This is a genomic window from Streptomyces sp. NPDC005151 (assembly GCF_053599875.1).
Window position 1 is genome coordinate 1 of record NZ_JBSFYR010000005.1, and the last position, 115,343, is coordinate 115,343.

The 115,343-nt window shown below is 72.1% G+C and carries 69 protein-coding genes and 9 pseudogenes (1 of these 78 running past the window's edge); 35 read left to right on the plus strand and 43 right to left on the minus strand.

All coding sequences use genetic code 11. The features are described from left to right. Positions 1-25 precede the first annotated feature (25 nt). Positions 26-286, minus strand: coding sequence for a TnsA endonuclease N-terminal domain-containing protein (locus tag ACWD6R_RS04610; protein WP_451817364.1), 261 nt, complete (start codon positions 284-286; stop codon positions 26-28). A 496-nt stretch (positions 287-782) separates the two neighbouring features. On the opposite strand from ACWD6R_RS04610, the pseudogene ACWD6R_RS04615 reads away from it, so the two are divergent. Further along, positions 783-2,003, plus strand: a pseudogene (locus ACWD6R_RS04615) (RNA-guided endonuclease InsQ/TnpB family protein); the annotation flags it as partial. A 150-nt stretch (positions 2,004-2,153) separates the two neighbouring features. Further along, a complete protein-coding gene (locus ACWD6R_RS04620; RefSeq protein WP_451817365.1) occupies positions 2,154-2,738 on the plus strand; it encodes a hypothetical protein in 585 nt (194 codons plus the stop codon). A 289-nt stretch (positions 2,739-3,027) separates the two neighbouring features. Here the strand turns inward: ACWD6R_RS04620 and ACWD6R_RS04625 are convergent, their stop codons facing one another. After that, positions 3,028-3,678 (minus strand): hypothetical protein, encoded by a 651-nt coding sequence (locus ACWD6R_RS04625; protein ID WP_451817366.1) that lies wholly within the window; start codon positions 3,676-3,678, stop codon positions 3,028-3,030. A 565-nt stretch (positions 3,679-4,243) separates the two neighbouring features. Here ACWD6R_RS04625 and ACWD6R_RS04630 point away from each other — a divergent pair. From ACWD6R_RS04630 to ACWD6R_RS04640, 3 genes are all read left to right on the plus strand, one after another. After that, the gene (locus ACWD6R_RS04630; protein ID WP_451817462.1) at positions 4,244-4,594 is read left to right on the plus strand and encodes a DUF7144 family membrane protein; all 351 of its coding nucleotides are present in this window, start codon (positions 4,244-4,246) and stop codon (positions 4,592-4,594) included. A gap of 106 nt (positions 4,595-4,700) precedes the next feature. Further along, a complete protein-coding gene (locus tag ACWD6R_RS04635; protein ID WP_451817367.1) occupies positions 4,701-6,233 on the plus strand; it encodes an MFS transporter in 1,533 nt (510 codons plus the stop codon). Next, positions 6,211-7,227 (plus strand): glutathione S-transferase family protein, encoded by a 1,017-nt coding sequence (locus tag ACWD6R_RS04640; RefSeq protein ID WP_451817368.1) that lies wholly within the window; start codon positions 6,211-6,213, stop codon positions 7,225-7,227. Before ACWD6R_RS04635 ends, ACWD6R_RS04640 begins: the two co-directional genes overlap by 23 nt. A gap of 254 nt (positions 7,228-7,481) precedes the next feature. Here ACWD6R_RS04640 and ACWD6R_RS04645 read toward each other — a convergent pair whose 3' ends face one another. Further along, the gene (locus tag ACWD6R_RS04645) at positions 7,482-8,957 is read right to left on the minus strand and encodes a DUF2252 domain-containing protein (RefSeq protein WP_451817369.1); all 1,476 of its coding nucleotides are present in this window, start codon (positions 8,955-8,957) and stop codon (positions 7,482-7,484) included. A gap of 275 nt (positions 8,958-9,232) precedes the next feature. Between ACWD6R_RS04645 and ACWD6R_RS04650 the strand changes: the two genes are divergently transcribed. Then, positions 9,233-9,463, plus strand: a complete 231-nt coding sequence (locus ACWD6R_RS04650) for a DUF6011 domain-containing protein (protein WP_451817370.1) — start codon at positions 9,233-9,235, stop codon at positions 9,461-9,463. Between the two features lie 6 nt (positions 9,464-9,469). Here ACWD6R_RS04650 and ACWD6R_RS04655 read toward each other — a convergent pair whose 3' ends face one another. Both ACWD6R_RS04655 and ACWD6R_RS04660 read right to left on the minus strand, forming a co-directional pair. Further along, positions 9,470-10,342: an acyl-CoA thioesterase gene (locus ACWD6R_RS04655; protein WP_451817371.1), complete on the minus strand. Its 873-nt coding sequence runs from the start codon at positions 10,340-10,342 to the stop codon at positions 9,470-9,472. A 49-nt stretch (positions 10,343-10,391) separates the two neighbouring features. Next, positions 10,392-12,905, minus strand: a complete 2,514-nt coding sequence (locus tag ACWD6R_RS04660) for a DEAD/DEAH box helicase (protein ID WP_451817372.1) — start codon at positions 12,903-12,905, stop codon at positions 10,392-10,394. 138 nt (positions 12,906-13,043) lie between these two features. Between ACWD6R_RS04660 and ACWD6R_RS04665 the strand changes: the two genes are divergently transcribed. The 3 genes from ACWD6R_RS04665 to ftsH all read left to right on the plus strand — a co-directional run bounded on the left by ACWD6R_RS04665 (position 13,044) and on the right by ftsH (position 16,882). Next, a complete protein-coding gene (locus ACWD6R_RS04665) occupies positions 13,044-13,835 on the plus strand; it encodes a metal-dependent hydrolase (protein ID WP_451817373.1) in 792 nt (263 codons plus the stop codon). Positions 13,836-14,186: 351 nt separating this feature from the next. Next, positions 14,187-14,879, plus strand: a complete 693-nt coding sequence (locus ACWD6R_RS04670) for a cupredoxin domain-containing protein (protein WP_451817374.1) — start codon at positions 14,187-14,189, stop codon at positions 14,877-14,879. Continuing rightward, on the plus strand, positions 14,876-16,882 hold the full coding sequence (gene ftsH / locus ACWD6R_RS04675; RefSeq protein WP_451817375.1) for an ATP-dependent zinc metalloprotease FtsH: 2,007 nt from the start codon (positions 14,876-14,878) through the stop codon (positions 16,880-16,882). The genes ACWD6R_RS04670 and ftsH overlap by 4 nt, the downstream gene beginning before the upstream one ends. Before the next feature lie 570 nt (positions 16,883-17,452). Here ftsH and ACWD6R_RS04680 read toward each other — a convergent pair. The 5 genes and pseudogenes from ACWD6R_RS04680 to ACWD6R_RS04700 form a co-directional block, all read right to left on the minus strand. Next, entirely contained in the window at positions 17,453-19,234 is a 1,782-nt protein-coding gene (locus tag ACWD6R_RS04680) for an ABC transporter ATP-binding protein (RefSeq protein ID WP_451817376.1), read from the minus strand. Continuing rightward, complete coding sequence (locus ACWD6R_RS04685) at positions 19,231-21,123, minus strand: ABC transporter transmembrane domain-containing protein (RefSeq protein ID WP_451817377.1); 1,893 nt, start codon at positions 21,121-21,123, stop codon at positions 19,231-19,233. Before ACWD6R_RS04685 ends, ACWD6R_RS04680 begins: the two co-directional genes overlap by 4 nt. A gap of 197 nt (positions 21,124-21,320) precedes the next feature. Next, positions 21,321-22,781: a Gfo/Idh/MocA family protein gene (locus ACWD6R_RS04690; protein WP_451817378.1), complete on the minus strand. Its 1,461-nt coding sequence runs from the start codon at positions 22,779-22,781 to the stop codon at positions 21,321-21,323. A gap of 230 nt (positions 22,782-23,011) precedes the next feature. Then, positions 23,012-25,935 (minus strand): annotated as a pseudogene (locus ACWD6R_RS04695) (FAD-binding and (Fe-S)-binding domain-containing protein). A gap of 159 nt (positions 25,936-26,094) precedes the next feature. Beyond that, complete coding sequence (locus ACWD6R_RS04700) at positions 26,095-26,538, minus strand: MarR family winged helix-turn-helix transcriptional regulator (protein ID WP_451817379.1); 444 nt, start codon at positions 26,536-26,538, stop codon at positions 26,095-26,097. 118 nt (positions 26,539-26,656) lie between these two features. On the opposite strand from ACWD6R_RS04700, the gene ACWD6R_RS04705 reads away from it, so the two are divergent. The 3 genes and pseudogenes from ACWD6R_RS04705 to ACWD6R_RS04715 form a co-directional block, all read left to right on the plus strand. After that, positions 26,657-28,462 carry an ABC transporter ATP-binding protein gene (locus ACWD6R_RS04705; protein WP_451817380.1) on the plus strand — a complete coding sequence of 602 codons (1,806 nt, stop codon included), beginning with the start codon at positions 26,657-26,659 and terminating at the stop codon, positions 28,460-28,462. A 31-nt stretch (positions 28,463-28,493) separates the two neighbouring features. After that, a pseudogene (locus ACWD6R_RS04710) lies at positions 28,494-28,700 on the plus strand (hypothetical protein); the annotation flags it as partial. A gap of 397 nt (positions 28,701-29,097) precedes the next feature. Beyond that, positions 29,098-29,328: pseudogene (locus ACWD6R_RS04715) on the plus strand (endolytic transglycosylase MltG); the annotation flags it as partial. Positions 29,329-29,337: 9 nt separating this feature from the next. On the opposite strand, the gene ACWD6R_RS04720 reads toward ACWD6R_RS04715, so the two are convergent. Then, complete coding sequence (locus ACWD6R_RS04720) at positions 29,338-30,465, minus strand: NAD(P)-binding domain-containing protein (protein ID WP_451817463.1); 1,128 nt, start codon at positions 30,463-30,465, stop codon at positions 29,338-29,340. A gap of 319 nt (positions 30,466-30,784) precedes the next feature. Here ACWD6R_RS04720 and ACWD6R_RS04725 point away from each other — a divergent pair, with 319 nt between their 5' ends. The 10 genes and pseudogenes from ACWD6R_RS04725 to ACWD6R_RS04770 all read left to right on the plus strand — a co-directional run bounded on the left by ACWD6R_RS04725 (position 30,785) and on the right by ACWD6R_RS04770 (position 45,444). Then, a complete protein-coding gene (locus tag ACWD6R_RS04725) occupies positions 30,785-31,519 on the plus strand; it encodes an ABC transporter ATP-binding protein (protein WP_451817381.1) in 735 nt (244 codons plus the stop codon). A gap of 160 nt (positions 31,520-31,679) precedes the next feature. After that, positions 31,680-35,003, plus strand: coding sequence for an FtsX-like permease family protein (locus ACWD6R_RS04730; RefSeq protein WP_451817382.1), 3,324 nt, complete (start codon positions 31,680-31,682; stop codon positions 35,001-35,003). A gap of 1 nt (position 35,004) precedes the next feature. After that, the gene (locus ACWD6R_RS04735; RefSeq protein ID WP_451817383.1) at positions 35,005-37,722 is read left to right on the plus strand and encodes an FtsX-like permease family protein; all 2,718 of its coding nucleotides are present in this window, start codon (positions 35,005-35,007) and stop codon (positions 37,720-37,722) included. Further along, complete coding sequence (locus tag ACWD6R_RS04740) at positions 37,719-38,687, plus strand: ABC transporter ATP-binding protein (protein ID WP_451817384.1); 969 nt, start codon at positions 37,719-37,721, stop codon at positions 38,685-38,687. The genes ACWD6R_RS04735 and ACWD6R_RS04740 overlap by 4 nt, the downstream gene beginning before the upstream one ends. 304 nt (positions 38,688-38,991) lie before the next feature. Next, positions 38,992-39,435: pseudogene (locus tag ACWD6R_RS04745) on the plus strand (helix-turn-helix domain-containing protein); the annotation flags it as partial. 227 nt (positions 39,436-39,662) lie between these two features. Then, on the plus strand, positions 39,663-40,223 hold the full coding sequence (locus tag ACWD6R_RS04750; RefSeq protein WP_451817385.1) for an N-acetyltransferase family protein: 561 nt from the start codon (positions 39,663-39,665) through the stop codon (positions 40,221-40,223). Between the two features lie 346 nt (positions 40,224-40,569). Beyond that, positions 40,570-41,448, plus strand: coding sequence for a secondary thiamine-phosphate synthase enzyme YjbQ (locus ACWD6R_RS04755; protein WP_451817464.1), 879 nt, complete (start codon positions 40,570-40,572; stop codon positions 41,446-41,448). Between the two features lie 637 nt (positions 41,449-42,085). After that, positions 42,086-44,329, plus strand: coding sequence for a protein kinase domain-containing protein (locus ACWD6R_RS04760; RefSeq protein WP_451817386.1), 2,244 nt, complete (start codon positions 42,086-42,088; stop codon positions 44,327-44,329). A 334-nt stretch (positions 44,330-44,663) separates the two neighbouring features. Next, a pseudogene (locus ACWD6R_RS04765) lies at positions 44,664-44,750 on the plus strand (hypothetical protein); the annotation flags it as partial. Positions 44,751-44,802: 52 nt separating this feature from the next. Then, a complete protein-coding gene (locus ACWD6R_RS04770; RefSeq protein ID WP_451817387.1) occupies positions 44,803-45,444 on the plus strand; it encodes a transposase family protein in 642 nt (213 codons plus the stop codon). 110 nt (positions 45,445-45,554) lie between these two features. Here ACWD6R_RS04770 and ACWD6R_RS04775 read toward each other — a convergent pair whose 3' ends face one another. Next, a complete protein-coding gene (locus ACWD6R_RS04775) occupies positions 45,555-45,701 on the minus strand; it encodes a hypothetical protein (RefSeq protein WP_451817388.1) in 147 nt (48 codons plus the stop codon). Between the two features lie 335 nt (positions 45,702-46,036). On the opposite strand from ACWD6R_RS04775, the gene ACWD6R_RS04780 reads away from it, so the two are divergent. Continuing rightward, on the plus strand, positions 46,037-46,192 hold the full coding sequence (locus ACWD6R_RS04780; RefSeq protein ID WP_451817389.1) for a hypothetical protein: 156 nt from the start codon (positions 46,037-46,039) through the stop codon (positions 46,190-46,192). Between the two features lie 432 nt (positions 46,193-46,624). Here ACWD6R_RS04780 and ACWD6R_RS04785 read toward each other — a convergent pair whose 3' ends face one another. Then, the gene (locus ACWD6R_RS04785; RefSeq protein WP_451817465.1) at positions 46,625-47,593 is read right to left on the minus strand and encodes a transposase; all 969 of its coding nucleotides are present in this window, start codon (positions 47,591-47,593) and stop codon (positions 46,625-46,627) included. Between the two features lie 226 nt (positions 47,594-47,819). On the opposite strand from ACWD6R_RS04785, the gene ACWD6R_RS04790 reads away from it, so the two are divergent. Further along, the gene (locus ACWD6R_RS04790; protein WP_451817390.1) at positions 47,820-47,987 is read left to right on the plus strand and encodes a hypothetical protein; all 168 of its coding nucleotides are present in this window, start codon (positions 47,820-47,822) and stop codon (positions 47,985-47,987) included. 15 nt (positions 47,988-48,002) lie between these two features. Here ACWD6R_RS04790 and ACWD6R_RS04795 read toward each other — a convergent pair whose 3' ends face one another. The 9 genes from ACWD6R_RS04795 to ACWD6R_RS04835 all read right to left on the minus strand — a co-directional run bounded on the left by ACWD6R_RS04795 (position 48,003) and on the right by ACWD6R_RS04835 (position 56,537). Continuing rightward, complete coding sequence (locus tag ACWD6R_RS04795) at positions 48,003-48,737, minus strand: 4'-phosphopantetheinyl transferase family protein (RefSeq protein ID WP_451817391.1); 735 nt, start codon at positions 48,735-48,737, stop codon at positions 48,003-48,005. Continuing rightward, positions 48,734-51,997: a S41 family peptidase gene (locus ACWD6R_RS04800; protein WP_451817392.1), complete on the minus strand. Its 3,264-nt coding sequence runs from the start codon at positions 51,995-51,997 to the stop codon at positions 48,734-48,736. Before ACWD6R_RS04800 ends, ACWD6R_RS04795 begins: the two co-directional genes overlap by 4 nt. After that, a complete protein-coding gene (locus tag ACWD6R_RS04805; protein ID WP_451817393.1) occupies positions 51,994-52,572 on the minus strand; it encodes a GNAT family N-acetyltransferase in 579 nt (192 codons plus the stop codon). The genes ACWD6R_RS04800 and ACWD6R_RS04805 overlap by 4 nt, the downstream gene beginning before the upstream one ends. A gap of 4 nt (positions 52,573-52,576) precedes the next feature. Further along, positions 52,577-53,578: a GNAT family N-acetyltransferase gene (locus ACWD6R_RS04810; protein ID WP_451817394.1), complete on the minus strand. Its 1,002-nt coding sequence runs from the start codon at positions 53,576-53,578 to the stop codon at positions 52,577-52,579. Continuing rightward, positions 53,575-54,102, minus strand: coding sequence for a hypothetical protein (locus tag ACWD6R_RS04815; protein ID WP_451817395.1), 528 nt, complete (start codon positions 54,100-54,102; stop codon positions 53,575-53,577). The genes ACWD6R_RS04810 and ACWD6R_RS04815 overlap by 4 nt, the downstream gene beginning before the upstream one ends. Continuing rightward, positions 54,099-55,241, minus strand: coding sequence for an acyl-CoA dehydrogenase family protein (locus ACWD6R_RS04820; RefSeq protein WP_451817396.1), 1,143 nt, complete (start codon positions 55,239-55,241; stop codon positions 54,099-54,101). The genes ACWD6R_RS04815 and ACWD6R_RS04820 overlap by 4 nt, the downstream gene beginning before the upstream one ends. Then, positions 55,235-55,861: an acyl-CoA dehydrogenase family protein gene (locus ACWD6R_RS04825; protein ID WP_451817397.1), complete on the minus strand. Its 627-nt coding sequence runs from the start codon at positions 55,859-55,861 to the stop codon at positions 55,235-55,237. Before ACWD6R_RS04825 ends, ACWD6R_RS04820 begins: the two co-directional genes overlap by 7 nt. Before the next feature lie 49 nt (positions 55,862-55,910). Beyond that, positions 55,911-56,177: an acyl carrier protein gene (locus ACWD6R_RS04830; protein ID WP_451817398.1), complete on the minus strand. Its 267-nt coding sequence runs from the start codon at positions 56,175-56,177 to the stop codon at positions 55,911-55,913. A 138-nt stretch (positions 56,178-56,315) separates the two neighbouring features. Then, positions 56,316-56,537, minus strand: a complete 222-nt coding sequence (locus ACWD6R_RS04835) for a hypothetical protein (RefSeq protein ID WP_451817399.1) — start codon at positions 56,535-56,537, stop codon at positions 56,316-56,318. 287 nt (positions 56,538-56,824) lie between these two features. Here ACWD6R_RS04835 and ACWD6R_RS04840 point away from each other — a divergent pair, with 287 nt between their 5' ends. Then, on the plus strand, positions 56,825-58,813 hold the full coding sequence (locus ACWD6R_RS04840) for a condensation domain-containing protein (RefSeq protein WP_451817400.1): 1,989 nt from the start codon (positions 56,825-56,827) through the stop codon (positions 58,811-58,813). Positions 58,814-58,906: 93 nt separating this feature from the next. On the opposite strand, the gene ACWD6R_RS04845 is transcribed toward ACWD6R_RS04840, so the two are convergent. Next, positions 58,907-59,965 (minus strand): helix-turn-helix transcriptional regulator, encoded by a 1,059-nt coding sequence (locus ACWD6R_RS04845; RefSeq protein ID WP_451817401.1) that lies wholly within the window; start codon positions 59,963-59,965, stop codon positions 58,907-58,909. A gap of 362 nt (positions 59,966-60,327) precedes the next feature. Here ACWD6R_RS04845 and ACWD6R_RS04850 point away from each other — a divergent pair, with 362 nt between their 5' ends. The 5 genes from ACWD6R_RS04850 to ACWD6R_RS04870 all read left to right on the plus strand — a co-directional run bounded on the left by ACWD6R_RS04850 (position 60,328) and on the right by ACWD6R_RS04870 (position 65,546). Next, positions 60,328-60,597 (plus strand): phosphopantetheine-binding protein, encoded by a 270-nt coding sequence (locus tag ACWD6R_RS04850; RefSeq protein ID WP_451817402.1) that lies wholly within the window; start codon positions 60,328-60,330, stop codon positions 60,595-60,597. Next, on the plus strand, positions 60,590-62,275 hold the full coding sequence (locus tag ACWD6R_RS04855; RefSeq protein WP_451817403.1) for an acyl-CoA ligase (AMP-forming), exosortase A system-associated: 1,686 nt from the start codon (positions 60,590-60,592) through the stop codon (positions 62,273-62,275). Before ACWD6R_RS04850 ends, ACWD6R_RS04855 begins: the two co-directional genes overlap by 8 nt. Continuing rightward, complete coding sequence (locus ACWD6R_RS04860; RefSeq protein ID WP_451817404.1) at positions 62,272-63,534, plus strand: pyridoxal-dependent decarboxylase, exosortase A system-associated; 1,263 nt, start codon at positions 62,272-62,274, stop codon at positions 63,532-63,534. The genes ACWD6R_RS04855 and ACWD6R_RS04860 overlap by 4 nt, the downstream gene beginning before the upstream one ends. Before the next feature lie 334 nt (positions 63,535-63,868). Further along, entirely contained in the window at positions 63,869-64,798 is a 930-nt protein-coding gene (locus ACWD6R_RS04865) for an ABC transporter ATP-binding protein (protein WP_451817405.1), read from the plus strand. Then, the gene (locus ACWD6R_RS04870; RefSeq protein WP_451817406.1) at positions 64,788-65,546 is read left to right on the plus strand and encodes an ABC transporter permease; all 759 of its coding nucleotides are present in this window, start codon (positions 64,788-64,790) and stop codon (positions 65,544-65,546) included. The genes ACWD6R_RS04865 and ACWD6R_RS04870 overlap by 11 nt, the downstream gene beginning before the upstream one ends. Before the next feature lie 59 nt (positions 65,547-65,605). Here the strand turns inward: ACWD6R_RS04870 and ACWD6R_RS04875 are convergent, their stop codons facing one another. The 10 genes and pseudogenes from ACWD6R_RS04875 to ACWD6R_RS04920 all read right to left on the minus strand — a co-directional run bounded on the left by ACWD6R_RS04875 (position 65,606) and on the right by ACWD6R_RS04920 (position 97,946). Beyond that, the gene (locus tag ACWD6R_RS04875) at positions 65,606-67,126 is read right to left on the minus strand and encodes an AMP-binding protein (RefSeq protein ID WP_451817407.1); all 1,521 of its coding nucleotides are present in this window, start codon (positions 67,124-67,126) and stop codon (positions 65,606-65,608) included. Further along, entirely contained in the window at positions 67,123-67,938 is an 816-nt protein-coding gene (locus tag ACWD6R_RS04880) for a thioesterase II family protein (RefSeq protein ID WP_451817408.1), read from the minus strand. Before ACWD6R_RS04880 ends, ACWD6R_RS04875 begins: the two co-directional genes overlap by 4 nt. Continuing rightward, positions 67,935-69,023, minus strand: a complete 1,089-nt coding sequence (locus ACWD6R_RS04885) for an HAD-IIIC family phosphatase (RefSeq protein WP_451817409.1) — start codon at positions 69,021-69,023, stop codon at positions 67,935-67,937. Before ACWD6R_RS04885 ends, ACWD6R_RS04880 begins: the two co-directional genes overlap by 4 nt. Beyond that, the gene (locus tag ACWD6R_RS04890; RefSeq protein WP_451817410.1) at positions 69,020-70,204 is read right to left on the minus strand and encodes an acyl-CoA dehydrogenase family protein; all 1,185 of its coding nucleotides are present in this window, start codon (positions 70,202-70,204) and stop codon (positions 69,020-69,022) included. Before ACWD6R_RS04890 ends, ACWD6R_RS04885 begins: the two co-directional genes overlap by 4 nt. A 36-nt stretch (positions 70,205-70,240) precedes the next feature. Further along, positions 70,241-70,495, minus strand: a complete 255-nt coding sequence (locus tag ACWD6R_RS04895) for an acyl carrier protein (protein WP_451817411.1) — start codon at positions 70,493-70,495, stop codon at positions 70,241-70,243. 6 nt (positions 70,496-70,501) lie between these two features. Further along, positions 70,502-71,353, minus strand: a complete 852-nt coding sequence (locus ACWD6R_RS04900) for a 3-hydroxyacyl-CoA dehydrogenase family protein (protein ID WP_451817412.1) — start codon at positions 71,351-71,353, stop codon at positions 70,502-70,504. An 80-nt stretch (positions 71,354-71,433) separates the two neighbouring features. Beyond that, positions 71,434-80,244, minus strand: a complete 8,811-nt coding sequence (locus tag ACWD6R_RS04905; RefSeq protein WP_451817413.1) for an SDR family NAD(P)-dependent oxidoreductase — start codon at positions 80,242-80,244, stop codon at positions 71,434-71,436. 17 nt (positions 80,245-80,261) lie between these two features. Further along, the gene (locus tag ACWD6R_RS04910; RefSeq protein WP_451817414.1) at positions 80,262-85,040 is read right to left on the minus strand and encodes an SDR family NAD(P)-dependent oxidoreductase; all 4,779 of its coding nucleotides are present in this window, start codon (positions 85,038-85,040) and stop codon (positions 80,262-80,264) included. Between the two features lie 111 nt (positions 85,041-85,151). Continuing rightward, positions 85,152-90,620, minus strand: a pseudogene (locus ACWD6R_RS04915) (SDR family NAD(P)-dependent oxidoreductase); the annotation flags it as partial. 84 nt (positions 90,621-90,704) lie between these two features. Continuing rightward, positions 90,705-97,946 carry a type I polyketide synthase gene (locus tag ACWD6R_RS04920; RefSeq protein ID WP_451817415.1) on the minus strand — a complete coding sequence of 2,414 codons (7,242 nt, stop codon included), beginning with the start codon at positions 97,944-97,946 and terminating at the stop codon, positions 90,705-90,707. A 464-nt stretch (positions 97,947-98,410) separates the two neighbouring features. Here ACWD6R_RS04920 and ACWD6R_RS04925 point away from each other — a divergent pair, with 464 nt between their 5' ends. Further along, a complete protein-coding gene (locus ACWD6R_RS04925) occupies positions 98,411-99,832 on the plus strand; it encodes a condensation domain-containing protein (RefSeq protein WP_451817416.1) in 1,422 nt (473 codons plus the stop codon). 71 nt (positions 99,833-99,903) lie between these two features. On the opposite strand, the gene ACWD6R_RS04930 is transcribed toward ACWD6R_RS04925, so the two are convergent. Then, the gene (locus tag ACWD6R_RS04930; RefSeq protein ID WP_451817417.1) at positions 99,904-100,242 is read right to left on the minus strand and encodes a hydroxyisourate hydrolase; all 339 of its coding nucleotides are present in this window, start codon (positions 100,240-100,242) and stop codon (positions 99,904-99,906) included. Positions 100,243-100,489: 247 nt separating this feature from the next. Here ACWD6R_RS04930 and ACWD6R_RS04935 point away from each other — a divergent pair, with 247 nt between their 5' ends. After that, positions 100,490-100,651: a hypothetical protein gene (locus tag ACWD6R_RS04935; RefSeq protein ID WP_451817418.1), complete on the plus strand. Its 162-nt coding sequence runs from the start codon at positions 100,490-100,492 to the stop codon at positions 100,649-100,651. Between the two features lie 108 nt (positions 100,652-100,759). On the opposite strand, the gene ACWD6R_RS04940 is transcribed toward ACWD6R_RS04935, so the two are convergent. Next, on the minus strand, positions 100,760-104,092 hold the full coding sequence (locus tag ACWD6R_RS04940; RefSeq protein WP_451817419.1) for an AfsR/SARP family transcriptional regulator: 3,333 nt from the start codon (positions 104,090-104,092) through the stop codon (positions 100,760-100,762). 271 nt (positions 104,093-104,363) lie between these two features. Further along, positions 104,364-104,735, minus strand: coding sequence for a hypothetical protein (locus ACWD6R_RS04945; RefSeq protein ID WP_451817420.1), 372 nt, complete (start codon positions 104,733-104,735; stop codon positions 104,364-104,366). 13 nt (positions 104,736-104,748) lie between these two features. Here ACWD6R_RS04945 and ACWD6R_RS04950 point away from each other — a divergent pair. Then, a pseudogene (locus tag ACWD6R_RS04950) lies at positions 104,749-104,976 on the plus strand (IS701 family transposase); the annotation flags it as partial. Positions 104,977-105,488: 512 nt separating this feature from the next. On the opposite strand, the gene ACWD6R_RS04955 reads toward ACWD6R_RS04950, so the two are convergent. Next, positions 105,489-106,472, minus strand: a complete 984-nt coding sequence (locus ACWD6R_RS04955; protein ID WP_451817421.1) for a LuxR family transcriptional regulator — start codon at positions 106,470-106,472, stop codon at positions 105,489-105,491. Between the two features lie 241 nt (positions 106,473-106,713). Between ACWD6R_RS04955 and ACWD6R_RS04960 the strand changes: the two genes are divergently transcribed. Continuing rightward, positions 106,714-108,126, plus strand: a complete 1,413-nt coding sequence (locus ACWD6R_RS04960) for an aminopeptidase P family protein (RefSeq protein ID WP_451817422.1) — start codon at positions 106,714-106,716, stop codon at positions 108,124-108,126. A gap of 42 nt (positions 108,127-108,168) precedes the next feature. Here ACWD6R_RS04960 and ACWD6R_RS04965 read toward each other — a convergent pair. The 6 genes and pseudogenes from ACWD6R_RS04965 to gcvPA form a co-directional block, all read right to left on the minus strand. Beyond that, positions 108,169-108,264, minus strand: a pseudogene (locus tag ACWD6R_RS04965) (DUF4032 domain-containing protein); the annotation flags it as partial. Positions 108,265-108,419: 155 nt separating this feature from the next. Further along, positions 108,420-109,061, minus strand: a complete 642-nt coding sequence (locus tag ACWD6R_RS04970) for a GntR family transcriptional regulator (protein ID WP_451817423.1) — start codon at positions 109,059-109,061, stop codon at positions 108,420-108,422. Positions 109,062-109,110: 49 nt separating this feature from the next. Beyond that, complete coding sequence (locus tag ACWD6R_RS04975) at positions 109,111-109,857, minus strand: SDR family NAD(P)-dependent oxidoreductase (protein ID WP_451817424.1); 747 nt, start codon at positions 109,855-109,857, stop codon at positions 109,111-109,113. Positions 109,858-109,905: 48 nt separating this feature from the next. Beyond that, the gene (locus ACWD6R_RS04980) at positions 109,906-111,330 is read right to left on the minus strand and encodes an ATP-NAD kinase family protein (protein ID WP_451817425.1); all 1,425 of its coding nucleotides are present in this window, start codon (positions 111,328-111,330) and stop codon (positions 109,906-109,908) included. Continuing rightward, a complete protein-coding gene (gcvPB, locus tag ACWD6R_RS04985) occupies positions 111,327-112,919 on the minus strand; it encodes an aminomethyl-transferring glycine dehydrogenase subunit GcvPB (protein WP_451817426.1) in 1,593 nt (530 codons plus the stop codon). The genes ACWD6R_RS04980 and gcvPB overlap by 4 nt, the downstream gene beginning before the upstream one ends. Beyond that, a complete protein-coding gene (gene gcvPA / locus ACWD6R_RS04990; RefSeq protein WP_451817427.1) occupies positions 112,916-114,307 on the minus strand; it encodes an aminomethyl-transferring glycine dehydrogenase subunit GcvPA in 1,392 nt (463 codons plus the stop codon). Before gcvPA ends, gcvPB begins: the two co-directional genes overlap by 4 nt. Positions 114,308-114,443: 136 nt before the next feature. Between gcvPA and ACWD6R_RS04995 the strand changes: the two genes are divergently transcribed. Next, a protein-coding gene (locus ACWD6R_RS04995; protein WP_451817428.1) for an ABC transporter substrate-binding protein crosses the window boundary here: on the plus strand, positions 114,444-115,343 show its 5' portion. 438 nt of this gene lie beyond the right edge of the window; only the first 900 of its 1,338 coding nucleotides appear in the window; its start codon is at positions 114,444-114,446; the stop codon falls past the right edge of the window.

Below are 115,343 nucleotides of genomic sequence, written 5' to 3' on the forward strand. Positions count from 1 at the left end.
TCAGATCCTGGCTCGCAAGGCGTCCTCAGTTCACCGGGCTCCTGCCCGCTGACACGGCACTCAGAAGACGCATCCACAGGTATTGACAATTACTCGCGAAGTCCCAGCCCACCAGCCTGCATGCCGCAGCGGTCGCGGCGAACTTCATCGCATCCCGCGGCTCGATCCGGTTATCCGGTCGGACGTCCACCACCAAGCCCGTCCCGTCCAAGCGGCGCACGAAGAAGTCCGGGGTGTGCCGGACCGTCTTCCCATCCGGCCCCGTCCACGACAGCTGGAAGGGCACGAAGCCACCCTCGTGACCATCGGATCGAAGTCGAGCAGTATCAGCCGGTCGCGCTCCAGCCAGGACTCGTAGCCCACATGCCCTCCGCATGTTGCCGACCAGTACCAGCCGCACCAGTTGCCCCCGCCCCGGCGAACCGGGAACCCGCGCGCGGGCCGCACCACTTCGAACCGGACCGGCCACAACCTGCTCAGGGGTCCACGGCACCGCTCCCCGGTCGAGTCGGTGTACTCGACGTCGAAGTCTCCCGGTGTCTCCGAAACCTGCGCGCTCGCAGCCATGCAGACCCCCCAGGTCGCCACTGACCAGGCGATTCGACGGGAGAAGTGCCACAAGCGCCGCGCCTACAGAAGACCGGGACGGCGCCGCCCATGCCCACAGAAGACCGGGACTGCCTACACATCAAAGGGACCGACACCGAGATTGGGTGCGTGCCGCGCCCCAGCCCGTCATTTGTGTCCATGAGGCCAACGCTAGTACGGTCGCTTACATGTAGCTCCGGTACAACTACCGTGTGTATCCGAATGTCTTCCAGTGCGTCGCGCTGGCCCGGGCTTTCGGGTGTGCACGTGTGGTGTGGAACGACTGCCTGCGCGCCCGCAGGGAAGCGCACGCGGCAGGGCTGCCGTATGTGGTCTCTGCCGTGCTGTCCAAGGTGCACATCACGCAGGCCAAGCGCACTGCCGAACGCTCCTGGCTCGCCGAGGTGTCGGCTGTCGTTCTCCAGCAGTCCCTGCGGGATCTGGACACCGCCTACAAGAACTTCTTCGACTCGCTCAAGGGCACACGCAAAGGCCCGAGGGCCGCCCCGCCGAGGTACAAGTCGAAGAAGGACTCCCGGCAGTCCATCCGTCTGAACGCCAACGCCTTCTCCCTGAAGCGCAACGGCACGGTGTATGTGGCCAAGGTCGGTGACATCAAGGTCACGTGGTCCCGGCCGCTGCCGGCCGCGCCGACCTCTCTCACCGTCACCAAGGACTCCTCGGGCCGGTACTTCATCAGCTTCGTCGTGGACACCGACCCCGACCACCTGCCTGCAACCGGCGCCGAGGTCGGCATCGATCTGGGACTGTCCACGTTCGCCGTCCTGTCCGACGGCACCAAGATCTCCTCCCCTAAGTTCCTGCGCCGCGCCGAGAAGAAACTCAAACGGTTGCAGAAGGACCTCAGCCGCAAGGCCAGGGGATCGAAGAACCGGACCAAGGCCCGCATCAAGGTCGCCCGGCAGCACGCCCGGGTGGCCGACCGCCGCCGGGACTTCCACCACAAGGCCTCCACCCGCATCATCCGCGACAACCAAGCGGTGTATGTGGAGGACCTTGCGGTGTCCGGTCTCGGCCGGACCCGGCTGGCCAAGTCCGTGCACGACGCCGGATGGTCGGCGTTCGTGACCATGCTGGAGTACAAGGCGGCTCTGCACGGCCGGTACTTCGGGAAGATCGGACGCTTCGAGCCGACCTCCCAGGTCTGCTCGACGTGCGGCGTCAAGGACGGCCCCAAACCCCTCCACATCCGGACATGGACCTGCGCCGCGTGCGGGACCGTCCACGACCGGGACGACAACGCATCCAAGAACACCCTGGCCGCCGGACGGGCGGACAGGCTAAACGCCTCGCAGAGCGCAGGTAGGACCAGGACGAAAGTCCCGGCACAGCGCGTTGAAGCAGGAAGCCACCGAAACGGTCAGCCGACCGTGGCAGGAATCCCCGGACTTTAGACCGGGAAGCACGTCAAGCCCGCAGGTTCATCGGAAGCTTCGCCAACTCCCGTGCGGCGGATTCCAGATGCTCCGCCGCCACGCTGCCGAAGAGCGTCACGGAGGCCGGCGAACCCGACAGTGAACGGACCTCCTGCTATCGTCCGCGCCGTGAGCAGCTCTGACAGCATTCTGGACTTGATCCGCCAAGACCGTGGCCTCGCCGAACTGCTTTGGTCGGTCTGTGAGTTCGACCTCACTCGCGGAGACCACGGAGAGCCGGTCAGCCTGTCGTCCGGACTTCCGCTGGACGGCATTGCCGGCGACTTCACCGGCGGGACCTTCTTTCTGTGCGGCGATCGCAGCACGACTCGCCCAGTGCTGTATGCGAGCTCCGAGGGCCAGGCCGGCCTTGTCGGCGGAAGCCTCTCCGAAGCACTGGAGATCTTGGTGGGCCTGCCGTGCTGGTGGGACTGCCTGAAGTTCTCCGGCGGCGGAGAACTGGCCGCGATGCAGACCGCAGCCGAACACCTGGAGCGAGACCTGGCGGAGGACCGTCCAGGAATCGGCGCGCAGCGGATCCAAGTCGCGACGGCGCTGTCGCTCGAACTGGCACCGATTCCGGTGTTGCTGACCCGACTGCGCGATGCGGTAGCCAGCACCAAACCAGATCATGTATTGACGGTCGAAACCGGCGAGGAGTACGAGTCCTTGTTCGGAACGTTCCTGCCGAGTCGAAACCCCTGCTGGCGTTGAGTCGGCATCGTTCCGCTGCGCGAGGCTGACCTGGCGGCGCCTTTTTGATTGATCTGTGCCGCAGATACTCGGTCATGCCGTAGGCCTGCTTGCGTCGGTGGTCTGGCCGAAAGTCGGCATGCCGAGCGGGGCGGTGGTCGTATTTCGCTTCATGTCCGCGAACGCGTTGAAGTGCTCAGTCAGGTACGGATGAATGGGCTCTGTCGCTGATCTTATGACGTTACGCACTCACGTGGGATGGGTGATGACACCGCTTCGTGCGTTCAGGAGCCGATCACGGGTTCCGCGGTCAGTGCCAGCGGCTGAAAGCGGTAGCGCCGGATCCGGTCTCCGCGGCGAACCGAAGAACCCGCAGTGGCGCGTCGATGAGCTCTGCCGCATCGAAGTCGGGTGCGTCGCCCATCTCGGTCATCCAGGCGGTGATCCGGCTGAGGACCTCGCTTCGCTGTGTGGTGGCGAGGTGGAGGGCTTCCTCAGCTCGGGGCAGGGCGGTCCGAACCTCCTCGGCGGACAGCAGGAAGTCGCCAAACCAGCCTGGGAGCATCGCCGATCGTTCTGCGCCGAGGCCGTAGCACAGGGCAGCGGCCGGGTTCGCCTTGCGGGCAGTCGCGACGAACAGACCGGCGCCCTCTGCCTCGGGCGTGAGCGTCATGCTCGCGTCCCGCATGGCCTCCACCGCCTCGGTAGTCGAGTTGGCGTCGTTGAAGAACTCTGCGAATCGCCGGGCGGTCGGCGTGGGTATCAAGGGTCCGGAAGGGTCCGCGGGGTGCTCGAAGAAGGGCTCTCGGTCGCCGCCGTTCGACCACCACGCAAGCGTCTCGCCAAAACCCGGCGGCCTCTGCCAGTCGCCTGGCCGTACGAGATGGATGTAGCGATCCGGTAGTGTCCGGGCCTCCTCGTCAGGGAGGACACCGACCACCCACAACCCTGTTGAACTCACCGGTCACACCTCTCAATCTGCTCGACGACTCTATCTGGCGGCATCACAAGATCTGCGACAGAGCCGATGTGCTCAGTTCGGCATCCAGCAACGTGGGGGCTTGGAGGATCTTGGGAGGCCGCAGGGCGCGGGCGGCACTGACAATCAGCCGCAGGTCACGCCGCCTCGACGACGCCGGCCCGGACTGCGGCCGCCCACTCCACGAGCAGCCGTTCATACGCCGCCGCACCGTCTGGCGACAGCCGCCCACCAGACCGCTCCCACAAGGCGCGGATCGCCGCATTCACGACTGCGGGGGAGCGCACAGAGGTGGGCTCGGTGGAGGCTGGGGGCGTACGAACAGGCTACGACGTGGGTGCCGTCGGCCGGAGTGCCGACGGAGAGCCGCCGTGTCACGCTGGGACGGGGGATCACGCCCGGTCCGGCCCGCTCGGCCGGCCCGACGGCTCAGCCACCCGAGGAGGCTGACATGGCCAGTGACACCGCCGGACCCAAAGCGGGCCCCGCCAAGCCGAGCCCCACGCACGCGCCGACATCCGATATCACCGTCCTGGCAGCAGCCCTGATGATCTTCGGCGGAGCGATGGCGATCCTCGAGGGGATCTCGGCCATCGCCAAGGACGACCTGTTCCTCGCGACACGCCACTACGTGTTCGAGTTCAGCCTGTCGGGCTGGGGCTGGGTCCACCTCATTCTCGGCATCGTCATCGTCCTCGCCGGCTGCGCCGTGCTGAGCGGAGCCCTCTGGGCGCGCTACTTCGGTGTCTTCGTCGCCGGCCTCGGCGCGATCGCCAACTTCCTGTGGGTGCCCTACTACCCCCTGTGGGCCATGGTGCTGGTCGCCGTCAACATCTTCATCGTCTGGGCGCTGTGCACGGGCATGCACCGAGAGGCGGGCGAGGGTCTGACGGCCTGACCCGGGCGTGCCCGGCCGGCCGGCACCTTCTCCGGGACGGCGACGATTACGGCAGTCGGCCCTGTCGGACATGAGGAACCCGGACGCGCCGCCTAAGGTGCGAATCATGCCGGAGAGCGCAACGTCCATCGAAGGTGCGGCGGGGAGCGGGGCGGCCCCGGCGCCCGACCCCCGCCGCTGGCAGGCACTTGGTGTGTGCCTGGTGGCGGGCTTCATGACGCTGTTGGACGTGTCCATCGTCAACGTCGCCCTGCCGTCCATCCGGAACGGCCTGCGGAGCCCGGAATCCGATCTGCAATGGATTCTCTCCGGCTACTCCCTCGCCTTCGGACTCCTTCTCATCCCCGCCGGACGCCTCGGCGACGCCCGGGGGCGCCGTGTGGTGTTCCTGGCGGGACTGGCCTTGTTCACGCTGGCGTCGGCAGCCTGTGGAGTCGCCCAGACCAGTTTCTGGCTGGTGGTCGCCCGAGTGATTCAGGGCCTCGGTGGAGCCTTGATCTCGCCGCAGATCTCCGCGTTGATCCAGCAGATGTTCTCCGGCCGGGACCGGGGCCGCGCCTTCGGCATGTTCAGCACGGTGGTCGCTGTCTCGACCGCCGTCGGCCCTCTGCTGGGCGGGCTGCTGATCCAGGCGGCCGGACCGGCCGAGGGCTGGCGCTGGGTGTTCTACGTCAACCTGCCGCTCGGCGTCGTCTGCTTCCTGCTCGCCCGGCGCCTCCTGCCGGACACCCCGTCCGCCGGCCGCGTACGGCCGCGCGACCTGGACCCCGTCGGCGTCCTCCTTCTCGGCGCGGGCGTGCTGGCCCTGCTGCTGCCCCTCGTCCAGGAACAGCAGTGGCCCGGCAACGAGAAGTGGCTGCTGCTGGCCGTGGCCGCGGCTCTGCTCGCCGCCTTCGTCGGCTGGGAGTTCCGGTGCGGCAGACGCGGCACCGTGCCGGTCCTCGACCTGTCGCTGTTCCGGCTGCACTCCTACTGGCTGGGCTGTCTGTTGAGCCTGCTGTACTTCGCCGGATTCACCTCGATCTTCTTCATCAGCACGCTCTATCTGCAGGCCGGCCTGCACTGCACCGCCCTCCAGGCCGGACTGGCCATCACACCGTTCGCTCTGGGGGCGGCGGCCGCCGCGGGACCAGGTGGCCGGATGGTCCACCGTTACGGCCGACCGCTGGTCGTTGTGGGGCTGTCCATGGTGGTCGTCGGACTCGGGGCCACCGTGTTCGCTGTTCACGTCGTCCCGGGCCGCGGCGTCGCCTGGGCGATGGCTGCCCCGTTGCTCCTGGCGGGTGTGGGCAGCGGCCTTGTCATCGCTCCGAACCTGACCCTGACTCTGTCCCAGGTGCCGGTGGTCGGCGGCGGGAGTGCTGGAGGCACGCTCCAGACCGGGCAGCGCGTCGGCTCCGCGATCGGGATCGCCGCAGTCGGCTCCGTCTTCTTCGCCCAGCTGGCCTCCAAGGGCTGGACCACCGCGTTCGACCTCGGGCTCGTCGTCTCCGTCACCTTCGTCATGGGGGCACTCGTGGTGGCACTGGCCGATGTGGTGGCCTCCCGGCGGGGCAGAAGACATACGGACGACGTGTTGTCCGACCCCGGTCCGTCCGACCGGAAGGGAGAACACCATGAGCAACCCGACCGGCAGTGAGCCGCACGGCAACGCAGCGTACGGACGCACGACCTTCAAACGGTCCAGGAGCCACTTCGCCGACAGGATCACGGCCGACGTGAGGGACGGCTGGCCGGTCGAGGCGGGCCGCTACCGGCTGGTTGTCAGCCGCGCCTGCCCCTGGGCGAGCCGGGCACTCGTCTCCCGGCGGCTCCTGGGCCTGGAAGACGCCCTGTCGCTCGCTGTCGCCGACCCGATCCAGGACGACCGCAGCTGGCGCTTCACCCTGGACGAGGGCGGCCGGGACCCGGTGCTCGGCATCGCGTACCTGAGCGAGGCGTACGACGCGCGCGAACGCGGCTACCCCGGTGGCGTCAGCGTGCCCGCGATCGTGGACGTACCCAGCGGGAAGCTCGTCACCAACGACTTCCAGCAGATCACCCTGGACTTCGCGACCGAGTGGACCGCGCTGCACCGGTCCGGGGCCCCCGATCTCTACCCCGAACGGCTGCGGGACGAGATCGACGAAGTCATGGACGGTATCTACCGCGATGTGAACAACGGCGTCTACCGGGCCGGATTCGCCTGTGGACAGGACGAGTACGAGGCCGCGTACCGCGCGGTGTTCCGCCGGCTCGACCTGGTCTCCGAACGCCTCGCGGACCGGCGCTATCTGGTCGGGGACACTCTCACGGAAGCGGACATCCGGCTGTTCACCACGCTTGTCCGCTTCGACGCCGTCTACCACGGGCACTTCAAGTGCAACCGCTCGAAACTGACCGAGTACCCGGTGCTGTGGGCCTACGCCAGGGACCTGTTCCAGACCCCCGGATTCGGCGACACGGTCGACTTCGACCACATCAAGCAGCACTACTACCGAGTCCACACGGGGATCAACCCCACCGGCATCGTGCCCCTGGGACCCGATCTCTCCGGTTGGGGGACACCGCACCACCGCGAGCAGCTCGGGGGCCGCCCGTTCGGCGACGGGACCCCGCCGGAGCCGGGCCGGTCCGGCTGCACCCGCCTGTGAAGGACACGTCACGGTCCCTGAAGAGCACGTTGACGGCAGCGGACCGGTGGGCGGTCCGTGCGGGACGGTGGCGGGCTCCGCGGCGAGCCGGAGCGAGCCCATGCGTGAGCGCCAGGAAACCGAAGGCCACTGCCGGGATCGGGACTCCGAGCAGCGCCGCCGTCAGCAGCAGTCCCACGCACCGACGGGAACGGACGAGGGCGAGGGGATCGGGTGGCGCCGTGAGGACGCTCCGGCGGACTTGGCCGACATGGTCATGGTCTTCTCGTCGTCGGAGCTTCTGGTGCGCGCCGGGCTGCGACCGGGCCGTTCGGCTCGGACGCGGGCAGCCGCCCCGCGCGGACCGCGTCGACCAGAGCCTGGTGGTCCCGCTCGTTCAGGTCGGCGTACGTCTCCGCGAACTGCGCGATCGCACGGTCGAACGAGTCGCCGCGTCCCAGATACGCGGCGATGGCGATCCGGTCGCCGGACCTCGCGTGGGCGCGGGCCAAGGTGCTGCCGCAGACCTCACCGAACGTCCGCATCCCGACCGGCACCATCGGCTCCGGCTCGATGGCGCCCTTCCAGTCGCGCAGCTGCCGCACGTAGAAGTCGCGGCGCCGCCCGTCGATCCCTTCCGTGCGTTCCCAGCCGAGGAAGATGTCGCTCGCCGCCTGCATCAGCCGCTGCCCGGCGACCACCCGCTCGCCCTCGTTCCGGTACGCGCCGGGGCCGGCGTGCGGGGCGAGCACCGAGGTCCCGGCCTCCTTGGCCTGGAGGAAGAGCGGATCGCGGTCGTCCCTGCCGAGCAGCAGGATGATCCAGCACCGCGTGCCGACGCTGCCGACCCCGACCACCTTGCGGGCCACGTCCACGAGCCGGAAGTCCCGGAGCAGGAACCGCCGGTCCGACGGGAGACTCAGCGCGTAACTTCCGATCAGCTCGCGGAACCACTCCATCGTCGCATCGCGCTCCTCACCGGGCAGCAGATCGGCGAGCGGTACGAGCAGGGGCGGATCCGCGGCGATCCGGAGCCGCCCGTCGACCTCCTCGGTCAGCTTGCCGAAGGCCTGCAGACTGTCCCGGGTACGGGCCTTGGCCATGGCACGGTCCAGGTTCTTGCGGCCACGTTTCGCCAACTGCTGCGACGCCACGGTCCGGAGGCGTTCCACATCAGTCTTCGTGTACCACACATCCAGGTTGCGCATGCCCGCGAACCGGATCATCGACTCGCGGTACGACCGCACCGCTGCCGACACGATGTCGGCGCTCTCCCGCTCCGTGAAGCCGTTCGCCCGCCCCGCGACGACAAGGCTTGCCGCCAGCCGTTTGACGTCCCACTCCCAGGGGCCCGGCAGCGTCTCGTCGAAGTCGTTGATGTCGAAGAGCAGATACCGTTCCGGGGAGGCGAGCAGCCCGAAGTTCAACAGATGTGCGTCTCCGCACAGTTGGGCCCTGATCCCGGAATCGGGGGTGGTGGCAAGATCGGCTGCCATGATCGCGGCGGCGCCCCGGTAGAAGCGGAACGGCGACTCGGCCATCCGGCTGTGACGGATCGGGACGAGCTCCGGAACCCTGGTCGCGGACTGGGCCTCGAGGATGCCCATCGGGTCGGGCCGGTCGGCCGGCGGTGCGAACGCGGCGTGGCTCGAACGGGGGGTGCGTCGGCGGGCGGCCTTTCCGGCGGCCGCCCGCTCCTCGGGTGTCAGGTGCGGCGCGGCGCGGTGGGCCGACGTGGCGTCCTGGGGCATCGAAGACTCTCCTGACTGCCGCAGGCGCCCCACCGCCCGGACGTGTGCTGCCCCTCTCCGATTATCACGGGTAGCCCCGGTCTCCGGCATCATCTGGTGAGCCAACGGGCCGGGGCCGGCGCCGCAGCGGCGGAGGACACGCCGCGTGCCGAACAGGGGGTACAGATCCGTCCCCGGGCGACGTGCTCGCCAGGACAGCCCGTGCGGTGCGCGGGACCGTACGGTCCGACCACGGCCGTGGCATCGGTGGACCGCGGTCTTGAGAAGATCGATTCGTGGAGAATCCTGAGCCGTTCCCCGGGTCCGACATCGACGCCCCGGCCGAGCCCGACCGGGCGACCGGCCGCCGTCCGGTCCGCTGCCGCCTGTGCGGTCGCCCGCTCACCGGCAGGGAATCACGCCGCACCGGGCTCGGCCCCGCCTGCGACGCCAAACTGCACCCTGCCGCGCCGGACATCCGCACCCGCCGCCACGAGGTCGAACAGGACCCCCTGCCCGGGACCTGAGCCGGGCTACGTGCCCAGCCGGCGGAACAACCCCTCCTGCACCACGGACACCAGCAGATTGCCGCCCCGGTCGTAGATCCGGCCGCGCGCCAGTCCCCGCCCGCCCGTCGCGATCGGCGACTCCTGGTCGTACAGGAACCAATCGTCGGCCCGGAACGGACGGTGGAACCACATCGCGTGGTCCAGCGACGCCATGTCGAAACCGCGCGGCCCCCACAGGGGTTCCACCGGGATACGGACCGCGTCGAGGAGCGTCATGTCGCTCGCATACGTCAGCGCGCAGGTGTGCACGAGCGGATCGTCGCCCAGCGGGCCGACCGCACGCATCCAGACCGCGCTGCGCGGGTCCGCGTCCTTGATCTCCTCCTGCGTCCAGCGCAACCGGTCCACGTACCGGATGTCGAACGGCTGGCGTCTGGCCATCCGCTCCAGCGCGTCCGGCAGCGCCCCGAGATGCTCGCGCACCTCTTCGGCGACGGTGGGCAGCTGCTCGGGGTCCGGAACGGTCCGGGCGGGCGGCAACTGGTGCTCGAAGCCCGCCTCCTCCGGCCGGTGGAAGGACGCCGTCAGATTGAAGATCGTCCGGCCCTCCTGCACGGCGGTGACCCGGCGCGTGGTGAACGACCGCCCGTCCCGCACCCGCTCGACCTCGTAGACGATCGGCACGCCGGGTCGGCCCGGCCGCAGGAAGTACGCGTGCAGCGAATGGACCGGCCGGTCCCCGTCGGTGGTCCGGCCGGCCGCCACCAGCGCCTGCCCGGCGACCTGGCCGCCGAAGACCCGCTGCAGCGACTCCTCGGGGCTGCGCCCCCGGAAGATGTTGACCTCGATCCGCTCCAGGTCGAGCAGGTCGACCAGGCGCTCGGCGGGGTTCGTCATGCCGTTCGTCTCCACTCTCGCAAAGGTGCCGTCGTCACGGCGGTCACGCTCACAGCTGGCCGACCGAGGTGACCCGGACGACCGCCCGGCCCTCTTCGTCGGAGGCCGCCAGATCGACCTCCGCGCTGATGCCCCAGTCGTGGTCGCCGTTCGGGTCGGCGAACGTCTGCCGCACCCGCCACAGGCCGTGCGCGGCGTCCTCGTCGATCTTCAGCAGCTTCGGACCGCGGGCGTCCGGGCCGGTGCCCAGATCCTCGTACTCGTCCCAGTACGCGTCCATCGCCTCGCCCCACGCGTCCTCGTCCCAGCCCGCCTCGCCGTCCAGCTGACCGAGCTCGGCGACCTTGTCCAGCGCGGCCAGCTCCACCCGGCGGAACATCGCGTTGCGGACCAGCACCCGGAAGGCGCGGGCGTTGGCGGTGACCGGCTTGACCTCGTCGGCCCGCTCCTGCGCCTGCTCGGCCGTCTCCACCTCCGGGTTGGCGAGCTGCTCCCACTCGTCGAGGAGACTGGAGTCCACCTGCCGGACCATCTCGCCGAGCCAGGCGATCAGATCCTCCAGGTCCTCGGACTTCAGGTCGTCCGGGATGGTGTGCTCAAGCGCCTTGTACGCGCCCGCCAGATACCGCAGCACGATGCCCTCGGTGCGGGCCAGCTCGTAGTTGGAGGTGAACTCCGTGAACGTCATGGCCCGTTCGTACATGTCCCGGATCACGGACTTCGGCGAGACGGGGTGGTCGCCCACCCACGGGTGGCTCTTGCGGTACACGTCGTACGCATGCCACAGCAGCTCGCTCAACGGCTTCGGGTACGTGACGTCCTGGAGCCGTTCCATCCGCTCCTCGTACTCGACACCGTCCGCCTTCATCTGGCCGACCGCTTCGCCGCGCGCCTTGTTCTGCTGGGCGGCGAGGATCTGCCGCGGGTCGTCGAGCGTCGACTCGACGACGGAGACCATGTCCAGGGCGTACGACGGCGATTCGGCGTCCAGCAGGTCGAAGGAGGCCAGCGCGAACGTGGACAGCGGCTGGCTGAGCGCGAAGTCCCGCTGGAGATCGACGGTGAGCCGCACGATGCGCCCCTCCTCGTCCGGCTTGTCGAGCTGCTCCACGACGCCGCCGTCCAGCAGGGAGCGGTAGATCGCGATGGCCCGGCGGATGTGCCGCAGCTGCGCCCTGCGCGGCTCGTGGTTGTCCTCCAGCAGATGCCGCATCGCCTCGAAGGCATTGCCGGGGCGCGCGATCACGGACAGCAGCATCGTGTGCGTGACCCGGAAGCGGGAGGTCAGCGGCTCCGGGTCGGACTGGATCAGCTTGTCGAACGTGGTCTCCGACCAGGCGACGAAGCCCTCGGGGGCCTTCTTGCGGACCACCTTGCGCTTCTTCTTCGGGTCGTCGCCCGCCTTCTTGACGGCCTTCTCGTTCTCGATGACATGCTCGGGCGCCTGCGCGACGACGAAGCCCGCCGTGTCGAAGCCGGCCCGGCCCGCGCGGCCGGCGATCTGGTGGAACTCACGGGCGCGCAGCGTACGGACCCGGGTGCCGTCGTACTTGGTGAGCGCCGTGAACAGCACCGTACGGATCGGGACGTTGACGCCGACGCCGAGCGTGTCCGTACCGCAGATCACCTTCAGCAGACCCGCCTGGGCGAGCTTCTCCACCAGCCGCCGGTACTTCGGGAGCATGCCCGCGTGATGCACCCCGATGCCGTGCCGCACATAGCGGGAGAGGTTCTGGCCGAACTTCGTGGTGAAGCGGAAGTTGCCGATCAGATCGGCGATCTTCTCCTTCTCCTCCTTGGTGCACATGTTGATGCTCATCAGCGACTGTGCCCGCTCGACGGCCGCGGCCTGCGTGAAGTGCACGATGTAGACCGGCGACTGCCGGGTGTCCAGCAGTTCGGTGAGCGTCTCGGTGATCGGGGTCAGCCGGTACTCGTAGCTGAGCGGGACCGGCCTGGTCGCCGAGCGCACCACGGAGGTGGGACGGCCGGTGCGCCGGGTCAGGTCCTCCTCGAACATCCTGACGTCACCGAGCGTCGCCGACATCAGGATGAACTGGGCCTGCGGCAGCTCCAGGAGCGGGATCTGCCAGGCCCAGCCGCGGTCCGACTCCGCATAGAAGTGGAACTCGTCCATCACGACCTGGCCGATGTCGGCGTACTTCCCGTCGCGCAGCGCGATGGAGGCCAGCACCTCGGCGGTGCAGCAGATCACCGGGGCGTCCGCGTTGACGGAGGCGTCGCCGGTGAGCATCCCGACGTTCTCCGTACCGAACAGCTTGCACAGGTCGAAGAACTTCTCCGAGACCAGCGCCTTGATCGGGGCGGTGTAGAAGGTGACCTTGTCCTGGGCCAGGGCCGTGAAGTGTGCACCCGCCGCGACCAGGCTCTTTCCGGAGCCCGTGGGGGTGGAAAGGATCACGTTCGCCCCGGAGACCACCTCGATCAGCGCCTCCTCCTGAGCAGGGTAGAGGGTGATGCCCTGGGTCTCGGTCCATGACGAGAAGGCCTCGAAGAGGGCGTCCGGGTCGTCGGTCGGGGGCAGCTGATCGATAAGGGTCACGCCCCCATCTTGCCTGCCTTCCGCCCGGATGCGGGAACCGGACGACCATACGAAGATCACGAACGGTACGCTTCCCACTCAACTCGGCCGCATCGCAACGGCGATGGCGGCCGGACAAACTTTGGGGGCGGAAGAACCATGATGGGACCGGCACACTCGCTGTCCGGGGCGGCGGCCTGGCTGGGGGTGGGCGCGGCGGCGGCAGCCGCGGGCCATACGATGCCGTGGCCCGTCCTGGTCGTCGGCGCACTGATCACCGCGGGCGCCGCGCTCGCCCCGGATCTCGACCACAAGTCCGCGACCATCTCGCGCGCCTTCGGACCGGTCTCCCGCGGACTCTGCGAGATCGTCGACAAGCTCTCGCACGCCGTCTACAAGGCGACCAGGGGCTCCGGCGACCCGCGCCGCAACGGCGGTCACCGGACTCTGACGCACACCTGGCTCTGGGCGGTGCTGATCGGCGCCGGGGCCTCCGCCGCAGCGATCACCGGCGGCCGGTGGGCGGTCCTCGCCATCCTCTTCGTCCACCTCGTGCTCGCCGTCGAAGGACTGCTGTGGCGGGCCGCCCGGATGTCCAGCGACGTCCTGGTGTGGCTGCTCGGAGCGACCAGCGCCTGGATACTGGCCGGCGTCCTCGACAAGCCGGGCAACGGCTCGGACTGGCTCTTCGGCGCCCCCGGCCAGGAGTACCTCTGGCTCGGGCTGCCGATCATCCTCGGCGCCCTCGTCCATGACATCGGCGACGCGCTGACCGTCTCCGGCTGCCCGATCCTGTGGCCGATCCCGCTGGGCCGCAAGCGCTGGTACCCGATCGGGCCGCCGAAGGGCATGCGGTTCCGCGCAGGCAGCTGGGTGGAGCTGAAGGTGCTGATGCCCGCGTTCATGGTGCTCGGGGGAGTGGGCGGGGCGGCCGCCCTCAACTTCATCTGAGCACCCCACCCGGCCGCCGGGGGATCAAGGACGTCCGGTGGGCCGGACACGCCGGACACAAGGAAGGGCCTTCCCCGACCTGGACACCGAACCGGTACGCGACGACATCGCAGCCGACCGCTTCCTGGCCGGCACCGTGCCTGCCGACGGGCCGAGCGGCGCGAGAGGGGCGCCGCTCGGGCCCACCCCCACCGACGCGGCCGTCGTCGGCGCGTCTCCTCCGGCCCCGGTCGCGGGCAACAGGGGCCGGAGGGCCCCGCAGGGGGGCCGGTGGACCCCTTTCTGGCGGGGTGGCAAAGACGAGGATGAGAGAGGATGAAAGGTGCCTTCCCGTAGGGAGGAAGAGTTGCCATGGGTGTCGCCGAAGCCGTTGTGATGCCGGCCGCCGCCGTTCTGATCGCGGGGCTGGGCCGGTTCCTCTACGGGCCGCGCCGCGCCCGCACCACACGGGTGGCGGGCGGGGCGCGGCGGGTCCGGGTGACGGTCCGCGGCGGCTGCACCCCGCATCCGATCCGGGTCCGCCAGGGCGTGCCGCTCGAGCCGGTCCCCGACCGGCAGGAGTCCAGGGATTGCACCGCCCGGGGCGTTGTCCCGGATCTGCGGGTGAGCGCGGCGCTGCGTGCTTCCGAGCGGACCACGGTCCGTCTCAGCCCCTGGCAGGTGGGCTCGTTCGGGCTCGTGTGCGGGATGAACATGACGCGCGGCACGCTGCCGGTCGCCCCGGCCGCCGAGCCGGGTCCCGGGAAGGGCGCTCCCCTCGGCGGCGTGGACCGGGCCGCCACCGCGGGACTGGCGCGCAGGACAGCGGCCGAGCCGCAGACCGGTGCGGGCACGGCGGCGAAGGAGGAAGCCGCCCATGCCGCCGAACGGAAGGCGGAGATCAGGGACCCGCGGCGAGCGCCCGCCGACGGCTGCGGTCGTCGCCGGTGCCCGCAGCCGCGGCGTGATGCTGCAGGCGGCCGGCGGCTTCGACCCGATCATCGGGAAGGACACGCAGGCACCGCGGTATGCCGCAGGGCTGACAGCGTACGGAGGTCGCCATGACCAAGCAGGCCGATCCGCCGCCCCCGGGCGACCGGCCGACCCCCACCGCGCAACCGCCACCGCCCGCCTGGCGCCACTGGCTGTGGCTGCTCGCCATCCTGATGGCTGCCGGACTGTGGGTGGCACTGCCGATGACACGTTCCCCCGAGCCCCCGAAGGTGGACCTCACCTACTCCAAGTTCCTCACCGACGTGGACGCCCACCAGGTCAAGGCCGTCACCATCGCCAACGACGGCCGGGCCGGCGGCACGCTCGACAACGGGCAGCACTTCAAGACCGTCATCCCCGTCCAGCTGGCAGGCAACCGGCTCCTGGACCGACTCGAGGCGAACAAGGTCACCGTCACCGCTGCCACGCCCTCCACGTCACCCTCTGCCGGTTCCCGGCTGCTGTCCTGGGTGCTGATCCTGGCGCCGTTCCTGTTCATCGTCTGGTTCTTCAGGCGTATGTCCCGCGGTGCGATGGGCCAGATGCAGGGCGCCATGGGCGTGGGCAAGTCCAAGGCGAAGGTCTTCGACGCGGAGCGCCCGCAGACGACCTTCGACGACGTCGCAGGCTACGAGGGTGTCAAGGCGGAGATCGCCGAGGTCGTCGACTTCCTGCGCCAGCCCGAGCGTTACCGCCGCGCCGGAGCGATGGCGCCGCGCGGGGTACTGATGGTCGGCCCGCCCGGCACCGGTAAGACCTTGCTTGCCCGAGCGGTTGCTGGGGAGGCCGCCGTGCCGTTCCTGTCGGTGGCCGGATCCAGCTTCGTCGAGATGTTCGTCGGCGTGGGCGCGGCCCGCGTACGGGACCTGTTCGCGGAAGCCCGCAAACGCTCCCCCGCGATCGTCTTCGTCGACGAGGTCGATGCCCTCGGGGGCAGGCGCGCCGGATCCGGGGCGATGGTCTCCAACGACGAGCGCGAGCAGACCCTCAACCAATTGCTGTCGGAGATGGACGGATTCGAGGCCGCCGAAGGCATCGTCGTACTCGCCGCCACCAACCGGCCCGAAGTCCTCGACCCGGCCCTGTTGCGCCCCGGACGCTTCGACCGGCAGGTCGTCATCCCGCTGCCCACCCTGGCAGAGCGGGCCGCCATCCTGGCCGTGCACTGCCACGACAAACGCCTCGGCCCGGACGCCGACCTGAACCTGGTGGCGCGCGGCACCCCCGGCTTCTCCGGCGCGGACCTGGCCAACCTGGCCAACGAGGCGGCCATCGTTGCCGTACGTGACGGCCGCGAGGTCCTGACCGCCGACGACTTCGACCGGTCCCGCGACCGGATCTTGCTGGGGCGCCGCGAGGGCTCCAACGTGCTGCTGCCCTCCGAGAAGCACGCGGTGGCCGTCCACGAGGCCGGCCACGCCCTGGTCGCCGCCCTGTCCCCGCACGCCGACCCGGTGGCCAAGGTCACCATCCTGCCCGCCGGGCAGACCCTCGGCGTCACCGAGCAACTGCCCCTGGTGGAACGCCATCTGTACGGCGAGGATCACCTCACCCAGACCCTCACCGTACGGCTCGGCGGCCGCGCGGCCGAACTCGTCGAACTCGGTCAGGGTTCCACCGGAGCAGCCAACGACCTGGCCGGAGCCACCGAGCTGGCCACCAAGATGGTCCGCGAATTCGGCCTGTCCCCCAAGCTGGGCCCCATCGGCTACCCGCAGGGCGGCTCGGTGTTCCTGGGCAGCGGCGGCCCGGCAGTCTCCAGCCGGCCCTTCGCCGAGGCCACCCAGGCAGCCATTGACGCCGAGGTCGCCCGGCTCGTCCGTGAGGCCGAACAGCACGCCACCGTGCTGCTCACCGCTCGTCGCGAACAGCTGCGGAAGCTCGCCGACCTGCTCCTCGACCACGAGACCGTCGACGGCGCCGCCGTCTACCGCCTGCTGGGCATCGAGCCTCCCAGCGAGCACCCCAGCGGCACCACGGTCGCGCCACACCGCCGCGTGTCGGTCGACAAACAGCCCCCGGCCCCCCGCAGCGACGGGCATCCCGATCATGCATCAGGCCAGTGGCCCGGGTGAGGCGGATCTCTGGGAGTGGACACCGTTCCTTGGCAGTGAGCGGAAGTGAGTCCGCGCACTGGCGCGCCCCGAACGGTCTTGGGCGCACTGGTCGTCCGCTTTCACTTCCGGGCGGCGACACGGATCCTGTCCGTGGTCCGGTCCCGGAAGGGCGGAGTCCCTCACGACCTGGCCAGATGGGTGCGGTCAGTGGCGACGGGGAGGCCCTGAACCATCTCGCTGGTGGAGCAGGGGCCCCGCACGCCGGCACCGCACCCGGTGTCCCAGCTCGCCCAGTCAGGCTAGCGCGGTCTTCCCGGCCCACCGCAAGCCCATCAACCGACCGTCACACGATCGAGCTAAAACGACCTCGTGCATGCTCCCAGCCAAGCAGCTGTCAACCCCCGGCCATGGATCTCGAGGGTCCGGGAGCCGGCGGCATGGCGCGGGGCCCGGCCCAGGAACCGGCCCGGCTGGGGGCCGGGAATGCCCGGCTCACTCTGAGTCGTCGATTTTTGCCAATCTACTGTCAACGGGGCACCTCCATTGTCAGCGGACTCGCGGATCCTGGACCGTCGCCGCCCTTTCCGCTCAGCCGTGCCAGGACCGCCACAGCGCCGCATACGCGCCGTCCGCCGCAACCAGCTCGTCATGGCTGCCCAGTTCGCTGATCCTGCCGCTCTCGACCACCGCGATCACATCCGCGTCATGCGCGGTGTGCAGCCGGTGCGCGATCGCCACGACCGTACGGCCGTCGAGCACCCGCGCCAGCGAGCGCTCCAGATGCCGGGCCGCCCGCGGGTCCAGCAGCGAGGTCGCCTCGTCCAGCACCAGCGTGTGCGGATCGGCCAGCACCAGCCGGGCCAGGGCGATCTGCTGCGCCTGCGCCGGGGTCAGGGCCAGACCGCCCGAACCGACCTCGGTGTCCAGACCCTCGCCCAGCGCCTTGGCCCAGCCGTCCGCGTCGACCGCGGCGAGCGACGCCCACAGCTCCGCGTCCTGCGCGCCGTCACGCGCCAGCAGCAGGTTGTCGCGGAGCGAACCGACGAACACATGGTGCTCCTGGTTGACCAGCGCCACATGCGTACGCACCTGCTCCGCCGTCATCTGTGACAACTGCGCACCACCCAGGGTGACTTCACCGCTGCGCGGGGCGTAGATCCCCGCCAGCAGCCGGCCGAGCGTGGACTTGCCCGCACCGGACGGGCCGACCAGCGCGAGGCGCGTGCCCGGGGCGAGGTCGAGGGATACCTTGTGCAGCACGTCGACGCCGGCGCGGTAGCCGAAGTGCACACCGTCCGCCCGGACGTCCCGGCCGTCCGGGGCGACCTCCGTGTCGCCCGCGTCCGGTTCGATGTCCCGCACGCCGACCAGCCGGGCCAGCGACACCTGCGCGACCTGCAACTCGTCGTACCAGCGCAGGATCAGACCGATCGGGTCGACCATCATCTGCGCCAGCAGGGCACCCGTCGTCAGCTGTCCGACGGTGAGCCATCCCTCGATGACGAACCAGCCGCCGAGCATCAGCACCGTGCCGAGGATCGTCACGTACGTGACATTGATGACGGGGAAAAGCACCGAACGCAGGAACAGCGTGTACCGCTCCCAGGCCGTCCACTCCTTGATCCGCCGGTCCGACAGCGCCACCCGGCGCGCGCCGAGACGGTGCGCCTCCACCGTCCGTCCGGCGTCCACGGTCTCCGCCAGCATCGCGGCGACCGCCGCGTAACCGGCGGCCTCCGAGCGATACGCGGACGGCGCCCGGCGGAAGTACCAGCGGCAGCCGAGGATCAGCACCGGCAGCGCGACCAGTACGGAGAGTGCCAGCGGGGGAGCGGTCACGGTGAGCGCACCGAGCAGCAGCCCCGCCCACACCACACCGATCGCCAGCTGCGGCACGGCCTCCCGCATCGCGTTGGCCAGCCGGTCGATGTCGGTGGTGATCCTGGAGAGCAGATCACCGGTCCCGGCCCGCTCCAGCACGCCCGGCGGCAGCCCGACCGACCGCACGAGGAAGTCCTCGCGCAGATCGGCCAGCATCTCCTCGCCGAGCATCGCGCTGCGCAGCCGCATCATCCGGGTGAACACGGTCTGTACGAGCAGTGCGAGCCCGAACACCGCGGCAATGCGCTCCAGATGGAGGTCGGCGACCCCGTTCGACAGGTCCTCGACCAGTCCGCCCAGCAGATACGGCCCGACGATCGAGGCGATCACCGCGACGGCGTTGACCGAGATGAGTACGGCGAACGGCTTGCGGTGGCGCCGCATCAGGTCCCGTACGTAGCTGCGTACGGTGGTGGGGGTGCCGACCGGCAGCGTTGTCGCCGACTCCGGGGCGGCCGGGTCGTACGTCGGTTGTGCGACGCCGATCATGTCCTCTCCTCGATTCCTTCGATCTCTTCGATTTCTTCGATCGCCTTGATCCCGCTGACTTCGCTGATCCCGTCGATCTCGTCCGGTGCGGTCAGTGCCACGATCTCGTCGTCGGTCTCCCGGGTGACGACCGCCCGGTACCGCGGTTCGGTGTGCAGCAGTTCGCGGTGCGTACCGACCGCTGTCACGGTGCCCCGGTGCACCAGCACCACCCGGTCCGCGAGGTCCAGCAGCAGTGGCGACGAGGCGAACGCGACGGTCGTACGACCCTGGCGCAGCGCCTTGATACCGGCGGCGACCCGGGCCTCGGTGTGCGAGTCGACGGCGGACGTCGGCTCGTCGAGAACCAGTGCTTCCGGATCGGTGACCAGGGAGCGGGCCAGGGCGAGCCGCTGCCGCTGGCCGCCGGAGAGCGACCGGCCGCGCTCGGTGATCCTGGTCGTCATCGGATCGCCGTCCCTGGTCACCGAGGCCTGTGCCAGCGCGTCGAGCACGTCACCGCACTGGGCGGCGGCAAGCGCCTCCTCAGCGGTCACCTGGCCGGACGACGGCACGTCCAGGAGCTCCCGGAGCGTCCCGGATAGCAGCACCGGGTCCTTGTCCTGGACCAGCACCGCGGTCCTGGCGGCCGCCCGCGACAGCTCGTCCAGCGGTACGCCACCGAGCAGGACGGACGGGTTCTTCTCCGGCGACGGCGAGCCCTCGGGAGCGTCGTCCGTCGTGTCCTGCTCCGCGGCCGGCTCGGCGTGCCCGCCGAGCCGTTCGGCCAGTCGGCCGGCCTCGTCCGGGTCGCCGCAGACCACCGCGGTGAACCTGCCCGCGGGGGCCATCAGCCCGGTGACCGGGTCGTACAGATCACCGGACGGCACCACGTCGACGGTCGACGGCTCGGCGGTGCGGTGCAGCGACAGCACGCGCACGGCCCGCTTGGCGGACGGCCGTGAGAAGGAGTACGCCATGGCGATCTCCTCGACGTGCCGCAGTGGGAACAGCATCAGCGTCGCCGCGCTGTACACCGTGACCAGCTGGCCGACCTCGATCCGGCCGTCGCGGGCCAGCGTCGCCCCGTACACGACCAGCGAGATGAGCAGCACGCCCGGCAGCAGCACCTGGATCGCCGAGATCAGCGACCACATCTGCGCGCTGCGGACGGCCGCCCTGCGGACCTCCTGCGAGGCACGCCGGTAGCGGCCGAGGAACAGCTCCTCGCCGCCGATCCCGCGCAGCACCCGCAGCCCGGCCACGGTGTCCGACGCCAGTTCGGTGGCCTTTCCGGCCTTCTCGCGCTGGAGGTCCGCGCGCCGGGTGGCGCGGGGGAGCAGCGGCAGCACGGCCAGTGCCAGGAGCGGCATGGCGAGTGCCACCAGCGCCCCCAGCGACGGCAGATAGAGGACGAGTCCGACACAGATCAGCACGAGAGCGACGGCGGCAGCGGCGAAGCGGGAGAGTGCCTCGACGAACCAGCCGATCTTCTCGACGTCGCCGGTGGACACCGCGACGACCTCGCCCGCGGCGACCCGGCGGGTCAGTGCGGACCCGAGTTCCGCGGTCTTGCGGGCCAGGAGCTGCTGGACACGGGCGGCGGCGGTGATCCAGTTGGTGACGGCGGTCCGGTGGAGCATGGTGTCGCCGACCGCGATCAGCACACCGAGGACGGCGATCAGCCCGCCGGCCAGCGCGAGCCGGCTGCCGGAACGGTCGACGACGGCTTGCACGGCGAAGCCGACGGCCAGCGGCAGCCCGGCGATGGAGCACTGGTGCAGCAGGCCCCAGGACATGGACTTGAGCTGTCCGCGGATCTGGTTGCGGCCGAGCCAGACCAGGAAGCGTGGGCCTGACCGGACATCGGGATCGCCAGGATCCGAGTACGGAAGATCGCGAATGTGCATGACGTCCCATGGTTCTGAGGATCGGTTTGTTCGGTGACTGACTCAAACCGTGCAAGGTTCACCCGGGGGACCTGGTCGAAGCAAAGGGTTTTCTCCACGGAATGCGTATTTCGCGCCATGGTCACCGAGCCGGCCGTGGGAGGTCGCACTGCGGGGCCCGGCCTTTGCGGCCGGGCCCCGCAGCGTCGCGCCGGCCGTCAGGCCTTCGCGGGCTTCGCCGAGTCCATGCCGGGGCGGGGGTTCTTCCACTCGCCGCGGGTGAAGTCCGGGATCTGCTGCGGCGCGCCCTTCGCCTTGATGGAGAGGTGGCTGAGCGGTACGGGAGACGTCCAGGTCGCCGCGTCGTACACATCGAAGTCGGGAACGAGCCCCAGACGCATGCACTGCATCAGCCGGAACACCAGCATGTAGTCCATTCCGCCGTGCCCGCCGGGCGGGTTGGCGTGTTCCTTCCACAGCCAGTGGTCCCAGTCGGCGTACGTGCCGAAGTCGCCCCAGGTGTCGTCGGTGTGGTCGGGCTCGATGTAGATGCGGGCCGGATAGTCCTCGAAGAGCCCCTTCGTGCCGCCGAGGCTGTTGATCCGCGAGTACGGATGCGGTGTGGACACGTCGTGCTCCAGCCGGATGACCCGTCCCTTGGCGGTCTGGACGAGACTGATCGTGCGGTCGCTCTCGATATAGGTCTCCTTCCAGCTCGGGTCACCCGCCGGCATGTGCTTCGTCCGGTACTCGGCGAGCCCCAGGGACGGCGAACCGACGCTGATGATGCTCACCGCACGGTCCCCGCGGTTGAGGTCCATGTAGTTGGCGACCGGACCGAACCCGTGGTTGGGGTAGAGGTCGCCGCGCAGCCGGGTGTGCCACAGCCGGCGCCAGGGACCCTCGTAGTAGTCCGGATCGAACATCAGGCCGCGCAGATCGTGGTTGTACGCGCCCGCGCCGTGCAGCAGGTCGCCGAAGAGACCGGCGTGCGCCATGCGGAGCACCCGCATCTCGTTCCGCCCGTAACAGCAGTTCTCCAACTGCATGCAGTGCCGTCTGGTGCGCTCGGAGAGATTGACCAGCTCCCAGAGCTGATCGAGCTGGAGAGCGATCGGACACTCCACCCCGACATGCTTGCCGTGGAGCATGGCGGTCTTCGCCATCTCGAAGTGGAAGTCCCAGGGAGTCGCCACATGGACGAAGTCGATGTCCCCGCGCTTGCAGAGATTCTCGTAGTCGTCCTCGCCGTTGGTGTAGACGGCGGGCGCCGGCTGACCGGCGGCGGTCACCTTCGCGGCGGCCCGCTGGGCCTTCTCCTTGACCGGGTCGCACACGGCGACGACCTGCACTCCGGGTACGGCGAGATAGAGATCGATCATGCTGCCGCCGCGGTTGCCGAGGCCGACCAGGCCGACCCGGACGGTGGAACGCCCTTCGAACGGCACTCCCACCATGGTGGCGCCCTGGCGCTGCGGCGTGGCCGTCTGCGCCTGTGCACCGGCGGCGGAATCGGAGCCGAGAGGGGTGGCGGCGGATGCGGTGCCGCTGCCGAGACCGCCCAGTCCGAGCCCGGCACCGGCCACGCCGGCGGCGGTTGTCCACAGGACCGAACGACGGCTCATCGAGCCGTCGTCACCGTCCTCCGTGCCGTGGTTCTGCTGTGCTGCGTCGTTCATCGATCCTCCAGGAGGGGGGTCTGACGTGCGCGGCTGTTGCTCTGAACCTCGGTCATGACCTTGGAAGATGAGACTGCTGATACGCAAGGGGAGGGTTTGGACTCTCGTAACCGAAACCATGGACTTTTGTACGCGGCTCACCGGATGCCCAGGAGAACGCCGACCACCGGGCCCGGCGGATGTGGCCGGACCCGGTGGTCGGTTGCGTACGCGGTCGTGCGAGAGACGTATCAGGGGCGCGTCGCCCGCTCCAGTTCCATCAGGACCGAGTGGTACGCGCGCCCCGTGGCCCGGTCCATGCCGATCTCGCACATCCGGTTCGCGGAGAGATAGGCGTCGTACTCACGGGAGTTGACCTCGGCCGCCTCCTTCGCCGTGGCCGACGCGGTCAGCTCCTTGTGCAGCATCCCGCGGTCGCCCGCGAACGCGCAGCACCCGGCGTCGTCCGGTACGACGACCTCCTCCGCACACGCCTCGGCGACTGTACGCAACTGCTCCACGTCGCCGAGATGCTGCATGGAGCACGTCGGGTGCAGCACGGCCGAGCCGGTCTTCCGCAGGATCGTCAGTTCCGGCAGCAGCTCGTCGGCCGCCCAGACGAGGAGTCGACGACCGTCAGCTCCCGGTGCAACTCCCGGTTGTCCTCGGTGAGATAGGGCACCACCTCATGGGCGATGCCCAGCGTGCACGACGAGGCGTCGACGACCAGGGGCAACTTTCCGCCCGCTGTCCAGCCCCAGGCGGCCTCCACGATGCGGTTGGCCATCACGGCGTTGCCCTCGTCGTAGCCCTTGGAGTTCCAGATCGTCGCGCAACAGGTCCCCGCGACGTCCCCCGGGATCCACACCGGCCTTCCGGCGCGGGCCGAGACGGCGACGACGGCCTGCGGCAGCGACGGGCCACGGTGGCCGTCCGGACCGCCGAAGATCCGGTTCACGCACGCCGGGTAGTAGACGGCGCTCGCCCCGACCCGCGAGGTGCGGGGCAGCTTGCGGGGCGCCGCGCCGGGGATCTCGGGCAGCCACTCGGGCGCCAGATCGGGGCGTACGGCCTTGCGGGCGAGCCCGGTGACGGTTTCCAGCAGCCGGTCGCCGATCTTGTCGGCCGCGGCGACCGCGAGCCGCGCCGAGGCCTCCACCGCCTTGAAGTGTCTCGCGGTGAGTGCCGCGATCCGCTCCTCGCGCGGTGAGTGCCGCTGGTGGCGGAAGTCCTTCATCATGGCGCCGGTGTCGATGCCGACCGGGCAGGCGAGTTTGCAGGTGGAGTCACCGGCGCAGGTGTCAACGGCCTCGTACCCGTACGCGTCGAGGAGCCCGGTCTCCACCGGGGAACCGCCGGGCTGGCGCATCATTTCCCGTCGCAGCACGATCCGTTGACGCGGGCTGGTGGTGAGGTCGTGACTGGGGCAGGTCGGTTCGCAGAACCCGCACTCGATGCACGGGTCGGCGATCAGCTCGACCTCGGGAATGGTCTTCAGCCCGCGCAGATGGGCCTTCGGATCACGGTCGAGGACGATCCGCGGCGCGAGCACCCCGTCGGGGTCGATGACCTGCTTCGTACGCCACATCAGCTCGGTCGCCTTCGGGCCCCACTCCAGTTCCAGGAAGGGCGCGATATTGCGACCGGTGGCATGCTCCGCCTTGAGCGAGCCGTCGAAGCGCTCCACGGTCAGCCGGCAGAAGTCGTCCATGAACGCGGCGTACCGGTCGACATCGGACGGCTTCGCCGCGTCGAACGCGAGCAGGAAGTGCAGATTGCCGTGCGCGGCATGGCCCGCGACGGCGGCGTCGAAACCGTGCTCCGACTGGAGCCGGAGGAGGGCTTCGCAGGCGTCGGCGAGCAGCGACGGCGGGACCGCGAAGTCCTCCGTGATCAGAGTCGTACCGGACGGGCGGGAGCCGCCGACCGCGGTGACGAACGCCTTCCGGGCCTTCCAGTAACCCGAGATGACCTTGGCCTCGCGGGTGAACTCATTGGTCACCGAGGCGACCGGCGCGACAAGGTCCAGCCCCTCGACGACCGCGGCCGCCGCCCGCTCGTACGCCTCCTGCCCCGGCTCGTCCGGGGCCCGGAACTCCACCAGCAGCGCCGCGGTCTCCTTCGGCAGCCCGGCCCAGTCCGCGGGCACGCCCTGGACGTTCACCGACGCCCGCAGCGTGTTGCCGTCCATCAGCTCGACGGCGATCGCCCCCGCCTCGTTGAAGCGGGGCACGGCAGCGGCGGCGGCGGTCAGCGAGGGGAAGAAGAGCAGGGCGCTGGAGACCTTCCGGTCCAGCGGCAGCGTGTCGAAGACGACCTCGGAGATGAAACCGAAGGTGCCCTCCGAGCCGACCATCAGTCCGCGCAGGATCTGTACGGGGGTCGAGCCGTCCAGGAACGCGTCGAGCCGGTAGCCGTTGGTGTTCTTGATCTCGTACTTGGCGCGGATCCGGGCGGTCAGTTCCGCGTCCGCCTCGATCTCCGCCTTCAGGGCCAGCAGCCCCTCGCACAGCTGTGGCTCGGCGTGGGCGAGCAGTTCGTCCGCCGCCGGATCGGCCGTGTCGACGACGGTGCCGCTCGGCAGCACGAAGGTGAGCGAGGCGACGGTGCGGTACGAATTGCGGGTGGTGCCCGCGGTCATTCCGGAGGCGTTGTTGGCGACGACCCCGCCGATCGTGCACGCGATGGCGCTGGCCGGGTCGGGGCCCAGCAGCCTGCCGTGCCGGGCGAGGGTGGCATTGGCGCGCATGACTGTGGTCCCGGGGCGGATCCGGGCCCGCGCACCGTCGTCCAGCACCTCGATGCCCGCCCAGTGGTGCCGGACGTCGACGAGAATGTCCTCGCCCTGCGCCTGGCCGTTCAGACTGGTGCCCGCGGCCCGGAAGACGACTTCGCGGCCCTTGCCGTGCGCGTACGACAGGATCGCCGAGATGTCGTCGATGTCCTCCGGGACGACGACGACCTGCGGGACGAACCGGTAGGGGCTGGCGTCGGAGGCGTATTTCACCAGGTCGGAGACGGTCCACAACACCTTCTCCGGCCCGAGCAGCGCGGTCAGTTCGCCGCGCAGCGGCTCGGGCGTGCCCGTGGCCCGCACGTCGGGGACCCGGTCGGGGGACGGGGTGCGTGCCGCACCCGGGCGGAGGACTTCCGGCTTCGGCTCCAGCAGCGGCATGGCGACGGTCCCCTCGGTGGGTCGGTGCGGTACTCCCATCTTTCTACCAGCGTAGATTCACACCGCTCATGATCGGTGCAAGGCCTCGAGGCCGGCCGGCGAACCAGCCCGGGCTGCGCCGACTTGCCCCGGCACCCGGCACCATTCGAAGGCGGAGCCTCAGCAGCGACGCTCCGGCATTCCCGCGACCAGAGCGGACAGCAGCCCGCCCAGCACCTCGCGCTGATCGGCGGTCAAGGGAGCCAGGATCTCCTCCGCGGCCGCCCTGCGCGCGTCGCGCAGCGCGCGCAGCGTGGCGCGGCCCTCGTCGGTGATTTCGATCCGGACCACCCGGCGGCTGTCCGGATCGGGGGCGCGGCGCACCCGGCCGCTCGCCTCCAACGCGTCGACCAGGCTGGTCACGGCGCGCGGCACGACGTCCAGGCGCTGCGCGAGATCCGCCATCCGGGGCGGCCCGTCGTAGTGGGCGACCGTGCGCAGCAGCCGGAACTGGGCCGGCGTGATGCCGATCGGCTCCAGCTGGCGGCTCTGGATGCGCTGGAGCCGGCGGGTGAGCCGCAGCAGCTGCTCGGCCAGCAGGCCGTCGGAGTCGGGGGAGTCCATGGGGCGAACAATATCAGGACGACGTTCATTGTGAGTATAGGTAACAATGAGCTATGCTCTCAAAGGTCGGACTGCCGCCTGCGGCCGTCTCCCTCCGTCACGCCTGCCGAAGGAGCCCATGAAACCCGACGAACCCACGTGGACACCTCCGCCCAGGGACGGTACGCGGCCGCCCGCCGAGCTGCGCCGCATCCTCCGCCTCTTCCATCCGTACCGCGGCCGGCTCGCGCTGGTCGGACTGCTCGTCGGCGCCTCGTCGCTGGTGTCGGTCGCCTCGCCGTTCCTGCTCCGCGAGATCCTCGACACGGCCATTCCCCAGGGGCGGACGGGACTGCTCTCGCTGCTCGCCCTCGGCATGATTCTCACCGCCGTGATGAACAGCGTGTTCGGCGTCCTGCAGACCCTGATCTCCACCACCGTCGGCCAGCGCGTCATGCATGATCTGCGCACGTCGGTCTACGCCCAGTTGCAGCGGATGCCGCTCGCCTTCTTCACGAAGACCCGCACCGGCGAGGTGCAGTCCCGTATCGCCAATGACATCGGCGGCATGCAGGCCACCGTCACCTCCACCGCCACCTCGCTGGTCTCCAACCTCACGGCGGTCATCGCCACCGTCGTCGCCATGCTGGCGCTCGACTGGCGGCTCACTCTCGTCTCGCTCCTCCTGCTGCCGGTCTTCGTCTGGATCAGCCGCCGGGTCGGCCGCGAGCGCAAGAAGATCACCACCCAGCGCCAGAAGCAGATGGCCGCCATGGCGGCCACGGTCACCGAGTCCCTCTCCGTGAGCGGCATCCTGCTCGGCCGGACGATGGGCCGGGCGGATTCCCTCACCCAGGGCTTCGCCGAGGAGTCCGAGCGCCTGGTCGACCTCGAAGTGCGCTCCAGCATGGCCGGACGGTGGCGGATGTCGACGATCGGCATCGTCATGGCCGCCATGCCCGCCGTCATCTACTGGGCCGCGGGACTCGCCCTGCAGTCCGGCGGACCCGCTGTCTCCATCGGCACGCTCGTCGCCTTCGTCTCGCTCCAGCAAGGCCTCTTCCGGCCCGCCGTGAGCCTGCTCTCCACCGGGGTGCAGATGCAGACGTCCCTCGCACTCTTCCAGCGGATCTTCGAGTACCTCGACCTCAGGGTGGACATCACCGAGCCCGAGGAGCCCGTCCGGCTGGAGAAGATCCGCGGCGAGATCCGTTTCGAGGACGTGGACTTCAGTTACGACGAGAAGAGCGGCCCGACCCTCAGCGGCGTCGATGTCACCGTGCCGGCCGGCGGCAGCCTCGCCGTTGTCGGACCCACCGGTTCCGGCAAGTCCACGCTCAGCTACCTGGTGCCACGGCTGTACGACGTCACCGGCGGTCGGGTCACGCTCGACGGCGTCGACGTACGCGAACTGGACTTCGACACGCTCGCCCGGGCCGTCGGTGTGGTCTCCCAGGAGACGTACCTCTTCCACGCCTCCGTCGCCGAGAACCTGCGCTTCGCCAAGCCGGACGCGACGGACGCCGAGATCGAGGAGGCCGCCCGCGCGGCACAGATCCACGACCACATCGCCTCGCTGCCCGACGGCTACGACACCCTGGTCGGCGAGCGCGGCTACCGCTTCTCCGGCGGCGAGAAACAGCGACTGGCCATCGCCCGCACCATCCTGCGCAACCCGCCCGTCCTGATCCTCGACGAGGCGACCAGCGCCCTCGACACCCGTACCGAATTCGCCGTACAGGAGGCGATCGACGCACTGTCTGCCGGGCGCACCACGATCACCATTGCTCATCGCCTCTCGACCGTTCGCGACGCGGACCAGATCGTCGTCCTCGACGGCGGCCGGACCGCCGAGCGCGGCAGCCACGAGGAGCTGCTCCAGCAGGACGGCCGCTATGCCGCGCTTGTCCTCCGGGACACCCAACTCGACCCCGTGGCAAGCTGATCGGGACGCGGAGAAGTGAGCACGGGGCGCGGGCCCGGAACAGTACTTCCGGCCCCACCCCTACGCTGCTGACGTCCAGGGCGGGCTGCCGTTCCACGCGGCGGACCACGAGCGGTGGGACGCCGAGTTCCCCGACCATCCCCTCACCCGGGTCCGCCGCACCCTTCGCGCGCTCGCGGAGGCGGTCACCGTGGTACCCGAGTTCGCCGCCCTGCCCGAGTTCATGGGCCGGGGAGCCGAGGCTGAGACCGCACACGCGACGGCGCCGCCGCTCCCGTGGGACGGGGAGCGACGGCGCCGGGGCGAAGCAGAGGTCAGACGAGCCAACCCACGAAGTGGACGAGGCCGGCAAGCAGGTTGGTCAGGACGTTCATCAGGTGTTTCTCCTCGTACATGGTGCATCTCTGGGACAGCGCAGTCGCGGTCTGCAGCCCGTTTTTTGCGCCCTGTAATCATCAGGTTTCGCAGATGAGTTGAGCAACGATCGGCCATACGATCACGCGTTCCAGCGAACACCCGATCCCCTGTTCGTGTGTTCTGTCCTCGCGGTGTGGAGCCGTGTCGTCCCGTCCGAGCCGCCGACGGCCCGGGATAGCGTGCCCGCATGGCGAACGAGTCCCCGAACACCCGTCCCCACCTCAGTCGACAGCCCGTACAACAGCTACGAGCAGAAGGGGCTGCCGCGCATCCCCATCGGCAACCCGGGGGAGCGGGCGATGGAAGCGGCGATCACGCCGACGCCGGGCCCCTGGCTGCACTTCGTGACGGTCGCACCCGGAGACACCCGGTTCACCGACAGCTATGCCGAGCAGCAGAAGAACGTCGGGGAGTTCAACCGCAACCGGCGCACCGCGAGTGGCAGCTGAAGGGCGATGTCACACCAGAGCGGCGGTGTGCTCGTCCCCGCGGCCGACGGCGTCGTCCCCGCCGGCCTTCAGCAACTGCCTGACGGCACGCACCGCCGCCCGTCCCGCCCGATTGGCGCCGATGGTGCTCGCCGACGGCCCGTACCCGACCAAATGGATCCGCGGGTCCCGTACGGCCTGCGTGCCTTCGACCTGGATGCCGCCGCCGGGCTCGCGCAGCCGCAACGGTGCGAGATGGTCGATGGCGGCGCGGAACCCGGTCGCCCAGAGGATCACATCGGCGTTCACCGTCCGCCCGTCGTCCCACGCCACCCCGGTCGGAGTGATCCGGTCGAACATCGGCAGGCGGTCGAGTACTCCCTCCTCCCGAGCCCGCTGCACGGCGTCGGTGACAGGCAGCCCGGTCACGCTCACCACGCTCTGCGGCGGCAGCCCCCGCCGTACGCGCTCCTCCACCATGGCGACGGCGGCCCGCCCCTGGTCCTCGCCGAACTGCCCCTCCCGGAAGACCGGAGGCCGACGCGTCACCCAGAAGGTGTCCGCCGCCACCTCGGCGATCTCCATCAGATGCTGAGTGCCGGAGGCGCCGCCACCGACCACGACCACCCGCCGCCCGGCGAACTCCTGGGGCCCCGGATAGTTCGCGGTGTGCAGCTGACGCCCCCGGAAGGTCTCCCGGCCCGGGTAGCGCGGCCAGAACGGCCGGTCCCAGGTGCCGGTGGCATTGATCAGGGCGCGCGTGGCATACGCGCCCTCGGAGGTCTCGACGAGCAACCTCCCGCCGTCGCCCTCCCGCACCGCACTCACGTCCACGGGCCGGTGGACCCGCAGATCGAAGGTGTCCTCGTACGCGTCGAAGTACTCGCCGATCACCTCGGACGACGGGCGGTTGTCGTCGGCGCCGGACAGTTCCATGCCGGGCAGCGCATGCATGCCGTGGACCTTGCCGTACGTCAGTGAGGGCCACCGGAACTGCCAGGCCCCGCCCGGACGGGGCGCGTGGTCGACCACGACGAAGTCGCGGTCGGGCTCCAGACCCGCGCGGCGCAGATGATAGGCGCCGGACAGACCAGCCTGTCCGGCGCCTATCACGACCACGTCCACTTCGCGTGCTGCCCCGACCCCAAAGTTGTTCACGCTTCTACCAACTACTTCGGGCTCGGGGATCTTCCCGGTCAGCAGCCCCCTGCGATCAGCAGCGGCGCCCCGCCCGGAGCGGACGCCGAAGACCAGCGCCGGCCAGGCGGTGGCGAGCGAACAGCGCAACCCCCGTCATGGCCCAGGGCAACACCACATGCCGATGAGCCCTCAGCGCCCGAGCCGTGCTCAGCTGACGCAACCACCATGAACCCGCCCCGCCCATGCGTTCGACACGAGGCTCCTGGCGGCCGGCCATTGCCCGGCCGCATGCCCCTGCACATACTGAGCCGGACCAACTCCGTACAAGGGACTCTTCATGACCGAGAGCATCAGCTCGCACTCCGGCACGACCGTCGCAGCGGACCGGGACGGGGAACCCATGGTGCGGGTGGAGAACCTGCATCGTTCCTACGGTTCCGGGGCCGCCGCCGTCCACGCGCTGCGCGGCGTCTCCTTCGACGTCCCGCGCGGTGAACTGGTCGCCCTCAAGGGCAGATCGGGCTCCGGGAAGACGACACTCCTCAACCTGGTCGGCGGGCTCGACTCCCCCGACGAGGGCCGCATCACCGTCGGCGGCACCGATCTGGCCGGCCTCGGTGAGGACGGCCTGCTGGAGCTGCGCCGCGACCGGATCGGCTTCATCTTCCAGTCCTTCGGCCTGATCCCGATCCTGACGGCTGCCGAGAACGTCGGTGTGCCGATGCGCCTGCGCAGAACCGACCCGAAGGAGCGCGACGAGCGGGTCGAGCTGCTCCTCGCCCTGGTCGGACTCGCCGATCACGCGGCGCAGCGGCCCGGCGAGCTCTCCGGCGGCCAGCAGCAGCGTGTCGCCATAGCCCGCGCGCTCGCCAACCGGCCCGCCCTGCTGATCGCCGACGAACCGACGGGCCAGCTGGACGCGGAGACCGGGCTCGCAGTGATGGAGCTGCTGCGTGCCGTGGTGCGGGGCGAGGGTGTGACGGCACTGGTCGCCACGCACGACGCCCAACTGCTGGGCCTGGCCGACCGGGTGCTCGAACTCAACGACGGCCATATCGTCGAGCAGGTCTGACCCGCCGGCCGGAGAGCCGCATTCCGGTGTTCTCGTGCCGGAATCCGGTCACGATCCGATCAAGTCTGTGTGAGAGGGTGTTCTCCGTGCACCGCCTCTGAAAACATCCGTTCCGAAAGGGCTTTCGGGGGACGAACACAGGGCACTTCGGGGGAGACCGGTGACGAGATTTGTGTTTCTCCGTGCACGCGGACACCGGTTGCTGCTCACGGCCGCACTGCTCGCCGTCCTGCTGACCACCGCCGTACTGGCCACCCTCGCCGCCTTCGCAGGCTCCGTCGGGGACGCCGGGCTGCGTCACGCTCTGCAGACCAGGGACGCGGCTGCCGCCTCGCTGGTCATCACCACGGAAAGTCCCGGCGCGGACCGTGCTGCGGCCACGCGGGCCGCCCGGCGCGGGGCGGAGCAGTCCTTCGACGGACTGCCGGTGACCCTGCGGCAGTTCGACCGCTCGGGGCCGTACGCGCTGCCGCGCAGTCTGCAGCCACCGGCAGCCCGCAAGGGCGAACCGGACCTCACCAAGCTCGCCGTGGCGGACCGTTCACGGGTCCGCCTGTCGAAGGGCGACTGGCCCACGGCAGGACCGGGCGACGTGATCGGGGTCGCCGTGCCCGAGGCCGCCGCGAAGCAGCTGAAGCTCTCGCCAGGTCCGCGGGTGCTGACCCTCACCGACCGGCTTCTTGGTCCCGCGGTGCGGATACGCATCACCGGCACCTACCGTCCCGTCGACCGGAACGATCCGTACTGGCAGTTGGACGAGCTGGGCGGGCGCGGTGTGCGCAAGGACTCGTTCATGACGTACGGGCCGCTGCTCACCGACACCGCGACCTTCGGATCCGGCCGTATCACGCAGAACGGTCTGTCCTGGCTGGCGACCGCTGATTTCGGCACGTTCGGCGCCGACCGGATCGACCCTCTGCGCACGGCCGCGAAGAACAGCCAGAGGTTCCTCGCCGCACAGCCCGGGCTGAAGGGCGGCGTCATGGCCCGCACCTCGCTGCCCGACGTCCTCGGCCAGTTGGAGCGGGCGCTGCTGGTGTCCAGAGCGACGCTGCTGATCGTCTCGTTGCAGCTGGTGCTGCTTGCCGCGTACGCACTGCTGCTGGTGGCCCGGCTGCTGAGCACGGAACGCGCGGGCGAGACCCAGGTGCTGCTGGCCCGCGGCGCATCGCGTGGCCGTCTCGCCGCGCTCTCCGCCCTGGAGGCGCTGCTGCTCGCGCTGCCCGCCGCCGTGTGCGCACCGCTGCTCGCCGGTCCGCTCACCCGGCTGCTGGCCGGGCAGGGACTGCTGGCCAGGATCGGGCTGCACATCGACACCGGCCTGACCGCAGAGGTCTGGCTGGTCAGCGCGGTGGCGGCGCTGGCCTGCGCCGCGGCCGTGGTGGCCCCGGCGCTCACCGCGGCCGCGGCGGCACGCGGCCGCGCCCGTGCGCTGCCCGCCCCGCTGCGGGCCGGCGCCGATGTCGGACTCCTTGTCGTCGCCGCGGTCGCGTACTGGCAGCTGGACCGGCGCACCTCGGGCAGCGGTGCGCTCAGCGGTGACCGCGAGGGGCAGTTGGGCATCGATCCGCTGCTCGTCGTGGCGCCCGCGCTGGCGCTGCTGGCCGGGACCGTCCTCACCCTGCGGCTGCTGCCGCCGACCGCGAAGCTCGCCGAGCGGCGCGCGGCCGCGGGCCGGGGTCTGACCACCTCGCTCGCCGGCTGGCAGCTCAGCCGCAGACCGCTGCGCGGCGCGGGTCCGGTGCTGCTGCTGGTGCTCGCGGTCGCGATGGGCATGCTGGCGATCGGCCAGGGCGCGTCCTGGGACCGCTCGCAGGACGACCAGGCGGACTTCCGTGCCGGTGCCCCGGTACGCGTACTGGGCAGCGGCACCGTCCAGTTCGGGCAGGGCGGGGTGTACGACGGGATGCCGGGCGTACGGGCAGCGGTGCCGGCCGCCCGTACCGGTCTCGGTCTCTCGGGCGGACGCCAGGCCACCGTACTGGCGCTCGACACCGGACTCGCCGGCACGGAACTGCAGCTGCGGGACGATCTGGCGGACGCCGGCCCCGAGAGGCTGCTGGCGGCCCTGCACCCGCAGAAGACCGCACGCACCGGTGTGCTGCTGCCCGACGACACCGCGCGCCTCGTTCTCGATGTCACCCTGCGCGCCGCCGAGGACGGCCCGTACAACGGAGGGGGCACGATCATCACCCTTACCGTCGAGGACCGCTACGGAGTGCCGTACCGGCTGCAGTTGGACACACTTGCGCCGGACGGCAAGCCGCACGCGATGACCGTGGACCTCGCCAAGGCGGCCGATGCCCCGGTGGGGAGGCCGGCGGGTCCGCTGGCGCTGACCGCGGTGGAATTCGACGAGGCGGGCTATCCGGACCGGATCGCGTCCAAGCGGCTCACGATCGGCGGAATGCGCTCGATCACCGCCGATGGCGCCACCCAGGGGGTCACTGTGCCGAAGGGGCTGGTCTGGGAGGCGAAGGCAACGGTGAGCGCCGATCCCGACCCGTCCAAGAACGAGCGTCCGCCCGCGATCACCGCCGTGGGCTCGTCGGCGCGGACGCCGCTCGACGTCTCGTACCACACAGGCAGAGCGGTGTTCGACGAGTGGGGTGCCGAGCGCACGGTCACCGTCCAGGTCGCGGCCCGGCGTGCCGAACCCGCCCTGCCGGCCGCGCTGGCGACCGATCGCTTCCTCGAGTCCAGCGGCGCGAAACCCGGCTCCGTGATCGATATCCCGATGCCCGGCGGCCCCGTCAAGGTGAAGGTCGCGGGCGTCCTCCGCGGCATCCCGACCACCGGGCCCGGTGCGGGCGGCCCCGATGCGGCCGCCACCCCCGCGACCGACGGCGGCGCGCTGCTGCTCGATCTGCGGGCCGTCAACCGGGTGCTCGCCGCCCGCCCCGACTCGGCGTTCCCGCCCACCGAATGGTGGCTGTTCACCGAGCCCGGCACGGCGGATCGGGTCGCGGCGGCCCTGCGGGACAGGGCCGAGATCGATCCGACCCAGATCCAGGTGCGTGACGAGATCACCGAGGACCTGCACGACGATCCGCTCGGCGCGGGCCCGCAGTCGGCGCTGCTCGCGGTGGCTCTCGTCGCCGCGGCGCTGGCCGCGGTCGGCTTCGCGGTGAGCACGGTGGGAGCGCTGCGGGAACGCTCGGCGGAGTTCGCGGTGCTCCGGGCGCTCGGTGCCCCGCGGCGCCAGCTGGCCCGGCTGCTTGCCGCCGAACAGTCGCTGCTGATCGGGCTCGCGCTGCTGATCGGGCTTGCCCTCGGCGCGGTGCTCACCCGTGCCGTCGTACCGCTGATCGTGCTGACCGGACAGGCCACACAGCCTGTTCCGGGTGTGCTGGTGGAGTTGCCCGTCGGCCGCGTTGCCCTGCTGGTCGCGGGAGTTGCCGCCGCGCCCGTGCTCATCGTGGCGGCGCTGGCGCTGCGCCGCGGCGATCCTGCGACGGCTCTGCGCGTCCAGGGAGGCGAGTGACATGAAGGCCGCCGCCCCATGGGTCCGCACCCGGCTGCGTACAGCGCCCGGGCCCGCCGTCGCGCTGATGCTGCTCGTCCTGGTCACCTCGTTCCTCGCCGCGGCCTTCCCGCGCGCAGCGGACACGTACGAAAGCCAGGGCCTGCGCCATGAGATGAGCGGCGCCTCGCCGGATCGAAGCGCCATCCAGCTGACCGAGGAGCCGCAGTACCAGGGCAGTGCCCCGAGCGACTGGGCCGATTCGCTGCAGTTCCGTCGGCTGACCAAGCACTACCGCCAGATCCTGGCCGCCCTGCCGAAACCGCTGCGCGCCGACACCGGACAGTCCGCCTACGGAGCACACATCCTCAAGCCCGTGGCGGCCACCGACGAGTGGCTGCCCCAACTGGACGGCGGGGGCCCGGTGTTCACGCTCTTCGCCCAGGCCGGAATCGCCGAGCACTCCACACTGACCTCGGGACGGCTACCCAGAGCCACCGCGGGCTCCGTCACCCCGGCCGCCGATGCCGTGGAGGCAGCGGTCACCTCGGCCACTGCCAAGTCCCTCCACATCAAGGCCGGTTCGACCATCCATGTGCCGCGGCCCGGCGGCGCGGCCCTCGCCGTGTACGTCACCGGCATCGTCGAACCTCTGCGGCCACGGCTGAGCTACTGGTCCGTCGAACCCGTCCTGCGCACGCCGACGCGGCTCTACACAGCGGAGCCCGTCCCTCAGCCGTACTGGCACGGCGCACTGCTGCTGGCCCCCGAAGCGGCACCGGCGCTGCTGTCCGTGCCCGCGCAGTCCGAGGCCTACTGGCGTATCGCCCCCGACCTGGCCGGGGTCGGCGTCGGTGATCTTCCCCGGATCACGCAAGCGATCGCCTCCCTCGAACACGGACCGCTGCAGAGCACGTTGCGCACCACGGTCTCGCCCCTGCTGGAGATCGACTCCGACCTGGACGACGTCCTCATCGACTTCGACGCCATCCTCTCCGCCATCAACCCGGTGGTCGCGGTCGCGGCCTTCGGTGTCGGCAGCGTCGCGGGCGTCGTCCTGCTGATGGCCGGCGGCCTGGCCGCCGCGCGCAGGCACGCCGAGCTGTCCCTGCTGCGCTCGCGGGGCGGTTCGGTCCGCGGTATCGCGGGGCGGCTGCTCGCTGAGGTCGCCGTTCCCGTGCTGCCCGCCGCGGCCGTCGGCTGCGCTCTCGCGCTCGTCATCGTCCCCGAGGGCCGGATGCTGCCGCCGCTGCTGGCCTCGGCGACGGTCGCGCTGGTCGCCTGTGCCGCGCTGCCGCTGAGGGCCGCGTTCCTGCACCGGCGGCCGCGGTTGCACGGCGAACGCGACGATCTCGTACGGGCCAGACCGTCGCGCCGCCGGACCATGGCCGAACTGACGATGCTGGTGCTGACCGTGGCAGCGGTCGCCGCACTGCGCCGCCGGGGTACCGCGGACGGCGACATGGACGAACTGGTCAGCGCCGCCCCGGTACTGGTGGGTGTGATCGCCGCACTGCTGCTCGTACGGCTGTATCCGCTGCCACTGCGGCTCGCGGCCCTGCCGGTGGCGCGACGGCGCGGTGCCATCGGCTTTCTGTCACTGGCCCGTGCGGGCCGCTCCCCCGCCACCACCGCGCTTCCGCTGCTGGCGCTGCTCGTGGCCCTGACGACGGCGGCGTTCGGCGGCTCGGTACTCTCCGGTATCGCCGACGCCCGGGACCGGGCGTCCCTGCTCGCGGTCGGCGCCGATGCCCGGGTTTCGGCCGAGGCGCTGCCGGACACGCTGGCCGGGAAGATACGGAAGACGGCCGGGGTGCGCGATGTCGCGCCCGTCCACAGCGAGTCCGACCTGGACCTGCGGGACCCTGGCACCGAGAGCGTCACGCTGCTCGCCGTCGACCCCGACTCGTACGCGCGCCTCGCCCGCCGCACCGGCCTTGGCGCCTTCCGGGCCGACGAGCTGCGGAAGACCTCCGGAGTGCTGCCCGCGCTCGCCTCCCCCGCCGTCGCCGAGCGGCTGCGCGGCCGGACGACCGCGATCGGCCCGGCGGGCGGCCTGTTCACGGTCCGCGTGGACGTCGTGCGCAGCGCCACCCCTGCCGTGGGCGAAGGCGACTTCCTGGTGGTCGATGCGGCGGGCCTGCCGGGCAGCCACCCCGCCACCACGCTGCTGATCTCCGGCCCTTCGGTGACCGGCGCCGATCTCAGGGCAGTCGCCCGCACGGCGGGCCCCGCCACCGTGACGCTACGCTCCGCCGAACGGGACAGCTTCACGGACTCACCCGTGCAGAGCGGCGCCGAACGGATCTACGTGGTGGCCGCAGCGGCAGGCGCCGGATACGCCGTCCTCGCGCTGGTGCTCTCGCTGCTTCAGACCGCCCCCGAGCGGGCCGCGCTGCTGGGCCGGCTGCGCACCATGGGTCTGACCCGCCGCCAGGGGCGCCGCCTGCTGATCCTGGAGAACCTCCCGCAGGCGCTGCTGGCCGCCGTGGGTGGTGCGCTGGTCGGCTGGGCAGCGATCCGGCTGCTCGCCCCCGGAATCGATCTCGGCCGCCTTGCCCTGGCCGCGCAGGGACGCTTCACCTCGCTCGGCCCGGTACAGCTGCGTGCCGACCCGGTGAGTCTGCTGCTGCCCGCGCTCGCCGTGGTGGTGATCGCGTCGGCGGTGGCCGCGGCGCAGGCCTGGGTGACCACCCGGCGTACGACAACGACCGAACTCAGGGCAGGAGACACGCGATGACCGAGTCCCCGACCGGGTCCTCCACAGGGATCACCCTCGGCGAGCTGGAGCGCCGGGCGGCGGCCCGGCGCGACCGGCCCGAGTACGGCCACGACGCGCTGATCACCTGTGACCGTCTGGTCCGTATCTTCTCCGCGGACGGAGTCGAGGTGCAGGCGCTGCAGGGGCTCGATCTGCTGGTCCGCGAGGGCGAGTTGATGGCCCTGGTCGGCGCGTCCGGCAGCGGCAAATCGACCCTGATGAACATCCTGGCGGGCCTGGACGAACCGACGGCGGGCGCTGCGAAGGTGGCCGGCTGCGATCTGCTGACCATGGGCGCGAAGGACCGGCTGCGCTACCGGCGCGAGGTGGTGGGCTTCGTCTGGCAGCAGACGGCACGCAATCTGCTGCCGTATCTGAGCGCCGTGCAGAACGTGACGCTGCCGATGCAGCTGCGTGGCCGTACGAAGAAGAAGGCCGAGCGGGCCGAATCGCTGCTCTCCCTGATGGACGTCGCCGACTGCCGCGACCGCCGCCCGCACCAGATGTCCGGCGGTCAGCAGCAACGCGTTGCCATCGCGGTGGCGCTGGCGAACGAGCCGTCGGTGCTGCTCGCCGACGAGCCGACGGGTGAGCTGGACTCCCAGACGGCCGAGCAGGTCTTCGCTGCGCTGCGTACGGCGAACGAGGAACTCGGCACGACGACCCTCATCGTCACCCACGACCAGTCGGTGGCCGGCGAGGTCCGCCGCACGGTGGCCATCCGCGACGGCCGCACCTCCACGGAAACCCTGCGGCGTACGGAGGTCGACGCGACGACGGGCCAGGAATCGGTGGTGGCCAGGGAGTACGCAATGCTGGACCGCGCAGGCCGCCTTCAGCTGCCCGCGGAGTACACCGATGCCCTGGGCATGCGTGACCGGGTGATGCTGGAACTGGAACCCGACCACATAGGAATCTGGCCGGACGACACGACCGAGCGCTAGTGCCGTGACCGGCAGTGTTTGCCCCATGAGGAGCGTCGTCCAGTGCGTGCGATCGCAAGGCGGCCGGAAGTCCTTGGATGGGGTCTCCCCTGCTCGAACGAAGTTGAGAGCTTGGGGAAGGAACTACCAGGGCTTGTGGCCAACGCGGCGAGCGGGCGTGCTGGGCGGCGCGACGGGGCAAAGCTTGCCGGGAGGGGCACTAGGTGTATTGATCACGAGCGTTGTTGACACGAGGGCCTTGATCAAAGGCGAAGACCTCCGGTGTGGTGGAGCTGTCTAGGACTGCACCACACCGGAGGTCTTCATGTCCCAGCGTAATGCCCGGCTGACTGTTCATGGCAGGCGGCTGTTGATCCAGCGTGTCCGTTCCGGCCGCCCGGTCGCTCATGTGGCCGAGGAGATGGGGATCTCGCGGGCGACCGCCCACAAGTGGGTGCGACGGTGGCGCACGGAAGGCGATCCGGGGTGGTTCGACCGCTCGAGCCGGCCGCACACGACCCAGCATCGCACGGTCCCCGAGACGGAAACCGCTGTCTGCGATCTGCGGCAGGCCCGCAAGCTCGGTCCGGCCCGGGTCGGCCCGATCCTCGGGCTGCCCGCCTCCACGGTGCACCGGATCCTGACCCGTCACGGACTGAACCGTCTGGCCTGGCTGGACCGGCCGACCGGTGAGCCGATACGCCGCTACGAACGCAGCCGCCCCGGCGAGCTGGTGCACGTCGACATCAAGAAACTCGGCAATATCCCAGTTATTGCGAACCCACGGGGATCACGCCTGTTCTCGTATAGCTACGGCCAGGTGGCGTGCAGCTCTGTGTGAGGCTCAGGGCTTTGCGGCGGACCGGCGCGCCGCGATCAGGCGACTGTGACCGGACGAAAGACGGAGAGGCAGGGGGCGGTCGCTCCCCGTTCGGTCGGTCAGCACAGCGCCGAGCGCCCGTGTGGGCTCGTGGGGATTCGTGCGAGGATCGCGCGATGAACGATCTGAACGTCCGCCTCGCCGAGGATGCCGACCTCGCCACTCTCGTTCGCGTGCGTGACGATGCTGCCTGCTGGATGCTCGCCCAGGGCATCGCCGGCCAGTGGCAGCCCGGCGAGCTGGATGAGGACCACTTCCGCCGGATCATGGCGAGCGGCGGCGAAGTCTGGCTCGCCGAGGTTGACGACCGCGTGGCCGGGGCCTGGGAGTTGTGGTGGGAGGACGAGGAGGCCTGGGGACCGCAGCCGCCGGTGGCCGGCTACGTGCACCGGCTGATGGTGGACCGCAGCAGCGCCCTGCCCGGGACCGGGCGGCTGCTGCTGCAAGCTGCGGAACACCGCGTGGCCACCGCGGGGCGGGCGTTCGTACGTCTGGACTGCCTGGCCGGCAATGCGCGCCTGAACGCCTACTACCTGGACGACGGCTACCGGGTTGTTGGCCACAAAGCGGGCAAGCCACAGCCGGGCGGTACACCCAAGTCGTTCACACTTCTCGAGAAGACCTTGCGGGCAGGCCGCGAGGACTGTTACTCAGCGTCAGTGCTGCACGCCACCTGACGTATCTGTACGCGAACAGGGCCGCCACGGCGACACCACGGGCCGCGTCCGTTGTTCACGAGCATGGAAGGCGGTCGGAGAGTGCTTCGAGCGCCCCTGATTCGCGCTGTGCCCGCTCGTACCGGGTCCGCGTCACGGTGGAGAGGTCCCGGGCGGAATGTCTCCTTCGCCGGTCGCACCGGGCGGCCGGTCCCCGCCTGGGGGATGGGCGGTGGCCTCATGTCGGACCGGGCGGAAACGTCACCTGGAACGCTACGAACAGATCGTCACCCAAGCGCGTGAGCTGGTCGAACAGCTCACGGGCGCTCAGTTCAGGCTGGGCGATCCGGCCCTGGAGATCGAGCCGATGCGGCCGGTGGGCGGCGCCCATGAGGCGCCGGACAAGGTGTTGTTCACCGTCGAAGAGTCGCTCACGCGGTTCGCCGACGACATCGGCGTGGCCTTGTCGACATTGGGGAAGTGGCGGTGGACCGCGTCACGGTGGCCGGCCAAGAATCGGCGCAAGGGCATCTCGTTCGGCGTCTACCGGATCCTGGCATCGGTACGCGAAGACGCAGAGCGGTGGGCGTCGCCGGACGACCCGCCGTTCAACGGACGTACAGGTCAGCGCACATGGACACCGGATGGCGCGAAGCGTCTGGTCGGGCAGCGCGTCGATCGGCCGACCACGACCGATGAGAAGGTCCAGGCCGTCACCGACCTCACGAGGGACGAGGAGGGCGCCGCGATCGTCACCGCCGATCTCGGAACGTGGACGCGCCATATCGCGCCATCTCGCGCCACGAGCGAGAAGATGAGGGGCATGCCCGATGCCTTCATCACCAGCGTTCTGCACATCACGACCGGTGGCGCCGAGACGGTCACCGACCTGACGGACGACTGTGTACGGTTCCTCACCCGCGCCGCCGTCGGCCGGGACGGCCTGCTCAACATTTTCGTGCCCCACGCCACCGCCGGGATCGCCATCCTGGAAACCGGAGCGGGCAGCGACGACGACCTCCTCGCCACCCTCCACACACTGCTGCCCGCGGACAACCGCTACCAGCACCGCCACGGCAGCCCCGGCCACGGCCGCGACCACGTCCTGCCGGCCCTCATCGCACCGCACGCCACATTGCCGGTGATCGGCGGACGGCTGGAACTGGGTACGTGGCAGTCGGTGTGCCTGGTCGATACGAACACGAGCAATACCGACCGTCGGGTGCGGTTGAGCTTCATCGGTTAGTCGGTCGCTTCGGTGGGACTGCAGAGGGGAAGTCCGGCCGCACCAAATGAGCAGCGCGCGTTGCTGCTGCATGGTGGGCGAAGGCGGCCAGCGGGTTCATTGTCGCTTGGTGGTACGCGACCTCAGCCTCTTCTGACCTGCGGTGACGAATGAAATTGCCTGATGTGCGGCCTAGTTGGTCCGCTCCCGGTCCGGATCTTGTCAGGTGGTCGCTGGTGATCGGGGGCCGAGGGTTGGCCGGAGTGCTTCCGCGGTACCACGTGGCACAGGTTGTAGATCGTGTCTTGTGCGGTCCAGGTGCTCCATGTGAGGTGCGTAAGCGCAGGTCAGGTCATTGTGGTCCAGAGGCGTCGACGCTGTTGGTGATACGCGTGTGAGAGGTCACGAACCCCCGTCGGCTTGTGCCGACGGGGTTTCTGCGTGTGGCGATGGGCCGCATCGTGCGGTGTTCCACGACACGACGACGCCCCGCCGTGCTCTTGGCGGGGCTTCGTCGTGTGCGGCACGGGAGCAGCCCTGGGCTCCCTGTTCGTCACCCGCTTTGCTCTGCCGTACTGCCCTGCGGCTAGTTTGTGTGCAGGACAGGTACGCAGGCCCGTGGTGGCAGAGGTGCACGGGGGACGGGAGGTCGGGAAGAGTGTCGCTGCGCGGAGGTGATCCAGCCGAGATCGGCGGTTATCCGCTTGAGGCGCGGCTCGGCTCGGGTGGCATGGGAACGGTCTTTCTGGCCCGTACGAGTTCGGGGCGACCTGTCGCGATCAAACTGATCCACCAGCAGTTCGCGGGGGATGACGAGTTCCGCATCCGTTTCCGGCAGGAGGTGGCGGCGGCGAGGCGGGTGAGCGGCGCTTTCACCGCCGCCGTGGTCGACGCTGCCCCTGAGGCCGAGCAGCCGTGGATGGCGACGACCTATATCGAGGGGCACACGCTCGCCCAGCGCATCGCCACGAAGGGCCCGCTGAACGGAGCGGAGCTGAGGAGGCTCGCCATCGGGCTGGCGGAGGCGCTGCGCGACATCCACCGGGTGGGGGTCGTCCACCGTGACCTGAAGCCCTCGAACGTCGTGCTCTCGCCCGAGGGCCCGCGCGTCATCGACTTCGGCATATCGCGCGCCGTGGACCAGCAGACGCTGACGATGACAGGGCGGGTCATCGGTACGCCGCCCTTCATGTCGCCGGAGCAGTTGCAGGCGCCGCGTGGTGTGGGGCCGCGGTCCGATGTCTTCTCGCTGGGGACGCTGCTGGTGTACTCAGCGACGGGCCACGGGCCCTTCGACGCGGACAGCCCATACATGACGGCGTATCAGGTGCTGCACGAGGAGCCGTCGCTGGGTGCCGTGCCGGTGGCTTTGCGCGCGGTCGTCGAGTTGTGCCTGGACAAGGAGCCCAAGGGGCGCCCCTCGGCGGACGAACTCCTCGTGCTGCTGCGGGACCTGCCGGCCGACCTCGGGGGGACCGACGCGAACGGGGTTGGCGCGGGCCGTACCCGCGACGTGATCACCCAGCATCACTTCGCGGCGCGGGCCACCCCGGCGCCGACTGCCCCGACCACCGCCCCGGCCGGTCCCGATACAGGGAGCACTGGCACCCCCATCGGCCGCCGTCTGCGTCGCCGATGGCGGCCTGTGCTCGCGGCCGCGGTCGCGGTGGCAGCGATCGGCGGGGGAGTCGCCGCACTGAAGGCGGGCGGCTTTGGCGGGAACAACGGCGGCGACAAGGGCAGCAGCGTTGCGGCGCCGGGTGCCGCACTTCCGGACGGCTTCGAGCCGTGGCGCAAGACCGTGCAGGGCGGTCGCGAGGACATCCCCGACGAGCTGCGTTGCGTCGCGCGCGGCGACGCGCTGTTCTGCGGGGGCGGCGGTGTTGTCGCGACCCGTATCAGGGCCCTGGACGGCTCGCGGGTGTGGACGGCGAAGAGTCCGGGCGTCCCCGTCCAGGGCATGCACCTGGTGGGCGCCACCGACGACACGGTGCTCGGTTACCGCTTCGCCGCCCAGGACGCCCCGCAGGACCCTCCCAGCGAGGTGGTGGCCATCGACGCGAACAACGGCCGGGAGCTGTGGTCCGTACCGTCCGGCGCCCAGTCGACGGCCGTCACGGGTCGGACTCAGGACGCCATTGTGGTCGGCTCCGCCGTCGTGACGGTCGACGCTTCCAACTCCCGCTTCGAGGCCCGGGACGCGCACAGCGGTGAGGTCACCTGGACGACGTCGTTTCCCGCGGGTACGCAGTGCGCTCCCGTCCCGGTGGGCCCACAGCTCTTCGCGATGTGCGCGACGGATGCGGAGGTGGATGCCTCAGAGGTGCGCCACCCCACCCTGCACACGGTCGACCGCGCCTCGGGGACACTGGGCAGGCCCGTCGCGGTTAACGGCCCCGCCGTGCCGATGGGCGTCGCCAACGGCAGGCTCGTACTCCTTCAGGGGCACATGGAGGGAACGGCGCTGGCCGGCTACGACGGGGTGGCGCGGGTCGACCCGGCCTCGCGGAAGGTCACGTACTCCCGACTGGCCAAGACATACGCGGGGACGCCCGGCATGGCGGACGGCACCGTCTACGTGAGCGGGCAGACCGGTCTCGTCACAGCGCTCGACCCCGCGACCGGCCGGAAGAAGTGGTCGCGGCAGACGGGCGTGGAGGGCGCGTCGGGTCCCGTTGCGGGAGCGGACGCGCTGTATTTCAGCTCGGCCACCGGCCGGGTGGTCGCGCTGTCGCCGTACGATGGCAAACCCCTGTGGACAACAGATCCGCAGGCCGACGGTTTTACGGGCGAGCAGGGCGCAAGCCCGCGCGTGACCGTTGCGGGGCGTGCGGTGATCGTGGCCGCGGCCAAGAACACTCTCTTCGCCTTCGACGCGCAGAAGCCGCCGAAGTCGGGCTGACCCCGGCGGCACCGGACGCCGGCCGCCTTCCTTGCCGTGCGGACACCTCAGCGGCTCACTCGGTGGCCCACGCAGCGAGGTCGCGTCTTGTGCGAGTGCGCCGCGCCCGTAGCGTTTCTGGTGCTAACGAGCTCGTGCATGGTTGGCGGTGGCGCGTCGGGACGTTGATCATGGTCGGTGTGTGGTGGGGAACCGGGCACGTGCAGCAATCATCCGAAGCCAGCGGATCACGGGCCTCACGCCCGATGTGATTATTGAACTCGTAGCCGAGAGCGGCCCGTTGTGGCACGAGCGGCATCAGCCCGCGTTGGCCTCACGGCCTCGTTGCCGAGCGGTGAGTGCCGGGGCGAGACACAAACTGGTCTTCATCGACCGCCTGTTGGCGACCCTGGTCCACCTCCGCCACGGCGCGCCCCACGGCGTACTGGCCTGCTGGTTCGGCGTTGATCGCTCCGCCATCACGCGCTCAATCGGTGAAGTGCGCCCCTCTGCTGGCCCAGCGGGGCTGCACTGTCACCCCCGATGTCCGGCTGCGCTCGCTCGCCGAGGCAATCGAACACCTCGGTGCGAGCGGCCAGACCGGGATCATCGACGGCACCGAGATCCGCGTCCGAAGACTCGCCGCCGGGCGCAAGGACCGGGAGAAGTTCATCTCCGGCAAGAACAAGCAGAATGCCGTCAAGTCCATGGTCGTCACGGACGCCGAGGGACGGCTGCTGTTCTGCAGCCCGGCCGAACCGGCCAGCTGCGCGGACATCACCCACGCCCGCCAGTTGGGCCGTGTCAGGCTGTTGGCCGACGGGCCCGCCGTGGAGATCCTGGCCGATGCCGGCCACCAGGGACTCGGTGCGCAGACGGGCGGGCGCGTGGTGACACCACCGCACCGCAAGTTCAAGAAGTACCCGCCCGAATGGTACGAGCAGATGCATGAACGCCAGTGTATGGCCCACTCGTCACGCCGCATCGTCGAGCACGGCATCGGGCATCTGAAGAACTGGCGCGCTCTCGCCCGTCACCACGGCCGCCGCGAGCACATGAGCGACATCATCCAAGCCGTCGCCGGGCTCCTCTCCCGCCAGCAAACCGCCACCATGCGCAGCGGTGTGCGAACGTGAACACGACGGCCAATCCGCGGCCCTCGACGCGCCACCGCCAACCATGCACGAGGTCGTAAAGGCTGTCCCGTAAGTGCTGTTCATCTCCAACGGGAGACTGCCTGCGGCGGTCAGCAGAAGTTGAGATCGACGTCCTCGTCCAAGCAGTACTTCATAACGGTGACCAGTTGGTGGACGTCGTCGATGCGTCGCCGGAGGAGGGGGTCGCTGTCCTCGTGCTGCCGTTGGTCGATGATTGCTTCCAGCCTGGGCAGCATGGCCGCGCATTGAGCGGGCGGGAGAGAGCCGTCGTCGTCTGGGTGGTCGAGTAGCGATACCAGTGCGGTCCCCACCGAATCCGTTCATCTCAGTAAGGGTGAATCCCTCTGCCTGGGCCAGCCACTCCCTGAACATGTTGACGCCGGTGCAGGACCAGGAGATGTCCGGGCTGGTCACGTCGTCGTCTCCGGGGGAGAGCATGAGCCCCATCCTGTTCCGCCTCCCAGTTTCAAGATGCCTCTGTGATGCGCGGCATCTCCGGTGGCGATCATGATTGGCTTCGTATACGGAGTCAACAGCCGTCCTTCCGAACGGTGCTGAGAAGGAAGGGGCCATGCCGCAGATCGCGATCACCAACACCTTCTGGGAGGGCGTCGACGGGCTCGACAGGTCGGCCCGAGCCCGCGTTGACAAGGCAATGGCCGAGTTCCAGCAGCTGATGGTTCTGCAACTCCAGGCGGTCAAGGGCCTGCAATTGGAGTTTTGGTGAGCTCGCGACGCGCGGATGCAGACCCTCCCCGTCGACGGCGGGCTGCGGATCGTGCAGTCCTCGGCGACGGCAGCGACCTCTTCGTCTTCGTCCACGTAATCCCCCACGATCCGGGAGGGCCACCGACGTCACCTGCAGGAGGATTGTTGCCAGGTGACCAACGCGCCGTCCGCTAGTTTCGGTCCCGTCTAACGTTGGGCCGCCCACATCATCAACTCGACGGGCGGAGCGGGCATGGGCTTGCCGGGACTCAATACCCCGTTGCCGGGGGCGAGCCGATGTGGGAGACCTGGAGGAAGCCAGAATCAGGAGCCTGACGCTCCGGCTGGCGATTTGCGAAGGGCTGGACGCCATGGGAGACGGGTACAGATCTTCTGAGGGTGCGCCGCATGTCGCGGACCTGCTGCGATGCGACAGGGCCTCGTCGGGGTGCTAGCCGACTCTGGTGCGCAATTCTCCGGTGCGGTGGTTCAGGTTGCGAGTCGGTAGCTGAGGCGGGTGAGGTTGCTGGTGCGGTTGCGGTCCAGGGGGCGGGCGGTCCAGTGGGCGTCGAGGCGGATGATGTTGATCGCGGTGGCGGAGAAGGCGTGCTGGAGACGGACTTTCGGTAGTCCGCGGTAGCGGGCCCGGCGGTTGCCGGTGATGTCGAGCCTGGTTGATGGTTCCTTCCACTCCGGCCCGCAGGGCGTACTTGTCCTTCCAGGTCTTGGTCTTCTGTTCGGTGCGGGCGGCGGCGAGGGCGGTGTGCAGGTGCTCGGGGTAGAGGGTGAGCATGCGGTTGCCGCGCCGGGCCGAGGTGCACTCGGGGCGGACGGGGCATGCCTGGCAGTCCGTCCTGGCGAACTCGACGACGATGGCGTCTCGTTCGCGTTGTCGCACCGGGTGCCATCCGTTGCTGGTGTTGCGGGAGTGACCATGACGGTTCCCTGGCTGCGGGCGGTCTCGATCAGTTCGGCGGAGGGGTAGCCGGAGTCCAGGTAGTGCTCGGCGGGCCGCAGGCTGCGGTCGGCGAGCTGCTGCTGGATCGGCGCGGTGGCCTTCACGTCCGGCACCGTCGACAGGGTGGTGGTCACATCCGTGATCAGGTTCGGCCGTGCCCCGGCTTCGGCTTCGGCTTCGGGAGGAGCGTCGTCGCAGGTCTCGGTGAGGTGGACCTTGTAGCCGAGCCAGAACAGGTCGTCGCCCTTGGCGGACCAGCGGGCGTCGGGGTCGTAGGGTGAGGCGAGGCGGAGATGGCCGGGCGGGACGCCGTCGTCGTCGGCTTCCCGCTTGCTGACCACCTCCTTGCCCCGGCTGCTGGTGCGGACGATGTAGGTCTGTACGAGGACCTGGCGCATGATGTCCACGGCCCCGATCTCCCGCAGCCAGGCCGGCGCGTCGGGCGACCAGACAGCCCGGCACAGCTGAGCGCGTCCTGGCCGTAGACCTGGGACAGCTGGTCGCGCTTGACCTTGGAGCCGGGCAGTTTCCAGCTGTCGACCCGGGGTCCGTAGCGGTGGGCGAACTCGGGCACGTCCACGGCCCGTGCCAGCCAGTCCGGTGCCGCGACCGACAGCGCCTCCAGCGCGGCCCGCATGCTCTCCCCGGCCAGCTCCAACCGGTTCAAGTCCCTCACCGCGCTGACCACATGGGTGGAATCGGTGCGCTGCTTTCCTCCCGCGGCCACCAGCTCGGCGTCCACGCAGTGCTGAAGGAGCCCGTCGAAGACGATGCGCTCCATGCCGTTGTCGACCAGACGGGCCCTGAACCGGGGCAGCACGCTGTGGTCGAAGCCGGTGTCCGTCTGACCGGGTGACCGCTGCCGGACGCGTCAGAAGTCCAGGTCCTCCGACCGGTGCCGGAGCGCGGTCAGCGGCTCGGAGGTGGCGAGCGCCGCGGCGTGACCGGGCGGCGCCGGGAGGTCGGTCAGCCAGGGCGCGGAGAGGGGCCAGTCGGGGACGCCCGGCGCGGTGGCCCGGGGGCCGGCGACGTCGATGAGGACGGGCGGGGCGGCGAGGCCGTGCCCGGTGAGCTTGATGGCGGCTTCCTTGCGGGCCCATGCGGTGAGGAAGGCGGCCCGGCGGGCGTCGTCGGGGAGCCTGATGTGGGCGCGGTGCTCGGCGGAGGTGAGGGCGGTACGGGCGAGACCTTCCAGGTCGCGGTGCGGGGCGACGGTGTCCAGGTCCGCGCCGACGCGCCCCGAGCCGACCACGGCGATCAGGAGCCACTCCTCGGAGTGGGAGACCGAGTAGTCGAAGGGAGCACCGGGGACGCGGGGGCGGCCGTGCGAGGGATGGTCACAGCGCTCGCAGGCGCGGACCGCGTGGACGGTCTCCGGGGGGACACCGAGGTAGCGGGCGGTGATGAGGCGTTGCGCGGCGCGGGAGGTCACGAGCGAGGTGCCGGAGGGTGTGGCGCCGAGCAGGGTGAGACGGTCGCGTTCCCGGGAGGAGAGGAGCGGTACCCAGGCGGGACGGTGACGGATGGGCAGGAACCAGATGTCGCAGACGCCCGGGGCGGGCGGGGCGAGCGGAGCGGTTGTGGCGAGGGTGGGCCCGGAGGTCATGGGGTGTCCTGGGGGCGGCGGGCACTGGGCACGAGAGACGGGTGGCCGTCCGCGTGCGGGGCGGGCGCGAGGACCGGGGCGGTCAGGGGCGGCAGGGAGCCGAGCAGGTGGGTGACAGCCGCGGAGAGCTGCGGGTCGGGGTGCGGGAGGTCTGGTCCGGCGGGCGGCAGCTCGACGGTGATGTCGGGTTCCACACCTCGGTTCTCCAAGCCCGTTCCGACACCGGTGAGGTGGTAGCAGAACTCCGGCTGGGTGGTGAGGGTGCCGTCGACGAGACGGTGCCGGGGCCACGTGGCGATGGTGCCTCCCCAGGTGCGGGTGCCGATCAGCGACCCCAGGCCGCGGGCGCGGAACATGTGACCGAAGATCTCGCCGTCGGAGCCGGTCTGCTCGTTGACCAGCGCCACCATCGGGCCGTGCGGCGCTTCCAGCGGGTACGGCACCTCGCCGCTCCAGCGGCTGTGCTCGACCCCGGCGCGGCGGCGGGCGAGCCGGTCCAGGATCATCGGGGAGGCGCTGCCCCCACCGTTGTGGCGGACGTCCACGATCAGCCCGTCGTGGTCGAGGCCGGTGAGGAACTGGCGGACGAAGTCGGCGTACCCCGTGTGGAACATGTCGGGTATGTGGAGGTAGGCCAGCCGGCCGCCGGAGGCGTCGTCGACCCAGCGGCGATTGGCCTCCACCCACTCCACGTACCGGGCGCGTCCCTCGTCGCGGGCCGCGCGCACGGTGACCCGCCGGGGGGCCGCGCCGGGGCGCAGCACCGTCAGCTCCACCTCACACCCGGCCAGTCCGGCAAGCGGTTCGCCCGGGCCGAGCGGGCCGACGGGGTGACCGTCGACAGCGACGACCTCGTCGCCGGCGCGGATGTCCACGCCGGGCAGGCCGCAGGGGGAGGTGGCCTCCGGGTTCCACGGCTCGCCGCGGACGACGCGGGCGATCCGCCAGCCACCGCCGGGCCCGGTGGCGGGCTCCCAGTCGACGCCGAGGAGGCCGGGGCCCCCGCCGGGACCGGGCGGCCGGCCGTGGTCGCCGCCGCGCTCATAGGCGTGCGAGGTGGCCAGTTCGCCCTGCAACTCCCACAGCAGATCGGAGAGTTCGGACCGGGTGGCGACCCGTGCGAGCAGCGGGAGGTAGCGGTCGTGGACCGCCTCCCAGTCGACGCCCGACATCCCGGAGTGCCAGAAGCCCTCCTTCTGCAGCCGCCACGCCTCCCGGTACATCTGCCGCCACTCGGCGGCCGGGCGGAAGGGGACGGTCACCCGGGCCAGGTCGATCCAGCCGGTCTCGCGGCCGGGCGGGGAAATGACGTTGTCGTAGTCCTCGACGTCGGTCCTGGGCACTCCGGCGGGCACCACACGGATACGGTGCTCGTGCCGGTACAGCAGGAACGCGCCCGAGGGGTCGGTGTCGGTCTCGTCGACCGGGGAGAGGTAGTCCTCCGTGGTCTCCCCGGTGGCGAGCTCGACCAGGGTCACCGTGCCCTCGCGGGTACGGCGGCGGTCCTCGGGCCCGTCGGCGGCCGGGCCGGCCAGCGGCACGCCGAGCACCAGCACGGATTCGGGCAGGCCGCGCACCGCCGCGTACCGGCCGTGCGGGAGCGGCAGCGCAACGACGCGGCCGTCCACCCCGTCGAGGTCGATGCGTACCTCCACCGGCTGCTCGCCGTCGACCTCCGGGGCCGGTGCGCCGGTGAAGGGCGGGGGCGTGCCGGCGGTGAGGAGGACGGCGTAGGGACGGGTGCCGAGGGGGAAGCCGACGTCGAACTGGACCTGGTCGTACTCGGGCAGCAGGTCGCGCTGGCCGAGGAAGTACAGGTAGCGGCCCAGCGGGTCGAAGGCAGGGGCGAAGTCGCGCAGCACGGGGGAGGTGAGGTGCGCGGTGCGGCCGGTGGCGGGCTCGGCGACCTTGACGGCGGTGGTGCGCCGCGTGCCCGGGAAAGTGTACGCGAGCCAGCGGCCGTCCGGTGACCAGGCCAGGTCCTCGATCCTGTCGTACGGGCTGCTGTCCAGCAGGCGGGGCTCCGGGTGGGCCGCGTCGGTGTCGACGCTCCACAGCTGCTGCCGGTTGGTGGCGAACGCGACCTGCCCGCCGACGGGGGCGGCGGCCAGGTCGGTGACGTAGCCGATGTCGCCCAGCGGCAGGGAGTCGAGCTCCGCCCCGCCCTCGGCGGGCAGCAGGACGAGCCACTCGCCGGGGGCGTCGTCCCCGGCCGCGGCGACCAGACGGGTTCCGTCGGCGAGCCATTGCGGCAGCCGGTAGCGCACCCCGTCCGGGGCGCCGTGGCGGCGGACCGGGCCGTCGAACGGGGCGAGGGTGAACACCTTGCCCCGGGAGGCGACGACGAGACGGGAGGCGTCGGGGGAGAGCCGGGCATGGTCGAGGTCTCCGGCGGCGGACACGATCCGGCGCTGGTGCTGCGCACCGGAGGGGGTGACGGTGACCGGGACCGGACGGTCGCGGCCGTCCGGGTCGAGCAGACGCAGCCGCGCGCCGTGGTGGTAGATCAGCCGCTCTCCGTCGCCCGTCAGCCCGCGGACGTAGTAGTCGGTGTGGTGGGTGTGCCGGGTCAGGCCGGAGCCGTCCGGGCGGCAGGAATGGACGTTTCCGGTGCCGTCGTGGTCGGAGACGAAGTAGATCCGGTCGCCGACCCAGCACGGGAACGCCCGGTTGCCCGGGGGGAGTTCGAGGCGGCGAAAGGAGCCGGACCCGTCGGCGTCCACCCACAGCTCGCCCGCCGCGCCACCCCGGTACCGCTTGCGGCGGGCCGGGTCGGCGAGGGAACGGCCGATCACCACCCCGCCGTCCGGGCCATAGGCGACGGAGGCTGCCGGACCGGCCTCCAGCAGACGCGGCGGGCCGCCGCCGGGGCCGACCGCGAACAGCCGGCGGCCGAAACCGGTGGGCAGCCCGGCGGTCGCCGCGTAGACCACGTCGCCGGTGCGCGGATGCCAGCCGAGGACCAGGCAGTCGCCGGCCTGGCTGGTGAGACGGCGGACCGAGCCGCCGCCGACGGAGATCACACACACCTCCGGCGTGCCCTCGGGAGCCGCGGTGAACGCGACTAGACGGCCGTCGGGGGACAGCCGCGGCCCCGAGCACGGCCCGGCCCCGCCCGCGGTGAGCCGGCGGGCGGGGCCACCGGCGGCGGGCACCGACCACAGGTCGTCCTCGCAGACGAAGACCACCAGGTCGCCCACGAGGGTGGGCTGCCGCAGATAGCCGGACCCGTCGGACGGGGCCGCGGCGGGCGCGGTCACGAGGCGGTCCGGCTTCGGATACGGTCGGCGATCTCCCGCCGGCGGCGCGCGGCCTCCTCGGCGCGCTGTCGCACGTCCTCCTCGTCCTCGGTCCAGTAGCAGGCGGTCCGCCACTCGCCGACCGTGTAGGAGTCGTACGCGCAGCGGACCTGCCGCTGCTCCGCCAGCTCCCGGGCCGCCACCAGCATGGTGTTGTGTTCGAGGACCTGGCTGATCACCACCCGCATGTTCAGCTCCTCCCGCACATGGGTGTGGGCGGCGGCCACCGCCGCCGCGCCGAACGGGCCCCGGTGGCTGGGCAGCACGCCGAAGGACAGTTCACAGGTCTGGCTCCGCCAGTCGATGGAGGTGATCCAGGCGAAGCCGATCGGATCCCCGCCCCGCCCGCACATCGTGAAGAACCGCCACTCGGCCTGTTCCTCGGTGATGGTGCGGTGCTGCCGCTTCGTCAGGGCGTCGTCGGAGCTGCTCACCGCGAAGTCGGTGAGATTGGCCTGGAACCGGGACTCGCGCAGCAGTGCGGTGCGCAGCGGGATGTCCGCCTCGGTGAAGTGGCGGACGGTGACGAGCGCCATGGGGTCATCCCTCCAGCGCGGTGTGGGTGAGGTGGTGGACGAGGACGTCGTGGTAGCGGCGGGTGAGGAAGAGATGGCCGGGCAGGACACCCACCCGGGTGAATCCGCAGGCCTCCAGCGCGGGGAGGACCGGCGAACCGGCGCGGGTCTCGGCGGTGAAGGAGGTGCACCGGCGGTAGGTGTGCAGGAAGGACAGCAGGGCCCGCAGGGCCACCGGATCGGCCGAGGTGGTGGCCACGGTCGCCTGACGGGGCTGCACCGGGTTGACGGCGCAGCCGAGCAGCGCCTCGCCGTGGCGCAGCACCGTCAGGCCCCGGCGGGTGATCTCACGGGCCAGCAGCGCGGTGTTCTGGGTGACCGGGTCCAGGTCGAGGAAACCGCGCACGGCGTCCTGGGGAGCCTCGCCCAGCAGCCGCGCCGCGGCGTCGGGGGACAACTGCTCCAGTGTGGCGGGGACGGTCGTCCCGGTGGTCGCGTCGTCGGTCACTGTGGTCGCGTTGTCGGTCACGGCGTCCGCGGTGTCACGGCGGGACACTCCCCAGATCTGGCGGCTCACCGGTCGGCCGTCGAGCCAGAGCGCCTGCGGGATCTCGGCCTCCGGGGCCAGACCCGCCGCGCGCAGCGGTTGTACGCCGTCGGGCCCGGCCGGGGTGTACCAGCCGTGCACGCGGCGCAGGTTGAGCCAGGAGAAGGCGTGGACGAGGGCCGCTTCGAGGAGCGGGCCCGCGAGATGGGACGCCTCGCGGAGCAGCCCGGTCTCGAGCCTGGCCCGGCGGTGCACCCAGTTCAGCTCGGTGAACCGGACGAAGCCCACGCCGTCCACGACACACAGCTCGTCGTCGGGGCGGTCGGCCGCCGGGGCGGGCACGGACGACGGGTCGGCCAGCGGCGGCCGGTCGGGGTCGGGCAGGCCGAGGAGCTCGCCGGGCAGCCAGCCGCCGGAGAACAGGGGCAGGTCGGCCGAGCGGTATCCGCGCAGCCGCAGGGCGGTGGTCAGGGTGGTCACGACACGGGCTCCCAGATACGGGAGAAGAAGACCTGCCCGCGGCGGCGGCCGTCGCCGACCGTCATGCCGGGCAGGACGCCCTCCTCGGTGAGGCCGGCCAGCCGGGCGGCGGCCAGACCGCGTTCGTCGTCGTCGCCCACCAGCACCGCGAGCCGGACCAGCTCACGGTGCCGGCGCAGCCCGCGGATCACCTCGTGGTACGCGGACGCCCAGACGGCGAGCGGCAGCCGCGCGGTGAGGCGGAGCTGGAGCATCAGATGGCAGGCGTGGTCGGCGCCGGAGTTCTCGACGGCGTAGAGCCCGACGGGCACGCCGTCGGCGAGCAGCAGACGGGCGTCGTCGAGGAGGGAGAGGACCTCCCACTCGGCGAGGACGTCGGACCGCACGGTACGGAAGCGGAAGTCGGGCTCGGTGAAGAAGTCCAGGACCGCGGCGTGGTCGGCCTCGGTCACGTGCCGCGCGGACCAGACCGGCGGCGGCGCCTGCGGGTCCGGCCGCACGGCCTCTTCGGCGGTGACGGTCATGGTCTGGCCCTCCGGGAGGCGATGTCGCTGGTGATGTGGAGGCGCTGCATGTTGCTGGTGCCGTCCATGAACTCGAAGGCGCGCACGTCCCGGCACCACTTCTCCAGCAGCGGGTGCTCCTGGAGCGCGCCGGGCCCCAGGGCGCGGGCGGCCCAGTGGGCGGTGCGCACGGCCAGGTCCGTGACGTGGAGCTTGGCGGCGGAGGGCGGCCGGCGCGTGTCGGGGTCGTGGTCGACGGCGGAGGCCGCCTCGTAGAGCAACTGGCGGGCGGCGTCGAGGCGGGCGGAGACCGTCTCGTGACCGTCCCAGCGGGGGCGCTGCTCGACCACGTAGTCGCGGGTGCCCAGGGCGGTGCCCAGGGCGAGGGCGGCGACCTGCAGCCGCATCGCGTTGAAGGTGCGGCCGATGCCCCACAGGCCGCGCCGGGAGGCGGGCAGGTGCGCGCCGAGCAGCATCTCGCGCGGCACGTGCACGCCGTCGAGGCCGAGACGGCAGATCCGCGCCCCGCGCAGGCCGATCATGTCGAGCGGCTCGGCGGTGAACCCGGGGGCGGGCAGCGGGATCAGGGCTCCCCTGATGGACAACGGGCTGCGTCCGGTGCGGCCGAAGACCACGCCGACCGAGGCCCGGGAGGCGTTTCCGACATAGCGTTTCGCGCCGGTCAGCAGGTAGCCGTCGGCCGGGTCGGGCAGGGCGTCGAGCCGGGTCTCCATGGCGGTGGCGTCGCTGCCGTGGTCGGGCTCGGTCATGCCGAAGCACGTCCACGAACGGCCGTCCGCGATGGCCGAGTAGAACAACGCGCGCTGGGTGTCGTCCCCGAGGGTGTCGACGGCCGCTCCGGCCAGTGAGGCCCCCGTGTTGGCCGCGACGACACCCGCGTCCCCGCGGGCGATCTCCACCCCGGCGACGACCCGGGACAGACAGCCGTCGGCGAACCCCCGGTCGTCCGGCATGTCCGGGGTGCGGAACTCCTTCGGCGTGGTCGCCGCCCGCATCAGGGCCAGGACCGCGGAGTCCAGGTAGGCGGTGGAGCCGCCGGGGTCGTCGTCCACCGCCAGGGCGTACCGGCGCAGTTCGCGGCCGGCCTCGCGGCAGACGTCGCGCAGTTCCCGCAGCGGGGTGTCGGACAGCTTCAGCACGGCGCCGGCTCCTTCACAGCGGTGTGGTTCCGGTCGAGCCAGCTCTCCGCGATCAGCCAGGCCACGTACCCGGATCGGGCCGGGCCGTCGGCGAGGAAGCCGGCCGCGCCGAGGAGCTTGGCCGCCTCCCAGTCGAGGGCGGTGAGCCGGTCGTGGGCGTCGACCACGGCGGCCGGGAGGTGCCCGGCCACGCGCAGCAGCCGCAGCACGGCCTCCAACTCGGTGTGCACGTCGGCGACGACGCCGCGCACGAGCTGCTTCTGGCTGAGGAGTTCGCCGCCCGCCGAGCGCCGGGAGAGGTGGGCGACCGCGTCGTCCAACAGCCTGCGGGCCACTCCCGCCCGGGAGGCCGCAAGGTGCGCGGCCAGCGTCCAGAGGTGGGGGGCGTCCGTGGGCTTCGGGGCCGGCCCGGACACGGGCCAGCGGACGAAACTGACGCCGTCCAGGGCCGCCAGCCGGTGGGGCACCACCTCGGCGTCCGGGGGCACGTCGCTGGAAGGCAGCGCGCCGACGCCACCCGGGGGCGGGCCGGCGTCGGCGGTGGCCAGGGCAAGCGCCAGGCCTCGGGCCGGACCGCCGTCGTAGGCCGCGGCCTCACATGCCGTGATCGTCTCGCTCATATCGGTCCTGTGGTCGCTACGGGGTACCGGATGCCGGGGACGGGCGTCGTCATCCCGCGGCGCGGGCGAAGTCCAGACGGTCCTTGATGTAGGCGGCGAAGGCTCCGGCGGACTGGAAAACCTCCGGATCGAGGGTTTCCGGATCCGCCTCCAGGCCGAGAGTGTCCTCAAGGCTCATGAGTAACTCGACGAAGCGCATGGAGTCCATTTCCAGGTCCTCGAGAATCCTGGTTTCTTCGTCGAATTCCGGGAGCGGACGGCCGAGAATAACGGTGAGAGACTGGCGAAGGTGCTCGATGATCTCGGCGCGATCCATCGGAAGGTCCTTTCCTGAAGAGCGGTGCGACAGCCGCGGAAGGGTACGGCGCGGCCCGCGGGCGCCGGCCGTTTGTGGCGGTCGGCGTCCGCGGGCCGGCTCTCGGCATCAACTGCGAGCCGGGCGGTACTTCGTTGGTCAGGCGGCCTTCGTGGCGGCCTTGGAGGCGGCCTTGGAGGCGGCCTTGGAGGCGGCCTTGGAGGCGGCCTTGGAGGCGGCCTTGGAGGCGGCCTTGGAGGCGGCCTTGGAGGCGGCCTTCGACGCGGCCTTGGAGGCGGCCTTCGACGCGGCCTTGGAGGCGGCCTTGGAGGCGGCCTTCGACGCGGCCTTGGACGCGGCCTTCACAGCAGCCTTCGCCATATTGATCACACCTTCCCATGAGGGAGACGCCCAGGAATGTGGACGTCCACCGGGCGACGAATTCGTCCGGCGAGAATGAGAATCCGGCATGCCGATTGGTGCCGTCAACACTTTCGGACCCGGCTCCGGATCGCTTTCGATGACAGCAAGTTGCCGTCCGTCATTGGCCATCGGGAAATGCTGCGCTTCTCCCTCGGGGCGGGGATTCTGGAAAGGTTCGAAAGCGGCGACGACCGGAAGACCGGACGGCCGGAAGACTGGAAGAACGCTGGAGGAGGAGGCGGCGGATGAACGGCGCGAGCAGGACCGGGGCGCGGAGCGAGGAGCTGTGCTGGGGGCAGCGGTACCACTGGCTCAGGTACCAGCAGGTGCCGCCCGGCACCCGGCATGACGCCCATGTCGTGGTCAACAGCCCGGTTCCCGCGGGGGTTCCGCTGGCCGTGGTGCGCACGGCAGTGGACTTCCTGGTGCGCCGTCACGAGGGACTGCGCACCGTGATCGACGCCGAGGCCCGCCCGTGGCCGCGCCAAGTGGTGTACCCGCCCAGGCCGTTGCGGCTGCGGACCGTCACTTCGGAGGCCGACGGCACTCCCGGGCCGGCCGAAGTGATCGCCGAGATGACCGAGACCGAGTTCGATCCGGCCCGCGACTGGCCCATCCGGGTCTGCGTGGTGACCACCGGCGGCATGCCCGCCCGGGTGGTGCTGGTGCTCCACCACATGAGCTGCGACGACTGGTCACTGGGCTTGTTCCAGCGGGAGTTCGTCGAGCTGGTCGGGGCGCTCTCCCGGGGGCGGCGCGCTCAGCTCCCGCCGGTCGCCCACCAGCCCGTCGGTCTCGCCACCGCCGAGGCCGCCACCGCCCCCGCCGAACGGGAGCGGACGACGGCGTACTGGCGGGAGACGGTACGGCGGCTGCCCGCCGACGCGTTCGGCACCCGCCGGCGCGTCCCGCCCGGCACGGCGGCTCCGGCCGCGCACGCCGCCACCCTCACCGCGCCCGCCCTGCTGGGCACCGTGCGGCAGCTCGCGGCCCGGTTGCGGCTGTGGCCGGCCGCCGTGCACCTGGCCGCCTACACGGTCGCCTGCGCGGTCTACACGGGGGAGACCGGCGTGGCCCACCGGTGGCTGGCCAGTCACCGGGAGGGCTCCCTGCTGAACGTGATGACCTGCATGTTCAGCCCCACCCTGGTCGGCGTAGACCTCTCCGGCGACCCCGCGTTCAGCGAGGTGGCGGCGCGCGTCGCCGAGGCGCTGACCAGCGCTCAGGAACACGCCCACACACCCTGGGACGAGCTGGCCGAGCTGGTGGCCCAAGAGGGCCATCGTCGTGGGCAGCCGCTGCGGGTGACCTCCGAGGTCAACTTCCTCAGCAGGCCCGAGCAACGCTGCGGCGGCCGCCGGGACCGGTTCCTCCGTGGACCAGAGCCCGCCGCCTGGGCGCGTTCCGGCACCGACTCCTATTTCACCGTGCTCGAACTGGGCGATGGGGTGCGCCTCAGCCTGAGCGCGCTGGCCGAGGTGATGGACGAGGCCGGCGTCGAGGCCTTCCTGCACGGCTACGTCCGGCTGCTCGAGGCTCACCACGACCCGGCCGCCGACCTGCGGCTGAGCGAGGCCGCGGCGCTGTTCGGGTACGCCTCGCCGGCGGCACGGCGGACCGGTCGGTCGGGCGGGGACCTGGTCGACCTGGAAGCAGTCGAGCGGGTGCTGGCCGGACACCCGGCGGTGCTCCGGGCCCGGGTGGACGAGGCGGAGGCCGCGGAAGGGCGGCTGATCGCCGATGTCGAGACGGCGCGACCGGTGACGGAGCGGGAACTGCGGCGGTACGTCCTGAACGTCGTGGACACCGAGCCGGGGGCGTGCTGCCCCGAGCGCTTCCGGATCACCGTACGGGAGACGGCGGGTGCGGCCTACGGGACGGAGGAGCCGGGCACCCGAGCCGGGGCCGACACCGGGGCCGAGGCGGAGGCCGTGCTGGCCGCCGTGGTCGGAGAGGTGAACGAGGTGGCGGAGGTCGACCTCGACCTGCCGTACACGGCCGCCGGCGGACGCCTCCTGCGCGGACCGCTCGTCGTGGCCGAACTGCGCCGCCGCGGCTGGACCGGACTCGGCCTGGAAGCCCTTTTCGGCATCCGCCCGCTGGAGGGACTCGCCCGCCACCTGGTTCCCGTGGGCAGTACCCGGGACACGGAGACGGCCGGGCACACCGGTGCGACGGTCCCCGCCGGAGCTGGAGCTGCGGCTGCGGCCGGGATCGGGATCGGGGTCAGGTGACGTGCGGCCGGAGGGCGTGCGACCGGAGCACGGCGGCACCACGCCTGTCGGCCTCCGACCCGGGCGGGGCAGGAGGCCGACAGCGGGCCGGGGTTAGGCCGCCGCGTCGACGGCCAGGCGCCGCGCCAGGCGGACGCCGGCCTGGAAACGGCTGACGGAGCCGAGGCTGTGCATCAGGGCGGCGATGTGACGGCGGCAGGTGCGTACGGACATGCCGAGCCTGCGTGCCACCGCCTCGTCGGTGAGTCCCTGGGACATCAGCAGGGCGATGGAACGCTGGAAGTCGTCCACCACGTCCTCCGCGTAGCCCGGTTCGTGCGGTTCGAACGGGCTGGCCGACTCCCAGAGCAGGTCGAACGTCTCGACCAGACAGTGCACCGTGGTCTCGTCCCGCACGGGCCGCGCGGTCGGCGGCAGTACGCCGTCGCCCGGTGCGACCACGACGCCCACCACGCGGTCGAAGACCACCGCCGCCTGGGAGACCGCGCGTATGGTGCGCAGCTCCACACCCCGGGCCACCAGCTCGGTGGCCCGGGCCCGGGACGCGAAGTCGGCGCGTTCGCGGTGCGGGACGAGGACCCGCAGCGTGACCCCTGAGCCCAGGGCGTCGCAGCAGGCCTCGAAGATGCCGTCGACGCCGGGCCAGAGTGCCACCGCCCCCTTCTGGCAGTCGGCCGCGGCGAGCCGGAGCAGCCCCCGGACCTCCGGCTCGCCCTCCGCGCGGTCGATCACCCCAAGGGGGCCGGAAATCGCTCCCGACCCGCCCGCGATGGCGTCGATGCGGGCCCGCAACTGGTCGGCCCGGTCCCGTTGCTGGAGGATCGCCCGTTCCATCGGCGACACCAGCAGTGTCGCCGCCGTCTGCGGGTCGAGTGGTACCAGGATGCCGTCCGCGCCCTCCTCGGTTCGCAGCATGCGCAGCTCGACGAGGCGAGCGGCCGCGGCGAACACCTCGCCGGCCGACAGGCCCAACTCGGTGGCCACCCGGTCCAATGCCGTGGGCGTCAATGACCCGTGGTGTGTTGTGTACTGGTAAACCGCGACCACGCTGTCGCGGTCCGTCGGTTCCGTCGGCGAGGCCACTCCGGGCGCCGCCGCGGCGCCGAACAGACCATCTGCGGTGGGGCTTTTGGTCGTGATCCCCGTGATCATGCAGAGACCTCCCACTGTCAAGAATGCGAATCGTGTCGTCCGGTCGACTGGCCGAAACCGGACGACACGCTTACTGCGCATCGTGGACATACGCACCATCACCCTGACGCCGTCCCCCTGTCGTCGGCTCCGTCCGGCCCCCGTTCGGATGCCGATTCCCTGCTGCTTCGCTGTTCCTTCTCCGTCGGACCGCCCGCGCCGTCACCTCACCCGTGGTGTACGTGCTGGTCACGGCGGAGACTGGGCCGAGTGGCAGTGGCGTGATGGCGGGACGAGAGCGGCCGGTGGTCGAGTAGCCGCGTTCGCGCACATACGCAGAACACACGTACTCCGGCGGAAGAAGAGAATGGGGACCGACCACCATGGCCGATTTGCAGATCCCGCGCGCTTTCCAGGATGCGCTGCTGCAGCACCTGCCCTATGCCGAGGCGAGTGAACTCGCCCCCGCAGACGACCTGGCGGCACTGGGCCTGGACTCCATGGGGGTGGTCCAGCTCCTCGCGGAGCTGGAGGACACCTTCGGGGTGGAACTGCCCGACGAGGCGCTCACCGAGGAGACCTTCGCCACCGTGGGTTCCCTGTGGCGGGCCGTGGCCGAGTTCGTGCCGGCGGAGCCCGTCGGCCATGAGTGAGAGGCTGACCGAGGCCGAGGCCGAGGCCGTCAGGGACGGGGCCCGGCCCGACCCGGCCGGGCGCATGCCGTACGGACGGGCGGCTCACGGGACGCCCGGCACGACCGGGGCGACCGGGACGCTCGTGCGGCTCGACCAACTGGTCGGCCGCGGCGCCCCCGACCGTCCGGCGCTGACGTTCAAGGAGCGCACCCTCACCTACCGCGAGCTCGCTGAGCAGGTCGCGGAGGCGGCGTACGGCCTGTACCGGCTGGGTGTGCGGCGGGGTGACCGCGTCGCGGTGTACGCCGAGAAGCGCGTCGAGACCGTGGTGGCCGTGCTGGCCGTCGCCGCGGCCGGCGGGGTGTTCGTGCCGGTCAACCCCCTGTTCAAGGCCCGCCATCTGGCCCGGCTGACCGAGGACTGCACGCCGGTCGCCCTGGTCACCACCGCCGAACGGATGGAGACCGTGCGCGGCGCGCTGACGCCGAACACCTCGGTGCGGCACCTCGTGGTGATCGGCGAGACCGCCACCGTGCCGCCGGTCGACGACCGCTGGAAGATCACCTCCTGGCCCCGGCTGGGCGAACCGGGTGCGCTGCCGGTGCCCGGCGCTGACGCGGTGATCGACGCGGACGTCGCCGCGGTCTTCTACACCTCCGGCAGCACCGGCGGACCCAAGGGCGTGGTGCTCTCCCACCGCAACCTGCTGGCCGGGGCGGAGAGCGTGGCGACCTACCTCGCCCACACCGAGGACGACGTCCTGCTCGGCGTCCTGCCGTTGAGCTTCGACGCGGGATTCAGCCAGCTCACCACCGCATTGGCCCGCGGCGCCCACCTCGTGCTCACCAACTACCTGCTGCCCCGCGAGGTGATACGGCTCTGCGCCCGCCACGGCGTCACCGGGCTGACCTGCGTGCCTCCCCTGTGGATGCAGCTCGCGGCGCTGGAATGGCCGCAGGAGGCCACCCGGCGACTGCGCTACTTCGCCAACACCGGCGGGCGGATGCCGGGTGCCACCCTCACCCGGCTGCGCGGCCACTTCCCGCAGGCCCGCCCCTACCTGATGTACGGGCTGACCGAGGCGTTCCGTTCCACCTACCTCGACCCCGACGAGGTCGACCGGCGGCCCGACTCCATCGGCAAGGCCATTCCCAACGTCGAGGTGCTGGTGGTCCGGCCGGACGGCACACCCTGCATGCCGGGTGAGCCGGGCGAACTGGTCCACCGGGGCGCGCTGGTGGCCCTCGGCTACTGGAACAACCCCGAGACCACCGCCCGGCGGTTCCGGCCCCTGCCCGGCGGCGTGCCCGGGGTGCGGCAGGAACTCGCCGTCTGGTCCGGAGACACCGTCCAGCGGGACGAGGAGGGCTTCCTCTACTTCGTGGCCCGCGCCGACGAGATGATCAAGTCGTCCGGCTACCGGATCAGCCCTACCGAGATCGAGGAGGCGGCCTACGCCACCGGACTGGTCACCGAGGCGGTGGCGTTCGGTGCGGCGGACGAGCAACTCGGCCAGCACGTGGTGCTGGTGGTCTGCGGCCCGTGCGACACCGGGCGGCTCCGCCAGGCCATGGCCCGGGAACTGCCGGCGTACATGCTGCCGCGCCGCATCATGGTGCTGGACGTGCTGCCCCGTTCGGTGAACGGCAAGTTCGACCGGGTCGAGCTGCGGCGCCTCGCGGAGGCCGGCTCATGAGTGCCGTGGATGAGCTGGGTGTCACCGCCGCCGCGCCGTACGGGCCCGCCCTGCACGGGGTGGCGGGTGGCGAGCTGACCGTCGGGGGGATCCCCGCCGGACTGCTCGCCGAGCGGGCCGGAGGCACGCCGTTCTTCGCCTACGACCGGACCCTGATCGCCGCCCGGGTCGCCGAGGTGCGTGCCGCGCTGCCCGGCTCGGTGGAGCTGAGCTACGCGGTGAAGGCCAACCCGATGCCTGCCGTGCTGCACTGTCTGAGCACCCTGGTCGACGGCCTCGACGTGGCGTCGGCGGGGGAAATGCTGGCGGCGCTGGACACCGGTGTGCCACCGGCCCGGATCGCCTTCGCCGGGCCCGGCAAGACGGCCGCGGAACTGCGGCAGGCGGTCGCCGCCGGAGTCCTCGTCGAGCTCGAATCCGCCACCGAGCTGGTCCGGTTGGCGAAGGCCGGAGAGGAACTCGGGGTCCGCCCCAGGGCCGCGCTCCGCGTCAACCCACCCTTCGCGGTGCGGGGTTCGGGTATGAAGATGGGTGGTGGGCCGCAGCAGTTCGGCGTGGACGCCGAGCAGGCGCCGGCACTGCTCGCCGAACTGGGCCGCACCGGGGTCGAGTTCGAGGGGTTCCACGTCTTCGCCGGGTCGCAGAACCTCGACGCCGACAGCATCCGCGCGGCGCAGCGGGCCACGGTGGAGCTGCTGGCCGAGCTGGCCGGGCACGCCCCGGCCCCTGTGCGGTACCTGAATCTCGGGGGCGGGTTCGGCATTCCGTACAGCGCCAGGGACCGGCCGCTGGCCCTCGGTCCCATCGGGGAGAACCTGGCCGAACTGCTGGACACCGTGGTCCGGGACCGGCTGCCGCTGGCCCGGCCGGTGATCGAACTCGGCCGGTACCTGGTCGGCGAGGCCGGGGTCTACCTGACCCGGGTGGTCGACCGCAAGGAGTCCCGGGGGACCGTCTACCTGGTCGTCGACGGCGGCCTGCACCACCAGCTCGCCGCCACCGGCAACCTGGGCCGGGCGTTGCGCCGCAACTACCCCATCGCGCTCGCCAGCCAGGTCGACGCCGGACCGGACGGGGACGAGGTCGTCGATGTCGTCGGCTGCCTGTGCACCCCCCTCGACCTGCTCGGCAAGGCGGTGTCGCTGCCCCGGGCCGAACCGGGCGACCTGATCGCGGTGTTCCAGGCGGGCGCGTACGGCCTGACCGCCAGCCCGGTCGCGTTCCTCGGCCACCCCGCACCCCGTGAACTGCTCGTCTAGGAGTGTCTTGACGATCCGGTGCCGTGACAGGCAAAGTTCCGCCCGGTGGTGGGCGGACCGTGCCCGCCACGGCACAGGGTCGGACCGGCGAGCGGCGTCCCACGCCCGCGCGGCGGGCGGATACGCCGGCAGGGGTCCTCTGCCGGTGGATCCGGCTGACGCGGCGGACGGGCGTGCCGGACGCCGATCGCCCGGCCACGGACCGTCAGCGCGCTCCCGCGCGAGCAGTGACGGTCCGGTCCGTTTCGCCCCGACCCGGGGCACCCCCGCGCGCAGCGTGGGGGAGGGGATACCCCACCCCGTGTCACCGCGGGGCATTCACACAGGAGCCCGAATGAAGATCCCAGCGTCCCCGTCACCGCCCACGCAACGCGGCACCTCCGGCCCCGGGAGTACGCGGCTGCCCGAGAAGCGGCCCGCCGAACCCGTGCTGGAGGTCACCGGGCTGACCAAGCGCTACGGCGATGTCGAGGCCCTCGGCGGCTTCACCCTGAGCGTCGCCCCGGGCGAGATCGTCGGCCTGGTCGGCCACAACGGAGCGGGCAAGACCACCTTCGTGGAGGTCGTCTCCGGGCTGATCCGCGCCGACGGCGGCACCGTGAGCGTCGCCGGCCAAGACCCGCACACCGCCCGTCACCTGGTCGGGGTCTCCCCCCAGCACCTCGCGCTCTACCCGTCGTTCACGGTCCGCGAGCATCTCAAGCTGTTCGGCGGCCTCTCCGGGCTGCGCCGCGGCCCGCTGCGCGACGCGGTCGACGAGGTCGCCGCCGACCTGCGGCTCACCGAGTTCCTCGACCGGCCCGCCGGATTCCTCTCCGGTGGCCAGCAGCGCCGCGCCCAGGCCGGCACCGCCCTGATCCACCGGCCCGCCCTGCTGCTGCTCGACGAACCCACAGCGGGCGCCGACCCGGAGACCCGCCAGGCGCTCCTCGACACCGTCCGCCGCCGGGCCGACGACGGCGCGGCCGTGGTCTACACCACCCACTACCTCGCCGAACTGACCGAGCTGGACGCCACCCTGGCGGTGGCCAAGCGCGGTCGCGTGATCGCCCGCGGCACCGCCGCCGAGCTGCTCACCGGCCTGCCGGGCGAGGTACGGCTCACCTTCGAAGACGGAACCGAGGACCGCCGCTCCACCGACGACCCGGCGGGCACCCTGGTCGGGATGCTCGCGGGGGCCGGCCGGCCGGTGGCGTCGGTCGACGTCCGCAAGCCCGATCTCGACGACCTCTACCGATCCCTGGCGGTGCTCGATGGCGACTGACACCCTGCTGCGCACCGGACTGCTCGTCCGGCACAACCTCGTCCTGCGGTTGCGCGACCCCGGACAGCTGATCAGCTACGTGGCGATCCCCATGGTGCTGATGCTCGTCCTCAGGCCCCTGTACATGGAGGCCCTGGACAGCGGGACCGTGCAGGCGGTCACGGGTCCGCTGGTGATGTTCTCGGTCTTCGCGCTGGCCGTCGTGGGCAACTCGATCATGGTCGAGAGGGAGTGGCGCACCTGGGACCGGCTCAGGAGCACCCGGGCCGGCCGGGCCGAACTGCTGCTCGGCAAGATGGTGCCCGGCTTCGTGGTCCTGCTGGTCCAGCAATGCGTGCTGATGGCGTACGGCTCGGTGGTGCTCGGGCTGGACCTGCCCGGCTCCGTGATCGGCTGGGTGGGGCTGGCCGTCGCCGTGTGGGGGCTCGCCCTGCTGTCCATGGGAGCGTTCCTGGCCACCGTGGCCCGCAGCCGGGGCGACCTGGGCATGGTCACCGACCTGGGGGCCATCTCCATCAGCGCGCTCGGCGGGGCACTGGTGCCGGTGGATCTGATGCCGGGCTGGGCCCAGCACGTCGCGCCGTTCTCGCCCGGCTACTGGGCGATGTCCCTGCTGCGCGCCGCGCTGTCCGGGGACGGTGCGGGGATGGTCCGGCCCATCCTGGTGTGCCTGGCCATCACCCTGGTCTTCGGCGTGCTCGCCGCCTACCGGCTCTCCCGCGGGTGGGGCCGCAGCCACCTGCTGTGACGCGGGACCGGTGACCCGGCCAGGCCCGTTCCGCCCCGGTTCCCGGGGCGGAACGGGCCTCACGCGTGCCGGGCCGCGCGGGCGGTCAGCTCCTTGCGGTCGACCTTGCGGTTGGCGTTCAGCGGGTACGCGTCCAGGTGCACGAAGCGGCGCGGTACGAGCGGACGGGGCAGGAACTCGGCCAGGGACCGGGCCAGTTCGGCCGGCGGACGCACCGTGCCCAGCAGGTAGGCGGTGAGTTCGCCGTCTGCGGCAACCACGACCGCGTCGCGTACGCCGTCCACCCGCCGCAAGGCGCACTCGACTTCGGCGAGTTCGACCCGTATGCCATGGATCTGCACCTGCTGGTCGAGCCGCCCGAGGCAGGCCAGCTCGCCGTCGTCCAGTTCACGCACCAGGTCCCCGGTGCGGTACCAGCGGGCGCCGTCGACGTCCAGGAACCGGCCTTCGTCGTCCGCCGGGTCCAGATACCCGGGGAACATCTGGTTCCCGGTCACACAGAGTTCACCGTCGTGCACCAGATACCGCAGACCGGGATGGAACGTGCCGATGGGCACCATGCCGTTGACGCAGCGACCGGGCGAGCGCACCGGGTCCCAGCGGTGGACGGTGCAGGAGATGGTGAGCTCGGTGGGGCCGTACAGGTTCTCCACCGTGGAAGCGGGCGCGGCGCTCTGCCAGCACACGGCGTCGTGGGCCAGCAGCGGTTCCCCGCAGAACAGGCTCCAGCGCAGCGAGGGCATCGAGTCCGCCGCCAGTCCCCGCGGCCTGCGGGACAGCTGGGAGATCAGGCTGGGCGCGGAGAACCACACCGTGATGCCGTGGTCGGCGACGAACCGCTCCAGCGACGCGTAGGCCGTGGGGGGCACGCTCACCAGGGTGCCGCCCGCCCCCCAGGCGCCGTACAGGTCGAACACCGACAGGTCGAAGGTGAGGTCGAAGGTCTGTGAGAAGACGTCGCCCGGGTGGAAGCGGTAGCGGTCGTGGACGAACCGCAGATAGGCGTCCACGTTGCGGTGCAGCACCGGCACGCCCTTGGGGCGACCCGTCGAGCCCGAGGTGAACAGGATGTACGCCACGTCGTCGGGGTCCGCCGGGCGCCGCTCGGTCAGGGGTGCGTGGGGCGACGGCCACCGCACCACCGGGATGCGGTCCAGGACCCCGGCGAGGGCGGGCAGCACGGCCTCGCCCTCCGCGGCCACGATCAGCACGTCCACCCCGGCCGCGGTGATCATGTGCGCGGTGCGCTCCGCCGGGAAGGCGGGGGTGAGGGGGACGACGGCCGCCCCCGCGTAACCGGCGGCGAGATGGCCCGCGTACGCCGTCGCGGACCGGGCGGCCAGCAGGCCGACCCGGCGGGGCCGCCCGCCCGGCACGGCCGCCGTGACGGCACCGGCCAGGGCGAGGGCCCGCTCGTGCAGCTCCCCGTAGGTCACCCGGTCCGCCCCGGCCCGGAGCGCCTCGGCGCCCGGGCCGAGGGCGAGCCCCCGCAGGAACCAGCCGGTCAGCGTCCCGTCGGTCCGGTCGGCCGAAGCGGCATCCGCCGCCGCGCCGGGCGGGACGGCGTGCAGGGTGGTCATGCCGCACTCTGCAGAGCGCGCTCGATGTGCCTGTGGGTGACCTCGGCCTGCTCGAGTACCGCGAAGTGCCCGCCGGACAGGGTGTGCAGGGTCGACGGGCCGGTCGTCTCCCGCTGCCAGTCGGCCATGCCGGAGGCCAGCCCGCGGGGGTCGCCGTCGGCGGCCAGCGCGGTGATGGGCACGGTCAGCGGCGGTTCGGCACGGTACTGGTACGACTCCTTGACCGTGAAGTCTGCGCGGAACGGCGGCAGGATGAGCCGCAGGACCGATGGGTCCGTGAGCATCCACTCCGGGGTTCCGCCGATGCGCCGCAGCAGCGCGACCACCTCGTCGTCGCTCGCCCCCGTCATCCGCGGGTCGTCCTCGCCCTCGGTGGCCCAGCCGCCGCCGGGGGCCGGGCAGCCGGACACGATCAGATGGACCGGGTCCGGCCCCTGCCTGCGGCGGATCTCCCGGACCAGCTCGAAGGCGATCGTCGCGCCCAGACTGTGCCCGTACACGGCGTACGGGCGGCCTGCCCGACCCGCGGCCAGGTCGGCCAGGACGGCCTCCGCGAGGTCGGGAACCAGCAGGTCCATGGCGTCGTACGGGATCTCGCGCAACCGCGTCTCGCGGCCGGGCAGCTGGACCGGCCGGAGCGAGGCCGACCCGATCCGGCCGAACCAGGACCGGAAGGCGGAAGCGGAACCGCCCGCGTGCGGCAGGCAGTACAGCAGTGGGCCGTCGCTGCCCGGATGCTCGGCGAAGGGGAACCAGGCGCCGGCCGGCCTCCCCGCGCGGGACGCCTCGGCGGGCGCGGCAACCGTGTTCATGGCCTGACCTCCAGCCGTACGTAGCCGGGGGCGTCCTGCGTCTGGCTCAGGTCGGCGGCCAACACCACCCGGTCGCCCTCGCGGCTCACCTCGCGGAACCCGGCGAAGGCGTAGGTGATCTGCATCATCCGGTTGCGGCCGGTCTCCACGAAGTCGGCGGTCAGGCCGGCTCCGGCATCGCGGGCCAGGCGCATCAGATGGCCGAGCATCACCGAGCCGACGCCGCGGGACATCACCCGGCAGGACATCAGCAGCATACGCAGCCGCCAGTCCGGCGCGCCCTTCTCCACCAGGGCCAGGCCGATCTTGCCGTAGGAGCCGAAGCGGTCGGTGAGCTCGGCGACCAGCAGCAGGTGGTCGGGGGACTCGCGCAGCTCGTCCAGCTCGTCGTAGGAGTAGGTGCGGCCGGTGGCGTTGAGCTGGTTGGTGCGGACGGTGAGCTCCTCGGCCCGCTGGAGGTCCTCCCGGGCGGCCGGAGCGATGGTGAAGGCCATGTCCAGGCTGGCCAGGAACTCCTCGCTGGTGCCGGTGAAGTCGCTCTCCACCTCCTCCCTGGCGAGCTGGCTGTAGTACATCTCGCGGCGGTGCGCGGACTCGTCGGACACGAACCGGGGCCGGAACTCGTCGCGGAGCAGCTCGGTGTCGATGTCCGCGGCGTTGATCCGGGTCACCTCGGGCAGCGAGAACTCCATCTCGGCCAGCTCGAAGTCCTGGTCGTCGACGAAGGCGAACGCGTCCAGACCGAGGTTGAGCCGGGCGGCGATGGTCTTCACCGACTCGGACTTCGGGTTCCAGCCGATCTGCGGGCAGAGGAACATCTTCTCCAGGCCCAGTTCGCGGAGTTTGGCCATGGCGGTGTCATGGTCGTTCTTGCTGGCCACGGAGTGCAGGATGCCCAGCGCGTCCAGGCGGCGGATGTGTTCCACCACGCCGGGGCGCACGGTGACGTCACCGTCCTCCAGCAGCACCCCGTCCCACAGGGTGTTGTCGAGGTCCCACACCACGCACTTGATCCGGCCGCGCGCCGGCTTGCGGTACGGGTCCTCCGCCTGCTCGGCGGGCGGCGGCTGTATCGCTGTGGTCACAGCGTTCCTCCTGTTCCCGGCGTCCTCTCGCGGAACGCCTCGTCGGCGATGGTCAGCCGCTGGATCTCGTTGCTGCCCTCGATGATCTCGGTGACCTTGGCGTCCCGCATCAGACGGGCCACCGGGTAGTCGGGGGTCATGCCGTTGGCGCCGTGGATCTGCACCGCCTCGGTGGAGTGCCGGGCGGCGGCGGTCGACGCGAAGTACTTCGCCACCCAGGTGGCCATGATGGTCGACGGGTCCCCGTCGTCCTTGAGCTCCCCGGCCTGATGGCACAGCAGCCGGGCCGCCCGTACGTCGGTCACCATGTCGGTGAGCTTGGCGCGGATCAGCGGGAGTTCGCGCAGCGCGGTGCCGCCCACCGTGCGCCGGATGGCGTAGCCGGCGCTGGCCTCCAGGCATGCCTGGACGATGCCGACCGAGCCGCAGGCCACGCTGTACCGGCCCAGGTCGAGGGTGCCGCTGAGCACCATGCCGGAGGCGAAGGAGCTCGGGCCGAGCAGCGCGTCCGGCCCCAACTCCACGTTGTCGAAATCGATCTCGGCGAGCAGGGAGGCCCGGGTGCCGAAGATCTCGTTGATCGGTGTGACGCGCACCCCGGGGGTGTCCCTGGGGACGAGGAGCGCCACCATCGAGGTCCCGGTGTGGGCGAACACCAGGAAGAGGCCGGCGATCTGTCCGCCGGTGGTCCACTTCTTGCGGCCGTTGAGCAGCCAGCCGCCCCGGTGGGGGACGGCGGAGGTGGTGATGCCGGCCGCGTCGCTGCCCGCGCCCGGTTCGGACAGGCAGAACACACCGCGCACGCTGCCGTCGGCGAGCGAGGGCGCCCACCGCTCCACCTGTTCGGGCGAGCCCCAGCGCAGCAGGGCCCACGACAGCATGGTGTGCACGGTGAGCAGGGAGCGGACCGAGGAGCAGCCGCGGCCGACTTCCTCGTGCACCTCGCCCAGGGTCACCAGGTCGAGGCCCTGGCCGCCCAGGCGCTGGGGCAGGAACGGGGCCCACAGGCCCAGCGCGCCGAGGCGCTCCAGAAGCTCGCCGGGTACGTAACCGGCCTGGTCCCAGTCGTCGGCGTACGGGGCGACGAACTCGTCGACGAACGCGCGTACCGAAGCCCGGTCGACGGCCGGGCCACCGGTCCGCGTGTCGCCTGCCGGCGGCGACGCGACCGTGGTTGTCATGCTGATCCTCCTCGGTTCTCTCGTGTGCGCCGCCGGTCAGGCGGACGCGTCCAGCCGGCCGACGAGCGCCGACATCGCGTCGACGGTGCGGAAGTTGTCGATCCTCAGCTCGTCGTTGGGGACGGTGACGCCGAAGGTCTTCTCGATGAACATCACCAGTTCCATCGCGAAGAGGGAGTTGATGTAGCCGAGGGCGAAGATGTCCTGGTCCGGGGTGAGGTCGGCCTGCGGGAAGCGGCCGCGGACGAAGGAGGTGATGCGCTCGGCGGCGGTGAGGGCGACAGTGGTCATGATCGTTTACTCCTGGGTTCCGTAGGTATAGAAGCCACGGCCGGTCTTCCGGCCGTGCAGCCCGGCGTCCGTCATCTGCTTCAGCAGCGGGCAGGGGCGGTACTTGCTGTCGGCGTAGTGCTCGTAGAGCACCTCGACGCTGTAGAGGATCGTGTCGACGCCGATCAGGTCGGCGGTCTCCAGCGGGCCCATCGGGTGGCCGAAGCAGCCCCGGAAGACCTCGTCGACGGACTCGGCGGTGGCGACGCCCTCGTACACCAGGTACGCCGCCTCGTTCACAGTGAGCATGAGCACACGGTTGGAGACGAAACCGGACGCGTCCTTGACGTCGACGGCCCGCTTGCCGAAGCCGGCCAGGAACGTCCGGGTGCTCTCCACGGTCTCCGTGCTGGTGTGGAAGCCGGGGATCAGCTCCACCACCGGCTTGGCCGGCACCGGGTTCATGAAGTGGACACCCACGACGCGCTCGGGGTGGGAGCCGAGGGAGGCGACCCGGGTGATCGGAATCGCCGAGGTGTTCACGATCACGATCGCGGTCGGGGAGAGCACCCGGTCGAGCTCCTGGTGGACTCCCTTCTTGGTCTCCCAGTCCTCGGTGACGTTCTCGATCACGAAATCGGCCTTGACGAGGGCGTCCAGACCCACGGCAGTGGTGATCCGGCCGAGGATCTCGTCGGGGTCGAGGGTCGGGCCGCCCATCAGGCCGCTGAGACGGGCATTGCGGGCGATCACCGCCTTGGCGTCGGCCAGGTTCTCTTCCGAGACGTCCACCAGGACGGTCTCGAAGCCGTACTGTGCGAGGTTTTGCGCGACGCCTGTTCCCATGACGCCGGCGCCGACGACTCCTACGACGGTCATGCCACTGCTCTCCGTTTCTGTGATGGGTCGGGGGTGTGCGGGGTGATGCGGATGCGGTGAGGTGGGACGGGCGGGTGTGGTCAGGCCGTCCGGTGGCCGACCGGGCCGACCGGGCCGACTGGTGTCCCTACGCCCTGGACCACGCGGGCCAGCGCCTCGACCGTGGGGGCCTCGTACAGCACGCGGGGCGGCAGCTCGGCGTCCGGGAAGGAGCGGCGGAGCTGGGCCAGCACGGCGATACCAAGGAGCGAACTGCCGCCGAGCTCGAAGAAGTTGTCCAGCGATCCGACGGACTCCAGCTTCAGGTGCTCGCACCAGACCCCGGCGACGGCCTCCTCGGCCGGCCCCTCCGGCTGCCGGTACGGAGTCAGCAGGTCCGGCCTCGGGTGGCGCGTACCCGACGTGGTGCCCGCGACCGCCGGGGTGAGGACCGCCTCGACGGTGAAGCCGGTGCTGTAGCGGACGATGGTCGGCAGGTCCTGGGTGGACACCACCACGCGCGGCTCACCGGTGGCCAGGGCCCGCAGCAGGCACCGCCAGCCCTCGTCGAAGCCGATGCCGAAGGTCGCGCGGTGCTGGCGGAAGAACGACTGCAGTTCGTCGTCGTAGCCCGCCAGGCCGAAGTCCCAGGCGTTCCAGGTCCACTCGCCCCAGCTGATGGAGACCACCCGGCGGCCGCCCTGAGCGAGCCGCGCCGCCGCCGCGTCCAGATAGGCGTTGGCGGCACAGTAGTCGACCTGGCCCGGACCGCCGCCGGTGGCGGAGGTGATGGACGAGAACAGGACCAGGAAGTCCAGCTCCGTCTCGTCCGGCCCGCCGATCCCCAGCGCCTCGGTCAGGGCCCGCAGGCCGCCGACCTTCGGGGCGAGCACCAGCTCGGAGTCCTCCGGTTCCTTGAACTGGATCAGGCCGGTGCCCGCCACGCCGGCGGCGTGCAGCACGCCGTGCAGCGCGCCGAACCGCTCCCGGGCGGCGCCCACCGCCCGGCACATGTCGGCGGGGTCCGCCGCGTCGCCGCCCACGATCTCCACCTGGGCGCCCAGTGCGAGCAGCCCCAGCACCTGGCGGACCCGCTCGCGCACCGCGTCCTCGGCCTGCTCGGCGCCGGACGCGATGGCCTCCCATCGCTCGCGTGGCGGGAGCCCGCGCCGGCCCATCAGCACCAACCGTGCCCGGCAGGAACGGGCCAGCCGCTCCGCCATGGCCAGGCCGATCCCCCCCAGCCCGCCGGTGATCAGGTAGACGCCCTCCTCGCGCAGCAGGTCCTCCGCCACCGCCTCGGGGTCGGCCGGGGGCAGGGACTCGTACCGCGGGACCCAGCGCCGGGCGCCGCGCAGCGCCACCATCAGGTCGGCGCGGGGCCGGCGCAGCTCGGCGGCGACCGAGGCGGCCTGGACGCCGGGCAGCGCGTCGATCAGGCGGGTGCTGATCCCCGGATACTCCAGGGGAACCACCAGTGACGGACCGACCAGGGTGGCCGCGGCGGGGCGCACCTCCGTGCCGTCCAGCACCTGGTGGACACCCGCGGTGACCAGGTCGAGCTCCCAGTCGAGGCGGCCGAGTTCGTCGGCCACGCGGGCCAGCGCGACCACGGTGTGCAGACCGCGCCGCACCGTCTCGTTGTCGGTGCTCTCGTCGTCGGCGCCGGCGTCGCTGTCGTCGAGCGTCCAGAGGTGGACCACCCGCTCCAGCTCCAGCCCGCGTCCTCGCAGGTCCGTCAGGAGGTCCAGGGCGTCCTCGTGGCTGCCGGGGCGGACCGTGCGGTCGCCGTCGGGCAGTTCGGCGTGGCCGTCACCGGGCCGGACCGCGGTGACCGTCGCGCCGTCCCTCTCCGCGGCCCGGCGCAGTTCCGCCAGGATCCGCTCGGCAGCCGCACCGTCGGTGTAGACCAGCCAGTGGCCCGGCTGCCCCTCTGCGGGGGCGGGAGCGGCCGTCTGCCGCCACACCGGCTGCCACAGCCACTGCTCCTCCGGCAGCAACGGCACGCGTTCCAGGTCGGCGAAGGAGGTCGGCTCCTCCAGCGGCCCAGCGGACAGCGCCGGCGCGCCCGAGGCGGCACACGCCGTCGCGGCCCGGCCACCGGGCATCGGCGCGGGGTCGATCCAGTAGCGCTGGCGCTGGAAGGGATACGTCGGCAGCGGCACCCGGCCCGGCGTGGCGCCCTGGTGGAGCGCGGCGGTGGCGGGACCGGACCCGTGGTAGGCGGCCCAGTCGAGGTCGACGCCCGTCATCCAGAGCCGGGCGACGCACTCGGTGAGCACCAGGTCGGCGGGGCGGGGATCGCTCTGCGCCGGCAGGGTGGCGGTGATCAGTGGCCAGCGCTGCGGCGGGCAGTCGGCCCCGCGCACCATCGCGCCCAGCGACGGGCCCGGGCCGATCTCCACCATCGCCAGCTCCGGCTCGGCCAGCAACCGCTCCACCGCGTCCGCGAACCGGACCGTGCGGCACATGTGGGCGGCCCAGTAGCCCGGGTCGCACACCAGGGCGGCGTCGGCGACGTCGCCGGTGACGTTGGACAGGTACGGCAACGCGGGCGGGTTGAGGGTGACGTTCTCGGTCACCCAGGCGGTGAGCCGTTCGGCGAGCGGCGCCAGCATCCGGGAGTGGAAGGCGTGCGTGGTGCGCAGCGGCCTCGCCGGGACACTGTCCCGCGCAAGGTCGGCGATCAGCGACTCCAGTGCCTCGCAGGGCCCGGCCACCACCACGGCGGACAGTCCGTTCACCGCGGCGACGTCCAGTCCGCGCTCCGCCAGTCCGTAACGGTCGCGCAACTGCTCCGCGTTCAGCGGCACGGCCGCCATCGCGCCGCGTTCCGCCTCGCCGATCAGCCGTGCCCGGTGTGCGACCAGGGCGATCGCGTCCTGAAGCGACAGCACCCCGGCCAGGCAGGCGGCGACGTACTCGCCGAGGCTGTAGCCCAGCATCATCGAGGGCCGTACACCCCAGGCCAGGAACGTGCGTGCCAGCGCGTGGTCCACGGCGAACATCAGCGGCTGCACCACCTCGGTGCGCTCCAGCTCCGCCTCCCGCCCGTCGGCCGGACCGGTGGCCCGGCCCAGCAGGGCGGCAAGGTCGGGGCCCGCGCCCGGGCGGTCGCCGGTGAGCAGCCCGGTCAGATCGACGTCCGGCAGCTCCTTCGCCAACAGGTCCAGGCAGTGGTCGAGTTCGGCGCGGAACACCGGCTCGTGCCGGTAGAGGTCGCCGACCAAGCCGGGGTACTGCTCGCCGACCCCGGCGAAGAGGAACGCCACAGGCCGGCCGGAGACCGTCTCCACCCGGGACGCCACCGGTGTGTCGTCGTCTTCGCCGGAGAACACCGCCGCCGCGTGGGCGGTGCCGCCGACCACTGCCGCGCGCCGGTGCCCGAAGACCTTGCGCCCGGCCTGAAGGGTGAACGCCACGTCGGACGAACGCAGTTCGGGGTGCGCGGCCAGGTGCTCACCGAGCTCCCGCACCGCCTGGTCGGCGGCGGCCACGGACCGGGCCGAGACCACCAGCGGGTGGTGGCGGCGGATCTCCGGACCCCGGGCCGGCAGCGCGGGCGGCTCCTCCACCACGACGTGCACGTTGGTGCCTCCCATGCCGAGCGAGTTGAGCCCGGCGATGCGCGGTCGGCCGTCGGGGCCGGACCAGGCGGCGGTTGCGGTGTTGACGTAGAACGGGCTGTTCGCGAAGTCGATCTGCGGGTTCGGGCGGGTGTAGTTGAGGGACGCGGGGACCACGCCCTCGCGCACCGTGAGCGCCGTCTTGATCAGTCCGGCCGTGCCGGCGGCGTGGTTGAGGTGACCGATGTTCGTCTTCACCGCGCCGATCGGGATCGACCCCGGCCGGGCGGCCGGACCGAACGCCTGGGTGAGCGCGGCGACTTCGATCGGGTCGCCCAGCTCGGTGGCCGTGCCGTGCGCCTCCACGTAGCCGATCTCGTCGCTGGTGACCTGCGCGTCCACCAGCGCCGCGCGCACCGCCGCGGCCTGTCCGGCGACGCTCGGCGCGGTGTAACCCGCCTTCTGGGCGCCGTCGTTGTTCAACGCCGAGCCCCGGATGACCGCGTGCACGGTGTCCCCGTCGCGCAGCGCGTCGGAGAGCCGCTTCAGGACGACCACGGTCGCGCCGTCGCCGAACAGCGTGCCGGTGGCCTCCGCGTCGAAGGAGTGGACGTGGCCGTCGTGGGAGTCCATCCCGCCGGTCTGCCGCAGGTGTCCCTTGCGGTCCGGTACGGCCACGGACACGCCGCCGGCCAGCGCCGTCTCGCACTCCCCGGCCCGCAGGCTGCGCACCGCCGTGTGCACGGCCACCAGCGAGGTGGAGCAGAACGTCTGCACGGCCACGCTCGGCCCGTCGAGGTTGAACAGGTACGACACGGACGTGGTCAGCGCGTCCTTGTCGTTGCTCATGATCAGCTCGTACGGGTTGACGTCGCCGTCCGCGACGAGCTGCGGCAGCATGCCGAGCAGGTAGGTGCTGAGGTTCGAGCCGCCGAACACGCCGACCCGGTCGCGGTACCCCTCGTGGGCGTAACCGGCATGCTCCAGTCCCTCCCAGCAGACCTCCAGGAAGAGCCGCTGCTGGGGGTCGGTGAGCGCGGCCATGCGGGGGCTCATCCCGAAGAACCCTGCGTCGAACCCGGCGATGTCGTCCAGGACCGGGCGGGCCGGCACGTAGTCCGGGTCGTTGGCGAGGTCCGGATCCACACCCGCCTCGATCAGCTCCTCCGGGCTGAAGAAGGTGACCGACTCGACGCCGTCGCACAGGTTGCGCCAGAACTCCACCACGTCGCCCGCGCCCGGGAAGCGGCCCGCCATGCCGATGATGGCGATCCGGCGGTCCAGTTCGTCGGCGTCGGGCAGCTCGGCGGTGGCGGCGGTCCTCGCCACCGGGGCGGACGGCTCGGCCCGCGCGGCGGGTACGGCCTCGACCGGTGCCGCCGGGCGTACGGGCACGGCTGCCGGTGCCGGGGCGGCGGTGACCGGGCGGGGGCCGCCCGCGTCGAGGACGTCGGCCAGGCCCCGTACGGTCGGCGACTCGAACAGGGCGACCGTCGGCACCGCCACCCCGAAGCGTTCCTTGACCGTGGCCAGCATCTGCAGGGCCAGCAGCGAACTTCCGCCCAGGTCGAAGAAGTTGTCCCGGATGCCGACCGGCTCGATGGCCAGGACCTCGGTCCACAGCGCGGCCAGGGCGCGCTGGGTCGCGGTGACCGGGGAGACATACGGCTGGGGCAGTTCCGGGCGCGGGAAGGTGGCCGCCGGGACCGCGGGCGCGGTGGGCCGGGCCGCCGCCGGCCGGGGCAGCCGGTCGCCCAGACCGCCCGCGGCCACCACCACGGACCGGGCGGCCCGGGTGAACAGCCCGTCGAACGCGGTGAGTGCCTGCTCGACGGTCATGGCGTGCGCGGTCATCGCGGCGCGGAACGGCCCCTCCAGACGTTCCAGGGTCGGGGCCCAGGTGTCCCAGGCGGCGGAGATCCAGCGGGTGGCGTCGCCCGCCGCACCCTCGGCGTGGGCGGCGAGGGCCGCGTTGGCCGTCGCGTAGCCGCCGAAGGCCAAGCCGCCGAGGTGGGCCGAGGTGGAGGAGAACACCACGCACCAGCGCGGAATGCCGTCGGCGGGCAGCTCCCGCAGCACCGCCCGCAGGGTGCGCGCGCCGTCCACCTTGGCCTCGAAGTGGCGCCGTACCGTCTCCTCGTTCAGGGCGCTCAGCGGGAGGAAGGTGTCCTGCGCGGTGTCAGCGGCGGCGTGCACCACGCCGTCGAACGTCCCGCCACCGTCGGTGAACAGGGTACGTACGGCGGCCTCGTCGGTGACGTCCAGCCGCACCGCGTGGACCTCGGCGCCGAGCGCGGACAGCTCCTCGACCGCCCGCCGGCGCGGGTGAGCCGGGTCGTCCGGGAGCCCGGAGCGGCCGGCCAGGACGACCGAACCCGCGCCGCCGCGCACCAGGTGCCCGGCGACGAGGAGGCCGACGTCACCGAGACCGCCGGTGATCAGGTAGCGGCCACCGGCACGCACCGCTCCGTCGGCCTCGGCGGCCGAGCCCGCGCCGTCGGCGCCTCCCGGGACGGCCGGGACGTAGGAGGGGCGGTGGCGGCGGCCGGACCGGTACGCCGTCAGCGGGTCCGCGGCTACCCTGCGCAGCTCGGCGAGCAGGTGCGCGGCGGCCTGTGCGGGCTCCGCCGCCGGGTCGAGGTCCACGCCCCGGCTGTCGAGGCCGGGGTACTCCTGCCCGGCCACGACCGGGAGGGCCGCGAGGGCGGCCTGGGCGGGGTCGGCGCTCTCCCCGTTGGATACGGCCCGCGCGCCCCGGGTGGCGAGCACCACCCGGTCCGTGCCGGGCAGGCCCGCCCAGGAGGACAGGAACCGGGAGGCGGCGAGCACCGCGTCACCAGGCTCCCGCGCGTCCAGCGAGGCCAGGTGAACGACGGTCAGCGGGCCCTCGGCCGGAGCCGTCGCGGCCTCGGCCTCCGCGTCCTCGTTCACCAGAGCGACGTCGGCCACGCCGGCGGCGCGCAGCAGGCCGGCCAGGGCGTCGGCGACACCGTGGCGGTCCCGGCTGAGGACGTAGCGGCCGGTGAGACCGGCGTCGGCGGCGGCCGCACCGTCCTCGTCGGGCGTCCAGCGGGGGGTCAGCAGCGTGACGTGGCCGGAGTCCTGCGGCGCGGAGCCGTCCAGGGCCGGCCGAGGCGTGCCGACGCCTCCGGTGGGGGCGGCGGGCGGGTCGATCCAGTAGCGCCGGCGCTCGAACGGGTAGCCGGGCAGACCGACCCGGACGGCGTCCCGGCCCTGGGCGTAGGTGTCCCAGTCGACGGGCGCGCCGGCCAGCCAGAGCCGGGCCACGGCCTCGGCCAGCGCCAGGTCGGCGTCGGCGGCCGTCTCGGGCAGCGCCTCGACGACCCGTTCCCGCTGCTCGGCCGTCAGACCGGACAGGTCGGCCGTGCCCAGCACCAGCAGGACGCGTTCCTCGTCGGCGAGCAGCTCGGCGAGGGTGTCGCCAGAGCCGGTGTGCGCCACCGCGGTGGACCCGAGCGCCTCCAGGGCGGCGGCGGGCGGGAGCGCCTCGGACAGGCGGTCGGTGACGAGCCGTCCCGAGCCCCGGCCGGCGTACGCGGCGGGCGTGACGCCCCAGGAGCGCAGCAGCGCCGTCAGCGCGTGGGCCACCGTGAAGGAGGCCTGCGCGTCGTTCGGGTCGGCCGACTCGGCTCCGCCGGGCGCCGTGCGGCACGCGTCCAGGGCGGTGCGGAACGCGGGCTCGCGCGCGGCCAGTTCGCCGGCGTCGCGCAGGCGGATCGGGCCGTCGGACAGGTACAGGGTGACCGGCCGGTCCGTACGGCCCTGCTGCCGGCCGAGGTACGCGCCCTCGTGGATGCCGCGGGCCGCGTCCCGCGCCGAGCGGGCGACCAGGGCACGGCGGTGGGTGAGGACGGCGCGCCCGGTGTGCAGGGTGTGGGCCACGTCGGCCAGCGGGACGGGCTCCGTCTCCAGGCGGGCGGCCAGGCGCTGTCCCGCCTCGTCGGCGGCCGTGGCGGTCCGCGCCGACCACACCAGCAGCTCGGGACGCCCCGAGGACGGCGCGGCGCCGGCGCGCACCGGCCGCTCGGGCGCCTCTTCGATCACCACGTGGGCGTTGGTGCCGCCGATGCCGAAGGCGCTGACGCCGGCACGCCGGGGGCTCTCGCCGCGCGGCCAGGGCCGGTTCTCGGTGACGACCTCCAACCGGGCGTCACCGGAGAGGAGTTGTGGGTTGGGTGTGGAGTGGTTGAGGGTGGCGGGGATTTCCTCGTGGTGCAGCGCGAGCGCAGCCTTGATCAGTCCGGTGACGCCCGCCGCCCGGTCGAGGTGGCCGACGTTGCTCTTCACCGAGCCGAGCAGCAGCTCCTCGCCCGCGAACACCTGCTGGAGCGCGGCGAGTTCGGCCGCGTCACCGAGGGCCGTACCCGTGCCGTGGGCCTCCACGTAGGTGATGTCGCCGGGCTCCAGCCCGGCGGCGGCCAGCGCCTCGGCGACCACCTCGGCCTGTCCGCTGACGCCGGGCGCGGTGAAACCGACCTTGCGGCCCGCGTCGTTGTTGACCGCCCAGCCCCGGATCACCGCGTAGACGCGGTCCCCGGCCTCCAGCGCGTCCTCCAGGCGGCGCAGCGCGACCACGCCGACGCCGTTGCCCAGCAGGCTGCCCTGCCCGGAGGCGTCGAAGGCGCGGCACTCGCCGTCGGGGGAGCTGATGCCGCCGGCCTGGTATAGGTAGCCGGTGTCGCCCGGCACCGTGATGGCGACGCCGCCGGCCAGGGCGAGGTCGCACTCGAACGCGGCGAGGCTGGTGGCGGCGGCACAGACCGCGACCAGCGAGGTCGAGCAGTAGCTCTGGATGCCGTAGGCGGGGCCCGACAGGCCGAGGGCGTGGGCCACCCGCAGGGGCAGCGAGTCCTTGTCGTTGGCCAGGCCCATGGCCAGTTCGCCGACCTGCTGGGCGACCCCGGCCGGAACCAGGTTGTGGTTCATGTAGCTGCTGATGGCACAGCCCGCGAACACCCCGATCGAGCCGTCGAAACGGGCCGGGTCGCAGGCGGCGTCCTCCAGCGCGTGCCAGCTGTGCTCGAGGAACAGCCGGTGCTGCGGGTCGAGGATCTGCGCCTCCTTCGGGTTGATCCCGAAGAAGCCCGCGTCGAACAGGTCGACGCCGTCGACCACCGCCCCCGCCTTGACGTAGTCGGGGTCGTCCAGCAGGTGCTGCGCGACCCCGGCGGCACGGAGCTGCTCGTCGGTGAACCGGGTGATGCCGGAGCGGCCCGCCCGGACATTGGCCCATAGTTCGGCCGCGTCGGCGGCCTTCGGGAAGCGCCCCGACAGGCCCACCAGGGCGATGTCGGTCGGAGCGACCTCGATCGGATGCTCGGTCATGTCGTCCGTCCTCGTCCTCATCGGTTCCGCGTCAGGGGGCTCTGGGCGTCGCGGGCTCGGCGCCTTCGCCGGCCCCTCGCGGAGCCGAGGTCCTGTGCTGTGGTCACGGCGGTCGCCGTCGTGGCGCCTTCCAGCGCTGCCGCCAGTTCGGCGACGGTGGGGTGCGCGAAGAGCAGGGCGGGCGGGAAGCTTCTCTCCGTCTCCTGCTCGGTCGCGGTCATCACGGCCAGCCCCACCAGGGAGTTGCCGCCCAGGTCGAAGAACGGGTCGTGGACTCCGACCTGGTCGATGCCCAGGTGCCGGCCCCAGATCTCGGCCAGGGCGCGCTCCAGGGCGGTGCGCGGCGCGACGTAGTCGGCGCGCAGCGCGGGGCGCGGGAAGCGGGTCCGGTCCGGCGCGGCGGCCGCGCCGGTCACCTCGTCCAGCGCGGTGACCTCGTCCCAGGCGCGCATCCCCTCGGCCAGCGCGTGGCGGACGGCGAGCACCGGGCCGTGGGCCGTGCCGGCCAGCCGGTCCAGCAGCGCACAGCCGCCCTCGTCGGTGAAGCCGTAGGTCTCGCGGTGCTCGCGCACCCTGGCGGCCAGGGCGCTGCCGGGGCCCTCCGCCTGCCAGTCGTCGTGCTGCCAGGGCCCCCAGGCCACGGTCAGCACCCGGGTGGTGGGCGCGGCGGCCGACAGCGCCGACGCGTAGGCGTCGAGGACGCTGTTGGCGGCGCAGTAGTCGCCCTCGCCGATCCCGCCGAACACGGTGATCGCCGACGAGTACAGCACCAGCAGCTCCGGGCGGTCCGCCTCCGGCACGGCGGGACTCACCAGCTCGGCGAGCGGGCCCATCGCCAGCACCTTGGGCGCGAGGACCGGCCGGGAGCCGCCGGGCGTCATCCGGAACGTCATGCCCCGCGCGGGCAGACCGGCCGCGTGCAGCACCCCGTGCGGTGCACCAAGGCGTTCCCGGCACGCGGCCAGCGCGCGCCGCAGTTCGCCCGGCACGCCCACGTCGGCGGTGAGCAGCAGCACCTCGGCGCCGGCCGCCTCCAGCTCGGCGACGTCCCGCAGGCTGTGTGCGGCCCGGCCCTTTGGCTCGGCCGCCGCGGCGGCCCGCAGGTCGGTGCGGCCGACCAGGGCGAGGCGGCGCACCCCGGACCGCACCAGGTGCCGGGCGAGCGACAGGCCCAGCCCGCGGGTGCCGCCGGTGATCAGGTAGGTGCCGTCGGCACGGAACGCCGGGGCGGTCGGGGTCGAAGGGGCCGTGGAGTCCGGCGCGGGCAGGTCGACGGCCGCCCAGTCCTGGCGCAGCCGCCGGCCTCGCCGCCAGGCGGCCAGGGCGTGGTCGGAGGAGGTCCGGGAGCCGGCGCCCGCCGCCCGGGCCAGCTCGGCGAGCAGGACGGCGGCGGACGCGTCGGCCGGGGCCTCCGGGTCGAGGTCGACGCCCTGCCAGCCCAAGCCCGGGTACTCGGCGCGGGCCACCCGGGCCAGGCCGTGGGCGAGGGCCCGCTCGGGGGCCGTGCAGTCGCGGCCGATGACCTCGGCCGCGCCGGCCGTGGCCGTGACCAGGACCGCCCCGTCGGTGCCGGCAAGGAGACCGAGGACCTGCACGGTCAGTAGCAGCGCGTCGAAGCCGTACCGGATCGCGGCGGTCAGTTCGGCGTCGGTGGCGAACGGCGGGGTGCGCACCGGCTCGCACAGGCTCCACAGGTGGGCGACGTGCAGGCGGCCGGGGCCCAGGGCGCGCGCGGCGGCCAGCGCCTCCCGGTGATGGTCCGGGTTCTCCGGGTCGATCACCAGCCGGCGTCCGTCGCGCCGCCGCTCCGTGCCGGGGACGACCTCCAGCACCGGCGTTCCGGCGGCCTCGGCGAGGTCGGCCAGGCGGGTGCCGACGCCGTCCGGGTCCGCGAGGACCAGCAGCGGGCCGTCCAGCGGTCCGGGTGCGGCGAGGAGAGCGGCGGGCGCGGTGACGTCCGGCTGCCAGGCCGGGGCGTAGCAGTGGTCCGCGGGCGCGAGGCCCGTGAGGTCCGCGGCGGCCTGCGCGAGGAGCGGGCCCTCCGGCCAGTAGCGGGTGCGCCGGAACGGGTACGAGGGCAGCGGGACCAGGCGGCCCGCGCCGCGCCCGAGGGCCGTCCGGTCGAGGTCGGCTCCGCGCTCCCAGAGGCGGCCGCAGGTCTCCAGCAGGTGGGCGCGCTCGTCGGGCCGGTCGTCGGAGGACCAGCGGGCGGGCAGGGTGCCGGTGATGAGCGGGCCGTCGGCGGCCTCGGCGTGCTGGCGCAGCAGTCCGCCGAGGGTCTGCCCCGCGCCCAGTTCGACATAGGCGCCGAGGTTCAGCCCGGCGCAGGCCCCCAGGCCGTCGAAGAAGCGGACCGGGCTGGTGAGGTGGTCGGCCCAGTAGCCGGGGTCCATGGCCTGCTCGGCGGTGAGCGGAGTGCCGGTGACGTTGGAGACCACGGTGACAGTGGGAGGCCTGCGCTCCACCGAGGCCACCGCGCGGGCCAGTTCGTCGCGGGCGGGGGCGAGCAGGGAGGAGTGGAAGGGGTGGGCGGAGCGCAGCGGCCGGGCGGGCAGACCCGCCGTGGTGAGGTGGGCGGCGGCCGCGGTCACGTCCTCGGGCGGGCCGCTGAGCACCGTCATGTAGGGGCCGTTGAGCGCCGCGACCTCCACCGCGAGCCCCGCACAGGCGAGTTCGGCCTCGACGCGGTCGGCGGGGGCGGCGACGGCGAGCATGCCGCCCGGCGGCGCGGCCTCGATCAGGCGGGCGCGCCTGGAGACCACCCACAGGGCGTCCTCCAGGGTGAACACCCCTGCCAGGCAGGCCGCGACGTACTCGCCGAGGCTGTAGCCGACCAGCACGTCGGGGTGGACGCCCCAGCTGTTCAGCAGCTCGGCGAGGGCGTACTCCACGGTGAACAGCAGCAGGTGGGAGGTGACCGCCCGGTGGTCCGGGTCGTCCGCCGCCGGGGCGGCCTGGCGCAGCAGGTCCCCGGCGGGCGCGGGCGGCTCCGGCTCGGCGTGGAAGACGGCGCGCAGGTCGATGTCGCAGCGCCCGGCGGCGATGCCCGCGCACCGGTCGACGGCGGCGGCGAAGGCGGGCTCGCGGCGGTAGAGGTCTTGGCCCAGGCCCCGGTACTGGTCGCCGACGCCGGGCAGCAGGAACGCGATCCTCGGGGCCTCCTTGGCGGCGCGCACGCCGGGTTCGCGCCCGGCCCGCTCCAGCAGGCGGGCGGCCTGTTCGGCGTCCTCGGCGGCCACCGCACGCCGGTACTCCAGGGTGCCGCGCCCGGCGCGCAGGGTGTGGGCCAGGTCGGCGAGCGGTGCCCGTCCCGCGGCCCGGGCCAGGTCGCCGAGCAGGGCGCGCAGGGCGTCGTCGTCGGCGGCGGATACCAGCAGCAGTTCGGCCGCGCCGGAACCGTCGGCTGTGTCGGGGCCGCCCGCGGCCTCGTTGGCGGCGGGGGCGGCGACCACGACGTGCGCGTTGGTGCCGCACCAGCCGAAGGAGCTGACCCCGGCGAGGCGGAGCTGCCCGGCGGCGGCCGGGAGCGGCTGGGCGGTGGTGACGGGCAGCAACCGGTCCTGCGCCTGGGCCGTGGGCGAGGGCTGCTCCATGTTCAGGTTGGGCGGGACCGTCCCGTGCTTCAGGACCAGGATGGTCTTGACCAGTCCGGCCATGCCGGCCGCCGACTGGGTGTGCCCGATGTTGGTCTTGACCGCCCCGACGAGCAGCGGGTCGTCGGCCGCACGCTGGCCGAACACGTCGCCGAGCGCGGAGAGTTCGATGGCGTCGCCGAGCCGGGTCGCGGAGCCGTGCGCCTCGACGTACGACACGTCCTGCGGGGTCGCTCCGGCGGCGGCCAGCGCGCGGCGGATCACGTCCACCTGCGCCGCGCGGTTGGGCGCGGTGAGGCCGTTGCTGCGGCCGTCCTGGTTGACGGCGGTGCCCCGGATCACGGCGTGCACCGTGCGCCCCTGGGCGACCGCGTCGGACAGCCGCATCAGGACGACCACTCCGGCGCCCTCGCCGAGGGCGTAGCCGTCGGCCCGGGCGTCGAAAGTCCGGCACAGGCCGTCCCGCGACAGCATGCCCGTGGCACAGGCGTTGACGTACATGTCGCGGTGGATCATCAGGAAGCCGCCGCCGACCACGGCCGTCGTGCACTCGCCGCGGCGCAGCGCCGCCCCGGCGAGGTGCACGGCGACCAGCGAGGAGGAACACGCGGTGTCCACCGTCATGGTGGGACCGCGCAGGTCGAAGTGGTAGGCGATCCGGCCGGCGGCCACGCTCAGCGACGCGCCCTGCCCCCCGTACGGGTCGTGGACCGTGGACAGGCCTTCGCGCTCCTGCTGGATCCGCCCGTACTGCAGGGTGTCGGACAGGCCGATCATCACCGCGGTACGGCTGCCCGCCAGGTCGGCGGGCGGCAGCCCGGCGTCCTCCAGGGACTCCCAGGTCAGCTCCATGAGCAGCCGCTGCTGCGGGTCCATCCGCAGGGCCTCGCGCGGGGACGCGCCGAAGAACGAGGCGTCCCACCCGGCGATGTCGTCGAGGTAGCCGCCCCGGGTGGTGTAGACGCCGTCCGTCTCCCGCAGCGCGGCCAGGTCGAAGCGCCCGTCCGGCACGTCGTCGACGACGCCGGTGCGGCCGTTCGACAGCAGGTCCCAGTACCTGTCGACGGACGGTGCGCCGGGGAACCGGCACGCCATGCCGACCACGGCGAGCGGTTCGTTGGCGGCGGCCTCACGGCGGCGCGCCTCGGCCAGGTCGGCGGTGGCCTTCTTCAGATATTCCCGGAGTCTGTCCTCGCCTGCCATCTTCCTGCTTCCTGCTTTCTGCCTCGGGTGTCGCCCGGATCGGCCCGGGGCGGTACCGGAGGGCCTGGGGTACTGGGACCGGGGGCGGCCACGGGGGCCGCCCCCGCCGGGTCATGACTGGGCGTCGATGAAGGCGAAGAGCTCCTCGTCGGTCGCCTCGTCCAGGACCGCGGACGCCATGCGCGAGGGGCCGGTGTCGATGCCCAGGTGGTGGAGCGCCGCGCACAGGGTGTCGACCATGCGTTCCCGCAGCTCGGGCAGGGCGGCGTCGAACTCGCCCGTGATGCGGCGCAGGGTCCGGTCGAGCTCCGCCACCGGGTCCGGTGCCTCGGGGACCAGCAGGCCCGCCAGGTGGCCGGAGAGCGCGTCGATCGTCGGGTGGTCGAAGACCAGCGTCGGGTCGAGGTCCAGCGCGGCGTCCGCCTTGAGCCGGTTGCGCAGCTCCACCGAGGTCAGGGAGTCCAGGCCCAGGTCGAGGAAGGGGGCCGTACGGTCCAGGGACTCCGGCGAGCCGTGTCCCAGCACCGCCGCCACATGGCCTCGTACGGCGGCGACGACCGCCTCGTGGGCCTCCTGCCCGGTCAGTTCCCGCACCCGGGCGGCCAGGGCTCCGCCGGCCGGGCCCTGCCTGGACCCGCTCCCCGCGGAGGCGGTCCGCCGCACGCCCTTGACCAGGCCGCGCAGCATCCGCGGCACCCTCGCGCCGTCCTCCACGGCGGCCCGCAGCCCGGCGGGATTCCACCGGGAGGCGATCACCAGCGTGTCGCCGTCGGGGTCGGTGAGCACGGTGTCCAGCAGCCGCAGGCCCTGCGGCTCGCTGAGCGCCGCGATCCCGGCCCGGGCCAGGCGCGCCTTGTCGGCGGCGGTCAGGTGGGTGCCCATGCCCGACGTCGACCACAGGCCCCAGGCCACCGACACCGCGGGCAGACCCCGCGCCCGGCGGTGCGCGGCCAGGGCGTCGAGGAAGGTGTTGGCCGCGCCGTAGGTGCTCTGCCCCGCGTTGCCGAGCACACCCGCCAGGGAGGAGAAGAGGACGAACGCGCGTACCGAGGGCAGATGGGCCGTCAGCTCGTGCAGCACCCACGCCGCGTCGGTCTTGGGCCGCAGCACCCGCTCCAGACGCTCGGTGGTCTGCCGGGTGAGCAGGCCGTCGTCGAGGACGCCGGCGGCGTGCAGGACACCGGTCAGCGGCCGGTCCGCCGGGAGCGAGCCGAGCAGCGCGGCGAGGGCGCCACGGTCGGCCGCGTCACACGCCTCCATCCGGACCGTCGCGCCCAACGCGGTGAGGGAGGATGCGAGTTCGTCCGCCCCCGGGGTGTCCGCGCCGCGCCGGGAGGTGAGCAGCAGATGCCGTACCCCGTGCCGCTCCACCAGATGGCGGGCGACGATCGCGCCGAGGCCGCTGAGGCCGCCGGTGACCAGGACCGTGCCCTCGCCGAGACCGGCGTCCTTAGCGCCCGGAGCAGCGGTCCGCCGGGCTATACGGGGGACCAGCGCCCGGCCGTCACGGATCATCAGCTGCGACTCGTCCGCGTCCGAGGCGGCGGCCAGCAGCGCCCGCGCCGCGGCGTCGACGCCGCCGGCGGCATCCGTGCCCTGCTCGCCGGTGATCCCGGCGAGCAGGAAACGGTCCGGGTGCTCGGCCTGCGCGGCCCGCACCAGCCCCCAGACGGCCGCGGTGTCCAGCCGGTCCGGGTCGGCGGCCACCACCAGGCGGGAGCCGTCGAACCGATCGTCCGCGGCCCACTCCCGCACGGTCTCCAGCACCCGTCCGGTGATCTCCCGTACGGAGACGGGCAGTTCGGCCTCGGTGAGCGACGTGGCGAGCACGTGGCAGTCGAACAGCACGAAGTCGGGTGCGCTGCCCGCCGAGGCGAGCGCGTCCAGGTCGGCGTGGGCGGGAAGGCCGTCGTCGGCCGGGTCGCCGAGCCGTGCCCAGCGCCGATCCCCGGCCGCCGGGGCAGAGGGGAGCGGGGCCCAGTCGAGGCCGTAGTGGCCCGAGCCGCCCTGGCCGCCGACGGCGGCGGCCAGGGCGGCCGGGTCGACCGCGCGGACCATCAGGTTCTCGGCGGCGACCACGAGCGCGCCCTGCTCGTCGGCGGCGGTCAGCGACATCTGGTCCCCGTCCGCGCCGATGGTCATCCGTACCCGCAGCGTGGTCGCCCCGGCCGTGGTCAGCCGCAGCCCGCGGAAGGCGAACGGCAGCCGCAGCTGGTCCGAGTCGCTCTCCAGCACGTACGGGTGGAACGCGGAGTCGAGGAGCACCGGGTGCAGGGCGAACCCGGTCTGCTCGGCCGCCTCCGGCACCTCCACCTCGACCAGCAGTTCGTCGCCGCGCCGCCACGCCGACCGGACACCCCGGAACGACGGGCCGTACTCGTAGCCGAGGGACGCCAGCCTTTCGTAGCCGCCGGTCAGGTCCACCGGGGAGGCACCCGCGGGGGGCCAGACGGCCGCCCAGGCGCACACGTCGCTGCCCTCGACGTCCTCGGTGGCGCTGCCGGAGGCGTGCCGGGTCCAGGGGGCCTCGCTGTCCGAGCGGGCCAGCACCTGCACCGAGCCGTCCGCGCCGATCACGACCCGCAGGTCCAGCGGGCCGCGCCGCGGCAGCGGCAGCGGTGCCTCGAAGGTCAGCTCCTCGATCCGGCCCCGTCCGGCCCGCGCGGCCGTCTCCGCGACGACGTCCAGCAGCGCGGTGGCCGGGACGATCGGCGTGCCGGCCACCGTGTGGTCGGCCATCCAGGGCAGGTCGTCGGCGGTGAAGCGGCCCGTGGTGACCAGCCCGCCGTCGTCCAGCTCGACCGCCGCCGACAGCATCGGGTGGGACACGCCGGTGAGTCCGAACGCCTCGGCGTCCAGCCGGGGTTCGGGACCGTTGAGCCAGTACCGCTGGGTGTGGAAGGCGTAGGTGGGCAACTCCACGGAGCGGCCGCCCGTGGCCTGCGCGGCCCAGTCGACCGGCGCTCCGCCCGCCCACGCCTCGGCGAGCGCGGTGAGCAGGGCCTCCGGCTCCCCGAGGCTGCGGCGGGAGACGGCGGTGACCACCGCCCCGGTGTCGGGCAGCGAGGTCCTGATCATCCCCGACAGCACGGGACGCGGTCCGATCTCCAGGTACAGACCGGTCCCGGCCTCGTCGAGCCGGCCGGCCATGGCGGCGAAGCCGACCGTGCCGCACACCTGGTCCACCCAGTAGTCGGGGTCGGTCCAGTCGCGGTCCGGCCCCAGGTTGGTCTCCCGGGCGAGGGTGGGCGAGCGGAAGGTGAGGGTGGCCAGCTCGGCGGCGAACTCCGCCAGCATCGGCTCCATCAGCGGCGAGTGGAAGGCGTGGCTCACGGTCAGCCGTGCGGTGCGCCGGCCGCGCTCCGACCAGTGGGCGGCGATTGCCGCGCAGGCCTCCGCGTCACCGGAGACGACCACGTCGCCCGGGCTGTTGACGGCGGCGATCCCGGCCCGGCCCTCCAGGCCCACCAGGCTCTCCGCGGCCTCCTGCGGGCTCGCGGAGATCGCGAACATGGCGCCGCCGGCGGGCAGTCGCTGCATCAGCCGGGCCCGTGTGGTCACCATGCGGGCCGCGTCGGCCAGGTCCCACACCCCCGCCACATGGGCGGCGGCGATCTCGCCCACCGAGTGCCCGGCGACCCGGTCCGGGGTCACGCCCAGCGAGCCCAGCAGCCGGAAGGCGGCGACCTGGTACGCGAAGAGCGCGGGTTGCGTGTAGTACGTGCGGTCCAGCTCGGCGGCCTCCTCGGTGCCCGGCTCGGCCCACATGACCTCGCGCAGCGGCCGCTCCAGGTACGGGTCGACGGCCGCGCACACCTCGTCGAGCGCCGTGGCGAACACCGGGAACGCCCGGTACAGGTCGCGGCCCATCCCGGTCTGCTGGCCGCCCTGCCCGGTGAACAGGAACGCGGTGCGCGTGCTGCCCTGGGGCGCCGCCCCGTGCGGGACCGGGCTGCCGTCCTGACGCCGGGCGAACGAGGAGAGCAGCTCCAGCAGTTCCTCCCGGTCGCGGCCGACGACCACCGCGCGGCAGTCGAACGGGCGGCGGGCGGTGAGCGAGTGCGCGACGTCCAGCGCGCTCACCGCGGGACGCTCCGTGAGGTGCCGGTGCAGCCGCTCCGCCTGGCCGCGCAGCGAGACGTCGGTGGCGGCGCTCAGCACCCAGGCGTACGGCGCGGCAGCGGAACCCGGCGCGTCCGCGGCGGACTCCGGCTGCGGTTCCGGTTCCTCCAGGATGACGTGGGCGTTGGTGCCGCTGATGCCGAACGAGGAGACGGCGGCGCGGCGCGGCGCGTTCTCGCGGGCCGGCCAGGGCTGCTCCTCGGTCAGCAGGCTGACCACTCCGGAGGACCAGTCGACCTGGCGGGTGGGCTCGACGACGTTGATCGTGCGGGGCAGCACACCGTGCCGCATCGCCATCATCATCTTGATCATCCCGGCGACGCCGGACGCGGCCTGGGTGTGCCCGAGGTTGCCCTTCACGGAGCCCAGCCGCAGCGGCGGCAGCTCCTCGGGGCGTTCGCGGCCGTAGGCGGCGAGGACCGCGTTGGCCTCGATGGGGTCGCCCAGCGGCGTGCCGGTGCCGTGCGCCTCCACCGCGTCGACGTCGGCGGCGGTGAGCCGGGCGTCGGCCAGGGCCCGCGCGATGACCCGCTCCTGGGCGGGACCGCTCGGCGCGGTCTGGCCGTTGCTCGCTCCGTCCTGGTTGACGGCGCTGCCCCGGACGATCCCGTAGATACGGCGGCCGTTGCGGCGCGCGTCGGAGAGCCGCTCCAGCACGACGACGCCCGACCCCTCGCCCCACGCGGTGCCGTCGGCGTCCGAGGAGAAGGGCTTGCAGCGGCCCGACGGCGACAGGCCCCGCTGACGGGAGAACTCCACGAAGGCGTCCGGCGTCGCCAGCACGGTGACACCGCCGGCCAGGGCCAGCGAGCATTCCCCGGACCGCAGTGACCGCACCGCCTGGTGCACCGCCACCAGCGAGGAGGAGCAGGCGGTGTCGACGGTGACCGACGGCCCCTCCAGGCCGAAGATGTAGGAGACCCGGCCGGAGAGCATGCTCGGCGTGCTCGACACCATCAGGGTGCCGTCGACCTCGGCCGGGGTGGCCCCGGCGAACCGGGCCGAGTAGTACTCGTACATCATCCCGGCCCAGACGCCGGTGTTGCTGCCCCGCAGCGTCGACGGGGCGATGCCGGCCCGCTCGAACGCCTCCCACGCGGTGGCCAGGAAGAGGCGGTGCTGGGGGTCGATGCCGAGTGCCTGACGGGGGCCGATGCGGAAGAACGCGGCGTCGAACTCCCCGGCGTCGTGCACGAATCCACCGCGTGTGGTGTACGTGGTGCCGGGCTTGGCCGGGTCCGGGTCGTAGACCTTCGCCGCGTCCCAGCCCCGGTTGTCCGGGAACTCGCTGGTGGCGTCCGTACCGTCGGCCACCACCCGCCACAGGTCGTCGGGGCTCTCCACGCCGCCCGGGTAGCGGCAGCCGAGGCCGACCACCGCGATCGGCTCGTGGGCGCGTTCGTCGGCCTTGCCGATCTGCTGCCGGGCGTCCGCCAGGTCCGCGGTGACTCGTCTCAGATAGGCGCGGAGCCGCTCCTCGCTTGCCATGGTCATTCCTCCGTCTGGTCGCTTATGTCTGGGTTCGGTGCGGCAGTCCGCTGGCTACAGCTGGGTGTCGATGAACTCGAAGAGGGCGTCGTCGCTGACCAGGTCGAGCTCGTCGGCCAGATCTCCGGCGGGGCGGTCGCCGCGCATCTGCCGCAGGGCGTCCCGCAGCAGCGCTTCGGCGGCGTCGCGACGGTCGTCCCCGGCCCCGTCCTCGGGTCCGGCCCCGGGCGCGGGTGCCAGCAGGGCGGTCACGTCGTCCAGTGCCTCGCGCAGCCGGGCGAGCGCCGGGTCGGGGGCCGCGGCGCCGTCGTCGGCGGCCGACGGGGCGGCGGACCCGAGCAGCTCCGCGAGGTGGGCGGCGACGTGGGCGACGGTCGGGTGGTCGAAGACGAGGGTGGCGGCGAGGGCCAGGCCCGTCGCCAGCTCCAGGTGGTCCTGGAGCTCCACGGCGCCCATTGAGTCGAAGCCCAGATCGGTGAAGGACTTGTCGATCTCGATCTCCTCCGGCGCGCCGTGACCGAGCACGTCGGCGGCCTTCTCCCGGACCAACTCCAGCAGGGACTCCGGATTGAACCCTTCCGCTCCGGCCGGGGCCACCGTCCCGGCACCGGTCCCGTGTTTCTCCCTCGGCTCGGTTACGAGTCCGGACGGGACCTCGCCCGGCGCCCGCTCCGGGACCGGCGTTCCGGTCTCCGGTGCGTCAGCCGCCGTCGCGTCGGCTACCGGTGTGCCCGCGGTGTCCGTGCCGAAGCCGGCCGCCGCGTGGCGGAGGGCGACGGAGACCCGGCCCACCGGGCGGTTCCGCGCATCGCACAGCGCGAGCCGCACCCGGTCGCCTTCCGGCGACAGCCGCACCCGCAGCTCGTCCGTGCCCGCGCAGACCACCTCCGCGGCGCTGAACGCGAACGGAACGGGCCGCGAGCCGGGCGCTTCGAGGACGAGCAGATGCAGTACGGCGTCGAGCAGCGCCGGGTGGAGCAGCGAACCCTCTGCGGCCACCGCATCCGGGAGGCGGACCTCGGCGTAGAGGTCGTCGCCCGCCCGCCACGCGGCCCGCAGGCCCTGGAACGCCGGGCCGTATCCGTATCCGGCGTCGGCCAGCCGTCCGTACCCGTCCGACAGGTCGAGCGGGCTCGCGCCGGGCGGTGGCCAGGCCGCGGCCCGGCCGGTCTCCGCGCCGTCCGTGGCGAGCGCGGCCTTCGGGCCGGCGGTGCGCCCGGCGGCGTGCGGGGTCCAGGTGGCATCCGGACTGCCCGCCGGGCGGGTGTGCAGGGTCAGCGGGCGCTGCCCGAGCAGGTCCGCGGCGCCCACCGTGACCTGCGCGTCCAGCGCGCCCTCGGCGGGGAGGACGACGGGGGCGGTCAGGGTGAGCGAGGCGACCTCGGCGGCCCCGGCCGCAGCGGCGGCCCGCAGGGCGAGTTCCAGCAGGGCCGTCCCCGGGACCACCGTCACGCCGCCGATCACGTGGTCGGCCAGCCAGGCGGTGGAGCGGCGCGACAGCCGGGCGTCGAGCAGCAGACCCCCGTCGGCCACCGCGGTGGTGCGGTACGGCAGCCCCGCGCCCGTTCCGCCCGTGTCGGTGAGCCAGAAGCGGCGGCGGTCGAAGGCGTAGGTGGGCAGCTCCGCGCGCGGGCCCTCGGGGAGGGTGGCCGCCCAGTCGACGGCCGTACCGGCGACGAACGCCCCGGCGAGGCCGTGCAGCAGCGCCGTGTGCTCGTCGCGTCCGCGCCGGGCGGTCGCGACGACGGCCGCCGCCCTGCCCGCCGGGCCCGCCGACCCGTCCGTGCCGCGTTCCGCGAGGCACTCGCGCAGCGGCCCGGCCAGCTGCGCCTGCGGCCCGACCTCGAGGAAGACACCGGTCCCCGCCTGTGCCAGGCGCTCGGTCAGCGGAGCGAACAGTACGGTCGCGCGGACCTGTTCCACCCAGTACTCGGGGTCGGTCCAGCGGCGCTCGCCGTCCGCCGCCCGCTCGTGCGCGAGGCGCGGCTCGGCGTAGGAGACGCGTTCCGCCTCCTCGCGGAAGCGGTCGAGCACCGGCTCCATCAGAGGGGAGTGGAAGGCGTGGCTGACGGTCAGCCGCTTGGTGCGCCGCCCCAGACCGGCCCAGTGCGCCGCGATCGCTTCGCAGGCGTCGAGCGTGCCGGAGACGACCACCGCGTGCGGCCCGTTGACCGCGGCGAGGGATGCCTCGCTCTCCCGGCCGACGAGGGTCGCGAGGACCTCCTCCGCCGTCGCGGAGATCGCGAACATCGCCCCGCCCTCGGGGAGTTCGTCCATCAGACGGCCCCGGGCCGCCACCAGTCGCGCCACGTCGCCCAGTTCCCACACACCGGCCGCGTACGCGGCGGCGAACTCGCCGACCGAGTGCCCGGCGACGGCGTCCACGGAGACGCCCAGCTCCCGCAGCAGCCGCCAGGAGGCCGCCTCGAAGGCGAAGAGGGCCGGTTGGGCGTACCTGGTCCGGTCGAGCAGCGCGGCCTCGGGGCTGCCCGGCTCGGCCCACATCAGATCGCGCAGCGGGCGCTCCAGATGCGGGTCGAGCGCGGCGCAGATCTCGTCCAGCGCGGCCGCGAACACGGGCTGAGCCCGGTACAACTCGCGCCCCATGCCCGGCCGTTGCGCTCCTTGGCCGGTGAACAGCAGTGCGGTGCGGGCCGGTCGGCGGGCCGTTCCGGTGACCAGACCGGGTGCGGAGTTTCCGGCCGCCAGCGCAGCGAGGGCCTCGCGCGGTTCGTCGCGGCCGGTGCCGACCACCACGGCGCGGTGCGGGAAGACGGTCCGGCCGGCCAAGGCGCGGGCCGTGTCCGCCGGGTGCGGCGCGGCGGCGGCCTCGGCGAGGCGTTCCGCCTGCGCGCGCAGCGAGGCTTCGCTCTGCGCGCTCACCGGCCAGACCAGGGGCTTGCCGGCGGGCTCGTCGTGGGCGTCCGCGGCCGGCCCGGCCTGGGTGGGGGGCTCCTCCACGATCAGATGCGCGTTCGTACCGCTGATGCCGAACGAGGAGACGGAGGCCCTCCGCGTGCGCTCGCCGCGCGGCCACGGCCGGTCCGCGGTGAGGAGCCGTACCCGGCCCTTCGCCCAGTCGGCGCGGGGCGTGGGCCGCTCGGCGTGCAGGCTGGCCGGCAGCAGCTCGTGCCGCAGGGCCTGAACCATCTTGATGACACCGGCCACACCGGCCGCAGCCTGGGTGTGCCCGATGTTGGACTTCACCGAGCCCAGCCACACCGGGTGCGACGCCCAGTCGGCGGCCGGTCGTCCGTAGGTGTCGATCAGGGCGTTGGCCTCGACCGGGTCGCCCAGCTTGGTGCCGGTGCCGTGGGCCTCGACGGCGTCCACGTCGTCGGTGGTGAGCCCGGCGTCGGCGAGCGCGCCGAGCACCACCTGGCGCTGGGCCTGCCCGTCGGGGGCGGTCAGGCCGTTGCTGGCGCCGTCCTGGTTGACGGCGGTGCCCCGGATCACCGCCAGTACCGGGTGCCCGTTGCGGCGGGCGTCGGAGAGCCGCTGCAGCACCAGCACGCCCGCGCCCTCACCGAAGGAGGTGCCGTCGGCGGCGTCGGAGAACGGCTTGGCCCGGCCGTCGGGGGCGAGACCGCCCTGCTTGCTGAACTCGACCAGCAGGCCCGGGGTGGACATCACGGTGACGCCGCCGGCCAGCGCCAGCGGGCACTCCCCGGCACGCAGCGCCCGTACCGCCAAGTGCACGGCGACCAGGGACGAGGAGCAGGCGGTGTCCACGGTGAGGGCTGGGCCACGCAGGCCGAGGCTGTAGGCGATCCGGCCGGAGACCACGCTGGACGCGGTGCCGGTGAGCAGGTGGCCGTCGGCCCCGCCGACGGGCTGGTGCAGCCGGGGGCCGTAGTCGGAGGCCATCGCGCCGACGAACACGCCGACCGGCTGCCCCTCCAGTGACGCCGGGTCGATCCCGGCCCGCTCCAGAGCTTCCCAGGAGGTCTCCAGGAGCAGCCGCTGCTGCGGATCCATGGCCAGGGCCTCGCGCGGGCCGATGCCGAAGAAGGCGGCGTCGAAGAGCGAGGCCTCGCGGAGGAACCCGCCCGCCGTGGTGGCGCACGAACCGGGCCGACCGGGCCGCTGTCCGGCGAGGGCGTCCAGGTCCCACCCGCGGTCGTCCGGCAGCGGGCTGACGGCCTCCGTGCCGTCGGCGACCAGCCGCCACAGCTTCTCCGGGGTGTCCGCCCCGCCCGGGTAGCGGCAGCTCATCGCCACGATCGCGATCGGCTCGGCGTCGTCGCCGTCCTCGGTGCCGTGGGCGCCGTGGACGTCCTCGGCCGGGGCAGTGTCGTCCGCCTGCCCGGCGACGAGGACGGCCAGGTGGGCGGCGAGCCGGGCGGGCGTCGGGTATTCGAAGATCAGGGTGCTGGGCAGGGGCAGCCCGGTCGCGGCCCCGAGCCGGTTGCGCAGGTCGACGGTGCCCTGGGAGTCGAGGCCCAGGTCCTTGAAGCTGCGGCCGGGGTCGATGACGGAGGCGTCCGCGTGGCCCAGGACGACGGCGGTGGCGGACACCACGAGCTCGCGTACGGCGGCGGAGGACCGCCCCGCGGGGACGGCGGCCGGCACCAAGGGAACCGGCGCCGTCGCTGGGGCCCGCCGGGCCGTACGGCGACGGGTGCCGGACGCGCCGTCCAGCCAGTGCCGTTCCCGCTGGAAGGCGTAGGTTGGCAGGTCCACCACGGCCGAGCCCGCCGGGGCCGCCTCCGGCGCCCAGTCGACGTCCGCCCCCCGGACGTGGGCCTCGGCGAGGGCGCGCAGCATCTGCGCGGGGCCGCCCGCGTCACGGCGCAGCGTGCCGACGGCGGCGGCCTCCCGCCCCTCCGCCTCCGCCGTCTGCTCGATCGCGCCGCACAGCACGGGGTGCGGGGTGCACTCCACGAAGAGCGCGCACCCGTCGGCGAGCGCGGCCCGGGTGGCGTCGGCGAACCGGACCGGCGAGCGGAGGCTGCGGTACCAGTGATCGGCGTCCAGGCCGGCGGTGTTCAGCAGGCCACCGGTCAGCGAGGAGTAGAACGGCACGGACACCGGGCGCGGGCGGACCGGGGCGAGCGCTTCGAGGAGCTCGTCGCGGATCGCCTCCACGGCGGGGGAGTGGGAGGCGTAGGCGACGGGCAGGATCCGCACCCGGACGCCGTCCGCGTCCAGCGCGGCGGCGAACGCGTTCAGCTCGTCCACCGGTCCGGAGACCACGGTCGCCGATGGGCTGTTGACGACGCTCACGCACAGGCCGCCGTAGGCCGACGTGCGGTCGAGGCGCGCCTGGACCTGCTCCGCGGACAGGGCCGCCGAGAGCATGCCGCCCCCGTCGAGGGCGCGCAGCAGCCGGCTGCGGACCGCGACGATCCGGGCGGCGTCGTCCAGGCTGAGGGCGCCGATCACGGTGGCGGCGGCGATCTCACCCTGCGAGTGGCCCAGCACCGCGTCCGGTTCCACGCCGCGCGAGCGCCACAGCTCGGCCAGCGAGACGGTCACCGCCCACAGCGCGGGCTGCACGACGTCGTCCCCGTCGAGACCGGGCGCTCCGGGGGCCTCGCGCAGGACATCGCGCAGGTCGAAGTCGGTGTACGGGGCGAGCGCGCGGGCGCAGTCGGCCAGCCGGTCGGCGAACGGGCCCGGTACGTCCATGAGTTCGCGGGCCATCCCGGCCCACTGCGAGCCCTGCCCCGGGAAGACGAACACCCGCCGACCGCCGAGCACACGCCCCTCGACCACCGCCGCCCCCGGCAGGCCTTCAGTCAACTCGCGTACGCCCGCGCTGAGTTCCGTATGCGCGTCGGGGCCCGAGCCAATGATCACCGCTCGGTGTTCGAACCGGGACCGGGTGCGCAGCAGGGACACCGCCACGTCCTCGGCCCGCAGACCGGGACGGGTGTCCAGGTGCTCGGCCAGCCGGCCGGCCTGGCCCCGCAGCGCGGCGGCCGAACGGGCCGACAGCGTCCACACCGTGGGACCCTCCGCCGGCCGTGCCGCCTCGGGCGCGACGGCCGTCGCGGGCGCCGCCGTCTTCGGGGCGGGGGCCACGATCAGGTGGGCGTTGGTACCGCCCATCCCGAACGCGCTGACCCCCGCCACGCGCCCGGCCGGCCAGGGGCGGGCGCCGGTCACGACCTCCAGGCCCAGCTCGGCCAGCGGGATGCGGGGGTTGGGGGAGAGGAAGTTGAGGCTGGCCGGCAGCACGCCGTGGCGCAGCGACAGGGCCGTCTTGAGCAGCCCGGCGATGCCCGCCGCGCCCTCCAGATGACCGATGTTGGTCTTCACCGAGCCGACCAGCAAGGGCTCGGACGGCTCGTCGCCCCTGGCTGTCCGCTCGGCGCCGAAGACCGCGCCGAGCGCCGCCGCCTCCACCGGGTCACCGACCGCCGTGCCGGTGCCGTGCAGCTCCACGTACGCCACTTCGGCCGGGCGTACGCCCGCCGCCGCGCAGGCCTGCTCGGCCACCTGCCGCTGCGCGTCCGCGTCCGGGACCGTCAGGTGTTCGCCGGTGCCGTTGTTGACCGCGCCGCCCAGGATCAGGCAGTGCACGCTGTCCCCGTCGGCGAGTGCCGCCGACAGCGGCTTGAGGACGACGAGGCCGCCGCCCTCACCGCGCACGTAGCCGTTGGCCCGGCCGTCGAAGGTGTGGCAGCGGCCGTCCGGGGAGAGCGCGCCGAACCGGTCCAGCGCCTCGTCGGTCTCCGCCAGGAGATTGAGGTTGACGCCGCCGGCCAGGGCCATGGACACGGTGCCGCGCCGCAGTTCCTCACAGGCCAGCTGGACCGCGACCAGGGACGAGGACTGACCGGAGTCGACGGTCAGGCTCGGGCCCCGCAGGCCGAGCAGGTGCGAGACGCGGTTGGCGATCAGGCTGCGGTGCGTGCCCGTGACGTCGTGCCGCCCACCGCCCCCGACACGGTCGTGCAGCAGGGCGTACTCGCCGGTGATCGCGCCGACGAACACCCCGGCCGGGCTGCCCTCCAGCGTGGCGGGCACGATCCGCGCCTGCTCCAGCGCCTCCCAGGCCAGCTCCAGCACGAGACGTTGCTGCGGGTCCATGGCGGCGGCCTCGGCCGGCGAGATCCCGAAGAAGGCCGCGTCGAACCGGTCCACCTCCGGGAGGAAGGCACCCTTGCGGTGACCGTCCGTCCGGCGGTCCGCCGGAGTCACGCCCACGGCCTCCCGGCCCTCGCTCAGCAGCAACCAGTACGCCTCGGGGTCGCCCGCGTCCGGCAGACGACAGGCCATGCCGACGACGGCGATCGGTTCGCCGACCGCAGGCCGTGCGGCCGAGGACCGTGCGGGTGGAACGGACATGACCCACCTTCCTTTTGTGGGCGCTGAATACTGCTCGCCGATTCGAGAGAAAAAGCGCATGAGACAAGCCCATGAGGAAATGAATGAATTTACCGGGAACGGTGTTCGCGGCCGACCGGGATCCGGTTTTCCGAGATCGCTAGAAGACAGGCATCGCCCCTGCTGGGTCAAGACTGTTCAGCGTGGATGCGATGGCAACGAATGGCCGTCACTTGCTGCCAACGCGCGTGCATTGACGCTGCCCGGCGGCCGTTCGCCAATGGGACGACGAACCGTCTGGGAATTCCCAGGAAGGTACCGGAAATCTGGCAGGAGAGGGGGCGAAGCGCATGCGCAAGGTCGTCTGCACCTGACGCCGCGAAGACGCAGCATGGAGAGTGCGGCCCGCGCGCCCGGCCCCCGGGCCGGAACGCGGGCGCACCGCGCCCCTTCCCTACCGGTCCGCCCTACCTCATGGAGAACCCATGGCCGCCGACGCGCCCCTCACGTTCGGGCAGTTGTCCACTTGGCGTTCGATCGAGACCTTTTCCGCCGACCGGCTGATGGAGGTCAACGTCCCCGCCCTGTGGGACATCAGCGGCCTCACCGAGGACGGTGTCGAGCGTGCCCTGCACGCCCTGACCGCCCGTCACGAGGCCCTGCGCACCACCTTCCACACGGACTCGGCCGGCCGGCCCTTCCAGCGGGTGCACGACGAAGCGCCCTTTCCGCTCGCCCGGGTCGACATGCCCCGCCTCGACGGCGCCGAGGCGATGCGGGTGCTGCGGGACCTGTACGCGGTGTCCTTCCCGGTCGTCGGCGACTTCGGCCGCCACGCCACCTTGATCCGGGTCGCCGGACGGCCCGCCTGGCTGACCGTGTCGATGTCCCACATGGTGGTCGACGTCTGGGCGGTCCGGGCGCTGGAGACCGAGCTGCGCGCCCTCGCCGAGGGTGGGCGGCCCGACCCCGCCCCCGTTCCCCGGGAGCTCGCGCTGCTCCAGCACGGCGAGGAGTGGGCCTCCCGCCGCCGGGGCGCGGACCGCTACTGGCAGAAGGTGCTGGACACCGCCCTTCCGCACAACCTGCGGCTCGCCCCGGCCGGGGGCACGGACGAACGCCGGGTGCAGGCCACCCTCTCCTCCCACGGCCTGGCCACCCTGGTGGCGGAGTCGTCCCGCACGCACAAGGTCTCCCCGCAGAGCCTGCTCACCGCACTGACGGCGCTCGCCCTCGCCGGCCACCTCGACCACGACCGGGTGACCCTCAGCGTGATGTGCGCCAACCGGTTCGACCCCGCGTGGCTGTCCCTGGTCAGCACCATGAACCAGCTGGTGCCGCTGACACTCGCCGTGGACCGGGACACCCCGGTGTCCGCGTTCGTCAAACGCGCCCATCTGGCAGCCCTGCTGGCCTACCGGCACGGCTGCTACGACGTGGACAGCGCCGCCCGCCTGGGCGCCGAAACCGCGGCCGGTGACGACACGCTCTTCCGCCACGACTGCTGGTTCAACTACGTCACCTCCCCGGCCCCGCCTGAGAACCCGGACACCGCTCCGCTCGCCACGGGCGACGCCCCGGTGCCCGACGCCGTGCTGGAGTGGTCCCCGCCTCCCCGGCACGCCGGGCACCCGTTCTATCTGCGGGTCAACAGCGACGGGGCGCGGTACATGGAGATGACGATGCGGGTGGATCCGGACCTGATCTCCCCCCAGGCGGTGTCCCGGCTGCTGCGCACCGTCGTGGTGGGCGTGCGGCGACTGCTCGTCGAGCCGGACACCACGCTGGGCGCGCTCGCCGACGGCGTGGCGGGCGAGCGGCTCGGCCCGGACCTCTTCCCGGCCGCACCGGATCCGTGCCCGCCCGCCGGGCACGAGGTACGTGACCTGGTCGCCCTGCCTCGCTGACCGGTCGGGGACGGCGGCACGCCGCGCTCGGCAACCCCGATGGGCGGGACCGGGACGGCGGGCCGCCGCGCTCAGTTGCCCCGATAGGCGAAGACGGAGTGGGCGGAGATCACCAGCGGCAGGGACAGCCGCACATCCGGCTCCACCACCCTCACCTCCACGGTGAGCCGCGGAAAGAGGGGAACCACGCCGAGCACCGCGTAATAGGCGTCGAGATCGCACTCGATCCGGTAGACCGCCGAACCGGACCGCACTTCGGACGGGGGCGGCACCACCAGCAGCCCCTCCGGGTCGGTGCGCCCCCGCACCACCTCCTGCCAGCCGTCCTCCGCGCGACGGCTCAACAGGACGTCGACGTCGGCCGCTGGAACACCGAACGACGTGTCCACGATGCGGACATCCACAGTCATGCGCTCACCACTTCCGATCCGGGGTGGCCGCCGCCAGCCGGACGGGCCCTGCTGGAAGGCTAGGAAGGGCCGGCATCGTCGCGCTGTCAGTCCGCTGTCTCGTAGGAAAGAAGCAACAGCGGAGCGGAGGCGGACCGATGCCGAGTGGGAGACGGGTCGAAAGCGACCTGCCCCATGATCGGTGTCATCAAGGCGGCCGGCCCACACGGGGCGGCGGCACCCGGAACGGTCTCAAGGAGATGGCACCATGACGGCTCACTTCCTCCTCCGCCGTGTCACGCCCAGCACGCTGGTCCTCGTGGCCCTCCTTCCCGGCGGTGCCGCCGTGACAGCGCACACCGCTCCGACGACGGTCGCCGCCGCCGGCCACACCCCGGTCGACCGCATCGCCAACACCATCTGGGACTGACCGCGTCCGACCGCTCCCTGCCCCTTGCCCCCGGCGCACCGCGCGCCCGGGGGCAGCGGCGTGCCGGGAGTGGGGAGCGGGAAGCCAGGGGCCGGAAGCCCGGGGGAGTCAATGCCCGGCCGTCTCGGCCACGGTGCTGCCCGTCGCTCCGGACGGGCCCGGCCGGTCGCCCAGCAAAAGGCCTATCTCGTCCGACAGTTCCACGCAGCCGCTGCCCACCCGCAGCTTCACCAGGATGTCCCGCGCGGCCAGCCAGTCCGCCCTCGCCGCGGTGGCTTCCCCGGCCGCCGCCCGGGCCCTGCCCCGTGCCACCATGGCCTCCGCCCGCTGCAGCGGCGCCCCGATGGCCTCGAAGCCGGCCAGCGCCCGTTCCGCGTACGCTCGTGCCGCCTGGACGTCGTCCGGCAGCGATGCCGAACTCAGCGCCAGCGCGATCTTGGACTCCGCCAGTCGCGCGCCGGACACCGTCGCCAGTTCCCGCGCCTCCACCAGCACCGCCCGGGCCTTGCCCTGGCGGCCCCGACGCACTTCGACCGTGGCCAGGCCCAGCAGCGCGTAGCACTCCCCGACCCGGTCCCGTGCCGCCCGCGCGCTCGACAGTACGAACGCGAACGCCTCGGAGGCCTCGGACAGCCGTCCCATCGCCAGGTGCAGCCCGCCCATCCGGTTGCGGACCTGCGCCGCGACCCGCCGGTTGCCCACGGCGACGCAGATGGCGTCCGCCCGGTTCAGCAGCGCCAGCGCGGCGTCCGGCTCGCCCATGTCGAGCCGGGTCTGCGCCAGGCTGTTCAGCACATGGGCCTCGGCGACGCGATCGCCCGACTCCTGGAACACCGCCAGTGCCGCCTCCCACCGGACCTGAGCGGAGAGCAGGTCGCCGGTCAGCCGGTCCAGGTACGCGCTGTTGCGCAGCGTCAGCGCCGCCCCGGACTTGTCGCCCAGCTCCCGGTAGAGCTCGTACGCCCGGTCCAGTTGCAGCCGCCCGGGCTCCGCCGACTGCTCGAACATGTGCAGGGAGCCCAGCGAGTACCGCATCGCGGCCTCACCGTAGGTGTTCCCCGCCTGGCACGCGGCCTCCAGGGCGACCTCGTGCGTCTCCCGCCAGTCGTCGAAGTAACAGCGCGCCTCGAAGAGCGTGACCGAGCTGAGCGCCAGATCCCAGCTGTGCTCCACCAGTCCCGCCGCGGCCGCGTGCCGCACCGCCGCGACGATCGTGGAGCGCTCCTGCTCGAACCAGTCCAGCGGGTCGGACAGCAGACGCTCCACCAGCCGTTCCGGCAGCGGCCAGCGACTGGCCCCGCTGGGTTGCTCCAGGAAGCCGCCCGCGTACTCGCGCCGGTGCGCCTCCCGGGCGAGCGAGAGCAGCGCGCACAGCCAGCGTTCGAGCGCGGCGCCGCGCTCCTGCGCGCTCTCCTCGGCCAACTGCTCCTGTGCGAACGGGCGGGTGATGTCGTGGAAGCCGTACCGGACCTGGCCGCCGGGGACCGGGGTCGCTTTGATGAGATAAGCCTCCGCGAGGACCTCCAGCGCTTCCTGCGCGCGCAGCGCGTCGACGTCCAGCAGCGGGGAACCGACCCAGGCGGGGAAGTTCGGTACGTCGAGCAGGGCCAGCCGGCGGAACAGCACTCTGGCGTCGTCGGGCAGGCTGTCATAGGTGAGAGAGGTACTGGCCCGTACCGTCATCTCGCCGTGGCTCAGCTCGTCCAGGCGGCGGGACTCGTCCATCAGACGGTGCACCAGGGCGGCGACCGTCCAGTGTGGCCGGGCCGCCAGCCGGGCCGCGCAGATCCGCAGCGCCAGCGGCAGCCCGCCGCACAGCCGGGCCAGCTCCGCCACGCTCTCCGGGTCGGTCACCCGCTCCGGACCGATGAACCGGGTGAGCAGATCCACCGCTCCCTGTTCGTTCAGCGTGTCGAGCTCCAGCTGCCCGGTCGACGGCAGCCCGGTCAGGCGGCGTCGACTGGTCACCAGGACCGCGCAGTCGGCCGTACCGGGCAGGAGAGCGGACACCTGCCGTACCGTCATGGCGTCGTCCAAGACGGTCAGAATACGGCGGCCGCTGACCAGGTTACGGAACAGTTCGGCCCGCTCCTCCAGGGTCTTCGGCAGGCTCAGACCGACCACGCCCAGCGCCCGCAGGAACCGCTCCAGGACGACCGAGGGGCTCACCGGCCGGTCCCCGGAGCGCAGTTCCGCGTAGAGACAGCCGTCCGGGAATTGGGCCGCGAGGCGGTGGGCGACGTGCACGGCGAGCGTCGACTTGCCCGCGCCGCCCGGCCCGAAGACCACACAGACCGGAACGGCGTTGTCAAAGCCGACGACCTGCCCAGGACCCGGGGCCGTCCGACCGGCCTGGCGGGGCGTCAGCCGCGTCAGGATGGTGTCGACGGCCTCCGCCCGTCCGGTGAAGTCCGGTATGGCGGCGGGCAGGAGGTTCGGTCTTCGGAACGGGGGAGCGGACGGAAGGACCGCCCAGGGGGACATGGCGGCGTCCTGGCCCGGGGACGGCTCCGTGGCGCCCCCCGGCGTGCCCGCCGCGTCGCCCGTGGAGCGGTCCGGGTTCGGCACGTTGGCGGGATGCGGGGCGGCGTGGGTGGCCCCGCCGTGGGGCGCGTCGGGGCGGGCGGCGTCGGGGCCGGACGCCGTGTGGCTCCTCGGGCCGACGGCGTCGTCGCCGGACAGCAGCCCCGCGTGCAGGTTGCGGAGTTCGCCGCCGGGGGTGATCCCCAGTTCGTTGCGGAGAACCTTGTACGCGGCCCGGTAGGCGTCCAGCGCCTCCGCCTTGCGTCCCGAGGCGTGCAGGGCGCTCATCAGCAGCGCCCAGAAGCGCTCGTGCAGGGGGTGCTCGGCGACCAGGGCGCGTAATTCGCCGACCATCTCGTGATGTTCACCGGCGTCCAGGGCGCACTCGAGGCATTCCCCGGTCACGGACAGCCGCCGCTCGTCGAGCCGGCTCACGGCCTGACGCACCAGGGGGCTGTCGACATCAGCGAATGCGGGGCCCCGCCACAGCGCCAGCGCCGAGCGGAACAGGCTCATGGCGCGCTCCAGGTCGCCCTCCACCCGCGCGGCCCGCGCCTCGCGGACGCGCGCCTCGAAGTCGTTCACATCGAAGCGGTGTCCGGTGACGCGGAGCAGGTAGCCGGGGCGGCGGGTCTCTATCAGGTCCCCGGCACCGACCTCGTCGAGGCGACGGCGCAACGCGGAGACGCAGAACTGGATCTGGCCCCGGGCGGTGGCGGGCGGCTCGTCGTCCCAGACCGCGTCGATCAGCCGGCCCACGGGCACCACGTGCCCTGCCTCGAGGAGCAGCAACGCCAGAACGGTCCGCTCGCGCGTGCCGCCGAGCGGGACCGTGCGTCCTGAGGACGAGACATCCAAGTGCCCCAGGACGCATAAGTCCAGAGGTTCTCGTCCGCTGCGCTCGCCGGCCACCGTCATATGAGCTACTCATCCCCCGCCAGGTGAAGGTTATGTGTGCGCTGCATGATGCGATCGTCATGTTAGCGAGCTTTTTCGGTCGATCAATGAAGATCGGTTGACTTTTTTTCTACGGTCCGCATCAGTCACGCGACCAGGAGTCGCTGACGGACCGAAGGCTCGGATCACGCTGAGCTACGCGAGTAGATCCGCCACCTCCGCCGGGCCGCCGCCTTCGTACGACCCCGCACGGCAGGCTCTGCTTTCGGACAGTCGGCTCCGCGGACTCACCTCAAGATGATCCGTCGCGCCTGGCGAGGTTGGCGATCAGTTCGGCACGGGTCTGGTGCTCGTGCGCGATCCACGCGGGTTGACCGGGACTGCTGCGCCACGCCTCGCTGAGCGGACTGTTGTCGGCGGTGCCGAACCCGAACCGGTCGTACAGTCGCGTCACGAGTTCCACGGCTTCGGGAAAGTCGCTTGAGGCCGACAGCGCCGGACGGGCGGGGGTGCCCGCCGCAGCACCCGCGGTGGTGATGCGGGGAGCTTGGGAGTGGGTGAAGGCCTTGACGACCTTGGATCGCGGAAGGTGCTCCTGGCGTAGCTCGTGAACTGTCTTCTCACCCGAGTCGATGACAGGGATGTGGCCATCGCGCCAAGCCATGCGGCCCTGGACGGGTTGCGCATCCTCCTGGGTGACCGGCGACGAGGTCTACGGCCAAGACCCGCAGCTTCGCTCTGCCCTGGAGAAACGCGGGGTCGGCTACGTCCTGGCAGTCGCCTGCACCACCCGCGTGCGAATCAATCAGGACCGCACCGTCATCCGGGCCGACACCGCGGCCACCGTCCTGCCCCCGAGCGCCTGGCACCGACAGAGCGCCGGCGCCGGGGCCAAGGGCCCGCGCTAGAAGAAGCCGAGCTTCTTCGGGGAGTACGACACCAGGAGGTTCTTGGTCTGCCGGTCGTGCAGCCAGCGCATTGGCACGGGTGTAAACGGAGGGAATCACCGCCGATTAGTCCTTGATGAGCCTCATCGCGCTCATCAACTCGCGCCCATCGGTGTCTTCGTCCGGGTCGAGGACCGCCCGGACGGCTTCGTCGGCCTCGTCCCGGGCGCGGACCTGTCGGAGGGCATGGCTCTCGATGCCGGTGACGCACTGGGCGCGAAGATCCTTGAGGTCGATCCTGTCCGGCGCCGTATCCTGCTTGCCCTTGCGGAATCATGACGGGGTGGGTTCGCCGTTCACCCAGGTCGTCATAGACCCGAACCATGTTCTTGGGACGGGCCGGACGCCCCGAACAATGCACTCGGACGCCGCGGGGAGCTTCAGCACGATGCCGCACCACCACCGACGAGCAGCGTGACCGACCGGGGACGACGCGTCGTCCCCGGTCGGGGCAGACGGGCATGCTCCAGTCACAGCCATCCGCAACGTTGCGCCTGCAGAGCCATCTGGAACCGGCTCGTGGCACCCAGCCGGGCCATCAGGATCTGCACCCGGCGGAACAGTGTGCGGCGGCTGATTCCGATCTCCCGGGCGATGACGTCGTCGCTCGCACCGCCGGCAAGGAGCCACAGCAGGCGGCGGTCGGCGGGCAGCAGGCCGCCCGGCCGGACGGTGCGGCCGTGGAAGGGCAGTGCGTTCTGCCATGCCTGCTCGAACAGTGCCACGAGCGCGGAGAGCAGCCCGCACGGCTGCACGACCAGCATGGTGTTGTGCACATCGGCCTCCTTGATCGACAACGACACGAGCGCGTACGCCTCGTCGATGATCACGAGCTTGACCGGCACCGACGGCAGTACCCTGGCCTGTTCACCGGCCTCGATGCACGGTTCGATGGCCGCCTCCAGCTGGCCCGGATGCTCCAGCGACTCCCGCGAGTACACGACACGCTGCGTCACACCGCGGGCGAGGGTGGCCAGCGCATCGTCGGTGGCGCCGGAGAGAGGGAAGTACGGCGGTGAGTCGAACTGCCGGATCTGTTCGCGGGCACTGGCCCAGGCATGGCGCATCCTGGGACCGATGGCTTCCCCGGTGACGACTTCGACGAGATCGTTGTTGTACGCGGCGAGCCGCTGCCGCCGGAACGACTCGAACGCGCCCCCGACGGTGATGCGCGACTCGTCGAGCTCGGCCGCCCGGTGCCGGCCGAGGATCTCCAGCCCTGCGGCGGGCGGAACCGGGGCCGCCACATCCTGGCCCTCCACGGCGGCACTGGCCAAGCCTGCGTCGACCAGTTCGCCGTACGCCGCGGCGAGTTCCGCGCCGTCCAAAGCTGCCGCGGCCCCGATCGCGCTCAGCGGAGCGGGCGCCAGATCCAGCAGGGCCATATAGACCCGGCCTGCCTCGTGATCGATCCCCAGAAGCCGAAGAGCTTCGCTGAGTTTTGCGTTCGTCATGTGCCGCATTATCGACGACTCCCGTTCGGTCCGGGCGGGCGGTTCGGATGTCCGGTGGCCGATCTGTGCCAGTGGCAGTCTTCGGCACCCGGTGAGCGCGGTGCGGGGTACCGTCCGGGAGCCGCCGACGACCGGCGGCAGCGAGTGTGCCTGGGGCTGCACCGGGAGGGATTTCGGCCTGTCCGCACGCGGCTCTCTGCCACTCGCCCCTGAGGAACCCACCCAGAAGAAGGTGTATGAAGTGGCGAAAGGTCGAAAGAACGGTCTCTACCAAGGGATCTCCGAGGAGCTGTCCGCCCTGATGCGGACGGGGTGGGCGGACACCGAGCGGCACGGTCTGCAGCTCAGCGAGCAGGCTCCGTACGCGGCCCGCCGCCGCGCCGCGCTCTCCGCGCGTTTTCCCGGCGAACGCCTGGTGATCCCCTCGGGGAACCTCAAGACCCGCTCGAACGATGACAGTTACCCGTTCCGGCCGTACTCGGGCTATGTGCACATGACCGGGGACCAGGCCCGTGACGGCGCTCTCGTGCTCGAACCCCGCGCGGACGGTGGCCACGACGCGTACTGCTACCAGCTGCCACGGGACAGCAGGGACAACGACGTCTTCTGGACAGGCGCGACGGCAGAGCTGTGGATGGGCCGGCGCCGTTCCCTCACCGAGTCGGAGCGCGTGCTCGGACTGCCCTGCCGCGACGTCCGCACGGCGACACGCGACCTGGCCGATGCCTCCGGCGCACCGACGCGGATCGTCCGTGGTCACGACCCATCCCTTGAGGCCGCTGTCACCACTGATGAAGAGCGTGACGCCGCGCTGGAGGAGGCGCTCAGCGATCTCCGCCTCGTGAAGGACGAGTGGGAGACAGCCGAGATCCGCAAGGCTGTGGACTCCACCGTGCGTGGATTCACCGACGTCATCGCGGAGCTTTCCCGGGCGATCGCGTCGTCCGAGCGGTGGATCGAGGGAACATTCTTCCGCCGGGCACGTCTCGAGGGCAACGCCGTCGGCTACGGCTCGATCTGCGCCGCGGGCGAGCATGCCACGATCATGCACTGGACGGACAACGACGGTCCGGTGCGCCCGGGGGACCTGCTCCTGCTCGACGCCGGCGTGGAGACGCACTCCCTCTACACCGCCGACATCACCCGCACACTTCCGATCAACGGGACCTTCACGCCCCTGCAGCGCAAGGTCTACGACGCGGTGTACGAGGCCCAGGAAGCCGGCATGGCAGCCGTCAAGCCGGGCGCCGCGTACCGGGACTTCCACGAGGCGTCCCAGCGCCATCTGGCGGCACGGCTGGTCGAGTGGGGCTTCATCGAAGGCCCGGCCGACCGCGCGTACGAGCTCGGCCTCCAGCGCCGCTTCACGATGGCGGGCACCGGTCACATGCTCGGTCTGGACGTCCATGACTGTGCGCAGGCCCGGAGCGAGGAGTACGTCGACGGCGTGCTGGAGCCGGGCATGGTGCTCACCGTCGAGCCCGGCCTGTACTTCCAGCCGGACGATCTCACCGTGCCCGAGGAATGGCGCGGCATCGGCGTCCGGATCGAGGACGACCTGGTCGTCACCGACGACGGTCACGAGAACCTGTCGGCCGGCCTGCCGCGCGCCGCGGACGAAGTCGAGGTGTGGATGGCCCGGTTCGCGGGCTGAGCGGGGCGGCGTGCGCGGTGGGCGACGTGCGGCCCCAGGCGGGCGCGGCAGGTTCTCCTCGGCGTCCATGCCGGTGAGGCGCAGGAGTTGGCGCTGGTGGTGGCCCGCGTCCACGACCTTCGGCACGAACGTGACCGTCGGGTCCACGGATGGGCCGGTCGGGACGCGCCGGAGCCGCCGGCGCAGCGGCTCCTCACGTCCGATCCACGGTGACCGGACTCCGAAGGGACGGTGCGGGTCAGGCCCGGGGCCCGACCCGCACCACGGCTTCACCAGGGACCCGCCGCACGGGGTCAGTCCTTGAGGTGTTCCAGGATCCGGTGCATTCCGCTGTTCCAGTTCTCCTTGAGCGCCGCGACCGCCGCGTCGAGGTCGCCGCGCTGGAGGCACTCGGCGATCCGCTCGTGCTCCACCGCGGAACGCTCCAGGATGTCCTGGTCGCCCAGGGCCACCCGCTCGTAGCGGTGCATCGTCACCTTCAGGGAGGTGATCAGCTTCATCAGGCGGTCGTTCGTGCAGCCCGACAGGAGCAGGTCGTGCCACGCGTCGTCGTACCGCTCTATGACGTCGTGCGGTGCCTGCGGGGCCGAGAACGCGCGTGCCTCCTCGAGCAGCCGGGGAGCCGTCGCCGCCAGATGCTCGGGGTCGCTGGACTCCAGGGCCAGCGCCTCCAGTCTCGCGACGATCGCGGACAGGTCACGGAACTCCTGCGCGTTGAGCGGTGTGAAGCGGAAGCCCTTGCCGCGCTCACTGGTGATGACGCCCTCACGCTCCAGCGTGATCAGGGCCTCGCGCAGCGGGGTACGGCTGACGCCGAGCTCGGTGGCGAGCTGTCCCTCGTTGATAGGTTCGCTGGTCGCGATCGTGCCGCGCCCGAGGCGCTTGATCAGTTCCTCCTTGACCTGTTCGCGCAGCGGGCGGTTTTCGATTGGCATGTGAGGCTGCCCTCCCCTTCGGTGCGGTCGATTATCCGCTACCGGCGGGTCACGCGGTACCGGCGCCGTCGACCGGGATGATTGCCCCGCTCAGGAACGCCGAGGCGTCCGAGGCGAGGAACGCCACGGTCTGGGCGATGTCGCGGGGCTGCCCGATGCGGCCGAGCGGACGGTCGGCGGCGTCGGCGTAGAACGCGTCGGAGCTCTTGCCGAGCTGGCGGGCCTCCTCGGCGAGCATCCCGGTCGCCGTGTCACCGGGGCAGACGCAGTTCACGCGGATGTTGTCGGGGCCGTGGTCGATGGCCATGGCGCGGGTCATGTTGACGACGGCACCCTTCGACGCGCAGTACGAGACGGCTCGGCCGCCGCCGCGGATGCCCCAGCCGGACCCGGTGTTGACGATGGAGCCGCCGCCCCGGGCGGCCATCCCCGGGATCACGAGGCGGCTCATCAGCATCACCGAGCGTATGTTCACGGCCATCACCAGGTCCCAGTCGTCCTCGGTGATCTCACAGACCGTGGAGCGGCGTATGATGCCGGCGTTGTTGAAGAGTACGTCGACGCCGCCGAACCGCTCCTGCGCAGTGTTCACGACGGCCTCGCAGTCCTCGCGCCGGGACACGTCGCAGCGTACGAACGTCCCTCCGGTGTCCTTCGCCGTCTGTTCGCCGCCTTCCGTGTCGATGTCTGCGATCACCACGCGGGCGCCAAGTTCGGCGAGGACCTGGGCGGTGGCGCGGCCGATACCGGCTCCGCCAGCGGTCACGAGGGCGCGCTTGCCGTCAAGAGAGATCATCTTGGGCTCCTTCTGGGACGTGGAGGTACGGGTTCCAGGGGTGTCGGGTCAGGTCGCGAGCCGGTACAGCGACGTACGCCGCCTGCCGGTGATGACGGGGAGGTGGCCGGAGAGTTCCGCGTCGAGCGCGTCGTCGCCGGTGTCGAGGAGGAGGGGGCGGCCGCCGAGCGCGGCCAGTTTCTGTTCGGTGCACAGCACGAGCAGATGATCGCGGCCGCCCGCCGCGCGCAGGACCCGGGGCGAGATCTGCTGGTTGCCGCGGCCGAGGAGAAAACCCTGGCCACCGATGGGGGAGAGCGCGATCCAGGCCGGACCGAGCGCGAGGAGGGTGTCCTCGGCGGCGTCGCGGGCCACGACGCGCGGCGGCTGACCGGTGCGCAGGCTGAGCACGTCGACCCCGGTGAGGGTGACATCCGCGCCGAGCGCGGCCGCGACGGCGCGGGTGGTGCTCCCGGGGCCGAGTACCAGCAGCCCGTCGCCGACGCGCTCGGCAACGTCGGCCGCGATGCCGCCGACCGCCTCCGGCGCGGTGGCGGTGCTGCCGGTCTTGCGCTGCTGTACGCGTACCGGCACGTCGGGGACGGGGAGCCAGCCGAAGAGCCGGGATGTGACGCGGCCTTCGCTCAGGGCATCCTCGTCGCGGTCCATCACCTCGGCGTCCCGCAGCCGTACGGCGCCCTTGCGGGCGACCCACGCAGCGGCGACCTCACCCGCGGCGCGCGGGCTGACGGCGAAGACGGCCGAGTGCATCTTCACACCGGTCGGCACGCCGAGGACGGGGCAGGGCGCGTCCCCGAGAGCGGCGAGCACGTCCCGCGCGGTGCCGTCGCCCCCGGCGAAGAGGAGCAGATCGACGCCCTCGGCGACGACGGCGCGCACCGCGGCTGCCGTGTCCGCGGCCGAGGTGTCCCGGCCGTCCTCGGCCGCGTACACGACCCGCGCGGGAAGTCCGGCGGAGGCGACGGAGTCGGCGCCCAGGGAGCCGGCGGCCGTCACGACGAGGATGCGGGAGCCCGGGGGCCGGCCGGCCGTGTCGGGAGGCGGCGCGCCACTGGACCGGCCGTTGAGCGTGTCCGGCGCGGGATGCGCTGGGAGGTCGGCCATGCCATCGGGTGCGTGGAGCGCGGGTGTGGGTGCGCCGCCGGGGGCGTCGGACGGGGCGTGCGCCGCGCCTGCCGACCCATCGCGGCGCCCGTCCGGGGCACAGGTCGCCGAACTGGCGCGCACGTTCATGTGTTCGCCGGGGCCGGGGTCGCCGGGCGTGCGGCGGAGGCGTCCCGCCTTCGCCAACTCGCCCAGTCGCAGCGAAAGTTCACCCAGCGCCGCCACCGCGCGCACCCCGGCCAGAGGGCGTGCCCCCAGTGAGAGTGCCACGCGGGGGCGCTCCGGGCCGTCGGTGCCGCCGAGGCCGACCCGGCCGCCGAGGCCGGCGACCGGGTTGACCACCAGGCCGATCCTGGGCAGCCGGGTCAACGGGTCGCCTCGCCGAGAACCTTGCGGCGGTAGGCGCGCCAGGAGACCGCCCACGTCGCAGGGTCGTCGAGGGCCTCAGGGCGTACGCGGTGGATGGTCGAGCGGTGCGGCGCCGTGCGCACGGTCTCCGGGTCCTCGTAGGCCTCGCGGGCGATCTCCGCGAGGATCGCCGCGTACTCGTCGAGGTCGGCGCGCGTGTAGGACTCGGTCGGCTCCAGCGTCATGGGTTCGGGCACGACGTACGGGTGGTGGCTCGTCCAGTAGTGGGTGCCGAAGTCCGCGGCGCGCAGGCCGATGTCCTCGGAGTGCAGGCCGGTGTCCTCGTGAAGCTTCTCCCAGCTGTAGCGGACCTGCTCGACGCGCGGGCGCCCGGCCGCGTAGGGGATCGAGACGCCGGGGATCTGCCGGACCTTGTGGAGGAGGTAGTTGTTGTTCAGGACCGCCGTCTCGGCGGCGGCGCGCAGACCCTCCGCGCCGAGCGACATGATCCACGCGTAGGCGCGGACCAGGTTCGGCACGACCCCGTAGAACGGCCGCATCTTGCCGACCGACTCGGGCCGGTCGTCGTCAAGCCGGTAGGCGGACCCGTCGAACTCGACCGTGGGGCGCGGCAGATACGGCGCGAGGTCCGCGGTGACCGCGCACGCGCCGGCCGCCGGACCACCGCACGCGTGCGGTGTCGAGAACGTCTTGTGCAGATTGAAGTGGCACAGGTCGAAGCCCGCGTCCCGCGCCCGCGTGATGCCGAGGATGCCGTTGGCGTTGGCCTGGTCGTACGAGCACAGGCCGCCCGCCTCGTGCACGATCCGTACGAACTCCTCGATGCGCGGGTTGTAGATGCCCGTGTCCTCGGGGTTGGTGATGAGGAGGGCCGCCGTGCGCGGGCCGACCGCCGCCTTGAGCGCTTCGATGTCCGGGTAGCCGTCGGCGTCCGGGTGGAGGGTGATGACCTTGAATCCGGCCGTCTTCGCACAGGCCGCGTTCGACGGGTGGGAGAAGATCGTCGTGATCACCTCGTCGCGCTGCTCCAGCTCGCCGCGCGCGGTGAAGTAGGCGCGGATCATGGCGACGTTCGTGTAGATCGCCGCGGAGCCCGCGCCCGGCTGGAGCGAGACGCGGTCCATGCCGGAGATCTCCTTCAGGAGCTGCTCCAGGCTGTGAATGATCCCGAGGACGCCCTGCACGGTGTCCTCGTCCTGGAGCGGATGCAGCGCGGCGATCCGCGGGTCGCGAACGAACTGGTCGTTGACCTTGGGGCTGTACTTCATGGTGCAGGTGCCCTGGCCGACGTCGATGTTGAGGTCCGCGCCCAGGTTCTCCTGCGACAGGCGCAAGTAGTGGCGCAGGACCTGCTGTTGTGACATTTCGGGCAGGGCGGGCGGCGTTGCGCGGCGCAGTGCGGCAGGTATCTCCACCTGGTCGACCGACGGATCGGCTGCCGGTACGAGAATGCCTCGTTCGCCCGGCGAACCAAGCTCGAAGATCAGTTTCTCGTCCCAGGAGGCCTGCTGGAAACGGCGGAGGCGCGGCTTGTCGGCGACGCGCGCCTCCTCGGGGGAGACGGACACGGGCGCGTGCGGGGCGGTCACTTGACGATCTCCTCGAGGGTCGCGGCGAGCCGGTCGATGTCGGCCTTGGTGTGGACTTCGGTGACGCAGTACGCGGCCTCGTGCGTGCCGGTCGGTGTGCCGCCGAAGATGCCCCGTTCCTTGAGGTCGGAGCGGATCTCGGCGGCGGTCCTGCCGCCCGTGTAGCGGACGGTGAAGTCGGCGAAGTGCAGGGCGTCGCCGTACGGGACCTCGATGCCGGGTACCTCGGCGAGGCGCCGGCGGGCGTACGCGGTGAGCGCGAGGATCGTGTCGCCGATCTCCCGCATGCCCTGCGGTCCCATCAGTGCGAGATAGACCCCGGCGCCGATGCCGTGCAGCGCGGCGGCCGTGCCGACCCACTCCTTGCCCTCCTCGCGCAGTGCGAACGACGTCCGCTCGTAGGCGACGTCACCGAAGCCGTACTCACCCTCGACGGTCGTCGGCACGAGACCGAACAGGCGTGACGGGTACTCGGCGACCAGCGTCTCCTCGTCGCGCGTGGCGATGAAGCCCGCGTTGCCGCCGCCGAAGCTCTGATGGAGGCCGAGCGGCTGGATGTCGCCGCACGCGATGTCCGCGCCGTACGCGGAGGGCGGCGCGAGCACGCCGAGCGTGAGCGGATTGCAGCCCACGACGTACAACGCCCCTGCCTTGTGGGCGAGTTCGGCGAGACTGGGCAGCGCCTCGTCGACGATGCCGAGCGCGGAGGGCGAGTCCGCGTACACGGCGGCCGTGTCGCCGGCGGCGAGCGCGGCGCGCACGGCGTCGAGGTCGGCGCAGCCGGTGTCCGGGTCGACGGGGACGACCGTCACGTCGTGGTCGGGGCGTACATAGTCGCGTATCCGGGAGAGCTTGTCGTCGTCGACGGCCGTGGCGACGACCACGCGGCGGCGGCCCGTGATTCGGCCGGCCATCCGCAGCGCGGTTCCCGAAGCCTGAAAGCCGTCGTACACCGGGACGTTGACGACCTCGACGTCGAGCAGCTCGGCCATCATCGACTGGTACTCCCACAGTGCCTGGAACCGGCCGTGGTCCTCGTAGGGCTCGCCCGCGTACGCCGTGAGGAACTCGCTTCGGTTGACCACCTCGTCCACGACCGCCGGTACGTGGTGCTGGTAGCAGCCGGAGCCGAGGAAGCTGAGCGCCTGCCGTGTCGAGGTATTGCGGCCAAGCAACTCATCCATGTGGCGGGTGAGTTCGGCCTCCGAGCGCAGCGGGGTCGGCAGGTCGAGGGGGCGGTGCAGCCGGATGGCGTCCGGGATGTCGGCGTAGAAGTCCTCGACGCTCGCCGCGCCGATCTCCTCGAGCATCGCCTGCCGCACGGCGGGGACCGCGTTCGGGATGTAGGGGTGGACGTAAGAGGGGACGGAGTCCTGGGGTGACGTCATGCCGCGCCTTTCGCGTGAGCCGACGGAAGCCTGAACCACAGCAGCAAAAGTCTTTGGGTGTACACCTCTTGACGGCGAGCTCCGTCATTCAGTGTTCTGAATACAGCATTAGGCATTCAGGCTTCAGGAGGCAAGAGTGTCAACGAGACCCACCCGACGGGTTGTTCTGGCCACAGGTCTGGCGACCGCGGCAACGTCCCTGGTCAGCGGATGCGCCATGGGCGGTGCGGGCGGCGGAGACCCCCGCGACATCAGCGGCAAGGAGGGTGACAAAAAGGGCAAGGTCGGCGGAAAGATCACTGTCTGGTCGTGGGACGTGGCCGCCAAGGCCATGAAGCGCCTGGCCCGCACCTTCGAGGAGCGCCACGCCGGCACCACCGTCGACGTCGTCGACATCGGATACGACAACGCCTACGACAAGATCACCGTCGGCCTGCGCGGCGGCTCGGGCCTCGCCGACGTCCTCACGGTCGAGGGCAGCTACATGCCGCGCTACACGGGCAACTTCCCGAGCGGCTTCTACGACCTGACGAGCCTCGGAGGCCGCTACGGAGGCGACTTCGACCGCGCCGCGTGGCGCACCGTCACCGGCAAGGGGGGTGCCGTCCTCGCCCTGCCCTGGGACATCGGCCCCTGCGCGCTCTACTACCGAACGGACCACTTCCGTGCCGCCGGAGTCGACCCCAAGTCCCTGCTGACCTGGGACGACTACGTGGCGGCTGGTGTACGGATCAAGAAGGCCACCGGCCGCAAGCTGCTCATCATGGACTCCACCGACGCGGGCATCCTGCCGATGCTGCTCCAGCAGCAGGGGCAGTCCTACTTCAAGGGCGGCCGGGTCGCCGTCGACACCCCCGAGGCCGTACAGGCCATGACGCTGATGAAGACCCTGCACGACAAGGGACTCGTCGACTACGAGAAGGGCTGGGACGGGCTCGTCACCGGCACCAAGGAGGGCAAGGCCACCACCACGCCCACCGCAGCCTGGTGGACGGGCACGCTCACCGAGGAGATGCCCGAGCTGAAGGGGAAGTTC

Excerpts from the sequence above, each read along its gene's own strand:
- ACWD6R_RS04630 (WP_451817462.1), top strand. The coding sequence starts at position 4,244 with ATGATCTTCGGCGGAGCGATGGCGATCCTCGAGGGGATCTCGGCCATC.
- ACWD6R_RS04635 (WP_451817367.1), top strand. The coding sequence starts at position 4,701 with ATGCCGGAGAGCGCAACGTCCATCGAAGGTGCGGCGGGGAGCGGGGCG.
- ACWD6R_RS04640 (WP_451817368.1), top strand. The coding sequence starts at position 6,211 with ATGAGCAACCCGACCGGCAGTGAGCCGCACGGCAACGCAGCGTACGGA.
- ACWD6R_RS04645 (WP_451817369.1), bottom strand. The coding sequence starts at position 8,957 with ATGCCCCAGGACGCCACGTCGGCCCACCGCGCCGCGCCGCACCTGACA.
- ACWD6R_RS04655 (WP_451817371.1), bottom strand. The coding sequence starts at position 10,342 with ATGACGAACCCCGCCGAGCGCCTGGTCGACCTGCTCGACCTGGAGCGG.
- ACWD6R_RS04665 (WP_451817373.1), top strand. The coding sequence starts at position 13,044 with ATGATGGGACCGGCACACTCGCTGTCCGGGGCGGCGGCCTGGCTGGGG.
- ACWD6R_RS04670 (WP_451817374.1), top strand. The coding sequence starts at position 14,187 with ATGGGTGTCGCCGAAGCCGTTGTGATGCCGGCCGCCGCCGTTCTGATC.
- ftsH (WP_451817375.1), top strand. The coding sequence starts at position 14,876 with ATGACCAAGCAGGCCGATCCGCCGCCCCCGGGCGACCGGCCGACCCCC.
- ACWD6R_RS04680 (WP_451817376.1), bottom strand. The coding sequence starts at position 19,234 with ATGATCGGCGTCGCACAACCGACGTACGACCCGGCCGCCCCGGAGTCG.
- ACWD6R_RS04685 (WP_451817377.1), bottom strand. The coding sequence starts at position 21,123 with ATGCACATTCGCGATCTTCCGTACTCGGATCCTGGCGATCCCGATGTC.
- ACWD6R_RS04690 (WP_451817378.1), bottom strand. The coding sequence starts at position 22,781 with ATGAACGACGCAGCACAGCAGAACCACGGCACGGAGGACGGTGACGAC.
- ACWD6R_RS04700 (WP_451817379.1), bottom strand. The coding sequence starts at position 26,538 with ATGGACTCCCCCGACTCCGACGGCCTGCTGGCCGAGCAGCTGCTGCGG.
- ACWD6R_RS04705 (WP_451817380.1), top strand. The coding sequence starts at position 26,657 with ATGAAACCCGACGAACCCACGTGGACACCTCCGCCCAGGGACGGTACG.
- ACWD6R_RS04725 (WP_451817381.1), top strand. The coding sequence starts at position 30,785 with ATGACCGAGAGCATCAGCTCGCACTCCGGCACGACCGTCGCAGCGGAC.
- ACWD6R_RS04735 (WP_451817383.1), top strand. The coding sequence starts at position 35,005 with ATGAAGGCCGCCGCCCCATGGGTCCGCACCCGGCTGCGTACAGCGCCC.
- ACWD6R_RS04740 (WP_451817384.1), top strand. The coding sequence starts at position 37,719 with ATGACCGAGTCCCCGACCGGGTCCTCCACAGGGATCACCCTCGGCGAG.
- ACWD6R_RS04750 (WP_451817385.1), top strand. The coding sequence starts at position 39,663 with ATGAACGATCTGAACGTCCGCCTCGCCGAGGATGCCGACCTCGCCACT.
- ACWD6R_RS04755 (WP_451817464.1), top strand. The coding sequence starts at position 40,570 with ATGCGGCCGGTGGGCGGCGCCCATGAGGCGCCGGACAAGGTGTTGTTC.
- ACWD6R_RS04775 (WP_451817388.1), bottom strand. The coding sequence starts at position 45,701 with ATGCTGCCCAGGCTGGAAGCAATCATCGACCAACGGCAGCACGAGGAC.
- ACWD6R_RS04780 (WP_451817389.1), top strand. The coding sequence starts at position 46,037 with ATGCCGCAGATCGCGATCACCAACACCTTCTGGGAGGGCGTCGACGGG.
- ACWD6R_RS04790 (WP_451817390.1), top strand. The coding sequence starts at position 47,820 with ATGGGTGGAATCGGTGCGCTGCTTTCCTCCCGCGGCCACCAGCTCGGC.
- ACWD6R_RS04795 (WP_451817391.1), bottom strand. The coding sequence starts at position 48,737 with ATGACCTCCGGGCCCACCCTCGCCACAACCGCTCCGCTCGCCCCGCCC.
- ACWD6R_RS04805 (WP_451817393.1), bottom strand. The coding sequence starts at position 52,572 with ATGGCGCTCGTCACCGTCCGCCACTTCACCGAGGCGGACATCCCGCTG.
- ACWD6R_RS04815 (WP_451817395.1), bottom strand. The coding sequence starts at position 54,102 with ATGACCGTCACCGCCGAAGAGGCCGTGCGGCCGGACCCGCAGGCGCCG.
- ACWD6R_RS04825 (WP_451817397.1), bottom strand. The coding sequence starts at position 55,861 with ATGAGCGAGACGATCACGGCATGTGAGGCCGCGGCCTACGACGGCGGT.
- ACWD6R_RS04830 (WP_451817398.1), bottom strand. The coding sequence starts at position 56,177 with ATGGATCGCGCCGAGATCATCGAGCACCTTCGCCAGTCTCTCACCGTT.
- ACWD6R_RS04835 (WP_451817399.1), bottom strand. The coding sequence starts at position 56,537 with ATGGCGAAGGCTGCTGTGAAGGCCGCGTCCAAGGCCGCGTCGAAGGCC.
- ACWD6R_RS04840 (WP_451817400.1), top strand. The coding sequence starts at position 56,825 with ATGAACGGCGCGAGCAGGACCGGGGCGCGGAGCGAGGAGCTGTGCTGG.
- ACWD6R_RS04845 (WP_451817401.1), bottom strand. The coding sequence starts at position 59,965 with ATGATCACGGGGATCACGACCAAAAGCCCCACCGCAGATGGTCTGTTC.
- ACWD6R_RS04850 (WP_451817402.1), top strand. The coding sequence starts at position 60,328 with ATGGCCGATTTGCAGATCCCGCGCGCTTTCCAGGATGCGCTGCTGCAG.
- ACWD6R_RS04855 (WP_451817403.1), top strand. The coding sequence starts at position 60,590 with ATGAGTGAGAGGCTGACCGAGGCCGAGGCCGAGGCCGTCAGGGACGGG.
- ACWD6R_RS04860 (WP_451817404.1), top strand. The coding sequence starts at position 62,272 with ATGAGTGCCGTGGATGAGCTGGGTGTCACCGCCGCCGCGCCGTACGGG.
- ACWD6R_RS04865 (WP_451817405.1), top strand. The coding sequence starts at position 63,869 with ATGAAGATCCCAGCGTCCCCGTCACCGCCCACGCAACGCGGCACCTCC.
- ACWD6R_RS04870 (WP_451817406.1), top strand. The coding sequence starts at position 64,788 with ATGGCGACTGACACCCTGCTGCGCACCGGACTGCTCGTCCGGCACAAC.
- ACWD6R_RS04875 (WP_451817407.1), bottom strand. The coding sequence starts at position 67,126 with ATGACCACCCTGCACGCCGTCCCGCCCGGCGCGGCGGCGGATGCCGCT.
- ACWD6R_RS04880 (WP_451817408.1), bottom strand. The coding sequence starts at position 67,938 with ATGAACACGGTTGCCGCGCCCGCCGAGGCGTCCCGCGCGGGGAGGCCG.
- ACWD6R_RS04890 (WP_451817410.1), bottom strand. The coding sequence starts at position 70,204 with ATGACAACCACGGTCGCGTCGCCGCCGGCAGGCGACACGCGGACCGGT.
- ACWD6R_RS04895 (WP_451817411.1), bottom strand. The coding sequence starts at position 70,495 with ATGACCACTGTCGCCCTCACCGCCGCCGAGCGCATCACCTCCTTCGTC.
- ACWD6R_RS04900 (WP_451817412.1), bottom strand. The coding sequence starts at position 71,353 with ATGACCGTCGTAGGAGTCGTCGGCGCCGGCGTCATGGGAACAGGCGTC.
- ACWD6R_RS04905 (WP_451817413.1), bottom strand. The coding sequence starts at position 80,244 with ATGACCGAGCATCCGATCGAGGTCGCTCCGACCGACATCGCCCTGGTG.
- ACWD6R_RS04910 (WP_451817414.1), bottom strand. The coding sequence starts at position 85,040 with ATGGCAGGCGAGGACAGACTCCGGGAATATCTGAAGAAGGCCACCGCC.
- ACWD6R_RS04920 (WP_451817415.1), bottom strand. The coding sequence starts at position 97,946 with ATGTCCGTTCCACCCGCACGGTCCTCGGCCGCACGGCCTGCGGTCGGC.
- ACWD6R_RS04925 (WP_451817416.1), top strand. The coding sequence starts at position 98,411 with ATGGCCGCCGACGCGCCCCTCACGTTCGGGCAGTTGTCCACTTGGCGT.
- ACWD6R_RS04930 (WP_451817417.1), bottom strand. The coding sequence starts at position 100,242 with ATGACTGTGGATGTCCGCATCGTGGACACGTCGTTCGGTGTTCCAGCG.
- ACWD6R_RS04935 (WP_451817418.1), top strand. The coding sequence starts at position 100,490 with ATGACGGCTCACTTCCTCCTCCGCCGTGTCACGCCCAGCACGCTGGTC.
- ACWD6R_RS04940 (WP_451817419.1), bottom strand. The coding sequence starts at position 104,092 with ATGACGGTGGCCGGCGAGCGCAGCGGACGAGAACCTCTGGACTTATGC.
- ACWD6R_RS04945 (WP_451817420.1), bottom strand. The coding sequence starts at position 104,735 with ATGGCTTGGCGCGATGGCCACATCCCTGTCATCGACTCGGGTGAGAAG.
- ACWD6R_RS04955 (WP_451817421.1), bottom strand. The coding sequence starts at position 106,472 with ATGACGAACGCAAAACTCAGCGAAGCTCTTCGGCTTCTGGGGATCGAT.
- ACWD6R_RS04970 (WP_451817423.1), bottom strand. The coding sequence starts at position 109,061 with ATGCCAATCGAAAACCGCCCGCTGCGCGAACAGGTCAAGGAGGAACTG.
- ACWD6R_RS04975 (WP_451817424.1), bottom strand. The coding sequence starts at position 109,857 with ATGATCTCTCTTGACGGCAAGCGCGCCCTCGTGACCGCTGGCGGAGCC.
- gcvPA (WP_451817427.1), bottom strand. The coding sequence starts at position 114,307 with ATGACGTCACCCCAGGACTCCGTCCCCTCTTACGTCCACCCCTACATC.